Source organism: Psychrosphaera sp. HA2-10 (assembly GCF_055693745.1).
Genome location: NZ_CM146341.1, coordinates 458,223 through 573,565 on the forward strand (window position 1 = coordinate 458,223; position 115,343 = coordinate 573,565).

General features: G+C 39.3%; 89 protein-coding genes, 1 tRNA gene and 1 pseudogene (2 of these 91 cut by a window edge). 50 read left to right on the top strand and 41 right to left on the bottom strand.

Going from position 1 to position 115,343, the window contains the following annotated elements:
* Positions 1 to 577: the 5' portion of a PRC-barrel domain-containing protein gene (locus tag ACZ1GV_RS02220; RefSeq protein WP_472675055.1), read on the bottom strand. The gene continues 176 nt to the left of window position 1, outside the view; 577 of the gene's 753 nt are visible here — the first part of the coding sequence; its start codon is at positions 575 to 577; its stop codon lies off the left edge, out of view.
* Positions 574 to 2,238, bottom strand: coding sequence for a diacylglycerol kinase family protein (locus ACZ1GV_RS02225; RefSeq protein WP_472675056.1), 1,665 nt, complete (start codon positions 2,236 to 2,238; stop codon positions 574 to 576). Before ACZ1GV_RS02225 ends, ACZ1GV_RS02220 begins: the two co-directional genes overlap by 4 nt.
* 332 nt (positions 2,239 to 2,570) lie before the next feature.
* Between ACZ1GV_RS02225 and ACZ1GV_RS02230 the strand changes: the two genes are divergently transcribed.
* The 9 genes from ACZ1GV_RS02230 to ACZ1GV_RS02270 all read left to right on the top strand — a co-directional run bounded on the left by ACZ1GV_RS02230 (position 2,571) and on the right by ACZ1GV_RS02270 (position 11,784).
* The gene (locus tag ACZ1GV_RS02230) at positions 2,571 to 3,011 is read left to right on the top strand and encodes a hypothetical protein (RefSeq protein WP_472675057.1); all 441 of its coding nucleotides are present in this window, start codon (positions 2,571 to 2,573) and stop codon (positions 3,009 to 3,011) included.
* Positions 3,004 to 4,362, top strand: coding sequence for a Na+/H+ antiporter NhaA (nhaA, locus tag ACZ1GV_RS02235; RefSeq protein WP_472675058.1), 1,359 nt, complete (start codon positions 3,004 to 3,006; stop codon positions 4,360 to 4,362). The genes ACZ1GV_RS02230 and nhaA overlap by 8 nt, the downstream gene beginning before the upstream one ends.
* A gap of 12 nt (positions 4,363 to 4,374) precedes the next feature.
* Positions 4,375 to 5,721 carry an NADP-specific glutamate dehydrogenase gene (gene gdhA / locus ACZ1GV_RS02240; RefSeq protein ID WP_472675059.1) on the top strand — a complete coding sequence of 449 codons (1,347 nt, stop codon included), beginning with the start codon at positions 4,375 to 4,377 and terminating at the stop codon, positions 5,719 to 5,721.
* Between the two features lie 132 nt (positions 5,722 to 5,853).
* Complete coding sequence (locus ACZ1GV_RS02245; RefSeq protein ID WP_155696186.1) at positions 5,854 to 6,129, top strand: HU family DNA-binding protein; 276 nt, start codon at positions 5,854 to 5,856, stop codon at positions 6,127 to 6,129.
* A 157-nt stretch (positions 6,130 to 6,286) separates the two neighbouring features.
* Positions 6,287 to 7,300: an extracellular solute-binding protein gene (locus ACZ1GV_RS02250; RefSeq protein WP_472675060.1), complete on the top strand. Its 1,014-nt coding sequence runs from the start codon at positions 6,287 to 6,289 to the stop codon at positions 7,298 to 7,300.
* Between the two features lie 15 nt (positions 7,301 to 7,315).
* Positions 7,316 to 8,941 (top strand): ABC transporter permease, encoded by a 1,626-nt coding sequence (locus tag ACZ1GV_RS02255; protein ID WP_472675061.1) that lies wholly within the window; start codon positions 7,316 to 7,318, stop codon positions 8,939 to 8,941.
* A gap of 15 nt (positions 8,942 to 8,956) precedes the next feature.
* Complete coding sequence (locus ACZ1GV_RS02260; RefSeq protein ID WP_472675062.1) at positions 8,957 to 10,003, top strand: ABC transporter ATP-binding protein; 1,047 nt, start codon at positions 8,957 to 8,959, stop codon at positions 10,001 to 10,003.
* A 168-nt stretch (positions 10,004 to 10,171) separates the two neighbouring features.
* A complete protein-coding gene (gene glnK, locus ACZ1GV_RS02265; protein WP_210560180.1) occupies positions 10,172 to 10,510 on the top strand; it encodes a P-II family nitrogen regulator in 339 nt (112 codons plus the stop codon).
* Positions 10,511 to 10,518: 8 nt separating this feature from the next.
* Complete coding sequence (locus ACZ1GV_RS02270; protein ID WP_472675063.1) at positions 10,519 to 11,784, top strand: ammonium transporter; 1,266 nt, start codon at positions 10,519 to 10,521, stop codon at positions 11,782 to 11,784.
* Between the two features lie 28 nt (positions 11,785 to 11,812).
* Here ACZ1GV_RS02270 and ACZ1GV_RS02275 read toward each other — a convergent pair whose 3' ends face one another.
* Genes ACZ1GV_RS02275 through ACZ1GV_RS02285 form a run of 3 tightly spaced genes read right to left on the bottom strand, consistent with a single transcriptional unit; the run spans position 11,813 to position 15,889 of the window.
* Positions 11,813 to 12,766 (bottom strand): GGDEF domain-containing protein, encoded by a 954-nt coding sequence (locus tag ACZ1GV_RS02275; RefSeq protein WP_472675064.1) that lies wholly within the window; start codon positions 12,764 to 12,766, stop codon positions 11,813 to 11,815.
* A gap of 2 nt (positions 12,767 to 12,768) precedes the next feature.
* Positions 12,769 to 13,191, bottom strand: coding sequence for a response regulator (locus ACZ1GV_RS02280; RefSeq protein ID WP_472675065.1), 423 nt, complete (start codon positions 13,189 to 13,191; stop codon positions 12,769 to 12,771).
* 10 nt (positions 13,192 to 13,201) lie between these two features.
* Positions 13,202 to 15,889: a PAS domain S-box protein gene (locus tag ACZ1GV_RS02285; RefSeq protein ID WP_472675066.1), complete on the bottom strand. Its 2,688-nt coding sequence runs from the start codon at positions 15,887 to 15,889 to the stop codon at positions 13,202 to 13,204.
* Between the two features lie 256 nt (positions 15,890 to 16,145).
* Here ACZ1GV_RS02285 and ACZ1GV_RS02290 point away from each other — a divergent pair, with 256 nt between their 5' ends.
* The 11 genes from ACZ1GV_RS02290 (at position 16,146) to ACZ1GV_RS02340 (ending at position 33,940) form a co-directional block, all read left to right on the top strand.
* Positions 16,146 to 20,057 (top strand): response regulator, encoded by a 3,912-nt coding sequence (locus ACZ1GV_RS02290; protein WP_472675067.1) that lies wholly within the window; start codon positions 16,146 to 16,148, stop codon positions 20,055 to 20,057.
* Complete coding sequence (locus ACZ1GV_RS02295) at positions 20,058 to 20,984, top strand: GGDEF domain-containing response regulator (protein WP_472675068.1); 927 nt, start codon at positions 20,058 to 20,060, stop codon at positions 20,982 to 20,984.
* A gap of 19 nt (positions 20,985 to 21,003) precedes the next feature.
* Positions 21,004 to 23,025 carry a PAS domain-containing sensor histidine kinase gene (locus ACZ1GV_RS02300; protein WP_472675069.1) on the top strand — a complete coding sequence of 674 codons (2,022 nt, stop codon included), beginning with the start codon at positions 21,004 to 21,006 and terminating at the stop codon, positions 23,023 to 23,025.
* Positions 23,022 to 23,675: a response regulator gene (locus tag ACZ1GV_RS02305; protein WP_472675070.1), complete on the top strand. Its 654-nt coding sequence runs from the start codon at positions 23,022 to 23,024 to the stop codon at positions 23,673 to 23,675. The genes ACZ1GV_RS02300 and ACZ1GV_RS02305 overlap by 4 nt, the downstream gene beginning before the upstream one ends.
* 301 nt (positions 23,676 to 23,976) lie before the next feature.
* Positions 23,977 to 24,366 carry a hypothetical protein gene (locus ACZ1GV_RS02310; protein WP_472675071.1) on the top strand — a complete coding sequence of 130 codons (390 nt, stop codon included), beginning with the start codon at positions 23,977 to 23,979 and terminating at the stop codon, positions 24,364 to 24,366.
* Positions 24,367 to 24,484: 118 nt separating this feature from the next.
* Complete coding sequence (locus ACZ1GV_RS02315; protein WP_472675072.1) at positions 24,485 to 26,659, top strand: EAL domain-containing protein; 2,175 nt, start codon at positions 24,485 to 24,487, stop codon at positions 26,657 to 26,659.
* Positions 26,660 to 26,894: 235 nt separating this feature from the next.
* On the top strand, positions 26,895 to 28,025 hold the full coding sequence (locus ACZ1GV_RS02320) for an S-(hydroxymethyl)glutathione dehydrogenase/class III alcohol dehydrogenase (protein ID WP_472675073.1): 1,131 nt from the start codon (positions 26,895 to 26,897) through the stop codon (positions 28,023 to 28,025).
* 8 nt (positions 28,026 to 28,033) lie between these two features.
* Entirely contained in the window at positions 28,034 to 28,867 is an 834-nt protein-coding gene (gene fghA, locus ACZ1GV_RS02325; RefSeq protein WP_472675074.1) for an S-formylglutathione hydrolase, read from the top strand.
* 109 nt (positions 28,868 to 28,976) lie between these two features.
* Positions 28,977 to 30,113, top strand: a complete 1,137-nt coding sequence (locus ACZ1GV_RS02330; protein ID WP_472675075.1) for an FIST signal transduction protein — start codon at positions 28,977 to 28,979, stop codon at positions 30,111 to 30,113.
* Positions 30,113 to 32,005, top strand: a complete 1,893-nt coding sequence (locus tag ACZ1GV_RS02335) for a putative bifunctional diguanylate cyclase/phosphodiesterase (protein WP_472675076.1) — start codon at positions 30,113 to 30,115, stop codon at positions 32,003 to 32,005. Before ACZ1GV_RS02330 ends, ACZ1GV_RS02335 begins: the two co-directional genes overlap by 1 nt.
* A 129-nt stretch (positions 32,006 to 32,134) precedes the next feature.
* On the top strand, positions 32,135 to 33,940 hold the full coding sequence (locus ACZ1GV_RS02340; RefSeq protein WP_472675077.1) for a fasciclin domain-containing protein: 1,806 nt from the start codon (positions 32,135 to 32,137) through the stop codon (positions 33,938 to 33,940).
* Between the two features lie 51 nt (positions 33,941 to 33,991).
* Here the strand turns inward: ACZ1GV_RS02340 and ACZ1GV_RS02345 are convergent, their stop codons facing one another.
* Positions 33,992 to 34,219, bottom strand: coding sequence for a DUF2986 domain-containing protein (locus ACZ1GV_RS02345; RefSeq protein WP_472675078.1), 228 nt, complete (start codon positions 34,217 to 34,219; stop codon positions 33,992 to 33,994).
* A gap of 185 nt (positions 34,220 to 34,404) precedes the next feature.
* On the opposite strand from ACZ1GV_RS02345, the gene ACZ1GV_RS02350 reads away from it, so the two are divergent.
* Positions 34,405 to 34,713 (top strand): hypothetical protein, encoded by a 309-nt coding sequence (locus ACZ1GV_RS02350; protein WP_472675079.1) that lies wholly within the window; start codon positions 34,405 to 34,407, stop codon positions 34,711 to 34,713.
* Positions 34,714 to 34,770: 57 nt separating this feature from the next.
* On the top strand, positions 34,771 to 35,334 hold the full coding sequence (locus tag ACZ1GV_RS02355; RefSeq protein ID WP_472675080.1) for a CBS domain-containing protein: 564 nt from the start codon (positions 34,771 to 34,773) through the stop codon (positions 35,332 to 35,334).
* Positions 35,335 to 35,422: 88 nt separating this feature from the next.
* Here ACZ1GV_RS02355 and ACZ1GV_RS02360 read toward each other — a convergent pair whose 3' ends face one another.
* Positions 35,423 to 36,958, bottom strand: a complete 1,536-nt coding sequence (locus tag ACZ1GV_RS02360; RefSeq protein ID WP_472675081.1) for a methyl-accepting chemotaxis protein — start codon at positions 36,956 to 36,958, stop codon at positions 35,423 to 35,425.
* A gap of 347 nt (positions 36,959 to 37,305) precedes the next feature.
* Positions 37,306 to 38,232 carry an endonuclease/exonuclease/phosphatase family protein gene (locus tag ACZ1GV_RS02365; RefSeq protein ID WP_472675082.1) on the bottom strand — a complete coding sequence of 309 codons (927 nt, stop codon included), beginning with the start codon at positions 38,230 to 38,232 and terminating at the stop codon, positions 37,306 to 37,308.
* Positions 38,233 to 38,627: 395 nt separating this feature from the next.
* Here ACZ1GV_RS02365 and ACZ1GV_RS02370 point away from each other — a divergent pair, with 395 nt between their 5' ends.
* Together ACZ1GV_RS02370 and ACZ1GV_RS02375 are read left to right on the top strand one after the other, a co-directional pair.
* Entirely contained in the window at positions 38,628 to 38,759 is a 132-nt protein-coding gene (locus tag ACZ1GV_RS02370) for a hypothetical protein (RefSeq protein WP_472675083.1), read from the top strand.
* A gap of 150 nt (positions 38,760 to 38,909) precedes the next feature.
* Positions 38,910 to 39,218 (top strand): hypothetical protein, encoded by a 309-nt coding sequence (locus ACZ1GV_RS02375; protein WP_472675084.1) that lies wholly within the window; start codon positions 38,910 to 38,912, stop codon positions 39,216 to 39,218.
* 416 nt (positions 39,219 to 39,634) lie between these two features.
* On the opposite strand, the gene ACZ1GV_RS02380 is transcribed toward ACZ1GV_RS02375, so the two are convergent.
* The 5 genes from ACZ1GV_RS02380 to ACZ1GV_RS02400 are packed head-to-tail and all read right to left on the bottom strand — an operon-like array spanning position 39,635 to position 44,259.
* Complete coding sequence (locus ACZ1GV_RS02380) at positions 39,635 to 40,384, bottom strand: SDR family oxidoreductase (protein ID WP_210560158.1); 750 nt, start codon at positions 40,382 to 40,384, stop codon at positions 39,635 to 39,637.
* Positions 40,385 to 40,416: 32 nt separating this feature from the next.
* Positions 40,417 to 41,115, bottom strand: a complete 699-nt coding sequence (locus ACZ1GV_RS02385; protein ID WP_472675085.1) for a histidine phosphatase family protein — start codon at positions 41,113 to 41,115, stop codon at positions 40,417 to 40,419.
* Positions 41,115 to 42,188 carry a phosphotransferase family protein gene (locus ACZ1GV_RS02390; RefSeq protein ID WP_210560156.1) on the bottom strand — a complete coding sequence of 358 codons (1,074 nt, stop codon included), beginning with the start codon at positions 42,186 to 42,188 and terminating at the stop codon, positions 41,115 to 41,117. Before ACZ1GV_RS02390 ends, ACZ1GV_RS02385 begins: the two co-directional genes overlap by 1 nt.
* A 1-nt stretch (position 42,189) precedes the next feature.
* Complete coding sequence (locus tag ACZ1GV_RS02395; RefSeq protein ID WP_472675086.1) at positions 42,190 to 43,029, bottom strand: SDR family oxidoreductase; 840 nt, start codon at positions 43,027 to 43,029, stop codon at positions 42,190 to 42,192.
* Positions 43,030 to 43,038: 9 nt separating this feature from the next.
* On the bottom strand, positions 43,039 to 44,259 hold the full coding sequence (locus ACZ1GV_RS02400; RefSeq protein WP_210560154.1) for an acyl-CoA dehydrogenase family protein: 1,221 nt from the start codon (positions 44,257 to 44,259) through the stop codon (positions 43,039 to 43,041).
* A gap of 121 nt (positions 44,260 to 44,380) precedes the next feature.
* Between ACZ1GV_RS02400 and ACZ1GV_RS02405 the strand changes: the two genes are divergently transcribed.
* Positions 44,381 to 45,292 carry a LysR family transcriptional regulator gene (locus ACZ1GV_RS02405; RefSeq protein ID WP_210560153.1) on the top strand — a complete coding sequence of 304 codons (912 nt, stop codon included), beginning with the start codon at positions 44,381 to 44,383 and terminating at the stop codon, positions 45,290 to 45,292.
* Here ACZ1GV_RS02405 and ACZ1GV_RS02410 read toward each other — a convergent pair.
* From ACZ1GV_RS02410 to ACZ1GV_RS02420, 3 genes are all read right to left on the bottom strand, one after another.
* On the bottom strand, positions 45,289 to 46,173 hold the full coding sequence (locus ACZ1GV_RS02410) for a bile acid:sodium symporter family protein (protein WP_210560152.1): 885 nt from the start codon (positions 46,171 to 46,173) through the stop codon (positions 45,289 to 45,291). The genes ACZ1GV_RS02405 and ACZ1GV_RS02410 overlap by 4 nt on opposite strands.
* A 1-nt stretch (position 46,174) precedes the next feature.
* Positions 46,175 to 48,175, bottom strand: a complete 2,001-nt coding sequence (locus tag ACZ1GV_RS02415; RefSeq protein WP_472675087.1) for an AMP-binding protein — start codon at positions 48,173 to 48,175, stop codon at positions 46,175 to 46,177.
* 198 nt (positions 48,176 to 48,373) lie between these two features.
* Positions 48,374 to 49,183, bottom strand: coding sequence for a class II aldolase/adducin family protein (locus tag ACZ1GV_RS02420; RefSeq protein WP_210560151.1), 810 nt, complete (start codon positions 49,181 to 49,183; stop codon positions 48,374 to 48,376).
* A 90-nt stretch (positions 49,184 to 49,273) separates the two neighbouring features.
* On the opposite strand from ACZ1GV_RS02420, the gene ACZ1GV_RS02425 reads away from it, so the two are divergent.
* Positions 49,274 to 50,188 carry a LysR family transcriptional regulator gene (locus ACZ1GV_RS02425; RefSeq protein WP_210560150.1) on the top strand — a complete coding sequence of 305 codons (915 nt, stop codon included), beginning with the start codon at positions 49,274 to 49,276 and terminating at the stop codon, positions 50,186 to 50,188.
* 13 nt (positions 50,189 to 50,201) lie between these two features.
* Here ACZ1GV_RS02425 and ACZ1GV_RS02430 read toward each other — a convergent pair whose 3' ends face one another.
* Positions 50,202 to 52,559, bottom strand: a complete 2,358-nt coding sequence (locus ACZ1GV_RS02430; protein ID WP_472675088.1) for a TonB-dependent receptor — start codon at positions 52,557 to 52,559, stop codon at positions 50,202 to 50,204.
* Positions 52,560 to 52,862: 303 nt separating this feature from the next.
* Between ACZ1GV_RS02430 and ACZ1GV_RS02435 the strand changes: the two are divergent.
* Positions 52,863 to 53,227, top strand: a pseudogene (locus tag ACZ1GV_RS02435) (transposase); the annotation flags it as partial.
* A gap of 183 nt (positions 53,228 to 53,410) precedes the next feature.
* Complete coding sequence (locus ACZ1GV_RS02440) at positions 53,411 to 54,130, top strand: hypothetical protein (RefSeq protein WP_472675089.1); 720 nt, start codon at positions 53,411 to 53,413, stop codon at positions 54,128 to 54,130.
* 172 nt (positions 54,131 to 54,302) lie between these two features.
* Here ACZ1GV_RS02440 and ACZ1GV_RS02445 read toward each other — a convergent pair whose 3' ends face one another.
* Both ACZ1GV_RS02445 and ACZ1GV_RS02450 read right to left on the bottom strand, forming a co-directional pair.
* A complete protein-coding gene (locus tag ACZ1GV_RS02445) occupies positions 54,303 to 54,506 on the bottom strand; it encodes a hypothetical protein (RefSeq protein WP_210560147.1) in 204 nt (67 codons plus the stop codon).
* 86 nt (positions 54,507 to 54,592) lie between these two features.
* Positions 54,593 to 54,677, bottom strand: a tRNA-Leu gene (locus ACZ1GV_RS02450).
* A 177-nt stretch (positions 54,678 to 54,854) separates the two neighbouring features.
* On the opposite strand from ACZ1GV_RS02450, the gene ACZ1GV_RS02455 reads away from it, so the two are divergent.
* A complete protein-coding gene (locus tag ACZ1GV_RS02455) occupies positions 54,855 to 55,403 on the top strand; it encodes an RDD family protein (protein WP_472675090.1) in 549 nt (182 codons plus the stop codon).
* Positions 55,404 to 55,420: 17 nt separating this feature from the next.
* Here ACZ1GV_RS02455 and lptG read toward each other — a convergent pair whose 3' ends face one another.
* Together lptG and lptF are read right to left on the bottom strand one after the other, a co-directional pair.
* On the bottom strand, positions 55,421 to 56,497 hold the full coding sequence (lptG, locus tag ACZ1GV_RS02460) for an LPS export ABC transporter permease LptG (RefSeq protein WP_472675091.1): 1,077 nt from the start codon (positions 56,495 to 56,497) through the stop codon (positions 55,421 to 55,423).
* Positions 56,497 to 57,621: an LPS export ABC transporter permease LptF gene (gene lptF, locus ACZ1GV_RS02465; protein WP_472675092.1), complete on the bottom strand. Its 1,125-nt coding sequence runs from the start codon at positions 57,619 to 57,621 to the stop codon at positions 56,497 to 56,499. The genes lptG and lptF overlap by 1 nt, the downstream gene beginning before the upstream one ends.
* A gap of 242 nt (positions 57,622 to 57,863) precedes the next feature.
* Between lptF and pepA the strand changes: the two genes are divergently transcribed.
* The 3 genes from pepA to ACZ1GV_RS02480 are packed head-to-tail and all read left to right on the top strand — an operon-like array spanning position 57,864 to position 62,785.
* Positions 57,864 to 59,369: a leucyl aminopeptidase gene (gene pepA, locus ACZ1GV_RS02470; RefSeq protein ID WP_472675093.1), complete on the top strand. Its 1,506-nt coding sequence runs from the start codon at positions 57,864 to 57,866 to the stop codon at positions 59,367 to 59,369.
* 39 nt (positions 59,370 to 59,408) lie between these two features.
* The gene (locus tag ACZ1GV_RS02475; RefSeq protein ID WP_472675094.1) at positions 59,409 to 59,882 is read left to right on the top strand and encodes a DNA polymerase III subunit chi; all 474 of its coding nucleotides are present in this window, start codon (positions 59,409 to 59,411) and stop codon (positions 59,880 to 59,882) included.
* Between the two features lie 32 nt (positions 59,883 to 59,914).
* Positions 59,915 to 62,785 carry a valine--tRNA ligase gene (locus tag ACZ1GV_RS02480; protein ID WP_472675095.1) on the top strand — a complete coding sequence of 957 codons (2,871 nt, stop codon included), beginning with the start codon at positions 59,915 to 59,917 and terminating at the stop codon, positions 62,783 to 62,785.
* A 99-nt stretch (positions 62,786 to 62,884) separates the two neighbouring features.
* On the opposite strand, the gene ACZ1GV_RS02485 is transcribed toward ACZ1GV_RS02480, so the two are convergent.
* The 4 genes from ACZ1GV_RS02485 to rlmD all read right to left on the bottom strand — a co-directional run bounded on the left by ACZ1GV_RS02485 (position 62,885) and on the right by rlmD (position 68,391).
* Positions 62,885 to 63,841 (bottom strand): GGDEF domain-containing protein, encoded by a 957-nt coding sequence (locus ACZ1GV_RS02485; protein WP_210560141.1) that lies wholly within the window; start codon positions 63,839 to 63,841, stop codon positions 62,885 to 62,887.
* 96 nt (positions 63,842 to 63,937) lie between these two features.
* The gene (gene mazG / locus ACZ1GV_RS02490) at positions 63,938 to 64,783 is read right to left on the bottom strand and encodes a nucleoside triphosphate pyrophosphohydrolase (RefSeq protein WP_472675096.1); all 846 of its coding nucleotides are present in this window, start codon (positions 64,781 to 64,783) and stop codon (positions 63,938 to 63,940) included.
* Entirely contained in the window at positions 64,784 to 67,012 is a 2,229-nt protein-coding gene (gene relA / locus ACZ1GV_RS02495; protein ID WP_472675097.1) for a GTP diphosphokinase, read from the bottom strand.
* 14 nt (positions 67,013 to 67,026) lie between these two features.
* Positions 67,027 to 68,391 (bottom strand): 23S rRNA (uracil(1939)-C(5))-methyltransferase RlmD, encoded by a 1,365-nt coding sequence (gene rlmD, locus ACZ1GV_RS02500; protein WP_472675098.1) that lies wholly within the window; start codon positions 68,389 to 68,391, stop codon positions 67,027 to 67,029.
* A gap of 70 nt (positions 68,392 to 68,461) precedes the next feature.
* Between rlmD and barA the strand changes: the two genes are divergently transcribed.
* Positions 68,462 to 71,248, top strand: a complete 2,787-nt coding sequence (gene barA / locus ACZ1GV_RS02505) for a two-component sensor histidine kinase BarA (RefSeq protein ID WP_472675099.1) — start codon at positions 68,462 to 68,464, stop codon at positions 71,246 to 71,248.
* Positions 71,249 to 71,265: 17 nt separating this feature from the next.
* Here barA and ACZ1GV_RS02510 read toward each other — a convergent pair whose 3' ends face one another.
* Positions 71,266 to 71,751, bottom strand: coding sequence for a DciA family protein (locus ACZ1GV_RS02510; RefSeq protein ID WP_472675100.1), 486 nt, complete (start codon positions 71,749 to 71,751; stop codon positions 71,266 to 71,268).
* 33 nt (positions 71,752 to 71,784) lie between these two features.
* On the opposite strand from ACZ1GV_RS02510, the gene ACZ1GV_RS02515 reads away from it, so the two are divergent.
* From ACZ1GV_RS02515 to lysS, 5 genes are all read left to right on the top strand, one after another.
* Positions 71,785 to 72,708, top strand: coding sequence for a M23 family metallopeptidase (locus ACZ1GV_RS02515; protein ID WP_210560135.1), 924 nt, complete (start codon positions 71,785 to 71,787; stop codon positions 72,706 to 72,708).
* Between the two features lie 109 nt (positions 72,709 to 72,817).
* Positions 72,818 to 75,520, top strand: coding sequence for a preprotein translocase subunit SecA (gene secA, locus ACZ1GV_RS02520; protein WP_472675101.1), 2,703 nt, complete (start codon positions 72,818 to 72,820; stop codon positions 75,518 to 75,520).
* Between the two features lie 99 nt (positions 75,521 to 75,619).
* Positions 75,620 to 76,036, top strand: coding sequence for an 8-oxo-dGTP diphosphatase MutT (mutT, locus tag ACZ1GV_RS02525; protein ID WP_472675102.1), 417 nt, complete (start codon positions 75,620 to 75,622; stop codon positions 76,034 to 76,036).
* A 113-nt stretch (positions 76,037 to 76,149) separates the two neighbouring features.
* Positions 76,150 to 77,248, top strand: a protein-coding gene (gene prfB, locus ACZ1GV_RS02530) for a peptide chain release factor 2 (protein ID WP_472675103.1) whose coding sequence is annotated in 2 segments (ribosomal slippage) — positions 76,150 to 76,224 and positions 76,226 to 77,248 — 1,098 coding nt in all. Because the reading frame shifts where the segments join, the coding sequence is not laid out codon by codon here.
* 124 nt (positions 77,249 to 77,372) lie between these two features.
* Entirely contained in the window at positions 77,373 to 78,953 is a 1,581-nt protein-coding gene (lysS, locus tag ACZ1GV_RS02535) for a lysine--tRNA ligase (protein ID WP_472675104.1), read from the top strand.
* Between the two features lie 202 nt (positions 78,954 to 79,155).
* On the opposite strand, the gene ACZ1GV_RS02540 is transcribed toward lysS, so the two are convergent.
* Positions 79,156 to 79,632: a thioredoxin family protein gene (locus tag ACZ1GV_RS02540; protein WP_472675105.1), complete on the bottom strand. Its 477-nt coding sequence runs from the start codon at positions 79,630 to 79,632 to the stop codon at positions 79,156 to 79,158.
* Positions 79,633 to 79,706: 74 nt separating this feature from the next.
* Here ACZ1GV_RS02540 and ACZ1GV_RS02545 point away from each other — a divergent pair, with 74 nt between their 5' ends.
* The gene (locus tag ACZ1GV_RS02545; protein WP_472675106.1) at positions 79,707 to 80,867 is read left to right on the top strand and encodes a L,D-transpeptidase; all 1,161 of its coding nucleotides are present in this window, start codon (positions 79,707 to 79,709) and stop codon (positions 80,865 to 80,867) included.
* Positions 80,868 to 80,873: 6 nt separating this feature from the next.
* On the opposite strand, the gene ACZ1GV_RS02550 is transcribed toward ACZ1GV_RS02545, so the two are convergent.
* From ACZ1GV_RS02550 to mtnN, 3 genes are read right to left on the bottom strand one after another with little or no spacing between them, the layout of a single operon-like run.
* A complete protein-coding gene (locus tag ACZ1GV_RS02550) occupies positions 80,874 to 81,257 on the bottom strand; it encodes a rhodanese-like domain-containing protein (protein ID WP_472675108.1) in 384 nt (127 codons plus the stop codon).
* A 23-nt stretch (positions 81,258 to 81,280) separates the two neighbouring features.
* Entirely contained in the window at positions 81,281 to 82,219 is a 939-nt protein-coding gene (locus tag ACZ1GV_RS02555; protein ID WP_472675109.1) for a cobalamin biosynthesis protein, read from the bottom strand.
* A 23-nt stretch (positions 82,220 to 82,242) separates the two neighbouring features.
* Positions 82,243 to 82,941: a 5'-methylthioadenosine/S-adenosylhomocysteine nucleosidase gene (gene mtnN, locus ACZ1GV_RS02560; RefSeq protein ID WP_472675110.1), complete on the bottom strand. Its 699-nt coding sequence runs from the start codon at positions 82,939 to 82,941 to the stop codon at positions 82,243 to 82,245.
* A 195-nt stretch (positions 82,942 to 83,136) separates the two neighbouring features.
* Between mtnN and ACZ1GV_RS02565 the strand changes: the two genes are divergently transcribed.
* The 5 genes from ACZ1GV_RS02565 (at position 83,137) to dnaJ (ending at position 91,778) form a co-directional block, all read left to right on the top strand.
* Positions 83,137 to 83,745 (top strand): DUF2726 domain-containing protein, encoded by a 609-nt coding sequence (locus ACZ1GV_RS02565; RefSeq protein WP_210560125.1) that lies wholly within the window; start codon positions 83,137 to 83,139, stop codon positions 83,743 to 83,745.
* A gap of 107 nt (positions 83,746 to 83,852) precedes the next feature.
* Complete coding sequence (locus ACZ1GV_RS02570) at positions 83,853 to 85,418, top strand: CYTH domain-containing protein (RefSeq protein ID WP_472675111.1); 1,566 nt, start codon at positions 83,853 to 83,855, stop codon at positions 85,416 to 85,418.
* A gap of 9 nt (positions 85,419 to 85,427) precedes the next feature.
* Positions 85,428 to 88,364, top strand: a complete 2,937-nt coding sequence (gene glnE, locus ACZ1GV_RS02575; RefSeq protein ID WP_472675112.1) for a bifunctional [glutamate--ammonia ligase]-adenylyl-L-tyrosine phosphorylase/[glutamate--ammonia-ligase] adenylyltransferase — start codon at positions 85,428 to 85,430, stop codon at positions 88,362 to 88,364.
* Positions 88,365 to 88,540: 176 nt separating this feature from the next.
* Positions 88,541 to 90,466, top strand: a complete 1,926-nt coding sequence (gene dnaK / locus ACZ1GV_RS02580) for a molecular chaperone DnaK (RefSeq protein ID WP_472675113.1) — start codon at positions 88,541 to 88,543, stop codon at positions 90,464 to 90,466.
* 175 nt (positions 90,467 to 90,641) lie between these two features.
* The gene (gene dnaJ, locus ACZ1GV_RS02585; protein WP_472675114.1) at positions 90,642 to 91,778 is read left to right on the top strand and encodes a molecular chaperone DnaJ; all 1,137 of its coding nucleotides are present in this window, start codon (positions 90,642 to 90,644) and stop codon (positions 91,776 to 91,778) included.
* Positions 91,779 to 91,896: 118 nt separating this feature from the next.
* Here dnaJ and ACZ1GV_RS02590 read toward each other — a convergent pair whose 3' ends face one another.
* The 9 genes from ACZ1GV_RS02590 to rapA form a co-directional block, all read right to left on the bottom strand.
* A complete protein-coding gene (locus ACZ1GV_RS02590) occupies positions 91,897 to 92,814 on the bottom strand; it encodes a tetratricopeptide repeat protein (RefSeq protein WP_472675115.1) in 918 nt (305 codons plus the stop codon).
* Between the two features lie 197 nt (positions 92,815 to 93,011).
* Positions 93,012 to 95,012: a methyl-accepting chemotaxis protein gene (locus ACZ1GV_RS02595; protein WP_472675116.1), complete on the bottom strand. Its 2,001-nt coding sequence runs from the start codon at positions 95,010 to 95,012 to the stop codon at positions 93,012 to 93,014.
* Between the two features lie 154 nt (positions 95,013 to 95,166).
* A complete protein-coding gene (locus ACZ1GV_RS02600; RefSeq protein ID WP_472675117.1) occupies positions 95,167 to 95,928 on the bottom strand; it encodes a sporulation protein in 762 nt (253 codons plus the stop codon).
* Between the two features lie 82 nt (positions 95,929 to 96,010).
* Positions 96,011 to 96,967 carry a sterol desaturase family protein gene (locus tag ACZ1GV_RS02605; RefSeq protein ID WP_472675118.1) on the bottom strand — a complete coding sequence of 319 codons (957 nt, stop codon included), beginning with the start codon at positions 96,965 to 96,967 and terminating at the stop codon, positions 96,011 to 96,013.
* Between the two features lie 8 nt (positions 96,968 to 96,975).
* Positions 96,976 to 99,270, bottom strand: a complete 2,295-nt coding sequence (locus ACZ1GV_RS02610; protein WP_472675119.1) for a TonB-dependent receptor family protein — start codon at positions 99,268 to 99,270, stop codon at positions 96,976 to 96,978.
* Positions 99,270 to 100,541, bottom strand: coding sequence for an imelysin family protein (locus ACZ1GV_RS02615; protein WP_472675120.1), 1,272 nt, complete (start codon positions 100,539 to 100,541; stop codon positions 99,270 to 99,272). The genes ACZ1GV_RS02610 and ACZ1GV_RS02615 overlap by 1 nt, the downstream gene beginning before the upstream one ends.
* Positions 100,542 to 100,631: 90 nt before the next feature.
* On the bottom strand, positions 100,632 to 102,335 hold the full coding sequence (locus ACZ1GV_RS02620; RefSeq protein ID WP_472675121.1) for a DUF4856 domain-containing protein: 1,704 nt from the start codon (positions 102,333 to 102,335) through the stop codon (positions 100,632 to 100,634).
* Positions 102,336 to 102,448: 113 nt separating this feature from the next.
* Positions 102,449 to 103,147, bottom strand: a complete 699-nt coding sequence (locus ACZ1GV_RS02625) for a pseudouridine synthase (RefSeq protein WP_472675122.1) — start codon at positions 103,145 to 103,147, stop codon at positions 102,449 to 102,451.
* Between the two features lie 119 nt (positions 103,148 to 103,266).
* Positions 103,267 to 106,143: an RNA polymerase-associated protein RapA gene (rapA, locus tag ACZ1GV_RS02630; protein WP_472675123.1), complete on the bottom strand. Its 2,877-nt coding sequence runs from the start codon at positions 106,141 to 106,143 to the stop codon at positions 103,267 to 103,269.
* A 268-nt stretch (positions 106,144 to 106,411) separates the two neighbouring features.
* Between rapA and ACZ1GV_RS02635 the strand changes: the two genes are divergently transcribed.
* From ACZ1GV_RS02635 to ACZ1GV_RS02660, 6 genes are all read left to right on the top strand, one after another.
* Positions 106,412 to 107,788, top strand: a complete 1,377-nt coding sequence (locus ACZ1GV_RS02635; RefSeq protein ID WP_472675124.1) for a PhoH family protein — start codon at positions 106,412 to 106,414, stop codon at positions 107,786 to 107,788.
* On the top strand, positions 107,788 to 109,170 hold the full coding sequence (locus tag ACZ1GV_RS02640; protein ID WP_472675125.1) for a PhoH family protein: 1,383 nt from the start codon (positions 107,788 to 107,790) through the stop codon (positions 109,168 to 109,170). Before ACZ1GV_RS02635 ends, ACZ1GV_RS02640 begins: the two co-directional genes overlap by 1 nt.
* 194 nt (positions 109,171 to 109,364) lie before the next feature.
* Positions 109,365 to 109,727: a hypothetical protein gene (locus ACZ1GV_RS02645; protein WP_064435646.1), complete on the top strand. Its 363-nt coding sequence runs from the start codon at positions 109,365 to 109,367 to the stop codon at positions 109,725 to 109,727.
* A 208-nt stretch (positions 109,728 to 109,935) separates the two neighbouring features.
* The gene (locus ACZ1GV_RS02650; RefSeq protein ID WP_064435647.1) at positions 109,936 to 110,973 is read left to right on the top strand and encodes a hypothetical protein; all 1,038 of its coding nucleotides are present in this window, start codon (positions 109,936 to 109,938) and stop codon (positions 110,971 to 110,973) included.
* Entirely contained in the window at positions 110,970 to 111,287 is a 318-nt protein-coding gene (locus ACZ1GV_RS02655; RefSeq protein WP_064435648.1) for a hypothetical protein, read from the top strand. The genes ACZ1GV_RS02650 and ACZ1GV_RS02655 overlap by 4 nt, the downstream gene beginning before the upstream one ends.
* 13 nt (positions 111,288 to 111,300) lie before the next feature.
* The gene (locus ACZ1GV_RS02660; protein ID WP_064435649.1) at positions 111,301 to 111,648 is read left to right on the top strand and encodes a hypothetical protein; all 348 of its coding nucleotides are present in this window, start codon (positions 111,301 to 111,303) and stop codon (positions 111,646 to 111,648) included.
* Between the two features lie 157 nt (positions 111,649 to 111,805).
* Here the strand turns inward: ACZ1GV_RS02660 and ACZ1GV_RS02665 are convergent, their stop codons facing one another.
* Both ACZ1GV_RS02665 and ACZ1GV_RS02670 read right to left on the bottom strand, forming a co-directional pair.
* On the bottom strand, positions 111,806 to 115,006 hold the full coding sequence (locus ACZ1GV_RS02665) for an efflux RND transporter permease subunit (RefSeq protein ID WP_472675126.1): 3,201 nt from the start codon (positions 115,004 to 115,006) through the stop codon (positions 111,806 to 111,808).
* A gap of 11 nt (positions 115,007 to 115,017) precedes the next feature.
* Positions 115,018 to 115,343 carry the end of an efflux RND transporter periplasmic adaptor subunit gene (locus ACZ1GV_RS02670; protein ID WP_064435651.1) on the bottom strand. It continues 964 nt past the right edge of the window, so 326 of the gene's 1,290 nt are visible here — the last part of the coding sequence; its start codon lies off the right edge, out of view — the gene reads right to left on this strand; its stop codon occupies positions 115,018 to 115,020.

A 115,343-nucleotide genomic window follows, 5' to 3' on the forward strand; every position in this document is an offset into this window, starting at 1 on the left:
TACGCTCTTTTGATAGCATACCTGTATGACAGTCAATCACAGCAAATGATATTAACCAAGATTTAGTATTAAACACAAAATCAGAAAGTTGCAGGCTTTGCTCGTCGCTACTTTTAGCAAGATAACTAAACACTTCGTTAGTGGATCTTAAGTGTATCTCTTGCTCTGTTCGATTATCGGCTACCTCTTCTTTCGCAATAGTTGCTTGGAGTAAGCTTGGATCTGAACTCATTCCCCAAAGGTCGGTGCCCATCCAATAGTAGCCATAACCATAATAACGATACAACTCTGTTTCAAAATGACGAGATACCGTTTCCTGCTCCTCTACATCTGGACTCTGTAGTAACTTTTCGGTATCGATACTTAGGCAAACCTCTTTTGCGTCCAGGTTCACATAATAGACTGAAACTGGTGATACTAAGAGCTTTTGGCTCAGTGGATTCCACTTTTGCGGGTCAACAACTAAATATCGAACGACATGGTCTTCATCAGTAAATAAAAGATCTGCAACAAAGCCATACGTGCCATCAATTGTCTTAATTTTAAAGCCAATTAGAGTATTAATGTTTATGTTCATTTCGCGTCTCCGTTTTCAACAGTTTGCTCAATAGCTTCTTTCGATAAGAGCACATTAAGCGATGCCGGTTTTATTGCGATGTTTATTTCTGTTGATTCAAAAGTCTCACCGTCGATGACATATCCAATCGGGTTTTTACTTCGAATCTTAATTGTTTCCACCTTAGCTGTATGAATCGAGTCAGGTGCAGGGTTTTCTGATACTCCAGCGACGATTAAGCTTGCTACATCAGTGAAGTTTTCGAGAGATGTATTGCTCTCATCAAACCAAGTAACATTTAATAGTCCATCGTGGAAATCGGGTTTGCCGTCGCCTTGGGCTAAAACCGTAGAGAAAGGTGCAGCGTTGGCAACGACTAAACTACGCGTCTGTATATGTTTTGCTTGATTTGAGTCAAATTGGACCATTAAATCCAATTGCTCAGACGTATTCAGTGCTTGCCAAAATCCATGTAAATATGCAAATTGACCAAGTTTGTTTTTAGCATCTCGATCGGCAGACGATATCATTTCTTCTTCTATACCAACGGCTGATACAAGCAGCATGGTTTTTTCGTTACAAATTGCGGTGTCCATAGCAATCGTGTTGTTACTCACGATATGTTTTATGGCGGTTTCTACGGGTATAATTTTACTGGATACGCCAAACAGTGTATGGGCCAATGCATTGGCTGTACCTAATGGGATTATGCCAAACTTGATATCAGTATTAGTCAACTCTGTTGCAACTTCAGCAAGCGTGCCATCTCCACCCGCCGCGATGACAAGTGATGTGCGCTTATCGATTGCTTCTTTTGCCCAGTCCTGTGCACTTTTGGTTTCGGTTGTTTCTACAACAATTAGATTAAACCTTTGTTCTAGATAGGCCTGAATTTTATTTTTGTATTTTGGCCATTTACCTTTACCCGAGACAGGATTAGCAATTAACCAAGCAGGTTGCATTAAGGTTAAAAGGCCAGCTTCTCGATACTGAATCAGCCTTTTCAATTGTTTTTTGTTTAAACCGGCTTGATTACGAATATCAGTGATACTGCTAAGGACGTCTCTTACCTCTTTTTCTGGGTGTTTTGCCAGCAAATAAGCAGCAACACAAAATAAAGAACGACCTCTGCCTAAAGCACAATGCACCATAACCGGCTTGTTTTGTCTTCGTTTGTTATCAATCCAATTTAATGCTTGTCTCAATTGCTCAGGGGTTGGGCTACGATGATCTAGAATGGGAATGTTTAAGTAATCGATATCTAGAAAACGACTACTCCAGTCTAACGCGTCGAACTCAGCGGTGACATCTAATACCGCCTTGACGTCATGTTCTTCTAACTCCATAGCCTCTTCCGCAGATAAGCGGCTGGCTAGGTATATATGATCTTGAATGTGATGAATGTAGTGTCTGTTTCTTTTAACGTCTTTACGTTTTGCGATCGTGTTGTATAACTGTACACCAACCATAAAAGGTAGAAAGATAAACCGAATCGCGACCGGGATAGAACCATCGGTACGTTTTCTAAAAATTCTTGGCTGATTCGTCATGTAAGCAACAAACACGACTAACAGCGAAATAGCGATCCAGTTAAGCAAAACACTCAGGATCACAGAGTCGATTTGAGTTGCCGTGTAGGCCAGTAGAGCGCCAAAAAATCCGTATAAATACTCTATGTACATGAAAAACCTCAGTTGAAGTGGATTCAACGGTTATTAGTTAATTATAGAACTAAAGCTAGAACCATGCCTTATTTGTAACTTGTTGAAATTGCGTGTTTTTATTTTTGTTGGTTAGATATAGACAAGATCCCTGCTGTATTTACTGTAAATATTACATAAGCATCAGGTCATTTATTCAAGAACACAGAGAATTTCAGCTAAATATTGTAGGCATAGTTTATGTCCTAGGTTTGTAAAGTCGTTTAATAACAATCTGTTAGTGTTTTTATTGTAGGTTTGGCACAAAGCTGGCTACTTTACTCTGTTTTTCTGAATTAAGTAGGTTGTACAAGATGAAACAGCATTATGACCCAGGTCCCCTAGTATTTATCGAGGCTAGTCAATTTTACGAAGACTTAGCCAATCAAGTAGAAGACTTGTCTGTTCGGCACGGACTTATAAAAGTATCTACGGTTTTTCAACAGCTAGCAGGCAAAGTAAAACAATGGATGTCATCGAGTCATGATACCGATGTTATTCATTTGATAATGTCTAATTGGAATAATCACTTTTATCAAGCGCGAGTGGGCAATACGTCAACACCAGAGCTATCGTTACTTGAACAGCGCTTAAAAATAGAGAATGAACATCTTAGTGAACTTCGAAGCACATATCAGTTGTCAAAATCTGAAGTTGAAAAACGCAGAGTGGCTGACCTAATTGCGACTTACTTTGATGCTATCGAAGTACTGAAAAAGTTATCTAATCAAGCAAGGAGTGAACACAATGCCTAAGGTTGGAGTAAAAGCCCCTGTTATTGAAAAAAAAGTAGAGCAGTTACTTATTCCTTTTCAGCGATTTATTGATGATCAAACGACGAGTAGTAAGGTTTTACTAGTGACGACTATAGTGGCATTGATAATTGCAAACTCAAACTATGCTGATTCCGTTTACGGGGGATTACATGCCCTGTTTGGGCTAGCAGTGAATGATAATTTGTATCAGATGTCGATATTGCATTGGGTTAACGACGGGCTAATGGCTTTATTTTTTCTACTATTAGGTATGGAAATTAAGCGAGAGGTTCTAGTCGGTGACTTAAGTTCGCCAAGCAGTTTAATACCAGTTTTAGCCGCCGCAGCTGGTGGTATGTTTTTCCCAGCGACTATATTTGCTGTACTCAACTACAATACAGAATATATCGCGGGTTGGGGTATTCCGATGGCGACGGATACGGCGTTTGCCGTAGGAATATTAGCTTTGTTAGGGACTCGAGCCCCTCTGGCCGCCTTTGCTTTCTTAACTGGCTTAGCAATTATCGATGATATTGGCGCGATTATGGTAATCGCATTGTTTTACACAGACTCTATAAATAGCTTTTACTTGCTGTTGTCAGCAATTCTAACCGGAGTCCTGTTCTTCTTTAATTTTATCGGCATTCGTCGTCCATTTATGTACATGTTCGTTGGTATTTTATTGTGGTTGTCAGTTTTAAGCTCTGGTGTTCACGCGACTATTGCCGGTATCTTAATAGCGGCGGCAATACCAGCTAGGCCTAAACATAAACCGACCGTAATGGTTGAAAAACTATCAAAAATTACTCAACGTTTTCAGCGTATCGTTATCAATAAAGGTAGCCGAAAGCCTGTACTTGCTTCCAAAACACAACACGAATTAGCAGAGCAATTAAAGGTTACGGCAAATCAAGCGACCACTCCACTACGTAGATGGGAGCAGTTACTTCATACACCAGTGGGGTTACTTGTTTTACCAATATTTGCCTTCTCTAATGCCGGTGTACAGTTAGATTCATCAAGTTTATTGGAAACGCTAAATAGCACCTTGGCCTGGGGGATCTTTTTAGGACTCGTTGTAGGTAAAGGGCTAGGTATTCCATTTATGGTTTGGTTATCGATAAAAACAGGTATTGGCCAATTACCCAAAGGACTAACCATGAGACACATAGTTGGACTTGGGATGCTCGGCGGTATTGGTTTTACCATGTCTATATTTATCACAGGTTTAGGTTTTGAAAACAGTTTAGAAACGCAAGCCATTGCAAAAACAGCAATTCTTGTTACTTCTTTGTTTGCCGGTGTGGTAGGTTATATTTTGTTCAAGTTTGCGCCAACTAATAATTCATAACAAGGAGTCACCATGCCGGATAGTCAGTATATCTCTGAATTGAAAAATCGTATTACAGAGAGAAATCCAAACCAGATTGAGTTTATGCAAGCCGTTACTGAGATACTAGATAATGTCGCAGAAGAGTTAGAGGATAACGATGAGTACCGAAGGTATCGTATCTTTGAGCGCTTAACTGAACCGGATAGAATCATTTCATTTAAAGTTGAATGGTTAGACGACAGAGGCTGTGCTCAATTGAATAGAGGTTGGCGCGTTCAACAATCGAATTTAATTGGGCCTTATAAAGGGGGATTGAGATTTCATCCAACTGTAAGTGAATCTGTGATTAAATTTTTAGCGTTTGAACAATGTTTCAAAAATGCGTTAACAGGTTTGCCTTTGGGCGGAGGTAAGGGTGGATCTGACTTTGATCCAAAAGGTAGAAGCGATCATGAGATTATGAGTTTTTGCCAAGCGTTTATGACACAGCTTTATCGTCATATAGGAGCAAACGTTGATGTACCCGCTGGAGATATCAATGTGGGCGCACGAGAAATCGGCTTTTTATACGGCCAGTACCGTAAAATACGGAATCAGTTTAGCGGTGTGCTAACTGGAAAGGCAATAGAAATGGGCGGAAGTTTAGTTCGCACAGAAGCCACCGGTTTTGGTGTTATTTATTTTCTACAGCATGTTCTTGAACATAAAGAACTGGAATTAGAGGGCTTAACGTTAACAATATCCGGTGCTGGCAACGTAGCCCTATTTGCAGCGAAAAAAGCACTAGAGCAAGGTGCTAACGTTATTACTTTATCAAACTCTCGAGGCGTACTTTTTAAAGATAATGGCTTTAGTAACGATGATATTGAGTGGTTAATTAAATATGACAATATCAAAGACAATACTTTGTTGTCTTTTGCAGAAGAGCGAGATGGTGAATGGCGAGCGGGTGAAAAACCATGGCAATATAAGTGTGATGTTGCTGTGCCTTGCGCCACTCAAAACGAAATGAACGGTGATGAAGCATCAACACTTATTAAAAATGGCTGCAAAGTGGTCATTTGTGGTGCAAATATGCCTTGTACTTCCGAAGCAATTGAAGCTATTCACAATGCAAAAAACTGTTGCTACATTCCCGGTAAAGCATCAAATGCTGGTGGGGTAGCCGTTTCTGGATTAGAGATGTCACAAAACGCGGGCTTTGAAAGTCAGACCTTTGAATATTTAGACGGTCGTTTACGCGACATTATGAAACACATACATGGTCAGTGTGTTAAATGCGGTGAAAGTGATACTGGCGACGTAAATTATGAACGTGGTGCAAGTGTTGCAGGCTTCCATATTTTAGCTAAAGCCATGTTAGCACAAGGCGTGTAGGGCTTGAAAACTCTACATATTACCTAAAAGTTGCAAAAAAGTGGTTATTTTTACGGATTATACGAAAACAACTGTTGAATTTTATAAATAGGTTCCATAGGATAAGCCTTGTCTCAACTAAAGGATAAAATAATGAACAAAAGTGAACTAATCGAAAAAATGGCACAAAGTGCTGACATGACTAAAGCTGACGCAGAACGTGCACTTAACAGCCTAGTTTCTACAGTAACTGAAGAACTTGCTAAAGGCGGCGACGTTTCTTTAGTTGGTTTCGGTACTTTCAAAGTTAATGACCGTGCAGCTCGCACTGGCCGTAACCCTCAAACTGGTGAAACTATTCAAATTGCTGCTGCTAAAGTTCCTGCTTTCAAAGCTGGTAAAGCAATCAAAGATGCAGTTAACGCATAATTTACCGAGTCTCTCGATAAGTTGACAAAAAAAGCCTCATTGGAGGCTTTTTTTTATTTTCACGATAAATTTTTCTGTACATTGTTAAAACGTTATATAAAATAAATGAGAATCATTCTCAATTAGAAAAATGAATAACATAAACAAAGGGTACACAATGAAACGTTTATTTTTAATTGCTATAACGCTTTTCACTTCTCTTACTTCTACAGTGGCTCAAAGTTCAGACACTGTTAATATTTACTCTTTTCGTCAGCCATTTCTTATTGAGCCTATCTTAGAAAAATTTACCGCTGAAACCGGTATCAAGACAAAAGTTGTGTTTTCTAAAAAAGGGTTAATTGAACGTTTAAAACGAGAAGGTAAATACAGTCCAGCAGACGTAGTGTTAACTTCGGATTTTAATAAGTTACTTCAGTTAAAAACAGAAGGTTTGACTCAGAAAATCGATTCTAATTTGGTAAACGATATTGTCCCATCACAGTTTCGTGATGAAGGTGATCATTGGATTGCTCTTACTAAACGAGCTCGCGGTTTGTACGTAAGCAAAAATTCTAGTGTTGATGTAAGTACTGTTAAATATGAAGACTTGAGCGATAAAAGTTTTGCAGGAAAAGTTTGTACTCGCAGTGGTAAACACCCGTACAATTTAGGGTTAATCGCTTCAATGATTGCTCATCACGGTGAGGCAGATACTGAATCTTGGCTAAAAGGTGTAAAATCAAACTTAGCACGTAAGCCACAGGGCAATGATCGTGGCCAAGTAAAAGCCATTAAAGAAGGCTTGTGTGAGATTTCACTTGGTAACAGTTACTACTTTGGCAAAATGTTAACGGATGAAAAACAGAAGCCTTGGGCTGATGCGGTAAACCTAGTGTTTCCAAACCAAAAAGACCGTGGTGCTCATATAAACGTTTCTGGTGCGGTGATCACTAAACATGCACCAAACAAAGATAACGCGAAAAAATTATTAGCCTACTTAGTTGATGAATCAGCGCAACAACAATATGCATCGCTAAACATGGAGTATCCAGTTAATCCAGCAGTCAGTGCATCAAAAATGGTATTGAGTTGGGGCTCGTTTAAAGAAGACTCGCTTCCTTTAACAGAAATCGCAAAGTATCGAGAGCAGGCGCTAAAACTTGTGGATAAAGTTAAATTTGATTTATAACTACACAGATATCCAATGCAGTTAAAAACTTCTAGGCTGACCTATGCGTCAGCCTTTCTCGCATTAATAATAGCGCTACCAATTCTGGCGTTAGTCGTCACATCGTTTACAGAAGCGGGTCAAAGCTTTCAACATATTCGTGAAACGGTTTTATCAGACTATGTTGTAAATACAATAACTCTAATGGCCGCCGTAGGTTTACTTGTTACTTTAATCGGCGTTCCAGTTGCGTGGCTGGTGGCTTGTTGCGAGTTTTCAGGTAAACATTTATTTAATTGGGCATTGGTATTGCCCTTAGCGATGCCAGGATACTTAATTGCGTATACATACACTGACCTATTTGATTACGCTGGTCCGATTCAGACTACGCTTCGAACTTGGTTTAATTGGAGCTCACCGGATGATTATTGGTTTTTCGATATACGTTCTTTAGGTGGCGCAGCTTGTATGTTGGCTCTAGTACTATTCCCATATGTGTACTTGATGGCCAAGGCAAACTTTTTAAACCAAAATGCATCACTAACGCTTGCCGCTAGAACCTTAGGTTACTCGCCACTTCGAAGCTTTTTCTCAGTCTCTCTACCAATAGCGAAAAACTCCATCGTTGCAGCGGTTTCATTGGTTCTTATGGAAACTTTGGCCGATTTTGCCACGGTTCATTATTTTGCAGTAAATACACTTACCACTGCAGTTTATGACACTTGGCTTGGTTATTATGACCTAGCCAGCGCAGCGAAGCTTTCGGTATTAATGATAGTGGGTGTTTTTGCGCTAATTGTACTAGAACATAAAACCAATAAACGCGGTAAAGACAGTAATAGTGCAAAAATGTCGATCCAGCCGCTGACTTATCAATTAAAAGGATCAAAAAATATATTAGCAGTATTATTTTGTAGTCTGATCTTTATCGCAGGGTTTGCAGTTCCTGCATTCGTGCTACTTAACTATGCCATTGACTATTACCAAGAAGTTTGGTCGTTAGAGGTACTGCAGTACGCTTGGAATAGTGCTTATATAGCGATAGTAGTGTCAATGTTGAGTGTAATAATTGCCTTGGTACTGAATGTCAATTTAAGAAGCAATAAAACGAACTTATCTAAAAACAGTCTAAATATTGCAAGCCTTGGATACGCGGTACCTGGGACGGTATTAGCAATTGCCGTACTTATCCCACTAAGTGGGTTAGATCATACAATTAACGATATAGCTGGCGCTTTTGGGTGGACAACACCTGGACTGATATTAAGTGGCACCGTGGTGGCTATTATTTTCACCCATATTGTTCGTTTTTTAGCGATCGCTAACAATAGTATTAGAACCAGCTTTCAGCAATTAAATGTCAGTTATGATTGGGCAGCCAAAAGCTTAGGAAGTAAACAAAGTCGTCTGTTTCGTAAGATACATTGGCCTTTATTAAAAAGAAGCGCTTTTGTGGCGGGCTTGTTAATTTTTGTTGAGAGTATGAAGGAATTACCAGCAGCTCTGTTATTAAGGCCATTTAACTTTGACACGTTACCGACATATGTTTTTCAATATGCGAGTGACGAGCAATTGGAGCAGGCTGCACTGGGTGCAATATTAATTGTAATTGTTGGTCTTATCCCTCTTATTTTTATTAATCGCTCGATTGAACATAGCTAGAGCTAGGAAATATAAGTGTCGTTATTAACTATAAAAAATTTATCAGTAAGTTACGGTGATCAAGTTGTAATAAAAGACTTAGACCTGTCCATTTCAAATGGTGAGATAGTCGCACTATTTGGTCCATCTGGTAGTGGTAAAAGTACAATATTAAAAGCAGTTACCGGCCTTCTTAAACAAGTTAATGGTGATGTTTTACTGTCAGGGCGAGTGCTTAATGCAGATGATGTTAACTTGCCTACTGAACAGCGAAATATAGGGTTAATATTTCAAGATTACGCTCTGTTTCCTCATTTAACGGTACTGGAAAATATTGAGTTTGGGATAAAAAGGTGGGATTTAGCAAAACGTGAAGCAAAAGTAGAAGAGTTGTTATCCCTGATAAAAATGACGGAATATAAACATAGTTATCCTCATCAACTATCTGGTGGACAACAACAACGTGTCGCAATTGCGAGAGCGTTGGCAACTGAGCCGGAGCTACTATTGTTTGATGAAGCATTTTCTAACTTAGATCCTCAATTTAGATTTGAGTTAATCGAGGAAATCCGCGTCATTCTTAAGTCGTCAAATATTGCCGCTTTATTCGTGACACACAATCAAAATGAAGCTTTTGTGTTTTGCGATAGAATAGCCGTTTTGCAATCTGGAGAAATTGCTCAAATTGACACTCCCGGCGAGTTATTCAATTACCCCGCCAACGAATTTGTTACTGAGTTTTTGGGACCAGGTGTTTGGCTTCCTGCCGTTATTGAAAATCCAAGTCAGCTATCCAGTGAGTGGGGGCTTTTGCCATACGCAGGGAAAACGGACTTATCTAGTAAAATAGGCGAGCAAGTTAAGGTTTACTTAAGGCCGCATCAAATAGGTCTTCAAAGTAATAATAGTACAACGTCAACAACTCCTACCTTTATGATAGATAGTGAGCGTTTTGTTGGTGAGTTTTTTGAAAGCACTCTTAATTGGCACCATCAATCAATTAAAGTGCGTACCCACGATTCTTTTTATAATCAAAAAGTGAGGGTAAGAATAAAACAAGCAATCACCCAAGTGTATTTTTAGAGTTATTGCACCAATTTAACTCAATTTAAGCACCGCTATGGTGCTTTTTTTATGCCCCAAATATTATTTTCCACTTTAAGTTTTAAAAATCAACAAGTTAAGTTTTGGCACTCTTCTTTCAAAGCTATTACTAATTGTGAGATTAAAACTTAAAGGAGCGCTAATTATATGAAAATGGTAACCGCTATCGTCAAGCCTTTTAAACTTGACGATGTAAGAGAAGCCATCAGTGAGATTGGCATAGAGGGCTTGACCGTATCAGAGGTTAAAGGGTTTGGACGCCAAAAAGGACACACAGAGTTGTATCGAGGCGCTGAATACCAAGTGGACTTCTTACCTAAAATGAAGTTAGAGATTGCTGTGTTAGACGAACAAGTTGAACGTTTAATAGAAGTTATTCTGGAAACTGCTGGTACAGGTCGAATCGGCGATGGAAAGATCTTTGTCACAGAATTAGAGCAAGTCATACGGATACGTACTGGCGAAACTGACAACAATGCAATTTAGGAGCTAATATGGACGTTCAAATTTCTCATTTACAATATGCAATGGATACCTTCTACTTCTTAGTCTGTGGCGCTCTCGTTATGTGGATGGCGGCTGGCTTTGCTATGCTAGAAGCCGGTTTAGTCAGAGCTAAAAACACAACTGAAATTCTAACTAAAAATATCGCGCTTTATTCAATTTCGTGCGTCATGTATCTAATTTGTGGTTACGCAATCATGTATGACGGTGGTTTAGGCTTAATCGCAATAGAGTCGATTAATGAAGCTGAGGTTCTAAAGTCTTTCGCTGATAAAAAAGATCCTATGTTAGGTGATGCCGTTTATTCTTCTGCTGCAGACTTCTTTTTTCAAGTGGTGTTTGTTGCAACCGCCATGTCTATAGTTTCGGGTGCTGTTGCCGAACGAATGAAGCTATGGGTGTTCTTAGCGTTTGCGGTCGTAATGACAGGCTTCATTTATCCTGTAGAAGGTGCATGGACCTGGAACGGAGCTTCTGTATTTGGTTTGTATTCGTTAGAGGAGCTTGGTTTTTCAGACTTTGCTGGCTCTGGCATAGTTCATATGGCCGGTGCTTCCGCCGCATTATCAGGCGTTATCTTTTTAGGAGCAAGAACGGGAAAATATAGCGCCTCTGGTAAAGCTGTTGCAATACCGGGATCTAATATGCCATTAGCTGCGCTTGGTACTTTTATTTTGTGGATGGGATGGTTCGGATTTAACGGCGGCTCAGTGTTAAAACTTTCAGATATGTCCAGTGCGAACACGGTCGCTATGGTATTTTTAAATACTAATGCGGCAGCAGCAAGTGGTGTCATTGGTGCGTTAGTAACAAGTATGGTGCTGTTTAAAAAAGCTGATTTAACTATGGCGTTAAACGGTGCTTTAGCCGGGTTAGTCGTTATTACAGCAGAGCCTACAACACCAACGGCATTAACGGCTAGTTTATTTGGATTATTGGCTGGGATCATTGTTGTTCTGTCAATTTTAGGTTTAGATAAATTGAAAATCGATGATCCGGTGGGGGCCATATCAGTTCATGGTGTTGTTGGTTTGATGGGTTTACTTATTGTGCCAATTACTAACCCAGAAGTGAGTCTATTTGGACAAATTGTTGGAGCGTTAACTATCTTTCTGTGGGTGTTTGTGACCAGCTCGGCGGTATGGCTACTATTGAAAAAGACTGTAGGTCTGCGAGTAACTAAACAGCAGGAGTATGAGGGTATTGATCGATCCGAGTGTGGTATTGATGCTTACCCCGAGTTTATCAAAGGCTAAAGTATTTTAGTTAGACAAAACTAGCGAACTAATCGCTAGTTTTGTCTTGTTCTAAATATTTTTGCAATATAGGAGTATCTGCTAAGGCAATACCGGTTTGTTGTGTCTTAGCTTTGTACATGGCTTCATCTGCAGACTTGATTAATTCATTCGCTGTTTTGCCATGCATATCAAAGATCGCACCGCCAACGCTCGCTTCAACAATAATGTTTTTTACCGCTAGTTGAGAGGTTTCCACGGCGTAGGCACCGCTAATAACATCAAACTTAATTTTGGCTAGCTGGCTCAAATTAGTTAAATCAGAAATATTCGGTGCAAGTAACACAAATTCGTCCCCACCGTACCGTGCAACATAATCAGAACCCCGATTGAATACATTCAGTCTAGAACCCACTGATTTTAAAATCTGGTCTCCAACTAGATGCCCATATTCATCATTAATTTGTTTGAAGTTATCTAAATCAATGAACAATAGAGCAAAACTCTTTCCATAACGAACACCTTCGTTAACCATTTCGTCTAATTTTGCATTAAAAGACTCCCTGTTATTTAACAAGGTTAACGCATCTCTAAAAACATTCTCTTCAAGGCTTTTTACTAATGAGAATCTTTCTTTCGAAAATCGAATTGATCTTAACAAAAGTGACTTATGTAAATCAGACTTTGGAATATAATCCTGTGCGCCTAATTGAATTGCTCGCTCTCCCGTTACTTCATCGTCATAACCAGTTAAAACGATAATAGGGAAGTTAGTCGCAAACTTTTTAACTCTTACCAGTGTTTCAAGACCAACACTATCAGGTACATTTAAATCGATTATAATTAAATCGGGCGACATGTTTTTCATGCCATTTTCTAAATCTGCGACGGTCTCGAAACTATTCAAACTAAAATTTGATTTAAAGTTTCCGATCAACATCGATTTGACCAAATAAACATCATCTTTGCTGTCTTCTAACAAGTATAATAATTGATCATTCATTCTTAACTCATCCTTGGCAACTCATTATAATTAAACCAATAGTCGGTTGTTGTGTTTAATAGACTTATTAAATCACCTCTCTTAGAGGGCTTTATAAAATAAGATTTTGCTCCTAATTCATATGCTTTATCGATATCCTTTTGGTAATTTGACGTTGTATAAATAACTATCGCTAATTTATTTAGTAACTTTTGCTCTTTAAGTGCAGTTAAAATGTCAAACCCTGACATTTTTGGTAGATTTAAGTCTAAAAAAATCAAAGAGCTTTCCATCTCGTCAGAGACTTCGGACCTATCTAAAAATCGAAACAGATTATCACCATTCTCCATTACAGTAATATCGCAATCGCGCTCGCAATCTCTCATTCCGCTCTTAAAAAAATAGACATCATCAGGATCATCTTCTACTAAAATTATATGATTCATAGTCATTCGCCTATTTTGTTAATGTCACTTTAAAATTAGTGCCTTGAGACAACTCACTTTGACATTCAATTTTGCCACCGTGGACTTTGCATATCTGCTGACAAATAGCCAAGCCTATGCCACTTCCTTTATACTTATCTTTACCGTGTAAACGCCTAAATGGCTCAAATATTTGAGTACAATATTTAGACTCCATTCCAATACCGTTATCTTGTATATTAATAATAGTAAAATATGAGGAATTTTGTATTGAAATAGTAATAACAGGGGCTTGGTCCGACTTGAACTTAATCGAATTACTAATCAAGTTTTGTAATAACTGAATTAACAATGACTTATCTGCATGAATTGTTTCTTCGCCATTTTCTATTATTATATTGGCCTCACTGTCTTCAATGGCCATTTGCAATTGGTCGGTGGCGGCATTGACAACATCATTTAGCGAAAAAATCGTTTTTTGGACTGCAATACTATTTATTTGTGAGAGCCCCAAAATATCAGAAACCATAACCCTCATTCTTCCTGCCGCATCACGAATTCTGCTTAATTGAAAGTCACTGTCTTCGTCTAACTCATAGTCAGTCGCGAGTCGTTCTGAAAGCATGTCACTAAAGGCTGAAATTTTACGTAGCGGTTCCTGCAAATCATGAGACGCCACCATTGCAAAACGCTCCAAATAGGCGTTCGACTCTTGTAGTTTATCCATCAACTCTAACTGTTCGGTAATATCAATGAATGTGGTAAGCATTATTAAAGGGTTGTTGTAAATATCCCGTTTGATAATAGTTGTATTAGTGCTACACCAACGCCACCCACCGTTTTTATGACGATATCTATGTTTGTTTGACAGAGAAGTATTCACTGGTGATTGAATTATCAGTTCTATTTGATTTGATATATCCAATAAGTCATCTGGGTGATAAATGCTGAGCTTATCTTGAGCATTACGTAGGTCTTCTAATGTATAGCCCAGAATATCGGTGTATCGCTGATTTACCCGGACCACATTTTGTTGTGTTAAGTCAAATAAACTAATTCCACAAATGCTTGCATCAATAATATTTTCTAAGAAGTTTTTGTTGTCAGAAAGTTGCTGTTCAACTTCTTTTTGTGAGGTGATATCGATAGATGAACCAACTATCCGCACTACATCATTGTCAGCGTTTAAAATTGGATAAAGCGACGTGAAATACCAGCAGTTTTTACCTTGATAGGGGATCATTTCACTGTATTCGGATACTGACTTGATATCAACACAAGATTGGAAATGATGATTTAACTTTTCTACGATGTCTGCAGATAGCACTGTGCCCGATAATTCGGTTAGTAGTTTTCCTGCGACTTGTTCCGATGGTGCATTTAATCGCTCGCTAGCGGCACGGTTAAAGGTTAAAAAACGAAATTTTTCAGTGTCTTCAACTGACACGACCCAAATAGCATTATTCGCACCTTCATATATGGCGTTTAAAAGCTCTGTTTTCTCAGCAACTTGTTGCTTAAGTGCTTTACTGTCTTGTATATATCGCAGTGAACCCGACATTGAAATAGGCACGTTTTTATCATCGAAAATTGACTTACCAATAAAATTAAACCAGCCATACTCGCCACTGGAATTTTTACCTAGATACTCAATAGATAACCGTTCTTTTTTGTTAAAGAGGCTGTTTAATTGTGTTTCTACAATTCTTAGTTGGTCTGGATGAATGTGTTGTTTCCAGTTTTCCAACGACTCTTCTAGATGGTTATTCGCCCCAATCAATTCTGCGAACTTATCTGACCAAGTCATTTTTTTTGATGGAATATGATACTCCCAAATACCATCTTCAGCAGCGTTTATTGCTCGTTCTAGCTTTTTATGTGAGTCGACAAGTTGACGTTTTACTTCCTCTATTTCCGTTAAATTTTGAAGCGTAAAGATATAATAATATTGTTGATCAAACTGTTTTTTGACTAAGCTGACTTCTGCTGGAAATACATTGCCAAATCTATTTTTAAATTGAAGTATGGCTTGTAGCTTGTTTTTATCCGAAAAAGAGGTGTTTTTGTCATTAAGCTTGCTTAAAAAATTCAAATTACTTGAATCATCGGGGGCAAGTAAATCTTCTAATTTTACCGATAATGTTTGTTCTTTTTTAACACCGGTTTCTGAACAAAAACTATCGTTACATAGAAGTATCTCGTATTCCTTACCTAATAAACACGCCCCAATTGGCATAGTATCAATCATAAATTGAACTAACTTTTGCTGCTCTACTTGCAGATAAAGTTGTTCTCTTTCGGTTGTAACATTACTTAACGTTTGTTTTATTCCTTCCACTTCTTCAGGGGTTGATATAGTGACCAATGCTGGAAGGATGCGATATAAATAAATAGCAGTACTAATGGATACAACGGCAGTAAAAGACTTCATTACGCCATGCCAACCATATATACCTTGCCAAATCGTAATAATGCCGAATATGTGCGTGATACCGCAAAATAAAATGAAAGATGAGAATAACCAAGTAACCTTTTTGTATCCGATGTCTGGACGCTTGTGCGCAAAAATTAACAAAGCGATTGGAATAGAAAAATAAGCGAGAGCAATTAGTAAATCAGCAACTACGTTAGTCCAAAGTATGTGAGGTTGCCACATGTAACAGTGCCCATGGGGCATATACTCATTGTAAAAGAAGCTTTCTAACGTATTGCTACTCATCACTTCTCCTCATTAGATTGAATAATCAAAACATATAAACTAGTATATTTAATACTCAAAAGAAAGATAAAATCAAATTAAATCAAGTATTTATATTGGGTACGCGTTTGTTTTTTGGACAGTGGAATTTGCTCACTTATATAACTAATTTATAGAACAAATTTTTAAAATGTCTGCCAACTGATGGTGAAAATATTGGTAGATATTCTGAATTAGACTAAATTTGATTAAGAATTGTAAATTTAAGGATAATAAGTTGTTAAATAGACAGCCTGTTTTAAAGTCATTTCCTGCGTTGTTATCCATTTTTGTAATGGCATTAGGCAGTTTTGTCATGATGGGTTGGGTAATTGAAAACCAATCTATTGTCCAAATACATAAAGATTTTGCTCCGATGCAATTCAATACTGCCCTGTTGTTTTTCCTATCAGGTCTATCTTTATGGTCGCTCACCGAAAGTCAATCTAAATTATCTGCGCTATTAGGTGTCATCATTGCGCTTTTAAGTGGTTTGTCTTTGTCGCAATACATTCTAGGGGTTAATCTTGGTTTAGATGAAATGTTTGTCTCTCATTTTATTGATGCTAATACAACTTCCCCTGGTCGTATGTCGCCGAATACAGGTATTTGTTTTTTCTTATTAGGAGTCGCACTAACTCTACTGAGTACTTACCCTAAAAAATATATACCGATAAATATTTCATTAGTAATGACTTGCGTCGTATTTGCTGTATCTAGTGTGGCTTTTGCAGGCTATTTTAGCGATGTTACTACTGCGTATGGTTGGGGACAACTTACTCATATGGCAATGCATACATGTATTGGATTCATCTTAGTCTCTTTAGGAACTTTTGTATTTCATCTACAGCAGGCATTTACTAATCACATTAAAATAGATATACCTGCGCTTGTATTTGTTTTTATTCTCGCCATTACCTTGTCACTGTGGCAAACCTTAAATGGTCATGAGCGGTTGCAACTTGAGCGCCGTTTATCTTTTTATTTAGAGCACGTAGAGTCTGATTTAAATGACGAGTTTGACCGTTATTCATCAGCTATGAGCAAACTCAATAATTTACTTAATTCAGGTCGAGTTAATCCCGACGACTTGGAAGCATATGTTGTTAGTCTCAGTGCCGTAACAGCCATTATACAATCAAATTTGAATAGTGAATTGTCTATCTTGTACGTAAAAGGTAAGTCGGTTGATGATGATTTAATGCAAAAAATCACTTCAAAATTAGCAAATCACGCTAACAATAGTGCACTATCTAACGTCTTTACCTCAGCAAAAATTACCAGTGATATTGGAACAAACTACTTCTTAGTTTATGAAAAAAGTTTGAACTCTTCAGCCAAAGATATTTTTCAATTAATAAATACTCAAGTATTTATCGGCAATTTAACCGAACGATACAAAGAGATGGGTTTATTTATAGAGATTGAAAATGAGTTGGGTGAGAAAATTATTTCGTTACCAAAAGAGGCAGATACAACGAGCTTATTATCATTGGCAAGGGTGCTCGATAGCGTTGAATGGAAAGTCAAAATATATACCAGTAAAGATAAAATAAGCGATGGCAGTTTAGCAAATTTAGTGTTTATTTTTGGACTTATCTTTTGTGGATTAATAGTAACCATATCTAAGCTTTTGGTTAATACTCGGGAGCGTTCTATTGCAATAGCAAGAGAAGCCGAGGCAAGACAAGCAGCTCTGAAAGAGATTAAAGAGGTGAAGCTTGTAAATGAAATGGCTGGTAAAGTTTCAGGGTTAGGGGTCTGGACTTGGGACTTAGTGACAGATGAGGTGCAATGGGACAGTAATATGTGTTCTATTTACAATCTAGATGCAGATAAATGCACTGAAATTGACCTTTATGGCACATGGCTGGCGCTCATTCATGAAGATGACCGTAGTCATGCTGAGCATAGTCTTTTAGCTTCTGTTCGAGATTGTCGAGATTGGTCTTGTGAGTTCCGTTTAAATCTAGATGAAAGCTCAATTAAATATATTATCGCATCAGGCACATTTGTCACTGACACGTTAGGTAAACCGATCAAAATGGTTGGCGGAAATATAGACGTAACTGAACTACGAGAAGCGCAAGAACGTTTAATCGCGTTAAAAGACCAAGCAGACAAAAACAGCCTAGCCAAAAGCCAGTTTTTAGCCAATATGAGTCATGAAATTAGAACACCAATGAATGGAGTGTTAGGAATTACTGACTTGTTGAAAAAAACCAACTTGACGCCCATCCAAAACGAATACTTAGAGCTCATTAAAAACTCTGCAGGTTCTTTACTACGGATCCTTAATGACATACTTGATCACTCAAAAATAGAGGCCGGTATGTTAGAGCTAGTAGAAGATAATTTTTCATTAGACAATAAAGTGGGAGACATATTAAAAGGGTTTGCTCCTACGGCTCATCAAAAGATGATAGAGCTGGAATATAATATTGATTTATATGTCCCAAGTTGTATTTATGCAGATGAAATGAGAGTGGGACAGATCATTTTTAATCTAGTCGGCAATGCAGTGAAATTTACAGAAAGTGGAGAAGTTATTGTTGAGCTTTGTAGCGCTGTAGATACAGCAGAACTGAATGTTGAAGACCCTTTCACTCTCTCAATAACCATAAAAGATACTGGCATTGGAATTGATGAAGACAAATTAACCACAATCTTTGAACCATTTGGTCAAGCTGATAATACTACGACACGAAGGTTTGGAGGCACTGGGCTAGGGCTTCCAATTGTTCGTCAATTGGTGAATCTAATGGGAGGCACTTTAACGGTTAACAGTCAGCCATCGATTGGTTCTGAGTTTGAAATTAAAATACCAGTTCGAAAAGGTGATCCTAACAAGCTTAGTGATGAAGAAGGACATGCTCACATTATTAATAACTTCGATTTCACTGGGATTACCTGTCTTGTAGTAGACAATAACTCAGTTAACCGAAAGTGGTTAAAGAGCATGATTATGTCATGGGGGTGTAAGGCCATAATAGCGGGTAGCTCCGAACAGGCTCTCGTTCTTTATCAAAATGAAATTGCAAATCAAGGCAAGGTTGATGTATTAATTGTTGATAAGGATATGCCTGGTGAGGATGGCTTTTCGTTTATAGATAGCTTAACGAAAAAGTACTCAAAAATACCTCAAACAATAATGATGTTGACCTCTACAGATATTAGTGCGGCTTTATTAAAAATCGATGAAGTGGGCATTGAAAATTATATTTTAAAGCCAGTTAAACAGTCAGAAGTGTTTAACATGCTGGTAAAAATAATGGAAATTGACCGACCAGATTTACAGACAAACATCGACGATGAATTACCGGCACCGAATAAACTGCTCAATATACTCGTTGCGGAAGACAATCCAATTAATAGCCGTTTGGTCCATGATATTTTAACTTATAGAGGCCACCAAACTACGTTAGCCTTTAATGGGCAACAAGCGTTAGATCAGTATAAGAGTGGCGATTATGATGTCATATTAATGGATGTTCAGATGCCCGAGCTAGATGGGTTAGAGGCTACTAGGTTGATTAGAGACTTGGAACGTCACAAAAATAGAAAACCAGTTGTTATTATTGGCTTAACGGCACATGCTTTGTCTGGAGACCGTCAAATTTGTATTGACGCGGGTATGAATAATTACCTCACTAAACCAATCGATTCACGAGGCTTGTTAATGACTTTAGAGTCATACTTTTCTCAAGTTCATTCAGCTCAACCGATACGTATTTCAGACTCCCCTGAAACTCCAAAAACTTCTATGCAAACAGCAAGCAGTCATGATAGCCGTCAAAATGTTGCTCAGTATAAATGGTTAGACTTGATAGGTTTAAAAAGGGTCACCGGAGGACAACAAGATACCATTGACGCCATGGTTGAAATGACAGCTAAGATACTGCCTCAAGAAATTAGTGATATGGCTGAATTAATTAATAAAAAAGAACATACCACATTGGCTAAATTGTGCCATAGGCTCAAAGGAATGTTGAGTAATTTAACAGGCAGTAGCTTTGACTCTGACTTTATAGCTCTTGAGACCTTCGCCAAAGAGAATCAAATGTTGGAATTTGAACTACAATGGCGCAAGACCGAAAAAAGCCTGCAATCCCTTATAAATGAATTAAGTAATTATACAGGACGTAATTAATTGAAAGTTTTAATAGTAGATGACGATCCTATCATTAGGTTGTTATTGGTAAACAACTTAAAACAGTGGGGACACGAGCCAATAGATTTCGATTGTGCCGAGCAGGCACTAGCGGTCATAGAGTCAGATACAGATATAAATATGGTAATCACAGACTGGTCGCTGCCCAATATGTCGGGAATAGAATTGAGCGCTCATATTCGACAAAAATCCAAACGCCACATCTATATTATAATGGTCACTAAAAAGGTAAGTGACGAGGAGTTGCATGTAGCGTTGGATAATGGTGTCGACGACTTTGTAACAAAGCCTTTTGGGCATAATGAAATGTGGTTGAGGTTACGTGCTGGTGAAAGGATAATTCAACATCTAAATAAAATAGATCAGATGGCAACAACTGATGAATTAACTGGTATGAAAAGCCGTAGAGCGCTGTTAGAACAAATGAAAAGTGAGTGGCAGCGAACTCTCCGCTATGAAAATAATTGCGTTGTTTGTTTAATCGATATTGATAATTTAAAAGGAATTAATGATACATTTGGAAAAGACATTGGAGACAAAGTTTTAATTGAGTTTGGTCGTTTAATCCAAGACGTAATAAGAGTATACGATGTTGTTGGCCGTTATACCGATGACAGTTTTGTCACCATGTTTCCAAAAACTAAGGCGCCTGAAGGTTATGCAATTGCAGAGCGTATTAGACATAGTGTTTCAACGTTATCAGTAGATGGGTTGGGTGGTGAAAGAGTTGGCGTAACAGTCAGTATTGGTTTAACTAAAAATGTAAAAGATGATATTACCGTTATCGAAATGTTAAACCGGGCAGATGAAGCAATGGAACTAGCAAAAAAGCGAGGTCGGAATCGTATTGTGTGTTGCAAATATACTGAAAGAGTTAATAACGACAGTAAAGGCCACGATGCTTAAATAATTAAAAGGGAGTTTTATGCGTCATTTGGAGTTAACTAAAATACTACTTAGCCTGTGCTTAACACTTTTGTTATCAACATTTGTAATAAAAAACCAATATCACCTTGTTGATTGGATAAATGTACTTTTTGTTACTGCTGGATTGTATTTTTTTCTCGGTTTAATAGCTGAGTTATTATTTAAATTAAATCAGAAGCGGCTGGCTGAGTATAAAGAAATCCTACATAGCGAAATATTACATCAATCAAGTAATCCCTGTTTATTGATTAGTTTAGATGACTTGCAAATATTAGAAGTCAACCAATCGACTAGAAAACGTTTAACGTTAAATGAACACCATATAATTACTAGTCTCTTTGACGTCACCTCTGATGAAACTAATGGTGAATTGAAGGGCTGGTTAGAGGGGTTGAAAACCCGTCCACAATATTCCAGCTTTATGCTAAGCGTTAATGTTAAAGATAGACACGGCAAGTTGGTCCCTAAATTGTCGAAGCTTACGTTTTTCCCCTACGATATTAATGATACTAATTTAGGTATTATTAAAGTTGCAATTACATCTAAAGTGTTAGGTACCGAAAGTTACTCAAATGGCGTTAAAAACGATATCAATGTTACTCGTCAGGCCGCAGGCGCTGCTTATTGGGAGCTAGATTTGGCGTCTCGACTATTATATTACAGTGAGTCAGTTGGTGATTTACTCGGGCTTGATCACACGTTTTCATCACCTATTTTAATTGAAGATTTGGATAAAAAAGCCGACTGCGCAATTTTTAAATTTGTTGAAAAGTCCTTTATGGAAGGAAGCGCAGATACCTTTTTGAATGCACAAAAAATGATTATTGATCGTAGCGGAAATCAATTTTTTGTTGTTGTTCAATCACAATACTTTGAAAAAGAAAATGTCATTTTAGGCACCTTGTATGATATGACCGCTGTTAAAAAGACTGAAATTAAGTTACGACAACGCGAGCAACAAATGAACCAGCTTATTGACTCAATACCAGAGGGCATTATGGTATTGCAAAGATCGAAAGTGGTTTTTCTTAATCGGGCTGCGGTAAAGCTATTTAACTTTGTCTACGGTGAACAAACACAAGATATGATGATTTCAAATTTTGTTTCAGATAACGACAAGTCGCTGTTACGAGATCGCATAAAGTACATGCTTGCTGGTAAAAAGCGTAGTTATGGATTTACTAATTTTAAATTAAAAAAATATACCGGCGAACATTTTGAAGCGGAAGTTGCTGTTAACTTAATTATTTATGATGGAATAGAGTCTATCCAGTTTGTTATTCGAGATTTAACTGACGTTTTGAGGGTTAAAAATGCGTTGGCAAAAGCCAATAATCGATTGAGCGCACTATCGTCGAAAACCTTGCAGTTAATTGAAACTGAGAGGAAACAAATTGCAGGAGAGTTGCATGATGATGTAGGCCAGTCTTTAACTGCAATTTTATTAGCAACCAAGTGGGTTAGTCGTCGTATTACCGATGAGGCTCTACTGGAAAAGATTTCGGATATTCACATGATTGCAAGTCAAAGCTTAGATACAGTAAGAAACTTATCTCTTTTATTACGCCCCGCGCAGTTAGATTCATTAGGTTTTTCACCCGCTATAAAATGGCAAATGGATAAGTTATTGAGTATCGATGGCGTGCACTACGAAATTGATGACTCAGGTTTTAACGAGCTTATAGATAAACAAGCCGAAATTGTTGGGTTCAGAATAGTTCAAGAGTCATTAACCAACATTGTAAAGCATGCCGATGCAAAGAATGTGAAAGTTAAACTACGAAGTGATGACGAAGTTTTAGTATTGCAAATCAGTGATGACGGTCGAGGTTTTGACGTCCACGCGCAAAGTGACAGTGTAGGTCTGGTAAATATGAAAGAGCGAGTAGAGCTGGCTGGTGGTGAGTTTAAAATAATATCAAAACCTTTGTTAGGTACTGATATTAAAGTGGAAATACCGTTGCGAAATACATTTACAAGTTTAGACTCTAGAGAAGGTTATCAAGGAGAGCTTTTATGACAGATAGAAAAAAGGTGGTTTTAGTTGATGACCATCACTTAGTACGAGCGGGTCTACGAGCATTATTAGATGACCTGGGTGACTATGAAGTGGTTGCTGAGGGCGCTGATGGAAACGAGGTTATTGGGCTGATCGAGCAAACTTGTCCAGATGTTGTGGTACTGGATATCGCCATGAAGCATAAATCAGGATTAGATGCCTTAACGGATGTAAAAGCTTTACACCCAGAGCTACCGGTTATTTTATTGACTATGCACAATACAAGTGACTACTTGCAAACTGCCATTGAGCGTGGTGCACATGCTTATTTACTAAAAGACTCTGCCGAAGTAGAACTAGAGTTAGCGCTTGAAGCCGTACTAAGAAACGAAGTTTATATTAGTCCTAAACTTTCGGAACAAATTCTAGAAACAATCAGTCCCACTAAGCAGCCAGTTGATCTACAACCAGCAAAACTATTAACTCCAAGGCAAACAGAGATTTTAAAAATGTTAGCGGATGGCAAAGGCACTAAAGAAATAGCCTACGATTTGGGGCTTAGCGTAAAAACAATTGAGTCTCATCGTTCGCAAATAATGGAACGACTCCAAATAAGAGACCTTGCGTCGCTAGTGCGATACGCTATAAAAAGTGGAATTACTACACTATAGTTGACTACTTGCTAAACATTTCAAGTAAAACAAGCTTATAGGGATCAGGAGCGCATTAAGCTAGGTATTCCCCCATATATTTCTGATTATGTTCGCTCTATACTTTTCTCAAGGTAATCAGATACTCTCCAACCTAATGCAGCCTTTCATAGTATTGATTGGCTGCTTTTTTTTACTAAAAATAAGGGAACTCCTGATGCTATTTAGGTAAACCCTTATTTATCTAAAGCTAGTCGGTGCCATAATTACTTAGTTATCTGTGTGAATTGATATAAAACTCGATTTAAGCCTGAGGTATGTGATGACAGATTCTAACGACGTGGCTTCACCCGAAGCATTTTCAGACGGTAATACTCAAATAACAAAAAGTGATGCAGAAAATAGAAATCGTCAAACTAAGCACGATTTAATTTCATTGGCTACTGCAAACAGTTATCAAATTAGAGTTCTTGCTGTCAAAAACCTTAAGTACTATCCGGAACACATTGATATTTTGATTGCTCTGTTAAGAACTGAATCTCATGCCGAAGTTTTAGGTGAAATAGAGTCGTCTATTGTTAGTCTAATAGCAGAGGATTCGATAACCGCTTGTATAGAAGAAAAGCTACAAACAATGATGGAAAAGTTGGTAGAAGGAGAACCTGCCTTTTATGTATGCAGAAGTTTACTTAATAACTACAATGACAGTTAAAATTAGCAAGTGCTTGAGCTGTTTAAATAAAAGTTAGCGTTTTATTATTTTGCATTCTATGCTTATGTTTGGGACGTTTAACTAAAATTAATGATGGAAAATTCAATTTGGGCGGTAGATGGTTACGGACAATAATTTAAGTTCTCGTGTTAGCTATGTAAAAAAAGAGTTGAAAAGCGCTAAAACACAACTGTTTTTCTCAATTGCGATATTACTGTTACTATCGTTGTGGAATAGTCACAATACGATAAAAGTACATCAAGACTACCAATCGTCATTAATGGACTCTGTGACACAGCAAGTTATTAATGAGTATCAAAACCACTTAATCCAACTTCGACAAGAAATTGATAAATTCCAATGGCGAAATCAAGCCGAGTTAATGGATTTATACCGTCAAGGCGACTTAACAGAGCGAGACGACTATTTATCGTTGTTAAAAACGTTTCGTAATGAACTAGATAACGTAAGACTCTTTTCAATAATTGACCAGCAGGGACAAGGTGTATTTAAAAATATTACCGGTGATTTTTTAGCTGATTGCAAAGAAGAAATATACTCAACAATTCAAAATGATGGGCAAGAACAACTGTTTTTGCACCGTAGTGGTTCGTCAGTACACTATGACTTACTCCAACCTTTGATGGGCGCTCAAGACTTACTTTATATATTCGTCGCGTTCGAACCTACTGTTTTTAAAGAGATACTTGAGAAGTATCGGTTACCTCAACAAGAGCTTTTTTTATTAAGGCAAGATAGAAAAGTTGAAATAGAGCTCAATGAAAGGGGCAGTAGCCAGTTTAGCGATGAACAGCTATCTGAAACCCAGTTAACAGAATTTTCGTACTTAAAAGAGATACCTAAAACTAGGTGGAATGTTGCCATTCGCTTGTCAGACGACTATGCCTCGAACTTAGTATGGAACAATTATTTATGGTCGTTACTGATTTGGTTTACATTTTCTACATTGTTACTGTTTAGTTACTTTTCACAAAAACAAAAAAGCTTTGGACAGCTTAAAGCAATTCGACAGCTTGAATTCAGCAAGTCGCATGATAATTTGACAGGTCTAATGACTCGTCAGGTATTTGTCGACTATTTTGAGCGAGTAAAGTCATCCATAAAGTCTGAGCAAGGAGTTGCGTTTGTTATAGACTTAGACAAATTTCAATTATTCAACAATTCTGTTGGTTTCACTAAGGGTGACTCGACGTTAAGAATGATTGCAGATTTTATTAAGAATATTATTCCGGATGAGGCTAAGTTCTCTCGCATTAGTAATGATCAGTTTGCCATTTTGTATCCAACTTTAGCCCACAGAGATGCCCTAGATTATGCAAATGTTTTACGCAGTTCGGTAGAAACCCTAGATATTTCTGATATTGCAAAAAATTTCAGCTTGACTAGTTGCATTGCCGTTGTGCAATTAAATGATGATATAGCGGATGGCGAACACCTTATGAGCTCCTTGCTACTGACAATAAAGTCAGCAAAAAGCAAAGGCAGAAATCAAGTACTACTATATCAAAGTGATGATCCCGAACTTGTTCAACATGCAAGTGAAATGGAAATTTATCGGCAGGTGCAAAAAGCTTTGAAAGGCCGAGGCTTCGAACTTTATCGTCAAGAAATTCGACGAAATAAGGATACCGTTTCAAATAAGGTGTATGAAGTTTTAATAAGATTAAAAGGCGCTGATGGCAATATTATTAGCCCAGCTATATTTATTCCTATCGCAGAGCAAAATAGTATTGCGAATGAACTCGACAAGTGGGTAATAGAAAAAACTTTAATTAATATTGCCGTGTCGCAGTCAAAAGATCATTATTGTATTAACCTCTCTGGTCAAACCTTAGCGGATGTAGGGATGATTGACTTTGTAAAACAAAAAGTTAATCAATATGGTGTTGCACCCGAGCTTGTTACTTTTGAGATAACAGAAACCTTTGCTATTACTCATTTGGAGTCTGCGATAGGTTTTATCAATGAAATCACTCAACTTGGTTGTCGCTTTGCGTTGGATGACTTTGGTAGTGGTTTATCGTCATTTAGCTATTTACAAAAGTTGCCAGTCCAAAAGTTAAAAATAGATGGTGTTTTTATTAAGAACATTACCGAAAACCCTCGAAATCAAGCGTTTGTTAGTACTATGGTTACTTTGGCAAAGTCCATGGATATGGAGACAGTTGCAGAGTTTGTTGAGACACTCGAAGAGTCCAAAATGTTGGTGGAGTTGGGCCTAGACTATTGTCAGGGTTATTACTTTCATAAACCTGAGCCTTGGGATAACTAAATCTTACCGTTCGACACCCCAGCGAAGATAAACAACAAATACTTAAAATCGAAGCGATTATTGCAGACAGGTAAAAGAGAATTGGCGCAATCCTGTCTGTAAATTTTGACCTACCTATATATACTTAGCGTATAAGAACAATCTACATATACTCAGCGTATAATTTTTACTTTGACTAATACTTGCGTGTTTTTGATAAGTTCACGGCAATTATTGACTAATAACAGGAAACAAAATGACAGCACAATTCATCAAGTCTAAAGCCGCTGTGGCTTGGGGTCCAAATCAACCATTAAAAATTGAAGAAGTAGATGTAATGCTTCCAAAAGCAGGTGAGGTTTTAGTTCGAATCGTAGCCAGTGGTGTTTGTCACACGGATGCCTTTACGCTATCAGGCGAAGATCCTGAAGGGATTTTTCCTGCCATTCTAGGCCATGAGGGCGGTGGCATTGTTGAGCAAGTTGGTGAAGGTGTCACTAGCGTGTCCGTAGGTGACCATGTAATCCCGCTATATACTCCAGAATGTGGTGAATGTAAGTTCTGTACGTCAGGAAAAACGAACCTGTGTCAAAAAATCAGAGAAACACAAGGAAAGGGCTTGATGCCTGACGGTACAACTCGTTTCTACAAAGACGGTGAGCCGATTTACCACTATATGGGAACGTCGACGTTTTCTGAATACACAGTTATGCCAGAGATTTCCTTAGCTAAGGTTAACAAAGCGGCTCCACTAGAAGAAGTTTGCTTGTTAGGTTGTGGTGTAACCACTGGTATGGGCGCTGTGATGAACACGGCCAAAGTAGAAGAGGGTGACACGGTTGCTATTTTTGGACTAGGTGGTATTGGGTTATCTGCTGTTATTGGTGCAGCGATGGCGAAAGCCAGTCGAATCATTGCAATTGACATTAATGAGTCTAAGTTTGATTTAGCGAAAAAGCTGGGTGCGACCGACTGTATTAATCCAAAAGATTTCGACAAACCAATTCAAGAAGTGATAGTTGAAATGACAGACGGCGGAGTTGACTATTCATTTGAGTGCATAGGCAACGTTGATGTTATGCGTTCTGCGCTAGAATGCTGCCACAAAGGTTGGGGTGAGTCGGTAATTATTGGGGTAGCTGGCGCGGGTCAAGAGATATCCACACGACCTTTCCAATTAGTAACTGGACGAGTATGGCGTGGCACTGCTTTTGGCGGTGTAAAGGGGCGTTCAGAGCTTCCAGATTACGTTGAACGCTATTTGGCCGGTGAGTTTAAACTTAGTGACTTTATAACTCATACTATGGGTTTAGAAGGTATTAATGAAGCGTTTGATTTAATGCATGAAGGTAAAAGTATTCGTACCGTTATCCACTTCGATAAGTAGGTTAGATAATGTTAGAAAATATTTCATCAACAAAAAGTGCCGGTGGTTGGCTCAAGCAGTTTAAACATCACTCTGATAGTGTGAATTGTGATATGACATTTGCTGTTTATCTGCCTCCAGGAGTTAGTGATACTAATAAGATGCCTGTTTTATACTGGCTGTCGGGGTTAACCTGTACTGACGAAAACTTTATGCAAAAAGCGGGTGCTCACAAACTTGCAGCTGAGCTTGGAATCGTCATTGTTGCGCCAGATACTAGTCCTCGAGGCGAAGACGTTGCGAATGATGACGGTTATGATTTAGGGCAAGGAGCCGGGTTTTATTTAAATGCAGAACAGGCGCCGTGGAAAACGCATTATAAAATGTATGACTACGTGGTCAATGAGCTACCTAATTTAATAGAAAGTGAGTTTCCTGTTTCTAATAAAAAATCAATATCAGGCCATTCAATGGGAGGTCATGGTGCGTTGACTATAGCGTTGAAAAATCCGAACAGCTATGAGTCAGTGTCTGCATTTAGCCCGATATGTAACCCGACGGAATGTCCGTGGGGAATAAAGGCATTTAATGCTTATCTTGGAGACAACAAGGACAGTTGGAAGCAATATGATGCGGTTGAGCTAATAAATACAACTGACAATTATTTACCAACACTCATTGATCAAGGACTTGCGGATAACTTCTATCCAGAACAGCTTCGTACGGAACAGTTTATTGAGGCGGCGCGTCATAATCATTACGCAGCAACAGTAAACCTTCATGATGGGTATGACCATAGTTATTACTTTATTGCGAGTTTCATAGACCAACATATAGAGTTTCATGCAAGACACTTAAAATAAGTATAACTTTACAAACAGTTAGTTAAATTATAAAAAGTCGGTACCAGTCCGGCTTTTTTTCGTTTTGAGCTAAACTCAAATGGAAACTTATTTTGGAAGACTCTGCATAATGAAAGCAAATCAGTATCACTATCTCGACAGCACTTGGAACAGCAATTTACCCAAAGCCAGTACAGCTCAGTTGTTATTAGTTTTCGGCAGTAGGGAGTTAATGCAAAAGCAGAGTTTTCATGAGCCACTACAAATCGCTTTTCCAAATGCCAGTATTATTGGATGTACGACAAGTGGTGAAATAAAAGACGTCGAAATTTTTGATGATTCAGTGGTTGTTAACGAGCTAATTTTCGAAAAAACAGAGGTAAAAACTACGAGTGTTAACCTAGAGCAGTTTGCTAATTTAGGACTGGCTGTGGATGAGCTGGTGTCACATTTACCAACGCAGAATTTGAAGCATGTTTTGGTGATATCAGATGGTCAGAATGTAAACGGAACTGAACTTGCGAATTGCTTAATGCAAAAGCTTCCTAAAGATGTGACGATTACAGGAGGATTAGCTGGAGACGCCGATAAATTTGCCGAAACGATCGTTTGGCATAATAACGATATTGGTACAAAGCGCATCGTTGTTTGCGGCTTTTATGGTGACCATATCGAAATAGGTCATGGAAGTTTAGGTGGTTGGGTCCCTTTTGGGCCAGATCGACTTATAACTAAGTCAGAAGCGAATGTGTTGTTTGAATTAGACAACCAATCTGCGTTAGCTTTGTATAAAGAATATTTAGGCGATTTTGCTAACGAACTGCCAGCATCAGCGTTACGTTTTCCAATCTGTATAAAAAATGAAGATTCCACCGATTTTACCGTCCGTACAATTCTAAATATTGATGAAGACACAAACAGCCTAATCTTTGCCGGAGACATGCCAGAAGGTAAATATGCTAAATTAATGAGAGCTAATACTGGAAAATTGGTTGATGGCGCTGAATCTGCAGCTACTCAAGCACTTGAGGTTGCGGGATCAGACTCACCAGATTTTGCCTTATTAATTAGCTGTGTTGGAAGACGGTTGGTATTGCAGCAAGAGTCAGAGTATGAGTTGGAAAGTGTGCAAGATGTATTAGGCAATAGCTGTGTATTAGGAGGTTTTTATTCGTATGGGGAGTTATCCCCAATAGGTAAAGGAAAGCATTGTGTTTTGCATAATCAAACCATGACAGTCACAACGTTTAGAGAAAGACGTACGTAATGCATCGATTACTAAAAAGGCAAATAAAAAAGTATTTAGCTGAACATGGTGAAGATGAGAGCCTCGGTCCATTCTTAGCCGCTGTCAATGAAGCTTATGAGCAAAATGAACGAGAATTGTCACTGATCGACCGATCTCTTGAGCTTGCATCAACCGAATTATCAACACGAAACGAAACCCTCAGAAAAGAAGTAGATAAGCAGCTCGTAGTTCAAAATGAACTAAAGCACTCTCTTGCCGCATTAAATGCAACATTTGATGCCACCGGTGAGGCGATATTAGCAATTAGTGAAAAAGGTTCGGTAACCAAGTTTAATCAGATGGCCGCACAACTCGTTGATATTGATATTTTAACGAGTCCTAAAATCTCTTTGCTTAAATTAAAAAAGGTCATTCAACAGTTTGAAGATAGAACAAGGCTCGCCCATAAGTTTAGGCAAATAAAGAACAACCCAATGACTGAGCTTTATGGGCAAATTAAGTTAATTGATGGTCGTTTTTTTGAATATCACACGTCTCCTCAGGTTGAGAATAACGAGGTACTTGGCAGAGTATGGTGCTTTAGAGACATCAGTGAATTAAAAAGAAATGAAGCTATGGTTCAGCATCAAGCGTTCCATGACGCATTAACTGGGCTACCAAATCGCGCTCTTTTAGATGATCGACTCTCTCATGGTATTACTTATTGTAATCGTTTTGACACGCAGTTATCAGTGCTTTTTATTGATTTAGATGACTTTAAAAAAGTGAATGACAATGCCGGACATCAAGCTGGTGATGCAGTATTAAAAGAGGTCACGCAGCGAATTAAAACCTGTATAAGGGATGTTGATACGTTAGCGCGACTCGGTGGAGACGAATTTGTTGTACTTTTAGAGAACCTTCAAGAGTCAAGTATATCCACGGTGATAAGTCACCGAATAATAGATGCACTGGTTAAACCGTTTTTAATCGAAGATAGTGAGTTTTATATTTCTTCTAGCATTGGCATTAGTATGTATCCTAAAGACGGTACCGATACCGATGAACTGCTGAGAAAAGCCGATATGGCTATGTATCATGCAAAATCGATGGGAAAAAATAATCATCAATACTTTGATTCAGAATTAGAACGTTCTTCTATTCAGCAATTGCAGGTAGAGAATCACTTAAGAGATGCCATAGGCAATAAAGAATTTCAATTGTACTATCAGCCTAAAGTAGATCTGCAACATAACAAAATAATTGCCGTTGAAGCATTGTTACGTTGGAAAAGAGAGGGAGCTAATAGTAGTCCTGATATCTTTATCCCGGTAGCGGAGCAGACCGGTTTGATCAATGATATTGGCCTGTGGGTACTCGAAGAAGCGTGTAGGGATATTCGTAACTGGATAGATAAAGGTTTAACGGTATTACCGGTGGCTATAAACGTGTCACCTGTAGAGTTCCGAAATAAAAAGTTAGTCGCTCAGTTTAAAAGTATCATTGCCAAGTTTGCAATCCCTGCTAGAGCAATAGAAATAGAAATAACAGAATCACTTTTCTTAGATAATATCGCTTTTGCAAAAAGTATCCTACAAGAGCTTAGGGACTTTGGGATCACCGTTGCTGTCGATGATTTTGGAACTGGGTATTCATCTTTGCAATATCTACATCAGTTACCAATAGATATTTTAAAAATTGATAAATCTTTTATCTTGGAATTAAGCGATCAACCTCACAACGCGGCAATTGCAGATAGTATTATTAACCTGGCACATAATTTAAATTTAAAAGTGGTTGCTGAGGGTATAGAAAATCAAGCATCGCTCTCATTTTTAAAACATCGCGGCTGTGATATTGGTCAGGGATTCTTTTTATATAAGCCTATGCCAGGGTTAGAATTTCAGGCACTATTGGAAAGGCATAACTAGACAATTACGGTTAAAAATCGAACAGGGTTCACTGAATAAATTATATTTTTAATTTACAAATAATTTGTGATCGTTGAAAAATAATAGTGCGTAAAAATTGGGCAAACTATACGCATAAGGAATAAAAAAGTGATAAAAATAAAAGCTCTATTAATTTTACTTTGTAGTGTGTTTTTACTTTCAGCATGCAGTGACGATGATGACGATAAGCCAGTCTCAACCATCGTTGATGTAGCGGTTGCAGATGGTAATTTCACAACACTAGTAACCGCACTACAGACCACAGGTCTTGACGTAACCCTTTCAGATGTTGACGCTACCTTTACCGTATTTGCTCCTACAGATGACGCCTTCGCGCTTTTAGGGGAAGATACTATTAATGCTTTGCTAGCAGATACAGATGCATTGTCCAATATACTTACTTACCATGTTATTAACGGCCAAGTCGCTGCTAGTGCGGCGCTAAATGCGGTTGGCACAACAGTAGAAATGGTTAATGGTGATTTTGTTGGTTTATCATTAGATGGCGATGACCTACTGGTCAATACTGCTACAGTCGTTACTACAGATATCCAAACAGACAACGGTATTATCCATGTGATAGATGCAGTGTTAATACCACCAACAGCAAAAGGTAGCCCTGCGAGTAATATTGTGGAGACAGCAGTTGCTGACGGTCGTTTCACAACGCTTGTCGCTGCACTTGAAGCGACTCAGCTAGACACAGTTCTTGCAGACCCAGATGCCGTGTTTACCGTGTTTGCCCCAACTGACGCTGCATTTGAAATGGTAGGCGAAGAAAATATCGCGCTTTTATTAGATAATCCTAATGTATTAGCAAGTATCCTACTTCAACACGTAGTTGCTGGTGTCGAAGTTGATTCTGTGACGGCTTATACACTCAACGGAACCGATGCTACGACAGCTGCTCAAGTTGGCATTCCTGTTGGTATTAATTCATCGTCAGATGTCATTACATTTGGTGGTGCAAACGTTATTGTAAAGGACGTGTATGCATCTAATGGCGTAATCCATGTAATCGATGCTGTTGTTATAGCCGATGTAGAGCTACCAGAACCTCCAATGAGTCTAGTCGATGTGGCAATTGAGAATGGTAATTTCACTACTCTAGTTGCAGCATTACAAGCAACCGGCCTAGATGTGACATTGGGCGACTTTGATACAAATTATACGGTGTTTGCACCAAGTGATGATGCGTTTGCTAAGTTGCCAGAGGGCACAGTGGATGCACTATTAGCTGACACTGAAAAGCTGTCTGACATACTGTTATACCATGTGTTGTCAGGTCGTATTATGTCTGATGCGGCTATTACAGCTGCGCAAACCTCAGGAAACCAAGTTGCAACTGCAAATACGGACGCGCTGGCGTTATCTTATGTTGACTCATCTTTATATGTAAATAACTCGTTAGTAACTGCAACTGATGTTATGGCGGATAATGGTGTTATTCATGTAGTTGACACTGTGCTAATGCCGCCTGCAGACGCTGGTGAACCAACAGATAGTATAGTTGATGTTGCAGTGGCTGATGAGCGCTTCACAACATTAGTTGATGCATTAACCGCCGCAAACTTGGTGGATACATTAGCGAATGAAGAGGCTACATTTACAGTATTTGCACCGACAAACGATGCGTTTGACAAGATTGACAGCGCTGCGTTATCGGCACTACTAGCAGACACTGAAGCGCTAAGAGAAGTCTTGTTACAGCATGTTATTGGTGGGGAGGTTAACTCAGTGGCCGCTTACGCAGCTAATGGTAGAACCGTTCCTACGGCCTCTGGTAATGAGATTTCGGTCTCGATTGACCCAACTTCCAGAATGCTGCAGTTTGGTGGTGCTAATGTCATCATTACCGATATTTACACCACAAACGGTATCATACATGTAATTGACACTGTGGTACTTGACTAGTCAATTCTTAAACAAACGAGAGCCCAGCTTAAATATTTAGGTTGGGCTTTTTTATTCTTTATCAAAAGTTTGTGAATTACTCTCATTAATAACAGTACCTATGTCAATAACAGCACCCATGTCGGTATCTGTTTGATTAGTATCTTCACTTTTTATTGTTTCTAACTTGGCTCGTTCAGCTTTACTTATATATCTTTCTTTTTTCTTTGGGTTTCGCTTCTCGTTCATTTTTTTTGCTTTTCGTTTAAGCGTTTCATTAATTTTCTTTTTTCTGTTCATGTTATTACCGGTTCAAGGTTTAAGGTCAGCTATTATAAGTCGTATTAAGGCCAAAGGATATGCTGTCACTGAGCGAGTATATTGCAATTTAGCATAATGCTATTAATCTATATTTAGTGTACAAGTATTGAAAGTTTGGAAATTGTCCCAACTTAAAATCAACATGTAGAACTTTGAGTATTATTGTGAATAACTATGTTTTAGCGTTTATTTTTACCGTTATTAGTAACTTTGTTGTTGCTGATGCGGAAGTGCGCCCTAAAAACATATCACTTCATGATGTAAGTTATGTATTAGAATTAAGTGCATTAGAACAAGCTGGTGAAGAGTCTGAACTAAATGACGGCGAGCCAGATGAATTTATAAATAATGATTTACCTTTCAACTATAGCACTGTACCTCATGCTTTATTGCCGACAATTTTCCCTAAGTCGAATAAAAGCAACTATCATCCTCAAAAGGTAAGGGCACCACCAGTTTCACCTCTAAGTTAATAAATAATTTTTACGTTAATTAATTTTAAGTACTCATCGAGTGCACTAGAGGTGTATATGAAAAACTTACATTTATACAATATTGAACATTTTGACAATATTGTCACCCCAGAGATCTATGAGAAAACCACATTAGCATCGCCAGCAACTGATATCTTTACTGATTTTAGTGAGCACGAGCCTCTTGTAATTAGTGGTGATACAAAGGCAATTGATGCACTTGCATTAATGAAAAAAGCGCATGTACAAATGAAAATTGTCGTCTCTTCTCACGAGGATTTTTTAGGCTTGATCAGCACAAATGAACTAAATGAACAGCGAATTGTTTCAGAGGTAGCGAATGGCAATCGTCGAGACGAGATACTGGTAAGAGACTTGATGCAGTCTAAGTATAACTTGCATGCTTTTGATTTTGATGAGTTACAAACAGCAAAAGTAAACGATGTTGTTATCGCCCTGCAAAGTTATGGGTTAAGGCATTGCTTGGTTGTTGATAGAAGTCTTCATCAAATTAGAGGTGTAATTTCGTCAAGTGACATCGCGAGGAAGTTGCACCTACCTATTAATCTTGCGGCAAGGACTTCATTTGTTCAACTTTATGATGTGATTAATAGTTTATAAGACTAGTTTTATATCAATTAGTTTAATGTGCAAAAGCGAGACCTACCGTGATTGAGGGTCACAGTTGGGAGACTCTCGCTTTTTATCATCACTCTTTGAAAGTCAGTGCCATAGACGCTAATTTTTCCGTTCGAATACTTATCTCTGAACTAGATGATAAGACTGATTCTGCTTGTGTTAGATTATTTTGAGATGCGTCACTAATGTTAATGATGTTTTGACTTATTTCCTGTGACACTAAGCTTTGTTCCTCTGCAGCTGTAGAGATTTGAATGGCAAGATCCGAGATGTCAGCAATAGACTGATATACTTCTTGTACCATAGTTTGAGACTGCTCTGCTTTTAATACACAGACTTCGGCAGAGTCCTTACCTTTGTCCATCATGTCTGACCATGACAGTAAAACAGATTGAATTTCAGAAATTGATTTTTGAATTTGCTCTGTTGCACCATGGGTACGACTTGAGAGGGCTCTAACTTCATCCGCCACTACCGAAAAACCACGTCCATGTTCACCAGCACGCGCGGCCTCGATTGCAGCATTTAAAGCTAGCAAGTTTGTTTGGTCAGCAATACCCTGAATTTCTTGCATAATCCCACCAATCTTTTCTGCTTCACTGGCTAATTCAGTAGCGGAATTGGCTGATTTAGAAACTTCTACGGCGAGCGCATTAACCTGAACCATAGTTTCGCCCATGACTGAACTCGCTTTTTCACAGTTCGTATGAGCGAATCGAACTTTTTCGTTAGTACTAGTGGTATTTTTAGCGACTTCTTCAATAGTCGCTACCATTTCTTCTACTGCAGTAGATACCAAATGCAACTCTTCAGTTTCGCGCTCAACACCTTGTTTTGATAAGTGCGAAGCTTTTTCAAGCTCGTGGGTTCGCTGATTTAGCTCTGAGCTATTGTCTAAGACTCTGCCTAAAATAGTATTCACTTTGCCTTTCAATATTTTTTGTTGGAAATCAAAGGTACTAAGTGTTGAGTTACCACTGTAAATTAAGCGAGAAATACTATCGGACTGTTTTTTTATTGCTTCGCTAAGCTTTGGGAACTCGATTAATTCATGCTTAAAAGTGATAAAAGGTAAAATCAGTAAACCAATAGCCGCAAGAGGCACTATGGTGGTTGTGTAAATTAATGCTAAAGCAAGTACTGCATAAATCGCAAGTCGAGTGTTAAAAAAATCAAGTGGATTAGTAACAGATTTTCCAGCTTTCATTTTTGTATATGCAGATTCAGCAGTTACTTTTAAGTCTTTATTAAGATTGGTTCTAACTGATTGAAAACCTATAACTTTGCCACTTTCGTAAATGGGCGTAACAAACGCGTCAACCCAATAATAGCGGCCGTCTTTACACCGGTTTTTTACAGCACCGCGCCATGATCGACCTTGTTGTACATTGGTCCATAAGTCAGCAAAGGCCTCTTTTGGCATATCTGGATGCCTAACTAGATTATGGTTTTTACCCACCAACTCATCATAATTAAAGCCTGCAACTCGACAAAATGCATCATTTGCGTACGTGATTACACCGCGCAAGTCGGTTGTTGAGACTAACTCTTCGCTGTCAGAAAAAGTGACTTCTTCATTAATGATCTGTGCGTTTCGTTTATTCATAAGCCTATTTAATGTGTGTTTGATTTGAATTAGACCATGAAAGTGTAGACGTAGATTTTTTAACTTGCTTGAAATTATAAAAAATAACCAGCTGAAGCAAACATCTTTACAACAGTGCTTCAGGCCAATGCAGGCAATTAGCGAAGGTCTATTATTCTGCGTAAGATAATAGAAGAATGCCTCATGAGATTAACTGTAATAATAAGTGGTTAATAATGGCGCTGCTCGAGAAGTCGAACTCATTTTATACATCTTGTCTGTTGGTTATAGACTCTAAATATATTGTGAAGCCAAAACACATACAGACCAGCCATTGGCCGATCTGCATGTTATTTTAAGATAGGTGCTTATTTGACTGGCGTTATCGACAATGAAACGGCACAGTGATCGCTCAACATAGCTTTAGGATCCATATTTTTATATGGGAAGATAACGACTTGTTTATTAACGCTAGATGGGTCTACATTACCCAAGATGATATGGTCGATAGGAGCCGGATAACGAGGGTGGCAACCAACTGAGTCTTGCGTTGTTAATTGCATTGTCGAAACAGAGTTGTCTGAATTATTTTTCAATATATCCGCAAGGTAATTATTTTTTGATGACAAGCGATGATTAAAGTCACCTAAAACAATATAGGGTGTTCCTTGTTTCTCTTTTTTCTCAATCCATCCATCGAGCACAGGCACTTGCTTTGCTAACGTTTTACATGCTCGGGAGTCTTTTTTTGTAAAGTCATCAACAAAGCAACCGCTCTTCATATGTACATTTAGTATCGTAATGTCACCAAGTGATGATTCTACCGTTAGTTCTAACCCATGACGTAATCCTGGGTTATCAATACCAAATTCATCAAGAGTGGTGATTTGTTTTACATTGAGTGCTTTTCGGACCGCAAAAGCCACTTTTTGTTGTGTTGATTTAAAGCCAGACTGTCTACAGTCGTATGATTTGGTATCAGCTCGCTGTGATACAAATATTTGCCAATCGGAGCTAGGGAATAAATTCTCGACTGCTTCATAAGAGCTAACTTCTTGAAATGCAATAATGTCGGCTGTTAATGAATTGGCATAGCCTTTTAGTTCATTGAACTCTCGCGCGTCTCTTGGGCGACAGCCTTGATTTATCGGAAAAGCTAAATGTTCAACATTCCATGTCGCTACTTCGAATTGTTTTAGAGAAGCGACATTAGTTTCTTTGTTAGCTAAAACACTAGTGGATAAGACTGTCGACAATAGCAAAGTAGCAAAGATACAACGACCAAAGTTTTTCATTTTAATTAATTTCCAGGCAGTAAAATAAAATTAGCAAATCATAAAAGACTATTTTTAAACAAATTTCGTATTGTAAAAATAGAGAAAGTAATCCTATAACAACTAAATATAAACAAGACTGAAAAAACCGTGAATAGCCTATTTTTATGGCTGAATTGCGGGTGGGATATAAAAAATAGATACAAAAAAACCGACTTTCATTGCTGATTAAGTCGGTTGCTTTTACTCATAGTAAAAATATAAGTAAGTGGTACCGGTGGGCGGACTTGAACCGCCACGCCCGAAGGTAACGGATTTTGAATACAAAGTGTCTAAATTGATGTCAATAAAATCAACGCTTACAGAGCAATTTTAAACACTTTGCAAATCAACATCTCGCTGTCATATTGGAATTTATGACAACACAAATTCAACGACATGACATAGTAGACGGCTTCTACGTCTACCTTCAAAACAACAGCAAACGCTGGTGCACACGCTTTGTACTGTATGGCAAGTGGTATGCTAAAGCAACTAAAGAAACTTAATTAGAAAAAGCTGTTGAGCGGGCTAGGCTTATCTATGCCGAATATAAAATAACGCTAGAAAGAAACGCTAGAAAGAAACGAGACAATTGATAGTAAGTCATTCAAGTATGTGGCTGAAAAACAATTAAACACCTTCAAAATCAACTCGACTTGAAAGCTGGCAAGGTAAGTTATAAAGATTACATTCAGGCGTTAGATAAATATCACATCCCGTATTTTGGCAAACTATTTGTTACTTCGATCGACCAAGACAAAATACGATTGTTTGACAAATGGCGCTTTGAGCAAAATGGCAGGCAATTATCAAAGTCCACCTTAATGACTCACAATGTTGCACTGCAAATGGTGTTCAAGGAAGCTATTGATCGCAAGTGGATGATTGTTGCACAAGTTCCAGTTTTAACATCTAAAGGTGGTGAGGTTGGAACGAGAAGGGCGGCTTTTACTGGGGCGATATAGAAATGACACGGCAAGACCATAACGTTCGTTTTAAAATCAAAGTGCGTAAAGGCAAAACAATGTGATACCAGTACCGCCATGATAGAACAGCATTACAGCCATGTCGTGCCAGCCATGTTTGAAGAAGAATTATCGGCCGATAAGTATTCTTCAAAACTAAGAGGTTACCGAATTGATAAAGTCAAAATTTCACCTCGCAAACCATTCACATGAAACGGAGAGCTTAGAAGTATAGAGTTTGGCAAAACGTTTAATAACATCCGATTTTTGGTTGATTGGGTTCAAACCTGAAAATAGAATTATGAATCACGCCCGTTAACTTCAGCTAGCAGAGAATTATTCAAAAGAGCTCCATAGGATTTATTCAAGCTAAGTGCAAGAACGGTTAGAATGGGATATAAATGAGAACGTTAAAATCAGCTCATTTTCCGGATCACAAAAAGTGGTGCAATTCGTAGTACCCACTGCAAAATTGCCCACGGCCACGATGGTACATAACTGTTGGCTTTTTCTTTATTGATAGCTTTAACCAAGGCTTTACACCCCGTTTCTGTATCTACAATAAATGGGACTTTTTCCACCGTTTCGTTAATCTCACTTCGGATAAATCCAGGATGAACACAACTCACTTTTATTGGCGTATTCATCACGTCAATTCTTATTCCCTCAGACAATGACGTAATGGCCGCTTTTGTTGCTGCGTAAACAGTCATTGCTCGGCGGAATCCCCTTACCGCACTAATGGAAGAAATCGTCACCAAATGGCCAGCATTTTGCTCTCTAAAAATAGTCATTGCCGCTTCTGCTTGCGCAATGGCAGCGACAAAATTAGTTTCTGCGGTTTGTTTATTTGCATGGAAATAACCTGTACCGATAGAAGCTCCTTTTCCCATACCTGCATTTACGATCACTCTATCTAATGACCCCATTTTCTGCTTAAACTTTTCAAAGACAGTAAATACGGCTTCGTGATCGTTTACATCCAAACTGTCGATATAAACCTTGATATTAGGGTTAACCTGCTCCAACTCTTTTTTAAGATCTTCAAGCCTTTCGACTCGTCTGGCACACAAAGCCAAATTAGCTCCCTGTTTGGCAAATTCAATTGCCATGCCTTTGCCTAGCCCTGAGCTTGCACCCGTTATTAAAATATTCTTTCTCAACATGTGATTTCTCTTTTTAGTATTTACAGCTGAAGTTAAGTGTATGAGAGCTTGTTTCTGTGCTCTTCTTTGTCAAAGATTGTATGTTCATTCAAACAGGACAAACTCAATTGCCCTGTCTGTTTATTCACTAATATTTTAGTTATGCCAGCATTGACCAAATTCCAGTTAACCGTCATAAACTGTTCTTTATCAAGTCCTAATAATCTAGCAACAACTAAGCTAATTGGGCCACCAGAGGTGAAGACAAAGTGGTTTTGCTCTACCTTGTCTAAAACAGAGTCGAAAGCTTTCTCAACCCTATTGGAAAACTCTTGCCAAGACTCAGGATAAATTTCGCAATTGTTAGATTTCATCCACTTGTGCATGGCCTCAATAAACACAGTGCGAAATTGATGTTTTTGCAGATTGTTTTCAATGAAGTACTGCCGAATACCTTCAGGTGTTCTCAATCTCTCGTCTAACCCCGCCAAAATGGCTTGATGGTCGTACTCATTCCAACCTATATCTTTCAACGCTTTATCGGCATCAACTTGGCAAGATGACAAGGCTAAGTCAGCGGTTTGTTGGTGCCGCTTCATGCCACCTATAGTTAAAGAATCGGGGGAGATACATTTATCAGCCAAGGGTTGAGCTATTAGTTTAGCTTGCTCTTTACCTAAGTCAGACAACATATCGTAGTCAGCCGACTTGGTATTAGCTTGGCCATGCCTTATTAAATAGATCGCAGCCATTATTTACGCCCTTGTGCCTTGATCGCTTTTTTGCAGCGGTGTAATAGATAATGAACAAATACCCAGAAGTGTTTAAATGCAGGGTTATTCGTTTGCCCATGGTGATAACGATAGTAAATTTGCTGGACGATTCCAGCTAATCTGAATAAACCATAAACCTCATAAAAGGTGAAGTCGTTTACCTCTATTCCCATCTTGTCACAGTAATACTCTACGACTTGCTTGCGAGTTAACATGCCTTTTAAATGAGTTGGCTGGCGTCGACTTCCCTGTGCCAAGAAGTCATCATCCGACTCAACCCAATACGCTAGCGTATTACCTAAGTCCATCAAAGGATCACCTAACGTAGCTAACTCCCAATCAAGTACCCCCAACACCTTGGTATAATCATTTGGGTCTAAAACGACATTGTCAAAACGGAAATCATTATGGGTTAAACAAATGGTTTCATTTTCAGGCATGTTGTTCTTTAGCCAATTAATAACAAACTTTCCGGAAGGCACATTCCATGTTTTCGCTTTAGTATAACGCTCTGACCAGCCCTCTATTTGACGTTGGGTATATCCTACGCCTTTACCTAAGTGATCCAATCCAGCCTTTTTGTAATCAACCTTGTGCAGTTCAACCAAGCAATCCAAAACGTTTTTACACAGTTGTTCGGTTTTTTCAGGCGTAGTAGTTAGCCCTCTAGGTAAGTTCTTTCGAGGAATAATGCCCGTTAACTTTTCCATTACATAAAAATCGGCACCAACGACATCGTTATCATCACAAAAGGCCAGCATATTTGGCACGTATTGATAAACCGGCTGAAGCGCTTCTTGCAGACGATACTCTCGTCCCATATCGTGTGCGCCTTTTGCTTTTGTTCCTTCTGGACCCCGGCGTAAAATAAGGGAAGTATCGTCATAATCTAAACAATAGGTCCAATTTGACGCGCCTCCGGAATATTGAGTTACCTCTGGCACCCCTGATAAGTGAGGTAAAGTTCGCTTCAACCAGTTGTCTATTTTATCTGTAGGAAGCTCTTCACCTGTACGCACGGCTTTGGCTTGGTCTAAAATAGCTTGATTCATGTTATTGTTCCCTGCTTAACGACTGGCCCTTTTTTAACAAAGCCTTAGTTTGTTTTAACATCATGGATAGATACCAATTGATAGGCATCAACTTTTTCAATCGATAAGCTTTAATGCCTTCTTTGTGAGTTAAGATCAAAAACTGACCTTGGTTAACTTTGTTCACGATGGTTTGTGCAACCTGATCTGAGGAAAGCTTCGCTCTCTCAAACAGTTTATTCATCAAATTACCGACCGATGCTTCAGACGTGCGCAACGACTCATCTAGGTTGGTTTTGAAGAAACTCGGACAAACCACACTCACATCGACATTGTACTGAGCAAGCTCTAATTTCATTGTTTCAGACAAAGCAATTACAGCCGACTTTACGGAGTTGTAACTACTCATTAGAGGTATGGGAGTTAACCCTGCTTGTGACGCTATGTTTACGAAATGTCCGTGTCCCTGGACTTTAAAGCCCTCAAGGAACACCTGACTAACCCGCACCATACCAAGTAAATTGACATCCAAAATCCACTGCCATTGCTCAATAGATTCGCTTTGCAGCGAACCTCCTGTCGCAACTCCAGCATTGTTATAAACTACATCAACGCCTTGCCACTTAGTATTAACAGCATCATACAATTCAGAAACATCTTGCATATCGGTGATATCACAACGTTGATAAAAAGCTTCTGCACCAAGGTTAGTTAACTCTTTAACAGCCGCTTCACCACGCTCATCGTTTACATCGGCAATACATATTTTCAATTCAGCTAGATTTTGTTTGGCCAGTGCTAAAGCTAAGGATTTACCTAGCCCGGAAGCGCCACCTGTGATCAAGTAACGGGTCTTTTTCATCACGATTACCTATTTGTACTTTGCTAACTCTAAGCGAGAAACCATGCCCATATGAACCTCATCAGGACCATCGGCTAACCTAAGGATACGTCCCATCTGGTTAAAGCTGGCTACAGGATGGTCTGAACAAACTCCAGCTCCGCCAAATATTTGCACCGCCATGTCACTTACTTGTTGTAACATATTAGGCACCACAACCTTAATACTCGATATTTCAGTCATTGCTTGTTTAACCCCTAATGTATCGATTTTCCAAGCGGCGTGTAAGGTTAATAACCTCGCTTGATCTATTGCCATACGAGCCTGTGCTACTCGTTCTAGATTGCCACCTAATTTGATAATAGGTTTACCAAACGCCACGCGTTCCATGCCGCGTTTTATCATCAACTCTAAACTTCTTTCCGCTGCACCAATAGCTCGCATGCAATGATGAATTCGGCCTGGACCTAAACGGCCTTGAGCAATTGCAAAGCCCTTACCTAACCCCATGATCAAATTCTTTTTTGGCACTCTTACATTAGTAAACGACACTTCGCCGTGGCCATAAGGTGCATCATAGTCGCCATAAGCTGTCAGCATACGTTTGATTTCAACACCTTCGGAATCCAGCGGCACCAGTACCATAGAGTGTTGTGAATGCTTGTCGTTTTCTGGATTAGACAACCCCATGAAGATAGCAACCTTTGCATTTGGGTGACCTAAACCTGTACTCCACCACTTTTGACCATTTAATATCAGCTCATCACCATCTTCTTGGATGGTTGCTTGCATATTTGTCGCGTCTGATGAGGCAACATCTGGCTCTGTCATAGCAAATACCGATCGTATTTCCCCAGCCAATAATGGTGTTAGCCATTCTTGTTTCTGTTGGTCGTTACCAAAGTGATAAAGGACTTCCATATTTCCTGTGTCAGGTGCGTTGCAGTTAAATATTTCCGGAGCAAAAAAGACTCTGCCAGTTTCTTCGGCTAACGGGGCATACTCTAAACAAGTTAAACCTTCGGCGAGTTCAGCATCAGGCAAAAACAAATTCCAAAGACCTGCGGCTTTTGCTTTTTGTTTTAACTCATTTATTTGAGGTGGTAACTGCCATTTAGTCCAATCAGCGGTTTCATTTAGCGCTCGATTGGTGGCTAAAATTTCCTGTTCGGCTGGATATACATGTTCCGCCATAAAGGCTTTTAGTCTAGCTAAGTACTCTTGGCTCTTCGCACTTGGTTCAAAGTTCATAATCGATTTCCTTTAAGTGAATAAAACCAGACTAAAGCAAAAAACAAAGTGAATGAAGTGAAGTATATTGATAGTCTATTGTGAATATAATTCATCACATTAAAGAGTTGGTTTTAGCTAAATGATTGACCCAAATAAAATCCAACAACTCGATTTAAACTTGTTAAAAGTGTTTGAGTTTTTGTATCGAGAACGCAATATGACTACGGTAGCTAAGAGTTTGTTTATCAGCCCTTCAGCCGTTAGCCACGCGATGAAGCGATTGCGTCAGACACTTGGCGATGAATTATTCATTAGACAAGGCAGTCAGATGATTCCAACTCCAGCGTGTGAGAGGCTCGCACCTAAATTAATCGAAACACTTGTCCAACTTAGACAGGTGTTACAAAGTTGTGGCGAATTTGATTTAGCAGAATCACAACAGACATTTAGATTGGCTCAACCTGAACCTATGGAGCCAATAGTTCTCCCTAAACTGCAGAAAACCTTGTTAGCACAAGCGCCTAAAATAAAACTCACCAGTGTCAGAACACCTAGAGAAGATATTACACGTCAGCTTGCCGCCAAAAAAATCGATGCGGCAATAAACATTGCTTTACCAATCAAACTGCCTATTGAACACCTAATATTATCTAGTGATGAATATTGTGTCGTTATGGACAAACGACACAGTTGTGCCAACAGACTCTCAGCTAAAGATTATTTAGCCCAAAAGCACATTGCCGTTTCCAGTCGAGCGACAGGCAGAGTGCTTGAGGATTATGCTTTGTTAGAACAGGGAGAAAACCGGCAGATAGATATACGCTGTCAAAGTTATCAGACCGCGAAACTCATGCTAAAACAAAGTCCCTATCTGCTGACGTTGCCCAGCATGATCGCCAAACAGATCCAAGACTCAGATCTAGCGGTATTAGAAATGCCAATTGAACTACCGAAAGTAATTACTCACTTATATTGGCATCAAAGCAGTTCCAATGATGAAGCACTAACTTGGTTTAGAGAAAGAATAAAAGCGGCTTTTGCCTCAGGTTAGTCAGCCACAACCTGAGGCGCTTGGCGTTTTTGTTTAAACTTTTTCCAGTAAATTAACGGCAATGGCCCCAAATACATGGTCAAACCGTAAACCCCTGCCGTTATGGCATATGAAGGTTCATGTAAAAAGCTGACCGCGATAAGTATCGCCATAGTTGCGTTTTGGATCCCAACTTCAATACCTAAAGTCAGTGCGTCTTTATCCGTTAATAAAAATGACTTTGCTAACAAGGCTCCAACAACCACAGACAACAGATTGAGAGTCATACTGGCTGCAAACACTTGTTCGAATGAACTAACCAGTAAGTGACGCTCTTTTATCATCAATGCAACTATCATTAAGATCATAAAAAATAAGGAAAAGCGTCGAAAGTGCACTTCGTATTTAATTGCTGATTCTGCTTTCAACTGCCTAACAAGTATGCCTAGTAAAACAGGTATAAGGGTAATCGCAATAAGTCCAATAGAAGTACCTAACAAAGAGTATTCCGGCGCGTTCTGCTCAGCAAAATGTTGAATAGAAAAGTGAATCAACCAAGGTGTGGTAAAAACACAAACTAAAGTACAGATGGAAGTTAAGGTAACCGATAAGGCTAGATTAGCTTTTGCCAACTGACTCAACACATTAGACATAGTGCCGCCTGGACTTCCAGCTAAGATCATCATTCCAATTGCTAAAGCAGGCGGTAACTCAAACCAAACACAAATACCAAAAGCAATAATTGGTAACAGGATCAACTGGCCAAACAGACCTACTAATACAGGCTTAGGCGTAAGCCACAACCGAGTGAAGTCCTGTTTCGTTAGTCCAAGCCCCATACCAAACATGATCAAGGCCAGCGCAATAGGTAAAAATATATCCATAATGACTGAATTACTCATGCTAAACCGCCTGTGTTGTTGTGGACATAAAATGCAATTGGTATTTGAAAGCATACCCAACCAATTGCTGTTTAACTTGTCTCTCTGTTTCCTCTTGTTTTTCATCTGATAATTCAATAATCGTTTTGATACCAAGTTTTTTGTCTATAGTGACCAAAACCTTAAAATCTTCTTTATCGAGTATCTTTGCAACCTCTTGGGTTACCACACTGGTAATTTGTGCACACACCAACTCAGGTTTATAAATCTTTCCTACCGCGGTTAAAGGCATTTCTTCGATAATGTTAACCAATTTAGGAGTAGCTGCACGTTCTGGTGTCTGCTTTTGCATAAACACCATTAACTCTTCGCTGGTTATTGTGCTGTTTGGTGTTTTTGTGACGTACAGAACAGGCAATTCACCAGAGTATGTATCAGGACGAGGTACTGCCGCCGCCAACTGAACCTCTGGGTGCTTCATCGCTGTGTCTTCAATCATCTTAGGGTCAATATTATGGCCGCCTCGAATGATCAGTTCTTTTTTACGTCCAGCTAAAGACAGATAACCGTGTTTATCAAAACGTCCCAAATCTCCAGTTCGCACGTAGCTAATGTTATCTTCCAGTGTGACCCATAAGTTTTTATTGTGAGCTTCATCTAAGTATCCGGGGAATACGTTATTGCCAGCAATAACAATTTCTCCAACCTCGCCAACGCCACATTGCTTAATTAATTGGTCGTCACTGCCTATCTCAACGGTTGCTACTTTCATACCTGGAATAATCAGACCAACAGAAGCTTCTTCATTTATGCTTCTTACCGGCATCAAACTGCAAACAGAAGAGCTTTCTGTTGAGCCATAACCCTCAATCAAATTAATACCCGTTTCACGGATAAACTTATTTTGTAACTCACTAGAAAGTGGAGCCGCGCCGCTAATTGCCAGTTTAAGATCCGGTAAGCTAAAATTCTCTTCATTGCGCTTTTCAAGCTCAGTAAGTATCCCTGCGTAAACAGTAGGTACCGCCATTATTAGGCTAACTTTGTAATTCTTTATCAGTGTTAACAGGTTAGCCATGACATTCTTGCCGCGATACCCCGCAGGTCCCGCTAACAAAATAGTCGAGGTATTCATTATTGGACCAATTCCCGTCGCCACCGCAGCATTAACGTGGAATATAGGTAATCCAACAAAAATGGTATCACCCGGTGATACAGGAGAGATCAAGTTCACCTGACCGGCATTAGTTAACTGGTTTAAGTGCGTGTGCTGGGCCAACTTAGGTAGACCTGTTGTACCTCCAGTGTGGAAGTAAGCGCAAATATCTCTTTGGTTAGGCTCTTCAAATTCTAACTCTTCGGTTTGTTCTTGCTTTAATAAATCACTGAAGCTCAGCACTGGAACCTTGTTTTGCTTATCAGCAGGAATTGATTTGCCAAATACACTGATCACTGCTTTTAAATTAGGGATCTCATCTTTAATGGCTAATACTTTTTGCCAAATGTCGCTGCCAGGTAGAGGCCCTAATGCGATTAGTACCTTGGTATTCGATGACAACATTATCTCCTTTATGATGCTGGCATCTAATAATGGGTTTATCGGGTTGGCTATACCCGCTGTCGAAGCCCCCCAAAGACTGTAATAAGTCTCTGGAAAGTTAGGCATAATTATCGAAGTTACATCCTTTCGGTTAATACCTAATTTTCTCAAGGCATTTGCAGTTTGAGTCACCTTGTTGGCTAATTGCGAATAAGTTACCTCTCGATAAGGGGCAGCATATTCCTGCCCTTTTAATAATTTAATGGCTTTATGCAAGACCTTTTTAGCAAATGGGATCTTGTCTTGGCTGATAACATCACCATCGAGGATGTACTTTATTGCGATTTGATTGGGACAATATTGTGCCGACTCTTGAATAGCTCGATACAGAGAGTTTGGCAGTTTCTGCTCTGTAATTGATGACGTGTCTAACAATCCAATGTCATCTGATGTGCGCACACCTGTAATGTCGATTTGATTCATAGCCTCTCCTCAGTAAAATCACTTTGTTCTCTTTCATCTACCGCTCTACATAAGTTGTTTTTATCGTTATCTGTGCTGAGGTATTACTAGGCTGTTTGATTCCGAGCTAAATGCGTTATCTACCTCGGAGTGCATTGTTATGTTTTTTATTCAGACTAGCCTCAAGCAGACTTATGTTAAGGTTTTGTTTTTATTATTTTATTTCAAAAAGCTGTCGTCTTGTCTCAATACAACTTGGTAAAGAGGTTGGAAGTTGCCCCATGTTACTAGCTCTGAACCATTGGCTCGCTTGGTTTTGATCGCCGTATCGTGATCGATCAGTTGTAAGTCGCCAGCCGATTGAGCTAATAACTGACTCTGGCAGCAACTTTCCATCATACAGAAATTTGCGACCGCAGCATCAAGCGACTTACCTACGGTTAACAAACCATGGTTTTGTAAGATAACAGCTGTGTGGTCAGCCAATGATTCGGCAATTAAGTCACCTTCTTCTAAATCAGCAACCACACCAGTAAAGGTATTAAACAAACCGTGATTTTCGTAGAACAGACATGCATCTTGAGAAATAGGTTGCAGCAACTGACCTAATGCAGAAAAAGCACGACCATAAGTGGTGTGCGCATGAGCTACCGCATTCACATCAGGTCTTGCTGCATGAATTCGTGAATGAATAGCAAACGCTGCATTATTGATTGGCATATTGCCTTCGATGATCTTGCCATCGTGTGTAACACGCACTAAGTCTGACGTCTTAATTTGTGAAAAATGTACGCCAACCGGATTAACCCAAAATGTTTCAGGTTCAATGCAATCGCGCACTGTGATATGGCCAGCTAAGCCTTCGTCAAAGCCGTGATTAGCGAAAACTCTAAAGCCTGCGGCTAAGCGCTGTTTCTCATATTCACGCTGTTGTTCTAAGTCGGTAAACTTTGGCGGCATCGGCACATTGAACTTGTCACTCCCCACCGTCATTTTTAGTACTTGTTGCTCGATTGAGTCTTGTTGCATGATCGTTGTCTCTATTTTAATAAGGTTGACTTCAGTCTAAATATCAACAAGACTAATAAAAGTGATGTAATTTAATGGCCTAATATAAATATGCTGCATAGTAAGATAGATTTAAATTTGTTTTTAGTGTTGAAAACCGTCTATCAGGAAGGCTCAATAACCGCCGCATCAAATAAGCTACATCTTACTCAACCTGCTGTGAGTCATGCTCTGGCAAGACTGCGAGATAGTTTTAACGATCCATTGTTTATTCGCCATGGCCGAAAAATGGTGCCGTCAACTTATTGCCAAAAGATCATACCAAAAGTAGAGAAAGCTTTAGCAATACTCAACGAAACGTTAATACCGCAAAGTGACTTTGATATTCGTCAATACCCTAGGGAAATAAAGTTTGGTTTCCGAGATATTTTAGAATCGATTTTCTTTCCAACCTTAGTCACAGATTTACTGACCAACACGCCAAACATCACGATAAATAGCCGTCAAACAACACGCTTAGAAATGGAAGCTGCCTTAGAACAGCAAGAGTTAGATATCGTTATTGACGTACTAACACCAACCTCAGATAACATTAAACATCAACTCGTTTGTAATGAGAGTTTTTCGTTGATTTGTCGTCATGACCATCCCATTCTGGCTGAGCCAACAATGGAAAATTACGTAAAAGCGCAACACGTACTCGTCACGTTAAAAGATTCAAAAGTAGATTTAGTCGATATGACCTTGGCTAAACTGGGAAAAAAAAGACAGTTTGCACTGCGCTGTGAGCACTACTTTGCAGCCACCCGTGTGATCAGCCAGTGCGATATGTTACTGACTATGCCTAATGCTTATGCCAATATTCTACAGCAAGAAATGCCGGTTCGAGTTATCCCCCTTCCATTCGAAGTACCTGTGTTACCTGTCCATATGTACTGGCACAAACAAGCAGAACAAGACCCAGTTAATACTTGGATGAGAGAGAAGCTGTTCGACATTGGCGAACAGCTCAAATTGCCCAAATAACATCGACTAAAAACTAAAATCTATAGTTCATTTGTAAATGGACACTTCTAGGTGCTTCAACTAGAAAACGATGAGCATAGCTCAAGACAGGAACATCATTTGCTTGTGAAAATGTCGTTTTGTCGGTTAAGTTTTTTCCCAGTAACGCTATCGAAAAGTCACCCTCTGGGCTTGTTAACTCAATTCGAAGATTCAATTTCTGATAAGCATCTTGATGAGCAATAGGGTCTAAATCCTGCTCAAGATAAAAATCGTCTGTAAACTGCACTGATAAAGTAGTATCGAGTAGGTAACCACCAGCCATATCTAAGTGATAGTTCAAATTTACGTTGCCAGAATATTTAGGTGCAAATGCCCCTGTTTCGCCAGAGAGATCCTGAGTTGCCATGCCTAATAGTTCAGCTTGATAAACCGTAGGTGATGCACCTGTAAACTTGTCATATTCAAAGTCTAATAAAGCGAAACTAGAGGTTAAGTCGAAGTTGTCGTTGATGTACCAACGCGCATCCAACTCAACCCCTTTAACTTTTGCTTCTGCGGCATTGTTTACAACAAAGGCCTTACCGTTGAACTCAGAGACTTGCAGGTTTTCATAGTTGGTATAAAAGGCGGTAGCGTTTAACTCTAACACTTGATCTATCAATTCAGACTTAAAGCCAAACTCCAAGTTCGTCGCTTCTTCGTCTTCAAACTCAAAACCAGAATCAGGGTCTGGAGCAGACCCCATTGAAGCATTCAAACCTGAACCATCGAAACCACCAGCTTTTGCCCCCTTACCAGCACTGACAAAGACTAAAGTATCTTCAAAGCCGTGAAATTCTAAGCTGACACTTGGCAATAAATGACTTTCCGAACGTTCAGCTGAAAACTTGTGTTGCCCGGCTCCTGATAAACTCGTCGCTAATACTGGCGCTATAGAGTTTGCATAAGCTTGTATTGGCGCTGGAGTTTGCTCAGAAAATAAGGTGTAAACACCTTGCTCACTGGTGACTTCTTTATCTTCACTTTGGTACCTAAGGCCTAAATTTAATTTCCATTGATCAGACAAAGTCCAGTTTAACGCAGCAAATGCGGAATAGCTGGTTTGCTCTTGTTCAAACTGAGCCGTTGTACCAATGGAGACTCCAGGTAGATCTGGAATAAGCACAGAAGCCCCTAACAACACATCATTAGGGTGTTCTAGCTCACTGTGGAGAAAGTAAACGCCTGTTACGTAATCTAAGTTTTCTGCCAAGGCTCCGCTTACTCGGAACTCCTGAGTAAATTGCTCGTAGTTTTCTATGTAGGTTTGTTTGATCAAAGAAACTTCTGAGTAGTCGGCGTCAAATACAGAATCCCAATCGTACTCACTATAAGTGGTGACAGAGGTAAACTCATAGTCATTACCAGAATATACATATTGAAGACTTGAATTGAGTAAATCGGTGTCACTGCCTTCGTCTAACCCACCAGGGTGGAAAGCACCTGAAATCGAACTGGTATAATCTAAACCTGAGTCATCTGCTAATAACAGCGTTCGATAACCCACATTCGCCGGATTTGTTGGATCGGCTGCAATTTGTAGCCCTCTACTTTCTTCATCAATGATGTACTGATAACGAGAGCCGTTTGAGTCAAACTGCCCTTGCTCAATATTAAAATTAAATTCTGAACTAGCACTTGGTTGCCACAATGCAGATAGCCTAAAACCACTAGAAGACGTATCTACTTCGTCTTGATCACGTGCTTGATTGTAAATATATCCATCTTCCGAATTGTTAAATGCAGCTAACCTCAAAGCAAAATCATCAGTCACAGGTAAATTCAATACTGCACTGAACTCTCGTTGTTTGTTTGAACCAATAGTTGCACTCACTTCGCCTTCAAACTCATCAGTAGGAGAGTTTGTGATCATACTCAAAGCCCCAGCCGTGGCATTTTTACCAAACATAATAGCTTGAGGTCCTTTTACTAACTCTATCCTTTGCATATCCAAAAATGGAAATTTGGCTTGATGGCCCCGGCCCAAGTAAATGCCGTCTTTGTACATGGCAACCGATTGCTCAAAACCCGAGTTAGTGCCCGATCCTATACCTCGAACTACAATTCGTTTACTACTTGAAGATTCAGTGATGTGTACATTTGGCAAACTTTCAGACATATCTAATAAATTAGATATATTGTTCTTAGTCAAGTGCTCTCCGGAATAAGCTTGGATGGAAGTTGGTATTTGCTGAATGGACTGTACTTTTTTGTTGGAAGTAACAGTGATCCTCTCCAACCCAGTTTGTTGTTCTTTTCCCTTTGTTTGTTCTTCTTCGGCCAAAGCGGTGGCCGACGTGGTAAAAATAGCCAGCTGAATAGCTCTAAATAAAATTGAGTTCTTATACATGTACCTCTCCCCTAGATGATTACGTACTTTTATTATTTTTGTACTTTTATTATTTTTGTATTTTTGTATTTTTGTATTTTTGTATTTTTGTATTTTTTATTGCGCATTTTCTGCGCAACAATCATCTTGTCGGGGTGGCAAAGGAAATAAAAATGAATGCTTATAATTGTCTACTATAAAAATTATTAATAATTCTCTTAACTCTTAAATAAATTCACTTTATGCAAGTGTAGTGGCATAGTGATTTTGGCCACCTAATTAGAGGATGTTATGATTCGTTCATAGCAATATTAGGTGAAGGTAATGGCTAAGAAGTCACGTAAAAATTTCAGTCCTGAATTTAGATTAGAGACGGCACAATTGGTGGTCGATCATGGTTACACCCATGAAGAGGCAGCTAAGGCGATGAACGTTGGTTTTTCAACGATCGGTAAATGGGTTAAACAATTAAAAGAAGAGCGGCAAGGCAAAGCGCCTAAAGCCACACCAATGACACCAGAGCAGCTTAAGATACGTGAGCTTGAAAAGAAAATAGAACGCATTGAATTAGAAAAGGAAATTCTAAAAAAGGCTACGGCTCTGTTGATGTCGGACTTACTGAACAATTTGAATTAATCGAAAAACTCAATCAGAGCCATAAAGCCAGATATCCGATTAAAACATTGTGTAAACCTTGAGGAAACGGACTTAAGTGACATGACCAGTATATCGTTACTGGATATAGCATCAACTAGTGACGATCTTGCTAGGGAGATAGAAAATAGAAAGGTTACAAGAGAAGAGCATGATAGTGAGCAAGATATTAGTAACCCTCTAAATACAAAAAATCTCAACCTACCAACATTTCTAATTTGGATAAAGATTTTACTAACAAATATCCGCGCTTTAAAAAAGAAATATCCCTTTTTGCACGGGTATTTAGAAATACAGAACTATTGATGGATAGAGAGAGGGTAGTATCAACTTTCGATCGGATCTTAAAGTCATATTTGTTTTCAATGAAAGTTGATATTACTAGATTAGACGAAAACATTTTGCTACCTCATATAATTCCAACTATTGAGAAAAAGTTTAAAGAAGAAGGAATTGATGAGCGAGATAAAATAAAGATATTGAATAGCGTTAGAGTTTTGTTTTCCGTAATTAGGGCCTCAATACCAAATGTAGCTGAAGAAATGATGTCCAACGACCTAGCGACTAAGAAGCCCAGATTCAAGAGTTTTTTAATTCACAAACTGGATGATGACGTAACTGACGCGGAGCAAATGCTATTAAGGTTTTTGTTACTAGAAATAGATCGAAGTGACCTATCGAACAACATAAAGGCACTGCTAAACTGTACTGATAAATTAACTAGAAATACTTTGTTTTTGAAGTTAGTTATATTAAGAGAAAAAAGGCACGATTTTACTGACCAAGACAAGAAGCTCATTGGAAACGCATTAAATAAATTAATAAATAATAACAAGAAATATCTGCGGACTTGTTCACTAGGTTCCATAGTGAGCATAAATTTAATCTTGGTAACTTATTGGACTAAGATTAATAGTTTAAGAAGTTACTACTGTTAATGGGCTGCTAGTAAACAGACATTAGCGGTGGTGTATAACTGGACAGAATAATTCAAAATTTTTACTAATTTGTAAACCCTATGAATATTCGCGGTGGACCAGTTTTTCACAAAAAAGTAAATAAGTCTGCCAAAACTCAAATAATTCATTCCAGTCCAAAAGCGAGCTGGTATTAGTCCACCAGCTCGACTTTACACGTACCAATGTTATCAATACCAACGTTTAGATCTGCAAAGTCAAAGGTGTCAGCTGCCGCGATTAATGCTCTAGCAATACCGTCAACTATCTGTTCTGGCTCTAAGCCCATTGCTTCGCATTTGTCAGCGATATGATTAGTAAGTTCTTGAACTTGTTTGTCTGTAATTCTGTCCGTCATGATTATTATCCAAATTTCAGGCATAAAAAAACCGACGCTCTTTTTCAGAGTAGTCGGTTTATTTTTCTCTTTTTAAATAAGAGAAGTGGTACCGGTGGGCGGACTTGAACCGCCACGCCCGAAGGCAACGGATTTTGAATCCGTCATGTCTACCAATTCCATCACACCGGCACAGATTGGCTTGCTATAAAGCGATGAGAATTATAACGGTGAGTACTATAACTGCAAGCTATTTATGAACTAAATGCATCAAGTGTTGATATATTGCTCAATAAATACAAAACTATTTTGAGTTAAGCGCTTTGTTGTTAAACTCTATTTAAAACTAATAAAGAAAAAGAAAGTGTTATGACCGACTCTTCAACGAGCGCTTCTCAAACTGACTCAAAAAAAGCAACTTCAAATAACCGAGCCGGTTTTTTTAAAAGGATCGCAGCCATGGTTTATGACTGGTTAGCAGTTATAGCACTGTCGATGCTAGTGACTATTATTAATTTAATTGCAGTCTCTTACGGCGCGGACTTCGGATTGTTCGATCTTACTAATTACTCCGATCCTTCTTCATATTTAAACGATCAAATTTGGTTTCAAGTGGAGCTGGTTTGTTGGATTTGGTTATTTTACGCGTGGTTCTGGCATGATGGCGGGCAAACTATTGGGATGAGAGCATGGCGCCTGAAATTACAGCGCATTGATGGTAAGCCGGTCGAGTTGTCTAGGGCGTTTAAAAGAGCAGCTCTCTCTTTGTTAGGTCTAGGAAATATCTTTTTGATATTTAACCCAAAGAACAAGTTATCCCTGCAAGATAAGCTTACTCAAACCGAAATGATCGTGTTAACCAAAGAGCAAAACAAGCAGATTTATCTTCGCGGTATTGAAGATCCAAACGAACCTTAGCGTTGATATGTCAGTGCTTATTTCTGCTTTTTAGTTAACAAATGAATCGATATTAAACAGAATACTAAGGTTGGTGCAAATGCGCCAAGTGCAGTAGGAAGTTCATATACTAATGCTAATGAGCCGAATACTCTGTCCACCAAGAAAAATGAAAATCCGGTAAGTATGCCTAAAATAATTCGTGCCCCCATGGTTACAGATCGAAGAGGACCAAAAATAAATGATAGTGCAAGTAACAGCATGACGGCGACGTTAAACGGCTGAATTACCTTACGCCAAAAAGCTAACTCATAGCGGCTAGCGTTCTGTCCATTTTTATTTAAATAATTTAAATAATCCGTTAACTCAGATAATGCCATTCTCTCAGGTTTAACCGACACAATACCAAGTTTGTCTGGTGCCAAGTCCGTTGGCCACGGGAATTGAGCCTGATGTGATGAAACGACATTACGTTCTTTCCATTCTTTGATTATGACATTTGTAAGCAACCACTGACCATTTTCGAATGTACCAAGATCTGCTTTCAGTTGTCGAGTTAACTTTAAGTCATCATCAAAGTTAAAGACAGATACACCCAGCAGCTCTCCTGTTTCAGTGACTTCTTTTATGTTAACGAAAGTGTCAGCTTCTTTTGCCCAAATTCCCTCATCAGCAGCATAAATATCGCCACCACTGATTGCTTGAGTTTTTAATTCGTTTGCTGTTTTTACTGAAGCTGGCACGCCCCATTCAGAAAATATCATCATCGCTAAAATAAGCACTGTACTAGTTTTTAAAACGGCCCCAACTACATTCGCTTTAGATAAGCCAACTGCTTGCATAACAACGAGTTCTGAGCTTGATGCAAGCGCTCCAAGACCAACTAAACCGCCAATCATGGCGGCCATAGGGAAAAAGGCTTCAAGATCCTGAGGAATTAAGAATAACGCGTAAAGGGCAGCTGTAACCGCTGTAAAGTCGGCTCGGCCAATGTACTTGAGCTGCTCAATGAATCTAAATAAGGTGCTGATACCAACTAAAATTCCTAAGGTCACTACGATTGAGCTCATCACCGTTCGGCCCACATATTTTTCAATAATCGTCATGCCAAACATTAAACACTGTCCTTACTTGAGGCTGATTTTTTAGATTTAGTCGAAAGCCAAATTTGGCGAAGTTTACCGCCACTTGAGCGGTCCTTCATTAGCATCATAGCTGCGGTACATAGTCCAATAATATGTATCCACCACAAGCCAACAGATAGGGGTATTTTACCATCTTCTAACGCTGATTTAGCTAACAGTAAGAGTATGTAATAGCTAAAGAAAATGACTAAACCGGGTAGGATTTTTCCGAATCTGCCTTGGCGAGGATTAACAGAGCTAAGTGGTACTGCAATGAGCGCTAGAATAGGAATAGTAAGTGGAATCGCTAATCGCCACTGAAATTCAGCTTGAGATTCTACCTCGTTAGAATTTAAAAGTTCTAGTGTCGATTGTGCTGCTAAATTTCGACTTCTTCGTTCTACAGCCTGCTCTTCCATTAGAATTTGATATTGAGAAAAATTAAGACGTTGTAAATCTGAATTTTCATTAAAGTTATATCTGTGCCCAGCAGACAAAATAAGATCTTGTTGACCACTTGGTAAATCTTGAAGCCGACCAGTTTGTGCAAACACAACGCTTTCAACACCATCTTCATTGGCCTGTGCGACAAATACTTTTTTCATTTCAGAATTACGTCGTTCAATTTCTTGCACAAATACAACGGAGTCGCCTTTACCCGCTTTATGAAAACGTCCAGCGGTTAACGTTGATAACACCCCTTCTGCGGCAGCGTTTTCGCGGACTTGGTATTCGTATTCAGCAGAGATAGGTGAGAAATACAATGTGATTGAACCGCCGATAATTGCCATTACAGTGGCAAATAAAAGGGCGACGCGGGCGACGTACCATTCAGATACACCGCATGCCTTTAATACGCTCATTTCTTGATCGGCATATAATCGGCCATAGGCCAACATAACGCCTAAGAAAACACTAAGTGGAAGAATAATGGCGGCAAGTTGCGGAAAGCGTAAACCAATAATAGACGCCACTAGATAACCCGGAATTTTGCCTTCCGTTGCATCAGCCAAAATACGAACGAAAGTTTGGCTCATGAAAATACTCATAAGAACAATAAAAACCGCGAACTGAGACTTAAATATTTCAGCGGTTAAATAACGTAAAATTATCACCCATAAACCTTATAAAACTTGTACTTTTACTGGAATAATACCGATTTTTGAGTAAACTTCTTATTTTAGTAAGAAAACTTTTTCATAGCAGAGTAAACTCATGCTATAACAATCGGACCACAAGCCATTTCTAGACTTAAAAAATCGTGCAAGGCTTGATTATAATGGTAAATCAGTGAAAGACCGATAAAAATTTTAAATTTAAGTAGATTACTTTTATTTACTTATATTTTGGAGAGATCATGGAATTTAGTGTAAAAAGCGGCAGTCCCGAGAAACAACGCAGTGCATGCATTGTTGTAGGTGTATATGAGCCTCGTCGACTTTCTCCGGTAGCGGAACAATTAGATCAAATCAGCGAAGGATACATTAGCAATTTATTACGTCGCGGAGACCTCGAAGGTAAACCGGGCCAAGTTTTATTATTACATCACGTACCTAATGTATTAAGTGAACGTGTATTGTTAGTTGGTTGTGGTAAAGAGCGAGAGCTTAACGAGCGTCAGTATCGTCAGATCATTAAAAAGACAATCGATACCTTAAATGAAACCGGGTCTATGGAATCGGTTTGTTTTTTAACAGAAATGCATGTTAAAGGTAGAGATACCTATTGGAAAGTTAGACAAGCTGTTGAAGCAACGATGCATAGTCTATACAGCTTTAATCAGCTGAAGAGTAAAAAAGATGAAGCTCGTCGTCCATTAAGAAAATTAGTATTTAACGTACCAACTCGTCGAGAGTTAGCATTAGGCGAGTCGGCAATCGAACATAGTTTAGCAATTTCTAATGGCGCTAAGTTGTGCCGCGATGTCGCTAACATGCCACCAAATATTTGTAATCCTGCGTACTTGGCTGAGCAAGGCAAAACGTTAGAAGAATACCCAAAGGTTTCTGTATCAACGGTAGGTGAGAAAGAAATGGCTGAGCTAGGTATGAATTCATACTTAGCCGTTGGGCGTGGTAGTGACAATGAATCTATTATGACCATTATAGATTACAAAGGTGGTAAAGAAGGCGATGCGCCAATTGTATTGATTGGTAAAGGCCTCACATTTGATTCAGGTGGTATTTCGATTAAACCATCGGCGCAAATGGACGAAATGAAATATGACATGGGTGGAGCTGCCGGTGTTCTAGGTGCAATGCGCTCTCTAGCTGAGCTAGATTTGCCATTAAATGTTATCGGTATTTTAGCGGGATGTGAAAACATGCCAAGCTCAAATGCTTACCGACCAGGCGACGTATTAACTACAATGTCAGGAAAAACAGTTGAAGTGTTAAATACCGATGCAGAAGGGCGTTTAGTGCTTTGTGACGCGTTAACTTATGTTGAACGTTATAATCCAGAGTTAGTTATTGATGTCGCCACATTAACGGGTGCTTGCGTAATTGCTCTTGGTAAACATGCAACTGGCCTATTAAGTAGTCATAATCCGTTAGCGCATGAATTACTAAATGCTTCAGAACAGTCTGGTGACCGTGCATGGCGCTTGCCATTGTGGGACGAGTATCAAGACCAGTTAGAGAGTCCATTTGCAGACTTTTCTAACTTAGGTGGTCGAGATGCTGGCACTATTACCGCGGCATGCTTTTTAGCTCGATTTACAAAAAAATACAATTGGGCTCATTTAGACATTGCCGGCACTGCTTGGGTTAGCGGTGGACCAAATAAAGGTGCAACCGGACGTCCAGTTCCAATGCTTACACAGTTCTTGATGAACCGTGCGGGTATCGCGGTTGAGCAATAAGCTCAATCGCTATTTTAAAGTAAATTAAGTCGAGTCGTTATGAATGTAATTTTTTGGTTATTATCCGAACAGCATACATTGCCAAAAACAGATGATGCCAAAGATGTAATTCCACATTGGCATTACGCTTGTGTTCTAACGGCTGATTTATACAGGCAACACAAAAAAGTATTGTTAGGTGCAAAAGACCAAGACCACGCACATCAATTAGATGAATGGTTATGGCAGTTTCAAGCGGACCGATTTATTCCACATAATTTGCCGGGTGAAGGCCCGCATTATGGTACACCAGTAGAAATAAACTGGCAGCCGAGTACGCAGCGCCGTCAATGTTTTGTGAATACCAACGAGCACATTCCTGACTATTACCAGCAGTTGAAAGGGATAACTGAATGGCATGACTTCGTGCCAATGGATGATGCAGGCAAAGCAGCCGCTCGTGAACGCTACAAAATTCTTAAACAAGCGGGTTTTAATATTACAACCACGCCAATTCCAGACTCAATCGTTTAAACGACTCAAATAAATTCAAGGCTATTATCAAAATGGATAAAACCTATAATCCTAGTGACATCGAACAATCCCTATACAAAGAATGGGAAGATAAAGGTTATTTTAAGCCAAGTGGCGAAGGTGACAGTTACAGTATCGTAATTCCACCGCCGAACGTCACTGGTAGCTTGCATATGGGGCATGCGTTCCAACATACAATTATGGATGCGTTAACCCGATACAAACGTATGGATGGTTTTAACACTTTATGGCAGGTGGGCACAGATCACGCTGGTATCGCTACACAGATGGTTGTTGAGCGTAAATTAGCTGCTGAAAACCAACCAACTCGTACCGAAATGGGTCGAGATGCCTTCATCGACAAAGTTTGGGAATGGAAAGGTGAGTCTGGCGGTAATATTACCAAACAAATGCGTCGTCTCGGTAATTCAGTCGATTGGGAACGTGAACGTTTTACTATGGACCCTGGTTTGTCAAAAGCAGTAGAAAAAGTATTTGTTGATTTATACAACGATGATCTTATCTACCGCGGCAAGCGTCTTGTTAATTGGGATCCAAAATTACAAACTGCTATTTCAGACTTAGAAGTAGAGAACAAAGATAAAAAAGGCCACATGTGGCATTTCCGTTATCCACTGGCGAACGGACAAAAAACCGCGGACGGCAAAGACTATCTAGTGGTAGCAACTACCCGCCCTGAGACACTTTTAGGTGATACCGCCGTAGCGGTAAATCCAGAAGATGAGCGTTATAAGTCGTTAATCGGCCAATCAATATTACTGCCGTTCGTAAATCGTGAAATTCCAATTGTTGGCGACGAACATGCAGACATGGAAAAAGGTACGGGCTGTGTAAAAATAACGCCAGCACACGACTTTAATGACTATGAGGTTGGCAAACGAAACCAATTGCCAATGATCAATGTTTTAGACTTCACTGGTCATATCCGTAAAGCAGCCCAAGTATTTAATACTAATGGCGAAGAAAGTGATGTTTATGGCACCGATATCCCGGCTGATTTTCAAGGTTTAGAGCGCTTTGCTGCTCGAAAAGCAATTGTTGCCGCAATGGATGAGTTAGGTTTATTAGACGAAGTTAAAGAACATGATTTAACAGTCCCTTATGGTGACCGTGGCGGTGTGGTTATAGAACCAATGTTAACAGATCAGTGGTATGTTCGTGTTGAGTCTATGGCAAAAGTTGCCACTGAAGCTGTACAAAATGGTGATATTGAGTTTGTTCCTAAGCAATATGAAAACATGTACTTCGCGTGGATGCGTGACTTACAAGATTGGTGTATTTCTCGCCAACTTTGGTGGGGTCACCGTATCCCAGCTTGGTACGACAATGAAGGTAAAGTATACGTAGGTTCAAGCGAGGCCGAAGTTCGTAAAGAGCACAAACTTGCAGATGATGTAACGCTTCGCCAAGATGACGATGTACTAGATACATGGTTTTCTTCTGCACTTTGGACTTTCTCTACAATGGGCTGGCCAGATAATCTTGAAGATTTGAAGAAATTTCACCCAACAGATGTGTTAGTAACTGGTTTTGACATTATTTTCTTCTGGGTCGCCAGAATGATCATGATGACCATGCATTTCATTAAAGACGAAGACGGTAAACCACAAGTACCATTTAAGACAGTTTACGTTACAGGCCTTATCCGAGACGAAAACGGCGATAAAATGTCTAAGTCTAAAGGTAATGTTATCGACCCACTTGATATCATTGACGGTATAGAGTTAGAAACGTTAGTAGAAAAACGAACAGGTAACATGATGCAGCCTCAGTTAGCTGCAAAAATTGAGAAAAGCACTCGTAAACAGTTCCCTGAAGGAATGACATCAAGCGGAACTGATGCGCTTCGTTTCACGTTGTCAGCGCTTGCTTCTACTGGACGTGATATTAGTTGGGATATGAAACGTCTAGAGGGTTACCGAAATTTTTGTAACAAGCTTTGGAATGCAAGTCGTTATGTATTAATGAATACAGAAGAACATGATTGTGGACGCGACCTAGCTTCTGATAGTACTGAACTAGAGTATTCACTAGCGGATCGTTGGATTCAAAGCCAGCTACAACAAACGATTGAAACGGTTCGAGGACATTTAGATGCCTACCGCTTCGATCTTGCATCAAGCGCTATGTATGAATTCACATGGAATCAATTCTGTGACTGGTATTTAGAGTTAACAAAACCAGTAATCTTTAAAGGCACACCGGCGCAGCAAAAAGCGACACGCAAAACGCTAGTTGATGTTCTTGAGGCTCTACTGCGATTAATGCATCCAATCATGCCATTTATTACAGAAACAATTTGGCAACGAGTTGTTCCGTTAACGGCATTAGGTGCGAATAAAGCAGACAGCATAATGTTAAGTGCATTCCCTCAATATGAAGCAAGTCGTGTTGATGAAAAAGCGCTAGCTGACGTAGAGTGGCTAAAGCAGTTTATTTTAGTTATTCGTAATATCCGTGGCGAAATGGACTTATCTCCAAACAAGCCTATTTCTGTGATTCTACGCAACGCTTCTGAGCAAGATATGGATCGCTTAGATGAAAATAAAGCCTTCTTAATTGCATTAGCAAAACTGGAAGATATTAGCGTGTTAGCTGAAGGTGAAAAAGCCCCAGCATCAGCGAGTGGCTTAGTTGGCGCAATGGATGTACTTATTCCTATGGCCGGCTTAATTGATAAAGAAGCTGAAATTGCACGATTAACAAAAGCCATTGAAAAAACCAAAGGTGAGTTAAAGCGAGTGACTGGTAAATTATCGAATCAAAAGTTCGTTGATAACGCACCACAAGAAGTGCTTGAAAAAGAACAAGCTAAATTGGCTGACTATCAACAAAGCCTAGATAAGCTTGAGTTGCAACTAACAGAAATTAAAGCTATCTAACAATGCTCGCTTTCTTTATTTATATATTGAGAGCGAATTGTTTACTTAATTTTAGATATTAAATAACCAGCAAGTAATTGTTCAAATTAGGATAGTTATTTAGCTGGTTTTTTTATTTAGCTTTTGCTCAAACATTAAAGATTTAGCTTCTGTTATCCAATCATTTACTGTGTTTATTTGGTCTGAAATCTGGCTCGCACCAATAGATACGTCGACTTTTTTCATATCACCATTCTCTAGCCTAAACTCAACTCTATCGCTTATTCTTTGAAAATAATCTAGTGCCTGTCTAAAGTTGGTATTTGGCAATACAATGATGAACTCATCCTCAAAATAACGACAAACTGAGTCATTGTTCCTGGCTTCATCCATTAAACGGGTTGCTACCGCACGAAGCGCTCTATCACCAAATATTTTGCCATGTTCTTTGTTTATATGTTTTAAGCCATCAATGTTCGTAACAACCAGAGTGGCCAGTGTTTTATGTCGTTTATATTCCTGTATGGAAAATAAAATCTGCTCTTTAGTCGCTTCATATTTCTGGGCACCGCTGAGCAAGTCCAGTGACGATAAACGATCAAGCTCAGCATAAGCATTGCGAAGTTTTACTAAGGCGATATCAAGCGCTTCTTCGGTGTCTTTGAGCTCAACAATGTCTTGGAGTGAGTAGATAAAAAAACTTGGATTATTTTGTTCGTCTTTTACTAAGGAGGCTGTCAGCTTAGCCCAGATGAGATGGCCTAGCTTATGACGATACCTTTTGATGCGAGTAAAGTCAGCGTTTGATTTGCCAGATAAAATAGATTTAGACCAAGATAGACATTCTTTAATGTCCTCAGGCATAGCCAGATCACTAAAGTTCAGATCTAAAAGTTCGGATTGCGTGTAGCCAAGTACCTCACACAACCGTCGATTTATTTTTATAAATTTGCCATTTAAGTCTGTAATCGCTAATCCAGTAGCTAGATTATCAAAGGTCAACCGGTAAATGCTTTCTAGGTCATTGGAAAATGAGGGGAGCTGGTTGTTTTTATTAGTATTAAAATTTAAAGTCATCGATACATTTTTTTTAAACGTTGAGCTTTAAGAATAGCGTTAAAAATAAAAAAAGCATCAATTAATTACCTAGTAAAGGTAATTTTTAGAAAAAGTTTAACTTTCGTTAGCTTTTACTTGTTGCCAAAGGCATTCCATTTCTTCCAGTGACAACGCTTTAAGACTTTGCTCTTTTTGGTTAGCCAATACTTCAACCGATTTAAATCGTCGGGAAAACTTGTCATTTGCTTGTCGTGTTACTTGCTCGGCGTTTAAACCTAAGTGTCGACTCACATTAGTAAGTGCAAAGTAAAGGTCACCCAACTCATCAGCTATACGTTCTTTGTTATTTTGGTGAGCTTGCCCGCTTTTTAATTCAGCTTTAAGCTCGGCAATTTCTTCTTCTACTTTATCCAAAGCACCCAGAACATCAGGCCAATCAAAACCCACATGAGCAGCACGCTTTTGTATTTTTTGAGCTCTATTTAATGCAGGTAGTGCTGCCGGAATATCTTCGAGAATAGAGGTAAATGCTTGACCGGATTTTTCACTTCGTTCTTGCGACTTTATCTGTTCCCAATTGTACTTAATCTGAGAATCGTCAAGTTGCTCATTTGTTAAAACACCAAATACATGAGGGTGACGACGAATTAGTTTTTCAGACATAGTTTGAGCAATACTATCAAAGTCGAATTTATCTTCTTCTTTCCCGAGTTGAGCATAAAAGACCACCTGAAATAACAGGTCGCCCAATTCTTTGGGTAGCTCTTCAAAATCTTCTTGCTCTATGGCTTCAGCCACCTCATAAGCTTCTTCTAACGTGTGCGGCACAATAGACTTAAAAGTTTGTTTTAAGTCCCAAGGACACCCCTGTTCGGGATCGCGTAGCATTGACATAATCGTAAGAAGTTTGTTAATTCCTGTTTGTTCGTTTAACAGTGAAAGCTTTTGCTGAAAATTCATTTAAACTCTTTTAACCTTTAATACTTCATCAACTTGACTGATTTTGTCTAACACGCGATTAAATGCACTAAGGTTATAAACTTCTAATTTTAAACCCATAGTAACAACTTGGTTGTTAACATCAGAATCCGTCGTCATACCTAAAACGTTTATTTTATCATTCGCTAAAATCGTAGTGATGTCTCGCAATAATCCACTTCTGTCGTTGGCAAAGATTTTAACGTTTGCAACAAAACCACCCGAGTATTGCTCTGCCCAGCTAGCTTCAATATATCTTTCGGGATGTTCATCCATAACAACTTTAAATTGGTCACAATCAGCTCTATGAATAACAACACCGCGGCCTTGCGTAATATAGCCAACGATATCGTCACCCATTATTGGATTACAACAGCCAGCAAGTTGGTTCATAAGATTGCCAACACCTTGTAACACAACGCCATTTTGATTCTTTTTAGACTTCTTGCGTGGTTTTTGAATTAACCGAGGATCAATTTCAGGTTTCGGCTGATTCGTTGCTTTAGACTCAATAAAGTTAATGACTTGATATAAGCGAACATCACCGGCGCCAATTGCCGCCAATAGGTCGTCGATAGAATTCATATTGAAGCGCTCCACTGCATGTGAAGTCTCGCTCCAAGGAATATCCAAACGGTTGAGTTCATGCTCTACCATTTGTTTTCCTTCGATAATATTTTTGTCTTTGTCTTGTTGCTTAAACCAAGTTTGAATTTTAGCGCGAGCTCTAGATGAATGGACATAATCTAGGTTTGGGTTCAGCCAATCTCGTTTCGGGTTTGGCTCCTTACCTGTGATAATTTCGATTTGATCACCGGTTTTTAATTGGTAAGTAAACGGAACAATGCGGTTAAATACTTTTGCACCTATACAGCGATGACCGACATTAGTGTGAACATAATAGGCGAAGTCTAATGGTGTAGAGCCACTTGGTAAATCGACAACATCACCGTCAGGAGTAAATACATATACTCTATCTTCAACTACTTGGTTATGGAGCTCTTCAGCAAAATCATTGGTGTCGGCCATCTCCTCTTGCCACTGAAGAAGTTTACGTAACCAGGCTATCTTTTCTTCGTAGCTCGACATTTTAACGTTTTTGTTTTTACTATCGCTCTCTTTATACTGCCAATGGGCTGCAACACCGAGTTCCGCTTCTTCATGCATTTCTTGGGTACGAATTTGAATTTCGATGGGCTTGCCCTGCGGGCCAATAATGACGGTATGAATAGATTGATACCCATTAGGTTTTGGTGTCGCCACGTAGTCATCAAATTCAGAGGGGATATGACGCCAATTTGTGTGAATAACACCTAATGCACCGTAACAATCTTGAAGCTTTTGAGTTGTTACCCTAACGGCTCTTATGTCGAAAAGTTGTGAAAAGTCGTAGTCTTTCTTTTGCATTTTTTTATAGATGCTATAAATGTGCTTAGGTCGCCCATACACTTCAGCTTCAACGCCTATTTCACGCATCTTATTCGATAAGGTTGAAACAAAGTCTTCTAGATACTGTTGGCGGTCTGCGCGTTTTTCTTCCAAATTCGAAGCAATATTTTTATAAACGCTCGGTTGCAAGTAGCGGAAAGAGTAGTCTTCTAATTCCCATTTTAATTGCCCGATACCTAATCGGTTTGCTAGTGGAGCAAATATAGTTTGGGTTTCTTTTGCAGCTAAAACTCGTGTTTCTTCATCGCCGTTTTTTATGTCTCTTAAATAGACTACTTGTTGACTTAGTTTGATAACAACGGCGCGCACATCTTCAACCATGGCCGTTAACATTCGTCTGATTTTTTCTGCTTGCGCAGCCGAGTGTTTTACACGTGAAGACAATAATCCCAAATTAGCCATCTTTCGCACTGCATCGAGTAAAGATAGTGTTGAGCTGCCAAATTGATTAGTGATTTTTTCTTTAAGCTTTTTATCCGTAGCTTGCGGTCCGTAATACGGATATATCATTGCTGCGACGAGACTTTCATCGTCCATACTTAGTTCAAGCATGATTTCTACAATTTGCAAACCTTGGCGCACGAAATCGATATCATGAACTTTGCTGGGTTTTGGAGACTGCTGTTCAGATAAAAGCCAAGTTACACCTTTATCAATGACGTCAACCGTATGTGGTTCTAAACCCGTGTTCGTCAGCCACTCATGGATATCATGGCTGGCTAATACTTTTTCTAGGTTATGAACTCGAGTTACTGAAACCACATTCTTTCCTTACTTCACTTTTCTAATAACACCATAGCTTCCATATGAGCTGTGTTGGGGAACATATTAAGAATACCGACTTTTTTCAACTGATATTCGGCAGCAATAAGCACTTTTAAGTCTCTTACCATAGTAGCGGGATTACAAGAGATATATAAAATTTGTTTTGGTTTTATTTTCGGTATCGTGTGCATTACGGCTAATGCGCCATCTCTTGCTGGATCAAGTAACAATTTATCAATTGGCTTTAACCATTGAGGAGGTCGTTTTTCATCAAAAACTGAAAGGTCAGCCTGATAGGCTTCGATATTATTTAAACCATTTAGCTTAGCATTATGCTTGAGTTGGTTAACCATGTCATTTACTCCCTCTACCCCAATGACCTGTTTGCAACGTTTAGCTAATGGTAAAGTGAAATTACCAACACCACTAAATAAGTCGAGTATGACGTCATTTTCAGAAGGGTTTAACCAAGTCATCGCTTGTTGGATCATTTTATCGTTTACCGATTGATTAACTTGTATAAAGTCTTTTGCGGAAAACTCAAATTTTAAATTATCCGTGTTGTAGTGTAACTGCGCTTGATTTGCGTCTTTATGGCTTCTTAAAACATCAAAACGATTGTCGTTATATTCAATTAACAGGTGGACATTTAACCCTTCTGCAAACGCAATTAGTTCTTTTTGATCGGCTAAGGAAAGAACATCAGTCGCCCTTAAAATGACACATTGATAACTATTTAAATCAAAAAGTTGCAAATGGGTTAAATGACGACCATTTTCAAGTTTTAATAAAGTAGGTTTAATGGTCAACGCTATATTTTCTAAATTAGGCGTCAGTATTGGACATGAATCGATATTAACAATATGTTTTGATTTAGACTCTCTAAACCCAAGAGTAAGTTTGCTCTTTGTTGTCCACCATAAGGCCAATCGAGCTGTTCTTCGGTATCCCCACGGTAAGCTATTAATGGGTTCTTGCCATTCTGCTTGCAACGGCCCTAATTGCATTTCTAATAATTGCTTAAGAGCGGCTTGTTTTTCCACCACTTGATTGTCGTTTGACAGATACTGTAGCTGACAGCCACCACATGTACCAAAGTGTGGACAATTGGGTTTTATTCTTTGGGCGCTAGGTTCAATAATTTCGACTATATCGCCTTGTAATACTTTGTCGGTATAGCTAGTTGGCTTTATTTTGGCTTTTTCACCTTTTAACAAACCTGAAACAAACGCAACTTTATTGTGAGGATTAGACACGATCGCTTTTAGGTTTAGATCGTATTTTTCAACAACACCAACGAAGTGACTTAATTGTTTCGCCGCCGATGCGTGTTTTCTAGACTTAAGTTGTTTTGTAGGCTTAAAAAATTTCGCCATTGTTTGTGCACCCGCTTTGAGTTATTTTAGATGAATATCAATTGGCTTTTATTATACTCGAAAAAACCTCATGAAATCTCAGCTTTCCATGCGTCATTGGGCGTTTGTCGTTATTATATTTCCAACATTGCTAATTAGTTTGCTACTTGGTGGCATTTTAATTTACAAACGTCATATGGAATTGGAAAACGTTTTAATAGAGCGAGGACTTTCTTTAGCTGAACCTCTAGCCATGTTAACAGCCAAGTCTATTCAACAAAATGATGTTGACTTCCTAGCAAAATCATTAGATTTAGCGCATCGACGTGGCAGTCCAGCGGTTAAAAACATCACGGTATTTTCCCCTGACCATCAAGTCTTTTTATCAACTAATGAACATGCCGGAATTAACGAAACTAAATTGCCAGCCGGTAAAGCTGTTCCAGCAGTGAGTAGCGTGCAACGAGTCGGTGATATCGTTTATATCCGCTCTCCAATATGGGGAGAAAATATTAAACCTTCGAATTTACTTGTAATCAATGGTGATAATCGTGCTCTCTACGGGTATCTAGTCGTTGAGCTAAGTCGTAATAAAGTGTTACTACAACAGCAGTCGTCACTATTGTTAATGGTAAGTGTGTTAGTTGTGGCTTTATTTATTAGTTTTGCCGTTGCGCAAATGTTTATCAAGAAGCTAGTTAACCCGATTGAAAGGATTAACAAATCGATAAAAAAAATAGCGGCGGGTAACACTAAGTTACGAATAACTGACAAGTATTTGGCTGAGTTAGATGTACTACGCGAGGGAATTAATACACTTGGGAAAAAAATTCATTTAGCCAATGAGCAAGCCGAACATAATATTAGCGAGCACACTCAAGAGTTACATCAAACGGTAGAGCTGTTAGAAATACAAAACGTTGAGCTGAGTATTGCAAGAAAAGATGCTCAAGCAGCGAATGATGTTAAGTCCCAATTTTTAGCGAATATGTCACATGAACTAAGAACCCCGCTTAATGGCGTATTAGGCTTTACAAGACAGCTGAAAAAAACACCTCTAAATGACAACCAAAATGACTTTTTAGAAACGATAGAGTCTTCCGCAAAAAATCTACTGAGAATTATTAATGATATTTTAGATTTCTCAAAATTAGATGTTGGCAAAATGGAACTGGAGACGATTCCTTTTTCATTGAGAGATACGGTTAATGAAGTGATGACTTTAATGGCTCCGACTATTTTTGATAGAGGAATCGATGTTCATCTCGGCATCGACTCCTCTACACCCGACTCGCTAAGAGGTGATCCTGATCGCCTCAAGCAAATCATTCTTAATTTAATGGGTAACGCTCTAAAATTTACGCATCAGGGCTTTATTCGTTTAGATGTGCAATACAAAGGTGGCGATGAACAGGGTCATAAAATAAAGTTTATCGTTTCAGATACAGGTATTGGCATTGAAAAAGATGTAATTCAAAAGTTGTTTTCTGCTTTTGGTCAAGCCGATAGCTCAGTTACGCGACGTTTTGGTGGCACCGGACTTGGTCTCAATATTTGTAAAAAGTTAATTGAAGCTATGGGGGGTAAAATCAGTGTTAAAAGTGAAAAAGATCACGGTAGTAGTTTCTATTTCGATATTGTCGTAAAAGAGAATAGTGTCGAAGTTGCAGAGCCTATTATTACCGATGTATTAACCGACAAACGCTTGCTCATCTTTGACAACAATAACCAATCACTCACCGATATAAATAACCTACTAGCAGATTATACTAATTTGCAAATTACAACGTGCGAAAGCCAAGCTGAGTTTACCGAAAAGCTGAAACAAGACTTTGACTTGGTTTTGATCTCTAGGAATGTATCGCCAAGTACAATTGGTCTCTTGCAGCAACTTGTATCAGAAGCAACAGCATCATGCAGAAATACAATAGCTATGATAGGCAGTATTTCACCTAATCTAAAAGAAGCGTTAATTGGCTCTGGTGCAATAGCCTGTATTAGTAAACCAATCAACCACAAGAAACTCATTGAGGCATTAAAAAGTCCATATCAAGTAGCCGAACAAGAAGAGCAAATAAAAACAATATCCTTTAGTGGTTTAAAGGTATTAGCTGTGGACGATAACAAGTCAAATTTAAAGCTATTAACGACGTTGCTAACGGAAATGGCGGTAGTGGCTGACACTGCATATGATGGTCTTGAAGCTGTTAATATGGCTAAAAAGCATAGTTACGACTTGATATTTATGGATGTACAAATGCCCATTATGGATGGTGTCACGGCTTGTAAAGAAATAAGAGCATCATCAATCAACGAGACAACACCTATTATATCAGTCACTGCTCATGCAACGTCTGAAGAACAAGAAACAATGTCAGACTGCGGCTTTGATGATTACTTAGCGAAACCGATAGATGAGTCTGTTCTTAAACAGATTTTGATTGAGTTTGCCGGCAATGGTTATAAGGTATCAAATAACCAAGTGGTAGCGCAGGAGGCCGTTTTGAAAGGCGGCTCGGCTCCAGATTTTGCGGGCTACCATCATATAGACTGGCCAATGGCTTTACAAAGAGCAGCAGGCAAAAGAGACTTAGCAATTCAAATGTTGGACTTATTGCTCAAGAGTATTCCCGCAACAATTGAGTCAATAAATCAAGGAATGGCAGAGGATGATGCTGAGCAGGTAATAAAGGCTATCCATAAGTTTCACGGCGCGTGTTGTTATACTGGAATACCAAAAATAAAGTCATTAACTGAGCAAATTGAAATAAACTTAAAAGCGTTGCGAAAAATAAAGGCATTAGAGCCTGAGTTATTTGAACTACTAGATGAACTAGAGCAACTAAAAGAAGAATCGCAAAGTTGGGTTTTGAGCTAATAAATAACGAAAGTTTGTTATTTATTTTTTCTGTGTAGCATTAAACGCTCTAAAGATTGTTTTAGTTTGTCATCGCTCGACTGAGCTATCGACTGTATTGAATTAGCAACTTCGTCAGGAATTAACGTCGACTTTTGGCGTGTTGGTGGTGCAACTATTTCTGAATTATTGGACTTTTTTAACGGGTTTAACATCGTTGAACGAGGACTGACCTTCATCTCGACAGTAACGGTTGCTGGATTGATTTTACGTCTAACGTGCGAGAGAATGTTCGACTGATGCATTTTAAACGCTGTTGCGATCGTCGCAGACGGGGTTTCAAGGTACAATATAGAGTTTTTAAAGTTGCTAACAATAATGTTTTGAGCGATATTGTCGCCTAAAATAGAAACAAGTAGCTTTTGAATGGCTCGAAAATTGCTCGTTTTTTGTTGGTAGTTCACTAAATTCGCGCTTGCTTTATCGCGTGACATTAAATCATTTAATGATTTTGGTGATTTCACAACATTTAATCCATATAGACTAGGTAGTATTTAATGAGTTTAACACTTATTTACAAAGGAAAGAACGTTAGCTTTAAGGTTAAAATGCCTAAAGCTCAATGGCTGCCTATCGCAGTTGGTTTCCTTGTTGCTGCCATTTGGTTCGTCAGCTATGCGGTTGTTGAGAACAGCGATACCAATCACGTTCGCGAACAACTGATATTAGCGCAAAAAGAATACAGTGACGAAAAGCTCCAAATCATTGATTTAAAACGTCAAGCCGAACATCAACTAAGCGCATTAACCCTAAAGTTAGGCGAAATTAAAGGCCAAGTTAATCGCCTAGATGCAGTCGCCAGTCGGGTTGCATCCCAAGCTAATATTCCCGCCGAAGAGTTTAACTTTGATTTAGATTCAAGTATTGGTGGGCCTAGTACAGAGACAGCTGGCGATGTAGTTTCTAATGTGGATGACTTGTTCGCTGAAATGGAAGGAATGCTGCAAAAGCTTGATGGCCAAGAAAGAAGAATGGCAGTACTTGAATCTATATTAATGAATACCCATATAGAAGAAGAAATTTTTGTATCGGGCCGACCTATAAAGTCAGGATGGTTATCTTCCTACTATGGGGTCCGAAAAGACCCATTTACTAGCATGCCTGCTATGCACAAAGGCTTAGATTTTGCCGGAGATGAAGACGCACCTGTTGTCGCGACAGGGGCAGGCGTGGTAACGTGGGCAGATAGTCGCTTCGGTTATGGAAACTTGGTGGAAATTGATCACGGTGATGGCGTGGTCACTCGATATGGACACAATAAGTCTCTATTAGTTGATGTTGGTGACATAGTCACAAAAGGCCAAGCCATCGGTAAGATGGGTAGCACGGGGCGCTCCACGGGTCCCCATGTGCATTATGAAGTGTTAAAACGTGGTAAACAAATTGATCCATTGCCTTATGTTTACCGAAAAGCGAACTAGTGAAATATAAAGCCAGGATTGGTGTCTATCTAGTTGTACAGGAACTAAACAGTCGGCCTTTAGCCGATTGTTTTCATTATAAGAACAGTCAGAAGTAAAGCTGAAAAATATGATCTCTTCACTATTAACAAAATTATTCGGTAGCCGAAATCAACGTACGCTAAAACAATTAAACAAAATCGTCGATGCGATTAATGCTTTAGAGCCACAATTTGAGAGTCTCTCGGATGCTGAGCTTAAAGCAAAAACGGTCGAGTTCCGCGCTCGTTTAGAGGCGAATGAAACGCTAGACGATATTCTTCCAGAAGCCTTCGCCACAGTTCGTGCAGCAAGTAAACGTGTGTTCGAAATGCGTCACTTTGACGTGCAAATGATTGGTGGCATGGTGTTAAACTCTGGCAGTATTGCAGAAATGCGTACTGGTGAAGGTAAAACATTAACGGCAACCTTACCGGCTTATCTAAATGCCTTAACAGGCAAAGGTGTGCATGTTATCACTGTAAACGACTACTTAGCCCGTCGTGATGCTGAGTATAATCGTCCTCTTTTTGAATTCTTAGGCATGAGCGTTGGTTGTAACGTTCCTGGCATGAGCCATGAAGAGAAAAAGCAGGCATATCAAGCCGATATTACCTATGGCACGAACAATGAATTTGGTTTTGATTACTTGCGCGACAATATGGCATTTAGCGCTGAGGAACGAGTTCAAAAAGCACTAAACTTTGCACTGATCGATGAAGTCGACTCCATTCTAATTGATGAAGCACGTACGCCTTTGATTATATCTGGTCCAGCCGAAGATAATTCTGAAATATACATCGAAATAAATAAAATTGTGCCACTGTTGGAACGTCAGGAAAAAGACGATGAAGAGGGCGTTGAGGGTGATGGCGACTACACTGCCGATGAAAAAGGCAAACAAGTTTATTTAACTGAGCGCGGGCAAATTCGCGTTGAGCAAATTTTACAAGAAGCAGGCGTAATTGCAGAGACAGACTCTTTATTCAGTGCTGTTAACATCCCTTTGCTGCATAACGTTTATGCGGCACTTCGTGCGCACATCATGTATCAAAAAGATGTTGATTATATTGTTAAAGACGACGAAGTTATTATCATCGATGAACATACTGGCCGCACAATGGAAGGGCGTCGTTGGTCTGAAGGTTTACATCAGGCCGTAGAAGCAAAGGAAGGCGTTCGTATTCAAAATGAAAACCAAACATTAGCTTCTATTACATTCCAAAATTTCTTCCGTATGTATGACAAATTGTCAGGTATGACAGGTACTGCCGATACCGAAGCATTTGAATTTCAACAAATCTACGGGCTAGACACGGTAGTAATTCCTACTAACAAACCTATGATCCGTAACGACATGACGGACTTGGTTTATCTTACGCAGTTAGAAAAGTACCGAGCAATCATTAAAGATATTAAAGATTGTCAAGAGCGTGGCCAACCTGTCCTAGTCGGTACCGTTTCAATAGAATCTTCTGAATTACTTTCGCAGTTATTGAAAAAAGATAAAATTAAACACTCGGTTCTAAATGCTAAGCAACATGAAAAAGAAGCACAGATTGTTGAAGATGCTGGTCGCTCAGGCTCAGTAACTATTGCAACTAACATGGCCGGTCGTGGTACCGATATCGTGTTAGGTGGAAACTGGAATGCAGAAGTTGCGCGTCTTAAAAACCCAACGGAACAACAAGTAGAGCACATTAGATCGGAATGGAAAAAGCGTCATGATGACGTAATTAAAGCCGGTGGTTTACATATTATTGGTACTGAGCGTCACGAATCTCGTCGTATAGATAATCAGTTGCGTGGTCGTTCTGGTCGTCAAGGTGATGCAGGTTCATCGCGTTTTTACCTATCGATGGAAGACACATTAATGCGCTTGTTTGCCTCTGAGCGTGTCACTGGCATGATGCGTAAACTGGGTATGGAAGAGGGTGAGGCAATAGAGCATCCTTGGGTAAACAAAGCTATCGAAAATGCTCAACGTAAAGTTGAAGCACGTAACTTTGATATCCGTAAACAGTTATTAGAATATGATGATGTTGCGAATGATCAGCGTAAAGTTATTTACTCACAGCGCGACGAGTTATTAGACGATGGTGATATTGGCGAAGTTATTGAGAGTATTCGCCGAGATGTTGTTGCTACGGTTTTAGATACACATATTCCACCTCATTCTCTAGAGGAAATGTGGTCATTGGAAGCGCTAGAAGAGCAATTATCTGCTGATTTTGGTGTCGAAATGCCTGTTCGTAAATGGCTAGATGAAGACAAGAGCTTGCATGAAGAAACGCTTAAACAAAGAGTGAGCGAAGAAATTGATGCGATGTATCTAGAAAAAGAACAACACGTTGGTCCAGAAGTGATTCGTCATTTCGAAAAAGCTGTAATGTTACAAACATTAGACCAGCATTGGAAAGAGCACTTGGCGGCAATGGATCATCTTCGCCAGGGTATTCATTTACGTGGTTATGCACAGAAAAACCCGAAACAAGAATACAAGCGTGAATCTTTTGAGTTATTCAGCAATATGCTAGAGCAACTTAAAATTGAAGTGATTAAAATTTTATGTCGAGTTCAAGTTAAAGCTGAAGAGGATGTTGAAGCTGTTGAAGAGCAACGTCGTAAGGCTGAAGCTGCAGAAAGGGAATATCAACATGAGTCAACTAACCAGTTAGCAGATGAGCAAAAAACAGAGGTTAGTGTTAGTAACCGCGTCAAGGTTGGTCGTAACGATCCTTGTCCATGTGGTTCAGGTAAGAAATATAAACAATGTCACGGTAAGTTAAGCTAGCGCTCAACTAGCTTGGTGATATTAAAAAAGGTGAGCAGAGCTCGCCTTTTTTGTTATATAGATTCTATTAAAGATTATTAGGTAACGTAGTAGGCGGTTATGACACAAACAAACATGTCTGATAATAAGCGAGCGATAAGAGTTGCAGCCGCTATTATTCAAATTAATGGGAAATATCTATTAAGTAAACGTCTAGAACATTTGCATCAGGGCGGAAAGTGGGAGTTTCCCGGTGGTAAAATTGAATCCGATGAGAGCGTTGAACAAGCTTTGGTGCGAGAGCTAAAAGAAGAATTGGGAATCACAGCTACAGCCCAAACTCGCTATCATGAGTTAGAATTTGATTACCCTGAAAAGCGCGTGCAGTTATATTTTCAACTGGTTGAGCGCTTCAATGGTGAGCCCGCTGGGAAAGAAGGCCAATTGGTGAATTGGTTCAGTAAAGATGAGCTTTTAGCTTTAACATTTCCCGATGCAAATGAGCCTATACTGAAGCTTATTGAAGCTGAAAAATAAAAGCATTATTGCATTGCATAAAGCAAAGCAGTATTTGAGTAGATACACTAATATTGTTACACTTCGGCGCAAATTTCTGAGTCGTTTTTAATTTAAAGGTTATTATTAAATCCATGTTTGAGATCAATCCGGTTCTAAACCAATTAGCTGATATCCGTGAACGTACTGAAGTCCTTCGGGGGTACCTTTGACTACGCTGCCAAAAAAGAGCAGCTAGAAGAAGTTAGTGGTGAATTAGAAGATCCAAATGTGTGGAACGATCCTGCTAAAGCTCAAGCGTTAGGTAAAGAACGTTCAATGTTAGAAGCCATTGTTAAAACCATTGACGAGCTTGACCAAGGTTGTGAAGACGTTGATGGTTTAATTGAACTGGCACAAGAAGCTGAAGATGAAGAAACGTTTGAAGAAGCGCAGTCGGAGTTAAACGATTTAGCGAGTAAATTAGAACTATTAGAGTTTCGTCGTATGTTTTCCGGTGAGCTCGACGGTAATGACGCTTATATCGATTTACAAGCTGGCTCTGGCGGCACAGAAGCGCAAGACTGGTGTAATATTTTACTTCGTATGTATTTACGTTGGTGTGAAGCTAAAGGTTTTAAGACAGAACTTATTGAAGTGACCGATGGTGATGTTGCTGGTATTAAAGGCGCAACTATTCGTATTAGTGGTGAATATGCCTTTGGTTGGGCAAGAACGGAAACTGGTGTTCACCGTTTAGTTCGTAAGTCGCCATTTGACTCAAACTCTCGTCGCCATACGTCTTTTGCTTCAGCCTTTGTATATCCTGAAGTGGATGACAACATTGATATTGATATCAATACGTCAGATTTGAAAATAGATACTTACCGGGCGTCAGGTGCTGGTGGTCAGCACGTTAATACCACCGACTCAGCGGTTCGTATTACTCACTTGCCAACCAATACAGTAGTGCAGTGTCAGAACGAACGTTCACAGCATAAAAACAAAGACCAAGCTATGAAGCAGTTAAAAGCCAAGCTTTATGAATTGGAAATGCTTAAGCAAAACGAACAAAAACAAGCAGCTGAGGACAATAAATCGGATATCGGTTGGGGTAGTCAAATTCGTTCATACGTTTTAGACGACTCACGCATTAAAGATTTAAGAACAGGTGTTGAAAGTCGTAACACGCAGGCAGTCTTGGATGGCGGCTTGGACAAATTTATTGAAGCAAGCTTGAAAGCAGGGTTATAAGACTTTTAATAAATCGTGCTAATAAGTCTGTTAAATATTAATTAGACAGTAGAACAGACTTACACTAAAAATAAACAGTACATAAATCATTAGATTAATCATTTTACGGTAATTGAGAACATAAATGACTGAACAAACTCAAGACGCGAACAAACTCATTGCAGAGCGTCGTGCAAAGTTAGAAAACATCCGCGAAAACTGCTCGGCTAACGCACATCCAAACAAATTCCGTCGTGAACATTATAGCGACGATCTTCAACAAGAGTTTGGTGAGTTCGAAAAAGAAAAGCTAATTGAAATGGATACAAAAGTATCTATCGCTGGCCGTATTATGGCTAAGCGTGGTCCGTTCATGTTATTACAAGACATGAAAGGTCGCATTCAAGCTTATGCAGACAAAAATGTTCAGAAAGATTTAAAAGAAAAATACGGTGTATTAGACATTGGTGACATTATTGGTGTGTCTGGTGCATTACATAAATCTGGTAAAGGTGATCTATATGTAAATATGGAAAGCTATGAGCTACTTACAAAGTCGCTTCGCCCATTGCCTGAGAAGTTTCATGGCCTAACAGACCAAGAAGCTAAGTATCGTCAACGTTATGTTGATTTGATCACTAACCAAGATACTCGTAAAACATTCATGATCCGCTCAAAAGTAGTGGAAGGTATTCGTCGTTTCTTAGCTGAGCGTGAATTCATGGAAGTAGAAACGCCAATGCTACAGGTCATTCCTGGTGGCGCTTCAGCTCGTCCGTTCATTACACACCATAATGCAATGAGCCGTGACATGTATCTTCGTATAGCGCCTGAGCTGTATTTAAAACGCTTGGTTGTTGGCGGTTTTGAACGTGTATTCGAAATAAACCGTAACTTCAGAAACGAAGGCCTATCAACTCGTCATAATCCTGAATTCACTATGATTGAATTTTATCAAGCGTATGCGGATTACAATGACTTGATGGACTTAACGGAAGAAATGCTACGCACCGTTGCTAATAATGTCTTAGGTACAGCGGTTGTGATCAACACAGTAAAAGATGCAGATGGTAACGTTGTTGAAACTAAAGAATATGACTTTGGACAACCGTTTACTCGCTTAACCATGTCTGATGCGGTTCTTAAGTATTACGATGAAGCAGCAAACAACCCTGAATGGGCAGCTGCAATTAAAGATCCTGAAAACAACTTAGACACACTAAAAGTGATTGCTAAAAAACTTCACATTAAAGAGCCTGAAGTAGAAGGTATCTGGGGTGCAGGTAAATACCTTTGTGAAATCTTTGAAGCAACAGCGGAAGAGCAATTAGACCAACCTACGTTTATTACAGGCTACCCGTGGGAAGTATCTCCACTAGCTCGTCGTAATGATGAAAATGCGTTTATTACTGACCGTTTTGAATTCTTTGTTGGTGGGCGTGAGCTTGCAAATGGTTTCTCGGAGTTAAATGACGCTGAAGACCAAGCAAACCGCTTTAAGAAACAAGTTGAAGAAAAAGATGCTGGTGACATTGAAGCTATGCACTTTGACGAAGACTACATTCAAGCGCTTGAATATGGTCTACCGCCAACAGCTGGTGAAGGCATTGGTATCGACCGTTTAGTAATGTTGTTTACAGATTCACCAACCATTAAAGACGTTATCTTGTTCCCGCACATGAAGCCGGTTGCTAATAATGAGCAACAGGACGATTCAGCGGAATAAGGCGCTCGTTATAGAAGTGAGCAACAACGCTTCCGGCTAGATGCCAAAGACAAGTTGCCCTTTTATAAAAAGGATTAAAAAAAGGAGCTCATCTAGAGCTCCTTTTTTAATGTGAAATAAGTGTCAACCTATTTCAGGACGGGTCAGTCAATCTATTTCAGGATGGGTCAGTCAATCTATTTCAGGATGGGTCATGTTTAGTCTATTTTTTCAGTGCCAACTGCGCAATATCATTCGCCCAGTCTGTTTTTGGGAATTCAAGGAATCGGCCTAGCTCAACGCCATTTTTATATACGATAACCGTTGGTGTCTTTTTAATAGAATGTTTCAGAGCTATGCCACTAGGGTCTGACTTTGCGGTATCTAGGCCATAAAACCAAACGTTTATGTTGTTATTGTTGAGTTGCTCAAATAACGAAATTAAACGGGGTACTTCTCTTACACTGTCGTGACACCACTCGCCAAAAAACACTTTTACTTCTATTGGTTCTGCAATAGCCCTAAGAGAGGCTAGATCAGCTTTACTGTAAGTCACATCATTTTTATGCGAAGCGAAAGACTTAAACTCTTTTAATATACTTGGCCCGGAAATTTCGCCAACAAAAAAGTCCTTTGCCAAGCTTGGTGCGGAGGCAAGCGTTAGAGATAGCAAAATAGCGGTAAGTGTTTTATTCTTCATGGTATTACCCTGGAATGTTTAAAAGTGCGTTGCTTCATTAGAACATAAGGCGCTCAAATATTGGAATTTTTGTAATGAAAAAAAGAGTAACGTTATGGATGACGGTTGTATTTCTTGGCTTGTTTGTCGCACCTAGTTGGGCGGCAAAAACCTATTTAACAACGGCAAAAGTCGACGTTTATGATGAGCCCAATGGCGAGGTGATTCAGTCTTGGCCAAGTCACACCTTATTTACATCAAACATGGAAGACACGCTTTGGGTTCGAGTCTCTGGACACTTTCCGGAAGGCGAGTGGCAGTCCATTTTTCCAATGTGGTATATAAAAGTATCAAGTAATATTGAAGAGCAGCACCCACAAACGACCTCCGCGCCTGCGACGATATTTCATGTTCCTGAAGAGACTTTATTAAATGCTAAAAGGCAAAAAGCTAAAGCTTATCGATTGCTCGAAGATGCAACGGTTTTTGATCGTCAAGGTAAAGCTATTGGTCAATGGTACAAGGGAAAAACATTCACCAGCGCTTTCGAAAATGAAGACTCTTTGAAAGTAACCGGACATTTTCCTGAAGACAAATGGCAGCCATTACCAGAGCCTGTTTGGTTAATAAAGCCAGTGCGTTTGCAAGACAGAACGCAGCCCAAGCAAATTAAACGTTCTGCTGATACCCAACGTTTAGTTATTATCGATAAGTCTTCTTTTAACGTGACGGTTTATGAGCAAACTATGCAAGACATTAAACCAATCATGACTTCTCCCGTTGCACTCGGTTATGACAGGTGCCTACCAAAGAGCCAAGGCGGTAAATGTTACTATACGCCAGAGGGTGAGTTTAATGTTGAGTTTAAGTTGTTTGATAGCGATGGAATTAAATGGTGTATACCTAAAAAAATGGAAGTGGAATTTGCCGATAAAATAGCGAGAGGGGAGCGGTGCTGGCGAGGAATCATGGGCAATCATGCCTTACATTTTGGGAACTCGCTGTTTTTACATGGAACCTCTAACCCTGACTCAATTGGCAGTCGCACTACTCATGGTTGTGTGCGTCTGAGAAACCGTGACATTGAACTGGTTTATAGTTTATTAGAGAACGGAGACAAAGTTATTATTACAAGTGACGTTAATGAAAAGTTGGCAGAACTAAAGCAGCGTAATAAAGACTTGTTAAATGAAAGTTTGTTAGCAAAAGAGACTGAGAAAGAGGGCTTACTTGAAGCCACGCTTTCCGAGCAATAAAATCAATTAAGGTTTTACCAAAGGCAGTTGTTTTGCTTGCCAACCAAGCATATCTCCGTCTAAGTGAATGAAGTCGGTAAGGCCATTTTTTCGCATCATAGATTCAGCTTTTTCAGCCCTGCGACCACTTCGGCAATGAACAACAATGGTTTTTTCAATCCCTTTTAGTTTCGCTATTTCATCAATAATGGCGTGATGTGGAATATTAATCGCGCCTTCAATATGGCCTTCGGCAAATTCGCTAGGCGAACGGACATCCAAAATTTGGTAGTTATCCTTGTTTTTTAAATACTCTTCAGCGGATATTTTAGCAGTATCTGCTGCCGTACTCGTATAACTAATAACCCCTAACAACACACTGACGAGCAGGGTAAATAGATTTTTTAACATAAAAACTCCTTATAAATAGATAACTAAATAGTATTAGCGATTAACCAAAATAATAATATAAGCACTAATACAAAAATAATGAATCGGGTATTCCAACTTTGAAGTTCAGCAATGGTAGTTTGAGACGGTTTCTGACCCTCATTAATTCGTAGTCGTTTTACCTTTACGCCATTAAACATAGCGGGACCTGCCATTTCAATTCTGCAACCTGCTGCAACTATGCACGACCAAACTAGTTCAACTAAGCTTTGTTGCTTTGGCCAGTCAGGCTGATATTTACGAAACATTCGCCACCACCCAGGACTCGACTTAAACACAGAGTAAATTGGCGCAACAATTACCGCAATAAGCCAATCTAGTGTCGAACGGATTGCTAGGCTAGGCAACCCAAAGCTATCAAATTTAGGGTCGAAAGCACACCAACGCTGAACGGCAATATCCAATACTCGATACGCAATCGCAGCAACTCCGCCAAAAGTAAGAAATAGTATTATGGGCGTTAACCACGCGGTTGCCCACGTACGTATTTCCACCTCTAAAGCGCCTTTGACAATTCCAAGGGTCGATAGTGGTTTAGTATCAAATTCAGCATGCTCGGCCAGGTAGTCCTTTGCTAAGGTGTTCTGCTTATTGTGCAGGGCATCTTTTATTGATTTATTAACTTTTGCGACGGAGTGATAACTAAGGCTAATGTATAGAAGAATCGCCTCTGTCCATACATCATAGGGCATGATAAACAACAATGCCCAAATAATGACAGTGACAAATACAAAATAGGTAAGTAACGACATGAAACCCGAGATTTGGCGCTGTCGATCGCTGCCGGGTTTATTTACCTTTTTAGCGATAGCATCGGCGAGAAGAGCACATAATTTTAAAGTCGAATATCGAAACGGGATAGGTAATATCCATTCAATAACAATGACAATGGCTGCAGCCAATAAGTGTGGAAGTTCAGCCATTGTTTCAATCATAATATTGAATGTTACTTAGATAATTTATTTAAAAGCTTCATCACTAACTCAGATGAGTTTTTAGACGCGATTTCTAGATAGGCATCGAAGCTCATTGGAGATTCCTCTCCTGCAATATCCGAAAGTGAACGAATCACTAAAAACGGCGTATCCATTTGATAACAAGTTTGTGCGATTGCGGCACCTTCCATTTCTACTGCAAGCATATCTGGAAACTGCTGTCGAGTTGCCTCGATACGAACCGGGTCACACATAAAGCTGTCGCCTGTAGCAACTAAACCCACTTTACAAGTGATCTCATCCATTTCTGCGATTGACTCTTTTGCCAATGCCACCAACTTTTCATCGGCACTAAAACGCGCAGGCATGTTTGGCACTTGACCAAACTCATAATTAAACGCAGTAACATCGACATCATGATGAACAAGCTGATTACCAACCGCAATGTCACCTACTTTTAGTTCTTTGTCAAAACCACCCGCTGAGCCGGTATTAATAACATATTCAGGATTAAAGTTATTAATTAACAATGCAGTTGCAATAGCCGATGCAACCTTGCCAATGCCTGACTGAACTAATACCACATCCTGACCATTTAGCTGACCCGAAAAGTATTCATAGTTAGCTATTTTTGTGGTGTTCAGGTTTTCCATGTTGTTCTTTAAAATGGCAACTTCTGGTTCCATTGCGCCAATAATCGCAATTGTCATATCAAACTCTCTTGTAAATTTGGATAGTAATCTATCAATCTGAAATTATGAGAAATTATAATAGAGCTATAGCTCCTTGGCTATGCAAAAGCACTAAAAACAGAAATAGAAGTAGGTGTCAAAAATAAAACGTTTAAATGGCACAGTATCTGCTTATATCGATAGAGAATTATCTATCGTTTAGTGGAGAGTTATATGGAATGGGTTTTAGTTTTATTAGTAGGGTTGATTTTGACCATCGCATTAGTGGCCAGTCACTTTATTGACACCAGCAATCCTTATCCTTTTAAAAAGAAGTCACAGCTATTTACTAACGTTGAACGAGGCTTTTTGGCTTTGTTAGATAAAGCTGTAGGGAATGACTACCGAATAGTTAATCGTGTACGTCTGCAAGATATTATTGAGACCAAAGATAGCGTTAAAGGTCGAGCCAAGCGTTCGGCTATGATTAAAGCGTCAAGTAAAGTTATTGATTACGTTCTTTGTGACCCTCAAACATATCGCATCATTGCTGCGGTCGATTTAGTGAATCAAGCAAGTGGCGGCCATAAATCAAAGCAAGACTGGTTCGTAACAGGCGCACTAGAAGCGGCGGGTATTCCTCATATTCGTATAAAAGTGAAAACAGGTTACAAAGTCGACGAAATTAGAAATGGCATTTTATACAAAATTGGCAAAAAAGAGCGTGCCTATCCGCCAGAACCTATTTTCAAAGGTAACATTCCTCGCCGACCTGTAGGTGCTTTATCTGCTGGGCAAGTAAAGGCACAGCTAGGTGGTCTTGGCATTGCTAAGGCATCTTAGAAGTCTTGCCATCATCATGGATGATTTCAGTAAAATAGGCTAATCATTGAGTTTGTGGAGTGAGTTAGGTAACCTGACCACTCCAATAGCAAACAGAACCTTAATTAATGGAAATAGAGTTAAAGTTTCTTATCCAACCTGACTTAGTGGCAAAGTTTATTTCTGCACTAAGTTCTTCACATTTTAATATCACTACAACTCACCAAAAGCAGCTACGTAATGGTTATTTTGATACAGATGATCAAACGTTACGAAGTTTTGACATGGGTCTTCGAATCCGCTCGAGTAAGTTCTCAGACGGTCATATTGAAGCTGAGCAAACCGTTAAGTTAGCGGGTCAAGACATTGGTGGTCTTCATCGCCGTCCAGAATTTAATGTTGAGTTACCAACGCCATTGAGTTTAGTTGCCGACTTAAGTTTATTTGATAACAACATATGGCCAACAGGATTTGTTGTAAACAACATCCAGCCTAATTTGAAATTGTTATTTGAGACTGATTTTGAAAGAACGACTTGGCTCGTTGAAATGCCTTCAGGCACCGTTATTGAATGTGTATTAGATCAAGGTGTTATTCGCTCGGGTTCGCAAGAGTCTATTATCAGTGAAATTGAGCTTGAGTTTGTGTCTGGCCAAGAACAGGATCTGTTTAATCTAGCTCACTACATCAATTCACAAGTGGATGTGCGTCTTGGTTTCCTTAGCAAAGCCGCCCGAGGTTATCAGCTATTGACGGGCAAAATGCTGAAATGCACCGATCTTAATCGAATAGAACTTCCTGAAAATGTAGAATTTGAAACCGCTCTAATTAAGGCAGCATCCGAGGCTTTAAAATTTGTTCAGCACAATGAACAAGTTTTTTGTTCGTCAATGTCACCTAAAGCACTTCGAAAAGTCATTGATGGCTGGTCATTGATTATTCATATACTTCAGCTTTTTTCGTCTGCATTACCACAAACACAAATAGAATACTTTATTGAAGCCTTTAAAGGTATCCGTCATCAGCACAAATGGGTCGATAGCTTTTATCAACTCAACCAATTGGTTAGTCGCAAGAGTCCGTATCGAAAAGAAATAGAAAACAGCGAGCATTTGTCAGAAATAATGGCACAGCAGCAATTACCAGAATCAAAGTTAATGAAAGCAGTAGGCTTTTTTAGTACCACTGAATACAACCAATTAGTGGTAAATTTTGTAGAGTGGTTGAGCCAAAAACAATGGCGACAATCTATGCCACTTGAAAACTTGGCTTTGTTGAAAGAGCCTCTTGTTGAGTTATCGAATTTGTGGCTAGAAAAAGCCTGGCAAAACGTGCAGGTGGCACTAGCGAATTATACAAATAACAGCGACAAAGCTAACTTAGTTGCCCTTTATTGGCCTCTTGTAGAATCTTTATTGACTGGGATTACATTAGGTAGTTTATATGCAGAGCAGGGCGAATCAATGCACAATAGCCAACATGATTTGCTGGTGGGTTGTGAAGAGTTTTTACTATTGACGCGACTTGAAAAATTACTATCCGTCGATATTCAAGACGGTGAAAATAATGAGACATCGTTAAATGCTGTGGTGAGTTCTGAATATCTAGCTTGGGTTAAGGGGAAGCAAGATAGCTTAAACAAGGCGTTAGCAGCCTCAATTGGCAGCATCAGTCAAATTAAACCGTATTGGTAGATTATAATTGTGAATGACGAAGCTGAGCTTGAACAAGCCACTAATAAGCAAAATGGCAATAGTGCAATAATAAGTCTAGAGCATTTAGACGAGTCGTTACGCCAATTGGGTGAACATCGTTTAGACGAGATTCGCGCCTTAAATATCTGCCGAGTCGACGAGGATAACGCGTCGACATTGATTTATTTATTGGCTATTAGCGACTTCATTTACCGCAATTGCACCCGTTATCCGGAAATTCTAAAAGATTTGGCAAATAATCATTTAAACTTGCAAACCCCAACCTGGTCCATGACCGAAAAAGAATGGCAAGCAAAAAATGAGCAAGAAGCGTTAAAAGCCCTACGTATTCACCGACAGCACATAATGACAAGCATTGCTGCTCAGCATTTTCTTGGTCAAATTGATATTAAAAACAGCATGCGTCAACTTTCTTATGCGGCAGACTTATTTTACGGACTGGCGCGTCAATGGGCCGAAGCTGATTTAGCACCTCGTTGGGGTTTACCAATATTAAACAATGGCAACCGTGTCACATTAATTGCGATGGGAATGGGTAAGCTAGGAGGATATGAACTCAACTTTTCTTCCGATATAGACTTAATTTTCTGTTACAGAGAAAAAGGAGAGACTTCCGGGGGGCGAAAACAAGAAGATTTCCAAGCTTACTTTACTAAATTAGCACAAAAAATTATTCATTTACTCGATACGTTAACACCTGATGGTCAAGTTTTTAGAGTGGATATGCGCTTGAGGCCGTTTGGTGACAGTGGCCCACTAGTGAGTAGCTTTGCTGCACTTGAAGATTATTACCAAGAGCAAGGCCGGGAGTGGGAGCGATACGCGCTTTTAAAGGCCAGGCCGTTAGCTCATGATGACTTTACTTCTGATGAAGAAGCGTCGGCTCAAAGCCAACTGATTAATTTGCTAAAACCTTTTGTGTATCGCCGTTATATTGACTTTAGTGTCATCGAGTCGTTGCGTACGATGAAACGACAGATTGAAACGGAAGTGGTAAGACGAAATTTAGTAAACAATATAAAACTAGGCAAAGGTGGAATTCGAGAAGCTGAATTTATCGTACAAGCCCTGCAAATGTTGCGAGGAGGAAAAGAGCCTCAACTGCAGCTACCTAGTTTTTTATCGGTATTACCTGAACTTGCTAGATTAAAAATATTTACCGAAAATGAAGCAAATGCAATTCAGGCAAGTTATCTTTGGTTGCGAGATTGCGAACAATATTTACAAGCATTTGATGATAAACAGACTCAGACGCTTCCCAAGGATAAGATAAATCAATATCGATTACTTGCCACGTTAGGGCTAAGTGACTGGACGCACTTACTAACAAAGGTTGATAATGTTACCCAAGTTATTCATCACATTTTTGCTGAGTTAATTGGCGAAGCGCCCAATGAACAAAATTCAAAGAATGATCCTAGGCTTGAATATTGGCAATCAGCTTGGTCTTCAGACCCACAAGAAGTTGAACTACAAACTACAGAGTCTGAAAGTGCAGTAAGCACTGACTTAGATAGTCGCAAGTCGTTGGAGCTGTGTTTAAATGAACTCAAACCGGATTTAATTAAAGCAGTACTGAGCTCTAAAGGTAGAGATCGTTTGGATTTATTAGTTCCGCATTTAATGTCTGAATGCGAACACCAACAAATATCTACTCAGCAATGTCGTGATATCCTTCAAATTATAAAAAGAATAGCGGCTCGAACAACTTATTTGGCGTTATTAGTAGAACATCCTGGCGCGTTGACTCAGTTAGTAAGCCTAGTTTCAGCGAGTCATTTCATCGGCCAAGAATTAAAAAACTTCCCTTTACTTTTAGATCAGTTAATTGACCCGAAATTATTGTATACCGTTCCAAAACTTAGTGACTACGAAGCGGACTTAAGACGTAGTTTATTGAGAGTTGATGACGACGACTTAGAGTTGCAAATGGAAATATTGCGTCAGTTTAAATTGTCTTCACAATTAATTATTGCGGCTTGTGATATCTCCCAGATAATAGACCTTCCTAGCGTTAGTAATCATTTGACAGCTTTATCAGAAGCCATATTAAATCAGGTGGTGAATCTTTCATGGCGTCAAATGGTTAAAAAATATGGTTATCCAGACGGCGCGACTGACGTGGATAAAAACTTTGCCGTAGTTGGTTATGGTAAGTTAGGTGGTCATGAGTTGGGGTACGGTTCAGATTTAGACGTAGTTTTCATCCATGGTTGCGAAAGTAGCAAGGCGACAAACGGGAATAAGCCAATCGACTCAAGGCAATTTTATTTAAAGTTGGCTCAAAGGATCCTTCACTTTTTTACCACAAGAACACCGAGTGGCATTTTATATGAGCTTGATACTAGACTAAGGCCGTCTGGCGCTAGTGGCTTGTTGGCAATAAACATTAATACCTTTGCCGACTATCAACATAAAGAAGCCTGGACATGGGAGCATCAAGCCCTGGTTCGAGCAAGAGCCGTCTTCGGTTGTGAGCATCTAGTCATTCAATTCGAGAACGTTCGTAAAAATATTCTAAAGGCATCGCGCAATAAAGAAGAATTAATCAAAGACATAAGTTTAATGCGCCAGCGTATGTTTGATAACCTTAGTAAAGAAAGCGACACCTTGTTCGATTTAAAACAGTCTCGCGGTGGGATTGCGGATATTGAGTTCATTACCCAATATTTGGTCCTACAGTTTAGCCAGCAATTTGAAGAGCTGGCGGACTATTGTGATAATAAACGTCTTCTAGAGCTGGCCGCTCAGCTCAATTTAATCTCTAATAATGATAGTCAAAAGTTGTGGTTAGCTTACGAGGACTATCGCATTTTGTTCCATCAACAATCGTTAAACTTAGAGGAAAAGCGCGTTCCTCATACGCTAGTTGAAGAGCATGCGTGTGATGTGAGGGCTATTTGGCAAAGCCTTGGTATGAGTTAACTTCTTGTTAGGGCTATTTTTTTAAATGTAATTTTTAGCTCTTTTGCAGTTACCAAAAAAAAGTTCAAAAAATTGTAAAAAAATTTAACTTTTTTAGTTGAAAACCTATTTAGTACCCCCACTAATAGTGCAAGAATTAATTTATCCTTTTAATAGTTGTTTTCGGAGTAAATCTCATGGGTAGAATCATCGGTATCGATTTAGGTACAACAAACTCTTGTGTCGCTGTTTTAGACGGTGACAAGCCTCGTGTAATTGAAAACGCGGAAGGCGATCGCACAACTCCTTCTATCATTGCTTACACTGATGAAGGTGAGATTTTAGTAGGTCAGCCTGCTAAGCGCCAAGCGGTTACAAACCCAAAAAATACATTATTCGCAATTAAGCGTTTAATCGGTCGTCGTTTTGAAGACAAAGAAGTTCAACGCGATATCGACATCATGCCATTTAGCATTGTTAAAGCTGACAACGGTGATGCATGGGTTGAAGTTAAGGGCGAAAAAATGGCTGCACCACAGGTGTCTGCTGAAGTTCTTAAGAAAATGAAAAAGACAGCGGAAGACTTCCTTGGCGAAAAAGTAACGGGTGCTGTTATCACTGTTCCTGCTTACTTTAATGACTCACAACGTCAAGCAACTAAAGACGCTGGTCGTATTGCTGGTCTAGACGTAAAACGTATTATCAACGAACCTACTGCAGCTGCATTAGCATACGGTGTTGGTAAAAAAGGCAGCGACAATGTTGTTGCTGTTTACGACTTAGGTGGTGGTACATTCGATATCTCAATCATCGAAATTGATGAAGTAGATGGCGAGCAAACGTTTGAAGTATTAGCGACAAACGGTGACACGCACTTAGGTGGTGAAGACTTTGATAACCGTGTAATCAACTACTTAGTAGAAGAGTTCAACAAAGATCAAGGCGTGAACCTTAAAAACGACCCGCTAGCAATGCAGCGTGTTAAAGAAGCCGCTGAAAAAGCAAAAATTGAATTATCTTCAGCACAACAAACTGAAGTTAACTTACCATATGTGACAGCGGACGCTTCAGGTCCTAAGCACATGAACATCAAGATTACTCGTGCGAAGCTAGAGTCTCTTGTTGAAGATATGATCCAAGCAACGTTAGAGCCGTTAAAAATGGCTCTTAAAGATGCTGATTTATCTGTAAGCGACGTAAACGACATCATCTTAGTTGGTGGTCAAACACGTATGCCTAAAGTACAAGCGGCTGTTACTGAGTTCTTCGGTAAAGAACCTCGTAAAGACGTTAACCCTGATGAAGCGGTAGCAATTGGTGCAGCGATTCAAGGTGGTGTTCTTTCTGGTGATGTTAAAGACGTATTACTACTAGACGTTACTCCATTATCTCTAGGTATTGAGACGATGGGCGGCGTGATGACTTCTGTAATTGAAAAGAACACAACGATTCCTACAAAGCAATCGCAAACTTTCTCTACAGCAGAAGACAATCAATCAGCGGTAACGATTCATGTTCTTCAAGGTGAGCGTAAGCAAGCATCAAGCAACAAATCGCTTGGTCAGTTTAACTTAGAAGGTATTCGCCCAGCTCAACGTGGGGCACCACAAATCGAAGTAACTTTTGATGTTGATGCTGATGGTATCTTGCATGTATCTGCTAAAGACAAAGATACAGGCAAAGAGCAGAAGATCACTATCCAAGCGTCTTCAGGTTTATCAGATGATGAAATCGAAGCAATGGTTCGTGATGCAGAAGCGAATGCTGAAGAAGACAAAAAGTTTGAAGAATTAGCGCAAGCTCGTAACCAAGCAGACGCATTAGCTCATGCAACAGAAAAGCAAGTGACTGAAGCGGGCGGCGACCTTCCAAGCGACGATAAAGAAGCTATCGAAAAAGCAATTAATGAGCTTAAAGATGCGTCTAAGTCAGGCACAAAAGAAGAGATTGAAGCTAAGTCTCAAGCGTTAATGGAAGCATCTCAAAAGCTAATGGAAATTGCGCAAGCAAAAGCCCAAGCTCAAGGTGGCGCCGGTGCTGAAGGAGCTGAGCAAGCAACGAACGCAGCGGACGATGATGTTGTTGACGCTGAGTTTGAAGAAGTGAAAGACGATAAAAAATAATCGTTAACACTCTGTAAAGCTAGAAAAAATTAACATGGGCGTTTTATACGCCCATGTTTGTTACTTAAATATGGTTAATTTACGTTTAATTTCTTGCCTTTTTTATCTTAGCTTTTAAGTAAAGCCAAAGTGATAAAAAGCGAAGTAATTAAAATAACAAGGTACTTTTTTTATTATGTCTAAACGCGATTATTATGAAGTTCTAGGTGTCGATAAAGGTGCATCTGAGCGTGACATCAAAAAAGCGTATAAACGCCTGGCGATGAAGTATCACCCAGACCGTACCGCTGGTGATAAAGACTTAGAAGTTAAATTTAAAGAAGTGAAAGAGGCTTACGAGGTTCTTTGCGACGAAGATAAGCGTCATAAGTATGACCAACATGGTCACGCAGCGTTCGAACATGGTCATGGTGGCGGTGGATTTGGCGGCGGGCATGCCGACTTCTCTGACGTTTTTGGTGACGTATTCGGTGACATATTCGGCGGTGGTCGTCGTGGTGGTGGCGGACAACGTCAGCAACGTGGCTCGGATCTTCGTTATAACTTAGAAATGAGTTTAGAAGACGCGGTTCGAGGCAAAGAGCTAGAAATAAAAGTGCCGACATGGGTGTCTTGTAAACCATGTGACGGTTCAGGTGCAAAAGCGGGCTCTAAGCCAAAAACCTGTTCAACCTGTCATGGAGCTGGGCAAGTGCAAATGCGCCAAGGCTTCTTTGCTGTTCAACAAACGTGTCCAACGTGTAAAGGTCAAGGCCAGATTATTTCTGATCCTTGTAACAGTTGTCACGGTCAAGGCCGAGTTGAAAAAACCAAGACCTTGTCAGTTAAAATCCCAGCGGGTGTTGATACCGGCGATCGTATTCGTTTAGCTGGTGAAGGCGAAGCGGGCGCAAATGGTGCTCCTGCAGGTGATTTGTTTGTTCAAGTTCACGTAAAAGAACATCCTATTTTTGTTCGCGATGGTAATAACTTGTATTGTGAAGTACCGATTGGCTTCACTACGGCTGCATTAGGTGGCGAAATAGAAGTGCCTACGTTAGATGGCCGAGCAAAGTTGAAGGTGCCATCTGAAACGCAGACAGGAAAAATGTTCCGCTTGCGTGGTAAGGGTGTTAAGTCTGTGCGTGGTGGCGCGATAGGTGACTTATTATGTAAAGTGATGATCGAAACACCAGTTAATTTAAACGACAAACAAAAAGACTTACTGCGTCAGTTTGAAGAGACTATGTCTGGGAAGACATCAAAGTATCGTCCAAAAGAACAAGGCTTCTTTGATGGCGTTAAGAAATTTTTTGATGACTTAACAGGTTAGATAACTTAGCGAGATAATCGTTTTAATTTATCGTTAAGTTTTATCGGATTAAAAGCCAGCGTATTGCTGGCTTTTTGTTATTGTGGGCGGTATTAAAGTTTGCCATATTTATCAACCGTTATGGCAGGGTTTGTATACGCGTTTTGATAATGTCCCACGTCTTTAATTGATATGTATTTATATTGTCTGGGTTAATAGTCAACGCCAGACTTTTGGCTTCTTTAAGTTTATTTTGTTTTAGTAAAAAGTGCGCTAAATTAATTTTTGCCGTTGTGATTGATATCTCATGATCATCAAGTTTTGCATATTCTAGCGCTTTTTTTAACATCGGCTCTGCGTTGTTAAAGTTCTGCATATAGACGTAGCTATTGGCGATGTGGGTATAAATAACCATAACCTGTTGATTATTATTTAACGCCTTTGCAAATGATAAAGCTTCTAAGTAATGTTCAAGTGATAACTGATAATTTTGCATCCTACGATACGCGTGTCCTAAATTACCATATAACTCCAGCTTTAAATGCATGTTATTACTTTTAGCAAACCTCTTTTTGATAGAGAGTAAAATGTCTAATGACTCTTCCATCTTTCCTAAATCTTGCAATAAGTTTGCGATGTAAATACTTCGCAGGGGACTATAAAAAACATCGTTAAGTTCGATTAAGTTCAGTTTTGCATCAAAAAGTAACTGAAGTGCCTGCTCCTTCTGTCCTTCCACTATTAAGACTTTTGCTTTGTACATTGTTATATAGCTAACGAATGTTGCTGGCGCTTTTGCCAAATCAATTTCATTAATTTCTTGTTCTGCTAAGTTAAATTCTTTAATAGAAATTAAAGACTCAATTTGATTAATTTTGAGGTTGAACCACTTAAAAGTGTATGGTGTAGAATCTTTCAGTCCAGCGTTTGCAAATTCGAGGCACTGTTTTGAGGGCGCTAAACAATCACTGTTATTTTTAGCACAGATAGACGAGGAAAAAATACCAAGTAATATTAGGGCTACATACCACTTAATTAGTGCTAACTGTGCATTCAACCTAATCTCACTTTTTAAGGTTATTAAATTTAATATTTGATAATACTATGGTCTTTTTACAAAGCAAGACTCGATGATCAGGCATTAAAAATAAAAGCTTAGAGGTGTCGCAGGATAGAAAAAAGCCAGTGCGTAAGACTGGCTTTTTAGAATTTAAACTTAAGTTTGTTAATATACTTAATTAAGAAATGCGATGACTACACCTTAAATTGGCCCATTACTCTGGATAATTGGTCTGCAGCCACAATCATATCGCTAATTGAGTCTGTAGCCCCTTGAGTTTCTGTGACTGAATCATCAGCAAGTGATTTCAAATGCCCAACATTTTTGGATACGGAGTGAGCCGTTGCTGTTTGTTCGGTACTTGCTTGCGAAATAGACTCAGTTTGTTGTTGGATCTCGTGAATAGCGGTTGTAATTTCACGTAATGTCTCTTCAATCTTTTGTGTTTGATGAATACTACGCTCTGCATACTCACGGCTTTCTTCCATAACATTTTCTGCTTGCGAAGCGCTACTGCGTAAGCCCTCAATGATATTTTGAATATTCGCAGTCGACTCTTGAGTACGACTAGCTAACGTTCTTACCTCATCGGCAACAACGGCAAAACCTCGACCTTGTTCACCCGCTCTCGCTGCTTCAATAGCGGCATTTAGCGCTAATAGGTTAGTTTGTTCGGCAATTGTTCTAATTACGTCTAGCACTTCGCCAACATTTTCAGAGTCTTGTCGTAAATTACGAACAACATCTGCAGCACCGAGTACATTTTTAGAAAGGGCGGTAATATCAACAATAGCGCTACTTACTACTTTACCGCCATTAACAACTTGCTCTTCTGCCATCGCCGCGTGTGTCATAGCTTGAGAAGTGTTTTTAGCCATTTGTTCACTAGTATAGGCAAGCTCTTCTGACGCACTAGCGACTTGTACAATTTCAGACTTTTCTTTGTCAACGAGCCTTATGATCTCAGTCGACGTTTTTTCTACTTGCGCTGACCGGTCATGAACGTGCAACGAGATCTCAATAGACTCTTTTACAAGCGATTGTATTCGGCTAATAAAGTTATTAAATTCAGCGGCAAGAACACCAATTTCGTCCTGTCGAGAGTCGTCAATACGTTTTGTTAAATCACCGTCTCCCTCCGAGATGTCCTTCATTGCAGCGACTAAGTTTTTAATTGGTTTAATGATAGGCTTGGTCGCTGCGTATACTAAGCCACAGACAACCAGCATAGTAATGACAACCCAGATTATATTCTCAGTAATGGCTTTGTTAACCGGCGTTTCAATTACTGTATCAGGAACAATAAAGCCTAAGCGCCAGCGCATAAGTGGGTATTCACTTTCTATTGAAGTGTAAAGGACTGTATGAGGCTGGTCATTCCAAATAACAGATGATTTACCTTGGTTTTTGTTTGTTACTAAACGGCTAAACTCTTTAAAGCCGCTAGCTGACCTAAAATTATTATCGACTTCTTGAATAAGCGAACCTGGAGCAAAGTCATCACTAAAGCGTGGAAAATAAACAAGCTTACCTTCATCAGTGACTAAAAATGCAAAACCTTCGCCTTCGTATTTAATTTTACTGAGCAACTCTTCGCCTATGGTTGATATAAGAATATCAACACCGGCAACACCAATGAGTTTTCTTTGTTCGTCGTAAATCGTTGTTTTCACTGTTGCATTAATCGAACCATCATTAGCATCTACCGCAGGATCAGAGACATACAAGCGGCCCTTGCTCTTTGCTTCAGGCCACCAAGGACGTTTGTGAGTAAAATAGCTTAAGTCGTTATGACGACCATTTAAGTCGAAATACTCAAAGGTATTCGCTGAGCCAAAAAAGACGCTTTTAATCGTCGCGTCTTGATCGGAAAAATATTTAAAATAACGGACTATTTGTTGATAATCTTGGTCTGAGCTTATGTCCCCACCTCGATTATTGTATTCACTAAACCAATTCTTAACCTGTGGACTAGCAAAAACACTGTGAATAACTTGGCCTTTCGCTTCAAAGAAGCTTTTTATTTCCATAGCGTTGCGTTCTACTATGTCATTTATACCAGACTCAACACGCTTAACTGTGTCCTGCTTGACACTAAAAACATGATTAGTTCCGACAATAATTGACAAGATAAAAAGTGGAAGAACGGTCCAAAAGACCAATTGACGAGCAATAGACTGGTTGATTATGCGCATATTTTACTACCTAACTACATGAGTTTATTTTTATTATTATTCCCTTACAAAACTAATGTATCGCATGTAGATAAAATGCACAAAACTTTATGCATTAAAAAAGGGCTACTGAAAAGTAACCCTTTGTTTATGTTTATTTTTAATTTTTATCAAGTTAGAGCCATTGCTCTAATTTGGCCTTGATTTGTGAATAACTGGCATTGTTAGGTAAAATTTCACTGTAATAAGCATCACCACCTAAAAACCGGTCTTTTTCCACCAATATACCCACACTGTTGTTTAAACTAACAAAACTAAGTTCAGCTTCACTGCTTGAAAATAACCCAGCTTGGCGTCTAAACTCAAACTCTTGATAACAGTTCACCTCTGACTGAAAACCTTTACCTCGTAAATACCCTTTTTCTACGTCAACCTTAGATATCTTGTAACCAAGCTCATACATAGCGTCTACAGCATGTTTTTGAAATTGGGTTGGTTGAATATTTAAGTAATCCTTGTCTGAGCTATCTAACCCTTTATCAATGTCTAAGCCAGTTGCAATCCATACTTTAGACAAGCTATTTGTTACAGACGTTACAGGTGTGTCAGGGTGCAGATTAATGGTCAGATCGTATTCTATGGTCTCACCAGCAGCTAATACACTCCCAGTTAAACCAAGTTCGTTAGGCGTCATTGCCCAACGACTTAAAATAACAGTTTCATTCACTTTTATTTCACTATCACCTAAATCTTTTTCAGATTTCGCACTTGTGCACAATGCTAACTCTAAACCATTAATGTCTTGCTCAACGGAGTCGCTTGCCTTGATAACTACTTTTAAATTGCATTCTCCACCAGGCACTAGATATTCTGATAGCACAAATGTATCTACTTTAGCGCTGCCAATACCTACACTGGCAAGTAATTTTTTAAACATGATGTTCCCTCTAAGATTTTAACTTTTATAAGTTATAAGGGCTGGTAAAGAAGTTTCAAGCTATTTTATATTTTGTAACACTTTATGGTTTTTGGTTTGATCTTCTAAACGGTCCAAGATAAGCGTCGTTTAACGTGTTTATTTTTTTATCGTTAATGCCAAAGCGTAGCTCACCTTTAACCTCACTCCCTTTAACTAACGTACCCCAAATTCGATCCCATATAGCCAAGGCCGTTCCATAGTTTTTATCCCAGTGTTCTTGCGCTAAACTGTGGTGAATTTGATGTTGAGCTGGAGATATAAGCCAGTTCTCTAATTGTTTTCCCCAAGATAACCAAACGTGCGAATGTCTCAAGTTTGAGCCTAATAGGTTAAATAAAAATACACCAACGTTCGCACCTGCTATATCGTAAAAACTCAATTTAGTCTTAAACAAATAGACTCCAATACCAATGGTAATGGCATTAACTAACAATAGTCTTGCGGCATACAAAAAACTTTCCAATGGATGAGTTCGATAAACAGTTAGCGGTGTCATTACTTCAGCGCTGTGATGCACCTGATGAAAGCGCCAAAGCAAGGGAACTTTATGCATCAGCCAATGTAATAAAAAGCGTGTAAAGTCATCAAGTAAGAATAGGAATAATGTAAAGCTAGTAAGTACAACCCAATCTTCTGGGGGCGCAAAGGTAACCACGCCAAAAATATTGTTCAGCGTGTTGTGAACAAAAATGGCAATTGGCGCAACAGAAAAGAGTAAAGGCGTTATTATCCAAGCTTTGATAAATAAATTGATAAACCAAATTTTGCTATCAAGACGCGAGGACGAGTGCAGCAGGATGTCACGTCCAAATGCCTTTCGCCAATTCCATTGTCCAGTACGCCTATAATCTAAGGTAAACACAAGCATTATCAAAAACAATGTCGATAATAAGTAGCCCCAATACAAACGCTTATTGGGGCTAAGTAAATGTGCTAAAACATCTTGCCAAATGAGTCTTAAAACAGGCTCAATATCAGCAATGATAGACGTGAACATTAATAGGCCTAAAAGCTATACTTATAACCAACAAATACTTGTTGTGGTTTGCTAGGCCTTGCTCCAAAAGGTCGTCTGCTTACCAACGCAGTCTCATCAGTAATGTTGTCGACTTTCAGATACAGCGTATGACTAGCGTTAAACATGTAGTTTGCCGATAAGTCTACAACAGTGTAGCTGTCTGTATATAAACCAGATAAGGCAACATCGTCACCAGCCGCTTCGGGCATTTCGTCAATGTACTTGATCAGAAGATTGATTTGCCAATCATTGCTTTCTAGACCTAAGTTAACAGTAACTTGGTTGTCTGGGAGATAGGGCACGGGATCACCGGCAGTAACATTTCCCCACAATTCAAACGTCGATTCGAAGTCAGATTTAAATTCTGAATCGGTTCGGGTATAAGTTATCGACCAAGGTAAATCATATTCTTCATTAAGACGTTCACGTCGTTGGATGTTTAGCTCTAAACCTTGAACATCCACTTCACCACCATTGTATTCTTGATCTAAATTTCCAAGGTTGGCGCAAGAAGCGGAAGTAGAGAACGAGCAACTTTCTTTAAGATTATCAAAGTCGTTGTAAAACAACACGGCCTCAACTTTCGTATTTTGTTCGTTGTAACGTAATCCTAACTCATAGTTGACGCTAGCTTCTGGCTTTAGTTGCGCTGGTTGTTTTGGACTCGTTGGAACATAACCTTCATGTACGCCACCAAAAATACCTAACTCTTGATTAAGTGTGTAAAACGCTGAGGCACTATACAGCCATGTTTTCGTGGTTTTCTCTTGCCAGTCGTTTGACTTATCGATAGCTTCATTTTGGTACCGGCTTTCTAAAAGCTCGCCACGACCACCGAGTGTAACATCCAGCTTACCAAACGAGATTGTATCTGCTAAATAGACCGAGGTTGCAGATGTTTGCTCATAATCAACCGTTGTGAACTTAGTGCCAATTTGATCAGGAGTCATCACACCACTGCTCATCAGATAATTTTGCTCAAAATGATCACGGTCAATTCTATCTTTATGAAAACGAACACCCGCACTAATTAGGTGCTTTAAATCCAAAAAGGATAAAGACCAATTGATGTCACTTTGTAATCCACGAGAAAAGTACGAACGATCATTGGTGCCGACAACAAGCTGTTCGTAAACCTCTTCTGAGTCTTTTTGTCCGGTCAATATTAGATAATAGTTTTGATTAATCTCACCGCTAGGATCCGCAAGTATTTCTTGTAAGCTTCTATCAATCGAAGCGTTGCCTGTTTGGTTAAAACCATTTACTTTTTGCCATGCCCGTTCAAACTCATTGTTATAAAGGCGAGTGGTTAAGTTAAAGTCGGCACTAGCTAATTGATGAGTAAGTTGAACTTGGTTTTGTTGCCAGTCCATATCGCCAGTTTGGCTTGCAGCATAACGACGATAGGGTGTTGATAAGAAGTCGGCGTCAGTAAGACCCATGTAAGTCTCGTTAGACTCTTCATTAGAACTAGATACTTTTAATTCAAATGATTGATTCAAATCATTACTAAATAAAGAAATTTGATTTCGATAAGCCAATTTCGCCATGACGTCGTTTTTGTCGAATCCTGAATCTTCATCAAATAGGCTGCGGTCAGCAAAGTCAATGTCTTTAAAACCATCCGCTTCGCTATGCAAAAGCTCTAAAACAAAGCCAAGATAACCATCACTCAATTGAATTTCATTTCCAACATGCGCATGCGTTTTTTTGTAACCGTTTGAGCCAGCTGCAATTTCTAATTGACCAGTAAATGAGTCAGGTACTTCGCGAGTTGTCATATTCAAAGTGCCAGCCACCGTATTTGGACCAAACTTTATTGCTGCAGGTCCTTTAACAACTTCGACGGATGTCATTCTTGAAACACTTGGGAAATAATAAGCGGCCGGTGCAGAATAGGGCGCAGGACCAATTAAAACACCATCCTCTAGAATGTTTATTTTTTTAGAACGTTCAGGCGTTACGCCACGAAAGCCAATGTTAGGACGCAGTCCATAGCCATCTTCTTGACGTATATTAACACCTGGTACATTTGCTAAAACTCGATGAATATCATCATATTCATACTTTTCTAAGATTAACTCATCGAGTAACGTGGCAGAGCCAGCTTCGGTTCTTAATTTATCGTCTCGCCCGATTATTTGAATGTGCTCAACGCTTTTTTTAGAACTAACTTTGGCCTCGTTATTCACATCATCCAATGCAAAACTAGAGGATGAATAGGCAGTTAGAGCTGACAGTACAGCGATAGCTAGTGGTGAGCCTACAAAGTATTTTTTCATTAATCAGCATCTCCTGCAGATGAACTTGGCAGTTGCAACGATAAAAAGACAATAAACGCGGACTTAAGATTGTCGGTGATCTTCTTAGTATTTTGATAAAGAGTTTGAATACTAGCCGGGTTGTTTTGAACCGCGTTCTCAAAACTATCTTGTTCGGCAAACTCATCAATGCTCGTGATAGCACTTTCAATATCAGCCCGCATTTGCTCCGCTAAGCTCTCCGCGCCAACAGCAATGAGATAATCATCAAAGGCAATTTGTTGTTCAGGACTAGTACCTTGGAATATGATTAGTAGTGCATTAAGGTTAGCTTTAATGTTTTCTAGTGAATGCTTACTTATCTGAGACTCTATATCTTTTAGGCAGGTTGCAGTACCACAGCTATTGGTAATTAAACCAATTGGCGCGCCGATTTTTGCGTCTTTAGTTATGGTGTCTAAATAAAATAACGCGTCGGTAAGGTGGTTGATTAATGCATCGATATCTTCAAAAGCGGCGTTCGTTGAACTGCTCGAAATCGATTTTAACGCTTGACCAAAACCATCATTATTTGTCCCTAACCACTGGTTTTCTAACGATAGTGCTGAATCGCTTATGTCATTTGCGACTTCAATGGCAAATGCACAACGGGCGGCTTTTCTTTCTAGCTCCGGCCTTTGATTCCAGTTTTGAGGGCCTAAGCTATCACTTTTACAGCTATGGTCTAATGTTTCTGTGAACAGTAAATGTTCTAGCGCATCCATACCACGACGATTACTTGTTCTAGTTTTTATGTTGTAGTCTGTGCCAGCAATATTGCCGACTTCAAAATAACTAACATCAAGGTCAACTGCACATTGATTATCAACGGGCCAAGAATAAATTTGATTTCGTAGCTGGTTTTCATTGTCAGCTAAAGGACCGATTTGCATCATTTCAAGAGATTGCCACGCGCTCATTGCTTGCTTCCAACTTTGTTGCGCAGCGAGTTCTAGTTCCGCATCAACGGTTTGACTATTAATCAACTCATTACAAAAGGCGGTTGTCGCTAATGCTTGCTCTGAAGCCAAAGCAGAGAATTCACTAACACTCGGTAAGTAAACGTGATCAACTAAATTCGCAACTAATGTTTGTTTGTTAAAGTCTATATTTGTATTGTTGTTAGAGGATCCTTGATTGCCATTAAACTCGCTACCAGTCTCACTTGAAGTTGAATCGCTACAAGCTCCTAGCATGGCTAAACTAGTAAATACCGTAAGTATTTGTAAAGTTTTATTAAATTTTGTAGTCATTGGATGTCCAATTATTTCTTTTAACAAAAAAAATTATAGTTAGAAACGCAAAAAGGCCGACAAATGTCAGCCTATTTGAATAGCCTATTATTACCAGTTCGAAACATTTTCCGTTTCAAATTCATATGCTTCTTGCAGTATTAATTGAGCAGCGGCTAAGTCTGTTAAATATCCATCAACTAATTCATTGCTCAGTACAGGCGCATCTTTAATTAATGTATTAAGCTCAGCAAATTTTTCGTTCGTTATTTTTTTTAACGGATTAAATTGCAAGCTAATCACAAAGCCTTTTAACTCTGACCAGTGTTTTGCCAGGTCTGCATAGTTGAACTCATCTGTACCAAAACTAGCGTAGTCTGCGGTTACATCATTAATGTAATGAACGGCCGTAGCTGCAATTGCTTTTTCCCAGTTTTCAACAGCAATATCTCGCTGTGCTAATAAGTTCTGCATTTGCGCTTCGGTTAATTCCGCGCCGACATTCTCGTTAATAATTGCGCGTCCTTGCAAAAAGGCTTGCATCGCAGCTTCAGTAAAGTCAGTTGGTGAAGTATTAGTTGCTGTGCCTAAATCTCTTTTTGCAGCATTTTGCGAGTGGCCAAAGTTATACTCCGAATTTAGATCAATCATGCCATCTGAATTACTGTCAAACATGCCTTGGAAAGCGTCACGGCCTCCTTTGATAGCAATTTCTTCGTCGCTGTAGTTTAAGTAATCTCGAGCCGCACCAAAATAGCCAAAACCTTCGTCGTATTGATGTTCAAGGTCGGTATAGCTTTTACCATTAACTAAAAATTCATTGCTTGCATTTAGTCCTTTACCGTCAATTGTAGCGTCTAAGTAATCGTCGGTGCCTTGCGAGTAAGCTACTGCGCCTAATAGAGTCTTTTGAACAAGTTGTTTGTAATCTAAACCATTACTACCTAGATACACTTTTGAAATGATGTCACCGTTGATATCAGTTCGAGTTGCACCAGATAATTGAATTTCTACATTGTCAGCGATTTCATCAAAGAAGTGGAGTATCAATCCTTCAGGAGACAAGCTTCCTTTCTCGCCAAATGCTAAAAACTCTGCGTCCCAATCTTTATGTTGTCCAGTAGGGTCGTTTCCAGCAATTTTTCCAGATAAATCTTTCAGTGAGTTGGAGATTTCAAGTAACGTCTTTTGCTTACGTTCAGCAAGGGTTGACAAGGTTAAAGCGCGGTCGCCGTAGATAGCGAATTCGTCTTCTGACATTTTATAAAATGACATTAGCTTTTCGAGTGCTTGTGAACGAGATGAAATAGTTTGAGAATCAATATCGGCTTGTAAACCTGAATCTATGTAGGCTGTTAACTCAGCGATTAAAACGTGGCGAGCAACTTGGCCTGAGTATGAAACACTATTAGTAGCACTGAGCTTGTTTTCAAATTCATACACGTCTAATACGTCTTCAACGTTTATGGTAAGTGTTTTTGTAAAAGACAGGTTGCTAGAGTCAGTAACGGTCACATCTAAGTCAATAGACGTTGCGTATTCATAATCTAATTGGAAGTTTTCCGCTAACGAAAGTGTTGTGCCGTTAATAACAAAAGAGGTGTGGTCAGTGGCAAATGTAAAAGTATCAGCGCTGTTAGCGTCCGTTGCAGTTAACGTACCTATCTCAGCGCCTGCTGCATTTTCAACGACTGTGTTATTTGAGATGTTAATATTTGTTGGAGCTTTTTGATCCTCTCCGTCACTTGAACCAGAACAAGCGGCAAGTTGGGTCGTTGCAATAACAGTTAGAGCAATAAGAGACTTTTTAAACATAATTCAGACTATCCACTTAATGTTAATGAGAATGGTTATCATTAGATGGGTGGACTATAGTTTAAGTTTAAATGAGAATCAATCGCATTTGACGAATAGTTTGTATTATTTTTCTAAAAATCACTTTTTTTGTAGAAGGTTAGCATTTCTTCGTTGCGCGGATGAAAGATTTCCAGTTGCTCTGCATGTAAATGCAATCTGTCTACGAGCTTAACTATATTATCCGGTGCGTAAAGCCTGTCACCTATAATTGGAAAGCCGAGTTGTTGTAAATGAACCCTTAGCTGATGACTTCGTCCAGTAATCGGGGTTAATTTCACGCGAGTAACCGCTTGGCCTTTGATCTCGCTGCGTTCTAACACCTCATAATAAGTCATACTAGCCTTGCCTGTTTCATAACAAACCTTTTGCTTTGGTCTGTTAGGCCAGTCAACTATTAATGGGTAGTCAATGTGTCCATTGTCTTCTGGCATATGTCCAGCGACAACCGCAATATAGTATTTTCCTGTAGTACGCTCAGCAAACTGTTTATTGAGGTGACGTGTAGCCTCAAGGTGCATCGACATGACCATCACACCCGATGTCATCATATCAAGTCTGTGAACAACACAGGAGTTAGGCCATACAGTTTGGACTCGGCTCATTAGTGAATCAAAGTGCTCGATTTTACGACCAGGCACACTCAGTAGCCCACTAGGCTTGTTTAATACAACTATGTCTTCGTCTTGATAAAGAATATCTAAATAGGGTGATGTCGGAGGTTGATAATTTAATATAGCCACAGCGTTCAAATATAAAAATGGGGTAAGCATAAGTTTACCCCATTTTGTGGCGTCCGATAATAATCAAACGTACTTTAAGTCGGAATTTCGTTAAATAACTAAACGAATTAATGCTTTTAAGTATCGTTTAAAACTAATTGCACGCTCTATTAACTGTTATCGGCAACAATTAAACGAATTGCATCAAGTTGAACTTGGGCGGCGTCGATTTCTGCAACACAGTGATCTAATTGATGTTGTAAAAACTCAATTTCCTCATCGCGTATGCTAGGGTTTATTGCCTGTAATGCTTTCATTCGGTTAAGTTCTTGTTCACGATTATCAATAAGGTTCTGCTTTGCGGCTGAGGTAATCTCATCAACATATGGCTGAACTTTCTGATTCGCAATCTCAAGTAGTTTTATAACCTCAGGCTTTAACGCACCAATTAATTGTGTCGCCATTGTCTTTTTAACATTTTTAAGACTTTCATCTAAAGAGCCTTGCTTAACTTTAGGTGCTAGGTCATTACCATTTTTATCCAGCATCATACGGATAGGCGTATTTGGAAGATAACGATGCAACTGCAAGTTTCTTGGTGCATTAGTAGTTATTAAAAAGTTTATTTCAACAAAATAAGTGCCGGCAGGTAGTTTTTTGTTTTTTAATAAACAAACAGACGTATTACCTAAGTCGGAGCTCGTTAGCATGTCGAGCACGCCTGTCGTCATTGGGTGTTCCCAACTTAAAAAATGTTGGTCTTCCTGAGATAAAGCAATGTCTCGTTCGAAGCAGACGGTCATTCCATCATTCTGCAGCGCTGGGAAATGATCGGTCATCATGTGCTCACCTGCTTTCAAAATAAAGCTATAGTCAGACTTCTCTTCGGTGTTAACACCAAAATGATCCCAAATTTGTGTCATAAACGACATAAGTTCGGTGCTGTCATCAATTTCTTCTATGGTTTCACAAATTTGTTTGGCTTGTTCGCCGCCACTTGAGTTTATTTCTAATAGGCGGTCACGACCTTGTTCAACCTCTAACTTTAAGGCTTGATTGGCGATATCACATTGCTCGATTAACGTGTTCAAACTTTCGATATCTTGTGAATTTAAAACCTGCTGTTGAATGGCATTCAGGTTTTGCTCAAAGACCACTCGTGCAGTAGTGCTAGTCTGTTCAAACGCATTAAAGGCCTGATGATAAAACTTAAACAAGTTTTGAGCAGCACTGCCCTCAATATAAGGAACATGTATCTTAACGGTTTGAGTTTGCCCGATACGATCCAGGCGACCAATACGCTGTTCAAGTAAATCTGGGTTGGCTGGTAAGTCAAACAAAACAAGGTGATGTGCAAATTGAAAGTTTCTGCCTTCAGAGCCTATTTCTGAACATATTAGTGCTTGTGCACTCTTTTCTTCATCAGCAAAGTAAGCGGCTGCTTTGTCGCGCTCAACAATGGTCATTCCTTCATGGAATACAGTTGAACGAAGACCCTCTCGTTCAAATAGTGCATCGTCAAGTTGCATCGCAGTATTTGCATGGGCGCAAATGACTAACACTTTTTCATCTTTATTTTCTAATAAAAACTCACAGAGCCATTTTACCCGAGGATCAATTTGTGACCACGTAGTCAGGCTATCGGATTGAGGTTTATGCCTTAGCTCTGGGTGCATCCCAAGTAATTCAATTCCTGGTGCAAACTCTTCTGGTCTGGCTAATGGGTACTCAAATACTTTTCGTTCCGGGAATCCCTTTATGCCTTGTCGGCTATTACGAAACATTATTCGGCCAGTTCCGTGACGGTCTAACAAATCGGCAATGAGTCGTTGCGATGTAGACGACTTATCACTACTGGATTGGTATTCATTGATTTGAGCCAAACTACTTTCATCATCTAACAATAAAGATAAGGCGTTAACCTCACTAGGATCAAGATCATCTAGACTTAATAGTTTGTTTGCAATATCCGCTACGGCCTTATACTCAAGTTCCTCTTTTTGATAGGACGCATAATCGTGAAAGCGATTTGGGTCTAATAACTGTAGACGTGTAAAGTGGCCGTAATGGCCTAATTGATCTGGAGTTGCGGTAAGTAAAATTAAACCTTTTGTGGCTTTACCGATATCTTGAATGTGAGCATATAAAGTGTTTGCCGACTCATCATTTTGGTTATTCTCAGGTGGAGATATATGATGAGCTTCGTCAACAACAACTAAATCCCAGTCGGTATTTGCTAAAGTCGATTGCCACTTTCCAGGGTGACTTAACCACTCATGGCTAACAAAAATAAGTTGTTCATTTTCAAACACGTTTTTGCTTGGATCAGATTCTGACTCTGCGTCACACCGCTGATCGTCAAAGATTGCGAACTTTAAATTAAAGCGGCGTAACATCTCTACTAACCACTGATGTTGCAAGCTTTCCGGCAAGACAACTAATACCCTAGACGCTCGTCCAGAAATAAGTTGCTGATGAATAATCAGTCCTGCTTCTATAGTCTTACCTAAGCCAACTTCATCAGATAATAAAACACGAGGTGCAAAACGCTTTCCTACGGTATCTGCGATGTAAAGTTGATGAGGAATTAGACTTACGCGAGCACCTAATAAGCCGTGAAGAGAAAAGGTTTCTAACTCTGCTTTTTTCTGGTGCGCCTCTAGTCTTAGGCTAAACCAATGTTTTCTGTCATAAGCGCCGGTGAATAATCGAGCTTCTGGATTATTTAGACGTACATGGTGATCGAGCATTATTTCTTTAACGCTCACTACTTCGTCGTTATCTTCGCGTTGTCCGTGGTATATCAAAATATCACCAACGGTTTCAACTTCAGAAACCGTAAACTCAAAACCTTCCATACTGGTAATCGTATCGCCAATTGAATACTCAACGCGCATAAGTGGCGCTTGTTCAATTGCGTATTGACGAGTTTCTTCGGCACCCGGAAATAGGACCTGGACAAATCGGTTGTCTACTTTTATTACGGTACCTAAACCTAAATCAAACTCAGCTTGGCTAACCCAACGCTGGCCTATCGAAAAACTCATATATTCTCCCATGTAAAGAAAGCCGAAAAAAAGGCGCGTAGTCTACTCCCTTCTGCGTCAAAAATCGTTGTTAAATGTTAAAAATCCTTATTGCGGTATTAAACATAGGCCACCTTTGATTATTTGTTGAGTGATCAGACTGAAAATTGTACTTTTTGGAAGTAGCACACTGTTTCTAGTAACTAAATAATTTCATCAAATTGTCATCAAATCTGAAATTTATTAGCTACAGTGATAGATAGGGAAGAATAAAAAGAAGGTGGACACTATGAGTGGTACAAATCTTAAAAAGAATGACACTAAACCTAAACTGTTTGTACTCGATACAAATATCTTGTTGCATGACCCACACGCCTATTTCAATTTTCAAGAGCATGATGTCCTCATCCCCATGACCGTTCTTGAAGAGCTTGATCATATTAAAGACAGACACAAAGACGTTTCTCGTGACGCTAGAGTGGCGATTAGATCGTTAGAAAATACGCTTCATGATGTAGAGCCTGAAGCAATGATAGAAGGCGTGCCTCTTAATCGCGGGGAGCTAAAAGACAGTAAAGTTACTGGGCATTTAATCATCATGAATGACCATCATATAACGAGTGAAGTATCTGGACTGCCCGGTGGCGAAAATGATAATCGTATAATTAACGCAGCACTGCATCTACAAAAAGAACGTCCAAAAGTTACCGTGGTGTTAGTTACCAAAGACATTAACATGCGATTAAAGGCCAAAGGAGCAGGCTTAAAGCATGTAGAGGATTACACCACTGATCAGTTAATCGATGATATTGAATTTTTAACCAAAGGTTTTGAGCAAGTAGAAGGCGACTTTTGGGCCAAAATTAAAAGCGTTGAAACGACAAAAGACGGCCGAGATGCGGTGCACAAAATTCCACGAAGTGCTCTACAAAGTGTATTTATAAATGAATATGTTTTAGACGACAGTACAGATTTCGCGGCACGCGTATCGGCAATTTCCGATGAGGAGGTGGAGCTTGTTGATTTGGGGCGCCAACGTCTTATGTCCAGAAAAGCCTGGGGCATATCGCCAAAAAACATCTATCAGGCGATGGCATTAAATGCGTTACTGGATCCGAATATCGAATTGGTTATTCTTACTGGCCCAGCGGGTTGTGGTAAAACACTACTAGCGTTAGCTTCGGCCTTAGAGATGGTCATTGAGCAGGGCATCTACGATAAAGTCTTGGTGACTAGAAACACGCCAGAAATAGCAGAGTCGATTGGCTTTTTGCCAGGCACGGAAGAGGAGAAAATGGCTCCCTGGTTAGCCGCGATTACTGACTCACTTGAAGTGCTTCATAAACAAGATGAGAATCCAAGTTCAAGCGTTAATTACATCATGGAAAAGGCAAACATTCAGTTTAAATCGGTGAATTTTATGCGGGGTCGTAGTATTCAAAATGCGATTGTTATTTTACAACCCCGAATTACAAATAATTTAAAGTTTTTACTGCCTTATTTTTATTGGCCTGTAGCAAAAGTAAAAAGAATTTCCCAAAACATGGGTTCTCGTAACGACTCTAAGCATTCCCACATCAGCCAACCTTTACTGAATACTTGTAATTTAGGAGAAGAGTACAATACAAATTCTAGCAACGATTCTAACTTTTGGAGGGCAGCGTAATGAATAGTTCTATTGAAAACCAAAACCCTCGTGTTCTCGATACATCGGCATTAGTTCATGATCCAAAGTCATTGCTCGCTTACAGTGAGGATGTATACATCTGTCTAACAGTCCTAGAAGAATTAGATAACTTAAAAGAAAGAACTAATAAATCGGTAAGTGCTGATGCTCGTGTATGTATTCGAATGCTTGAAGACATAATAAATGGGCATAGTGCAGAAGAGATGGAAGCTGGTATTCCACTGCCTTCTACTGAAACAGCTAAAAGAGGAAAGTTGTTCATTGGTATTGATACTCAATTGGACATGGCAAAAGAGTTAAAGCACACAATTGGTAGCGATGCTGACAACAGCATAATTAACTATGCACTACATCTTCAGAAAGAGTTAGATAAAGACGTTACTATTGTTAGCCGCGACATTAATATGCGACTAAAAGCTCGAACTGTTGGTGTTATGGCTGAAGATGTATCTGTTGATAATCAAATCGCAGATATAGATTTGTTATATACAGGAGTACAGGCTTTTGAAGGAGATCTTTTTGATCGAATTGAATCAGATAAAGATTTCAAAGTCTCAGGAGAGGTTTATACATTCCCAATAAGCTTGTTTAACGATGAAGTTCAGCCGAATATGTATTGGTATGATGAAGCCGGACACATTGGCCGGATTTCAGAAGTAACCGATACTGAAGTTTATACGAAGTTATTGCCTCGTAAGCAAGAAAAGGTATGGGGCATATTGCCAAAAAATCAGCGTCAGGCGGTAGCTTTAAGCCAATTAACAGACCCTTACTATGACTTAAATATCATCCTTGGCCCTGCTGGCTCCGGAAAAACTTTTTTGGCAGTTGCTTCGGCGCTGCATCAAGTATTGGAGTTGAAAAAGTACAAAAAAATTGTTGTGGTGCGGTCAAGAGACTTTATGGATGACGATCCCGGATTCCTTCCGGGTGATTTAACTGAAAAATCGATGCCTTTGCTTGCAGGTATTACGGATGCACTTATCTCGATGCACTCTGATGATAATCATGAAGGAAATATTCATGCAACAGTTGAGCATGTGATTGAAAAAGCCAATATAGAATTTACTAGCATGGCTTACTTTCGGGGCCGTTCAATAGACGATGCTGTGTTAATCATTGATGAAGCTCAAAACATGACTAGAGCGCAAATCAAGGGTATGTTAAGTCGTGGAGGTAAAAATTGTCGGACTATTGTATTGGGTAACCTAGCCCAGATTGACGATAAGTTTGTAACACCTGCTTCGTCTGGTGCAAGTGCGGCTGTTAATGTGTATCGTCATTATGAAAAAGGATCAGTGCTGATTTTTGATGAAGTAGAGCGTAGTAGCTTGGCTGAATTCACTGAAAAGAATATGTAGGCATCAAACTACCATTCACATTTCCTTATAATATTGCGACAATAGCCACTGCTTTTTGCAGTGGCTTTTCAGAGAAGCCAGTTTCCACACATGCGGACGAAATGGATTTACTCTGGGTTTAAAAGATTAATCATACATTGAAGATGTAATGACTTGGGTGCTGTGGACCTTAGTTGTTATGTTTTGGTGTGCGTATGTCTTTTGAATCAGAAGCGCTTATAAGTAATATAAAGCGTCAGGCAAAGAGGTTGTCAAAAAAGTTATCAATTCCCCTTGGGCAGGCCCAAGAAGGAGTATCTATTTGTCTATACGGCTGTGACAGTTACAGTGATTTACTAGTAAAAATAAAAGCTGAATCTTTTGACAATCCATTGATAGTACTTTCCGCTCTCTCACCAAACTCGGAAATATTTTTAGTAAAAATATTGGCTAGCCACCTAGATAGCATCATCGGAAATTTTGAAAAAAAATTTCCCGGCTCCAATATAAATGAAGAATTGGTCATATCCCTTTTTGGGCTTAGCTTTTCAGAGTTTAAACTCAAAATATCTACATAAATTTGTACAAATACGTAAGTTGTCATTTTGTTTTTTGGCGATATTATAAGATGAAGGCTGACCGGACAGCCTACGCCTACGCATATTTTTTTCGTTAAAAATATGAGCAGTGAAGCGGAGCATCCGAAAAATTTGGTGATTCAAATAGTCAGATAAACAGTGTGTTAGTAGGCCATTGTTTGTTTGCAAGCACTGTTTGGAGAACTATATGATCTCGCTATACCAATTAAAGAATAAGCTTAACAAACAAGCTAAAGAGTTTGCTGAGTTATTAGAGTTTCCTGATCTTTACGCACAAGGTCTGTGGGCTAGAGGTGTTTATAACAGCCCTCATTTTTCTGATACCCATAATTGTCTCACTGAGGTGTTTGAACAGGAAAATCTGGATTCAATTCTAAAGCACGATTCCCTGAAATACTTGATGATCAATGAATATGATGATCAAGAAATCATTGAGTCGCTTCATAAAGAAATTGAGTCAATGGCAAACCGCATTGAAAGCCTGATGCTGGTAGATATCGAAACATTAGAGTTAGTTTCAGTGATCTACCAAGCTTTAGGGTTACCTGAAGATGCCAAGTTTATTGTAAATACAGGAGCTGACTTCCGCTTAGAGTGGCGACCATACTTTGATGCCTTTGATGATCCGTTGATAGTTCAATATGCAGATTTAAAAGTTCATGGTTGTTATTTCAGGCTCATCGCTTCAAAGTTTCCGTTTGAAAAGCTTTCCTTGGATAACATTAAAAAATACATGTACATCAATCATGTAAACCATGATGGTGAATTCGAAGGCTGTATATCTGACGGAAATAGCTTTTCGAAACATGAACATTGGCTGATGTTGACACTCGAACTATTCAACAGCGGCAAAGTAAGCAAGACTCAGTTCAGTCCAACAACCTTCAAAATCGAGGGCATGCGTTATTTGGTTTATGGCTTCCCACTGGTTCCTTCCTATGTATCTGATTGGCACAAACCCGATTTATGTCTACAGGTCAAAAACGTAGATGGAGATCAAAAGTTTACTATTCGTATAGACCAGCAGAGCTTAATTTTCTATGCCCGTCGCGTTGATACCAATTTTTTTAACACCATAGATTATGAAAAATACATTTCGTTGTATCAATCTAGTGTTCTGTCACATTTTGATGCTGACAAGAATTTACTAGAAGTCGATGGGGTTAAATATCTAAGTTTTTTTCGCCCGTTTAGCATTGAGGATAACAAGGAAGCACAAGCATGAGACCAAAAATCAAACTGACTAACGCCACACTTATCTCAATTCAATCTGATACAGAGGAAAAAGTTGAACAGGTGCTTTACGCCACATTTGCTGAAGATAGTGATTGCGGTAAAAAGGGAGAAGTTTTGTTCACAACAAAAGTTATCGAAATCAATGGCCTTGAGTTCCGAACTTTTGGTGCTGACTTTTATACCTTAGATGCTGAACCAAAAGAGTTTGATGTAAATGTATTTGAGTTCAATTTAATGCATGAGTGTATGTATTCTCCAAATGAGTTATTAGAGTTGCGAGATATGCTCCCTGCTAGCTATTAGTAGGGAGTAACACATGGATAAAACATTTTTAAAGGATGCCTACATAGTCTCAGTCTATGACTATAAAGAATTTGAAAAATCATTTATTGGCGAGTTTTTATCAGGGGTGGTTATTGACGATGAAACATTCAGATTTCGGCCATTTGAGCAAATAGTAACTTCAAAGATTATTAGCAAAACTGCTGTCGAGGATAAACTAGAAATAACCACACATAATGGGAGTTACTATGTGATTGATGTTGACCACAAGTTAATTGATATTTCGTTTGTTGAATTGGTTGTTATGAGAGCAGGAGCTTATTCGGCAGATCGAGTTTTAGAAATGAGAGAGCAACTTAAGTCTCAACATAAAAGTCATTAAATAACGAAAATAAGGAGTCTAGAATGACTTCAACAAATTCAATATTCGATCAGATTAGTAATTTTACGTAATAGCTAGCTTTTTAGTGATAGCAATAAAGCGAAGCTTCCAATTCATATTCCTTGATTCGGAAGCTTCACAATTGATGAAAATTGAATTAGCGGGATAACTCCTCAATTTTCTTTTTGGAGAACCAGCGATATAAAACAGGCAAAACAAACAATGTGAGTAATGTTGCTGTTATCAAACCACCAACTATAACACTTGCCAGTGGTCGTTGTATTTCAGCTCCTACACCATTTGACATTAACATCGGTATTAAACCTAATGCAGATGTTATTGCTGTCATAAGAACAGGTCTCAAACGAGAAGTTGCTCCTTCAAAAACAGCATCAGTGACTTCTAAGCCATCTCTAATTCGCTGGTTTATACTTTCAACCATAACCACACCATTTAACACTGCAACACCAAATAGTGTAATGAAGCCAACGGAGCTTGGTACGGACAAGTATTGCCCAGAGAAATATAAGGAGAAAACACCGCCGATAACAGCTAATGGGACATTAACTAAAATCAACATGGCTTGACCAACTGAGCCAAATGCGAAGTAAAGCAAAAGAGCAATTAGCGCCAAAGATAAAGGAACCACTATAGCTAACCGTTGTTGTGCTCGTTGTTGACTTTCAAATTGACCACCAATGGCAACAGAGTAGCCAGCAGGTAAATCGACTTTCTCGGCGATTACTTGTCTGATATCGGCAACAACACTGCCCATATCTCGATTCTGTACGTTGGCTTGGATAACAACACGTCGTTGCACATCATCTCTTCTCACTTGCGGAGGGCCTGACTCAAAAGAGATTGTTGCAACATCACCAAGACGAACCCAAGCCCCTGTTGGAGACTGAATGCGAATATCAGAAATAGCTTCTTTATTACTACGATATTCTTTTTCTAAACGCACATATATATCATAACGCTCATTCCCGTTGATGATTTGTCCTGCTTCAACTCCACCTATACCATCTCGTATCACTTCCATTATATCACCGACCGATAGGCCAAAACGTGAAAGCTCTTGTCTTGTTGGCTTTACAACTAATTGAGCTTCACCAGCTATTTGTTCAAGCGCAACATCTCTAGCGCCTTCAACTTCTTTAATTGCCGATTCTATTTCTTGCCCTTTAACTGCCAATTGATTGAGGTCTGGCCCAAACAGCTTTATCGCTAGTTGTGCTTTTACACCAGATAGTAACTCATCTACACGGGTGGCAATTGGTTGAGAAAAGTTCAGTAAAAGTCCCGGAAACTCTTCAAGCGATTGTTCCATTTTGTTTTGCAGTTCATAACGGTTTGAAGCACTGGTCCACTCGGATACAGGTTTAAGTCCGATATAAATCTCGATGTTATTAACTGGTTCAGGATCGCCGCCAATATCAGGTCGCCCGATACGGCTTAGCGCATAAGTAACTTCAGGAAATGCCATCAACTTTTCTTCTAATATAGGTGAAACCATCAATGCAGTATCTAAACTAGAAGAAGGAGCAAGAGTTGCTCTTAAGTTAATTGTTCCTTCTTCTAGCTCTGGAACGAATTCAGTACCTATGTAAGGTATAATTGAAAAAGCCGAAACAACCATAATTAGCGAGGTAACAACAATTAACTTGGTACGTTTAAGTGCAAACTTAAGCCCCTTTTTATATAGCTTATCTAAAGGTTTAACGACAAAGCTTTCTCTTTCTTTTATGCCTTTTTTGAACATGAAAGTGGCGAGTGCTGGTACGATAAACAAGGCAACAACAATAGCTGAAATGATGGCTAAAATAATACTAATTGCCATTGGCTGGAATAATTTTGCTTCGACGCCTTCAAAGCTAAACAAAGGCAAGAACACGACTAAAATGACAGAAGCAGCAAAAAATACTGGGCGAGCCACTTCTTTGCCTGCTTGTTTTAGCCGCAACTCGATACCATGATCATCTTTTTCTATTGCAAAGGGATCAGTATCATCACTAGGAACACGTGCTTCTACACTTTGTTGGTGTGTTGAATCAGGGTGGTTTAAATGTTTAAACATATTTTCAACCATGACCACTGAGCCGTCCACAAGCATACCAATAGCTACGGCAATGCCACCTAGTGACATAAGATTGGCAGAAATTCCCCACCAAGCCATGATCATTAATGCAATACCTACCGATATTGGAATGGAAATAAGAACAAGAAACGTTGCTCTTAAATTCATTAAGAACAGGGCAAGCACGATACAAATAAAGATAAAGGCAAGTGCTAGTGCATTGACTACAGTACTGACAGCTTGTTCGATTAAATCAGCTTGATCATAGAAGGGTTCGAATCGAACACCTTTAGGTAATGCCTGATTGATTAGTGGAATTCGTGCATTAATACCATCAATGGTTGCTTTTGTATTGGAACCCATACGCTTGAGTACAATGCCTGATACAACTTCACCTAGGTTTTCAACTTTTCCTTCGGACGTTTTACGGGTCATAGTGACCGCACCTTGTCGAATTTCACTACCTAGTTCAACTTTGGCGACATCAGAAACCGTCACAACAGTACCATCTACGGTTTTTACAGGTACTTGCTTAATGTTGCTAATGCCTGCTTCACCACTTTCGAACCAACCCGTTCCTCGAATAACAAGCTGCTCTTGTCCTCGGTTCATATACCAACCGCCAACGTTGGCATTGTTACTATCAAGTGCATTAACGATATCTTCTTGCGACAATCCATATGCAAGGAGCTTAGAGGGAGCTATGTTCACTTGATATTGCCTAACATTACCTCCGAAAGATAAGACATCTGTGACACCATCAACTGGCATAATTAGCAATTTGATTATCCAATCATTGAGGCTTCTGAGCGCCATTGAGTCATATCCTGCGTCTTTATCTGACACGAGCAAGTATTGAAATACTTGACCTAACCCAGACGTATTTGGTCCCATTTCAGGCGTACCTACACCGTCAGGTATCAACTCTTTTGCAGCTTGAAGCCGTTCAAAGACGAGCTGCCGTGCAAAATAGATATCAGTCCCTTCTTTAAAAACGACAGTAACGCCAGACAGCCCCGTTTTGGAAATTGAACGTACTTGTTCAACATCAGGTAACGCATACATGACCGCTTCAATCGGATAAGTGATGAGTTGTTCTACTTCTTCTGCGGCAAGCCCCGGCGCTTCTGTATTAACCGCGACTTGAACATTAGTCACATCAGGGAAAGCATCCAAGTTCAGTTTTGGGATCACCATTATTGCGCCAACAATAGTGGCAAATAAGGCAATCAAAATAAGGAGTCGGTTGTTTACAGACCAATCTATAATTTTATTAAACATAGCGGCTCTCCTTAATGGTTATGCGGATCAAATCCGCCTTTAGCTATTTCAGAAGCAACAAAAAACGCTCCTTGAGTGACCACACGAGTACCACTTTCTAAACCAAATATTTCTCTGAAATTACCTAGAGAACGACCTAACTCAACCTCTGTCGCTTTGAATTCACCGGGATGATCCTCAACAAATACGGTCCAATCTCCGTCCGCACTTCTAATTAGCGCTTCTTCTGGAACGGCCATAACTTTTTGTTCAGTGGCAAATTGGAAATATACTTTAACAAACATGCCTGAATGGAGATTGTCATCTGCATTATTAACACTTAGGCGAATGATTCGAG

Coding starts and splice junctions, on each gene's coding strand:
- ACZ1GV_RS02255 (WP_472675061.1), top strand. CDS start 7,316: ATGCAGTTAAAAACTTCTAGGCTGACCTATGCGTCAGCCTTTCTCGCA.
- ACZ1GV_RS02605 (WP_472675118.1), bottom strand. CDS start 96,967: ATGTTCACGTCTATCATTGCTGATATTGAGCCTGTTTTAAGACTCATT.
- ACZ1GV_RS02355 (WP_472675080.1), top strand. CDS start 34,771: ATGAAAAACTTACATTTATACAATATTGAACATTTTGACAATATTGTC.
- ACZ1GV_RS02230 (WP_472675057.1), top strand. CDS start 2,571: ATGAAACAGCATTATGACCCAGGTCCCCTAGTATTTATCGAGGCTAGT.
- ACZ1GV_RS02285 (WP_472675066.1), bottom strand. CDS start 15,889: ATGAGTAGCAATACGTTAGAAAGCTTCTTTTACAATGAGTATATGCCC.
- lysS (WP_472675104.1), top strand. CDS start 77,373: ATGACTGAACAAACTCAAGACGCGAACAAACTCATTGCAGAGCGTCGT.
- ACZ1GV_RS02475 (WP_472675094.1), top strand. CDS start 59,409: ATGAATGTAATTTTTTGGTTATTATCCGAACAGCATACATTGCCAAAA.
- ACZ1GV_RS02550 (WP_472675108.1), bottom strand. CDS start 81,257: ATGTTAAAAAATCTATTTACCCTGCTCGTCAGTGTGTTGTTAGGGGTT.
- ACZ1GV_RS02245 (WP_155696186.1), top strand. CDS start 5,854: ATGAACAAAAGTGAACTAATCGAAAAAATGGCACAAAGTGCTGACATG.
- ACZ1GV_RS02425 (WP_210560150.1), top strand. CDS start 49,274: ATGCTGCATAGTAAGATAGATTTAAATTTGTTTTTAGTGTTGAAAACC.
- ACZ1GV_RS02330 (WP_472675075.1), top strand. CDS start 28,977: ATGAAAGCAAATCAGTATCACTATCTCGACAGCACTTGGAACAGCAAT.
- ACZ1GV_RS02365 (WP_472675082.1), bottom strand. CDS start 38,232: ATGAAAAACTTTGGTCGTTGTATCTTTGCTACTTTGCTATTGTCGACA.
- ACZ1GV_RS02540 (WP_472675105.1), bottom strand. CDS start 79,632: ATGAAGAATAAAACACTTACCGCTATTTTGCTATCTCTAACGCTTGCC.
- ACZ1GV_RS02600 (WP_472675117.1), bottom strand. CDS start 95,928: ATGTTTAAAAAATTACTTGCCAGTGTAGGTATTGGCAGCGCTAAAGTA.
- ACZ1GV_RS02430 (WP_472675088.1), bottom strand. CDS start 52,559: ATGTATAAGAACTCAATTTTATTTAGAGCTATTCAGCTGGCTATTTTT.
- ACZ1GV_RS02625 (WP_472675122.1), bottom strand. CDS start 103,147: ATGCTTACCCCATTTTTATATTTGAACGCTGTGGCTATATTAAATTAT.
- ACZ1GV_RS02280 (WP_472675065.1), bottom strand. CDS start 13,191: ATGAATCATATAATTTTAGTAGAAGATGATCCTGATGATGTCTATTTT.
- ACZ1GV_RS02420 (WP_210560151.1), bottom strand. CDS start 49,183: ATGCAACAAGACTCAATCGAGCAACAAGTACTAAAAATGACGGTGGGG.
- ACZ1GV_RS02400 (WP_210560154.1), bottom strand. CDS start 44,259: ATGAACTTTGAACCAAGTGCGAAGAGCCAAGAGTACTTAGCTAGACTA.
- ACZ1GV_RS02405 (WP_210560153.1), top strand. CDS start 44,381: ATGATTGACCCAAATAAAATCCAACAACTCGATTTAAACTTGTTAAAA.
- ACZ1GV_RS02595 (WP_472675116.1), bottom strand. CDS start 95,012: ATGCGCATAATCAACCAGTCTATTGCTCGTCAATTGGTCTTTTGGACC.
- ACZ1GV_RS02275 (WP_472675064.1), bottom strand. CDS start 12,766: ATGAATGATCAATTATTATACTTGTTAGAAGACAGCAAAGATGATGTT.
- ACZ1GV_RS02370 (WP_472675083.1), top strand. CDS start 38,628: ATGACAACACAAATTCAACGACATGACATAGTAGACGGCTTCTACGTC.
- dnaK (WP_472675113.1), top strand. CDS start 88,541: ATGGGTAGAATCATCGGTATCGATTTAGGTACAACAAACTCTTGTGTC.
- ACZ1GV_RS02305 (WP_472675070.1), top strand. CDS start 23,022: ATGACAGATAGAAAAAAGGTGGTTTTAGTTGATGACCATCACTTAGTA.
- mazG (WP_472675096.1), bottom strand. CDS start 64,783: ATGAATTTTCAGCAAAAGCTTTCACTGTTAAACGAACAAACAGGAATT.
- gdhA (WP_472675059.1), top strand. CDS start 4,375: ATGCCGGATAGTCAGTATATCTCTGAATTGAAAAATCGTATTACAGAG.
- mtnN (WP_472675110.1), bottom strand. CDS start 82,941: ATGACAATTGCGATTATTGGCGCAATGGAACCAGAAGTTGCCATTTTA.
- ACZ1GV_RS02565 (WP_210560125.1), top strand. CDS start 83,137: ATGGAATGGGTTTTAGTTTTATTAGTAGGGTTGATTTTGACCATCGCA.
- ACZ1GV_RS02660 (WP_064435649.1), top strand. CDS start 111,301: ATGGATAAAACATTTTTAAAGGATGCCTACATAGTCTCAGTCTATGAC.
- ACZ1GV_RS02335 (WP_472675076.1), top strand. CDS start 30,113: ATGCATCGATTACTAAAAAGGCAAATAAAAAAGTATTTAGCTGAACAT.
- glnK (WP_210560180.1), top strand. CDS start 10,172: ATGAAAATGGTAACCGCTATCGTCAAGCCTTTTAAACTTGACGATGTA.
- ACZ1GV_RS02415 (WP_472675087.1), bottom strand. CDS start 48,175: ATGAATCAAATCGACATTACAGGTGTGCGCACATCAGATGACATTGGA.
- fghA (WP_472675074.1), top strand. CDS start 28,034: ATGTTAGAAAATATTTCATCAACAAAAAGTGCCGGTGGTTGGCTCAAG.
- ACZ1GV_RS02545 (WP_472675106.1), top strand. CDS start 79,707: ATGAAAAAAAGAGTAACGTTATGGATGACGGTTGTATTTCTTGGCTTG.
- ACZ1GV_RS02640 (WP_472675125.1), top strand. CDS start 107,788: ATGAATAGTTCTATTGAAAACCAAAACCCTCGTGTTCTCGATACATCG.
- ACZ1GV_RS02480 (WP_472675095.1), top strand. CDS start 59,915: ATGGATAAAACCTATAATCCTAGTGACATCGAACAATCCCTATACAAA.
- ACZ1GV_RS02445 (WP_210560147.1), bottom strand. CDS start 54,506: ATGACGGACAGAATTACAGACAAACAAGTTCAAGAACTTACTAATCAT.
- ACZ1GV_RS02225 (WP_472675056.1), bottom strand. CDS start 2,238: ATGTACATAGAGTATTTATACGGATTTTTTGGCGCTCTACTGGCCTAC.
- dnaJ (WP_472675114.1), top strand. CDS start 90,642: ATGTCTAAACGCGATTATTATGAAGTTCTAGGTGTCGATAAAGGTGCA.
- ACZ1GV_RS02455 (WP_472675090.1), top strand. CDS start 54,855: ATGACCGACTCTTCAACGAGCGCTTCTCAAACTGACTCAAAAAAAGCA.
- ACZ1GV_RS02380 (WP_210560158.1), bottom strand. CDS start 40,384: ATGTTGAGAAAGAATATTTTAATAACGGGTGCAAGCTCAGGGCTAGGC.
- lptG (WP_472675091.1), bottom strand. CDS start 56,497: ATGTTTGGCATGACGATTATTGAAAAATATGTGGGCCGAACGGTGATG.
- ACZ1GV_RS02570 (WP_472675111.1), top strand. CDS start 83,853: ATGGAAATAGAGTTAAAGTTTCTTATCCAACCTGACTTAGTGGCAAAG.
- ACZ1GV_RS02635 (WP_472675124.1), top strand. CDS start 106,412: ATGAGTGGTACAAATCTTAAAAAGAATGACACTAAACCTAAACTGTTT.
- rapA (WP_472675123.1), bottom strand. CDS start 106,143: ATGAGTTTTTCGATAGGCCAGCGTTGGGTTAGCCAAGCTGAGTTTGAT.
- secA (WP_472675101.1), top strand. CDS start 72,818: ATGATCTCTTCACTATTAACAAAATTATTCGGTAGCCGAAATCAACGT.
- ACZ1GV_RS02310 (WP_472675071.1), top strand. CDS start 23,977: ATGACAGATTCTAACGACGTGGCTTCACCCGAAGCATTTTCAGACGGT.
- ACZ1GV_RS02485 (WP_210560141.1), bottom strand. CDS start 63,841: ATGACTTTAAATTTTAATACTAATAAAAACAACCAGCTCCCCTCATTT.
- ACZ1GV_RS02655 (WP_064435648.1), top strand. CDS start 110,970: ATGAGACCAAAAATCAAACTGACTAACGCCACACTTATCTCAATTCAA.
- ACZ1GV_RS02645 (WP_064435646.1), top strand. CDS start 109,365: ATGTCTTTTGAATCAGAAGCGCTTATAAGTAATATAAAGCGTCAGGCA.
- ACZ1GV_RS02410 (WP_210560152.1), bottom strand. CDS start 46,173: ATGAGTAATTCAGTCATTATGGATATATTTTTACCTATTGCGCTGGCC.
- ACZ1GV_RS02385 (WP_472675085.1), bottom strand. CDS start 41,115: ATGGCTGCGATCTATTTAATAAGGCATGGCCAAGCTAATACCAAGTCG.
- ACZ1GV_RS02250 (WP_472675060.1), top strand. CDS start 6,287: ATGAAACGTTTATTTTTAATTGCTATAACGCTTTTCACTTCTCTTACT.
- ACZ1GV_RS02315 (WP_472675072.1), top strand. CDS start 24,485: ATGGTTACGGACAATAATTTAAGTTCTCGTGTTAGCTATGTAAAAAAA.
- nhaA (WP_472675058.1), top strand. CDS start 3,004: ATGCCTAAGGTTGGAGTAAAAGCCCCTGTTATTGAAAAAAAAGTAGAG.
- ACZ1GV_RS02320 (WP_472675073.1), top strand. CDS start 26,895: ATGACAGCACAATTCATCAAGTCTAAAGCCGCTGTGGCTTGGGGTCCA.
- ACZ1GV_RS02345 (WP_472675078.1), bottom strand. CDS start 34,219: ATGAACAGAAAAAAGAAAATTAATGAAACGCTTAAACGAAAAGCAAAA.
- ACZ1GV_RS02610 (WP_472675119.1), bottom strand. CDS start 99,270: ATGAAAAAATACTTTGTAGGCTCACCACTAGCTATCGCTGTACTGTCA.
- ACZ1GV_RS02270 (WP_472675063.1), top strand. CDS start 10,519: ATGGACGTTCAAATTTCTCATTTACAATATGCAATGGATACCTTCTAC.
- ACZ1GV_RS02555 (WP_472675109.1), bottom strand. CDS start 82,219: ATGGCTGAACTTCCACACTTATTGGCTGCAGCCATTGTCATTGTTATT.
- barA (WP_472675099.1), top strand. CDS start 68,462: ATGAAATCTCAGCTTTCCATGCGTCATTGGGCGTTTGTCGTTATTATA.
- rlmD (WP_472675098.1), bottom strand. CDS start 68,391: ATGGCGAAATTTTTTAAGCCTACAAAACAACTTAAGTCTAGAAAACAC.
- ACZ1GV_RS02615 (WP_472675120.1), bottom strand. CDS start 100,541: ATGACTACAAAATTTAATAAAACTTTACAAATACTTACGGTATTTACT.
- ACZ1GV_RS02665 (WP_472675126.1), bottom strand. CDS start 115,006: ATGTTTAATAAAATTATAGATTGGTCTGTAAACAACCGACTCCTTATT.
- ACZ1GV_RS02395 (WP_472675086.1), bottom strand. CDS start 43,029: ATGAAAAAGACCCGTTACTTGATCACAGGTGGCGCTTCCGGGCTAGGT.
- ACZ1GV_RS02515 (WP_210560135.1), top strand. CDS start 71,785: ATGAGTTTAACACTTATTTACAAAGGAAAGAACGTTAGCTTTAAGGTT.
- ACZ1GV_RS02650 (WP_064435647.1), top strand. CDS start 109,936: ATGATCTCGCTATACCAATTAAAGAATAAGCTTAACAAACAAGCTAAA.
- mutT (WP_472675102.1), top strand. CDS start 75,620: ATGACACAAACAAACATGTCTGATAATAAGCGAGCGATAAGAGTTGCA.
- ACZ1GV_RS02300 (WP_472675069.1), top strand. CDS start 21,004: ATGCGTCATTTGGAGTTAACTAAAATACTACTTAGCCTGTGCTTAACA.
- pepA (WP_472675093.1), top strand. CDS start 57,864: ATGGAATTTAGTGTAAAAAGCGGCAGTCCCGAGAAACAACGCAGTGCA.
- ACZ1GV_RS02620 (WP_472675121.1), bottom strand. CDS start 102,335: ATGTTTAAAAAGTCTCTTATTGCTCTAACTGTTATTGCAACGACCCAA.
- ACZ1GV_RS02390 (WP_210560156.1), bottom strand. CDS start 42,188: ATGAATCAAGCTATTTTAGACCAAGCCAAAGCCGTGCGTACAGGTGAA.
- ACZ1GV_RS02360 (WP_472675081.1), bottom strand. CDS start 36,958: ATGAATAAACGAAACGCACAGATCATTAATGAAGAAGTCACTTTTTCT.